This is a genomic window from Amycolatopsis sp. cmx-4-61 (assembly GCF_046548775.1).
Classification (GTDB): domain Bacteria; phylum Actinomycetota; class Actinomycetes; order Mycobacteriales; family Pseudonocardiaceae; genus Amycolatopsis.
Genome location: NZ_JAEBEI010000025.1, coordinates 1 through 111,159, shown reverse-complemented (window position 1 = coordinate 111,159; position 111,159 = coordinate 1). Strand labels below are relative to the sequence as shown.

The following is a 111,159-nucleotide window of genomic DNA, read 5'->3' as shown; positions in this document are numbered from 1 at the left end:
CCGTCCGAGGCCCTGCGCCGGGCGGCGCTACCAGGCTGGCTGTACTTCTACAATCATCACCGACCCCACAGCTCAACCGGCGGCAAGCCGCCGGTCACCCGACTGACCAACCTCTCTGGACATCACACCTAGTGCGGGGATTCCGGCGGCGGCGGTGCCTGCCGCGGCGGTGCCGAGGAACTTCCTCCTCGACCAATTGGTGTTGCTCATGCGTCATGTCCTCTCGACGTTGGGCGGAACACGAAGCGGTATTATCAGAATATATTTGATAACATCATCAGGCCGACAGTTTCGACCTGAAGACGAGATGGAAAGGTGGTGCGCCGACCGGGTAGGCGGGAGCAGGAGCTACGGGCCTGCCGGGTGGTTCGGTTCGTCCGCAGCGCCACGGATCAGCAGCGAAGCGGTATGGGCGATGTGATCGCGCAGCAGGGCCTGGGCGCGGTCGGCGTCTCGCGCGATCGCCGCTTCGAGGATCTGCCGGTGCTCGGTGCCCAGGTCGCGGTCCGGTTCCGTGCCGAAGGACACCGACCACTGCAAGTACAGTTCCGCCTCCTGGCGCAGCGATCGGGCGGTGTCGACCAAGCGCTGGTTGCCGCAGCCGGCCAGCAAGGCCGCGTGGAACGCGCTGTGGGCGGTGGACCACTCGTCACAGGGATGGTCGGGGTCATCGGGGTGCTGGAACGGGGATCGTTCCAGCAGGTGATGGGCGGCCATCGCTTGGGCCTCCCAGTGCACGCTTCCCTCCAGGATGGACAAGCGCAGCACCAGTGACTCGATTTCGACCCGAGCCTGGGTCAGTTCGGCCAGATCGCGGTACGACAAAGGTGTGACGATGTAGCCCTGGTGGGGCCGGGTCGTCACCAGGCCGTCGGCGGCCAGGCGGGTGAGCGCTTCGCGAGCCGCACCGACGCTCGTCCGGTATCGGTCGGACAGGAGCGGGAACTTCAACCGTTCGCCCGGGGTCAGCCGTCCGCCGAGGATGTCGGCGCGCAGTCGTTGATAGACCCCGTCCGTTCGCGTCACGCTCGCGCTCCCGGTCATGGCGACCATCGTAGCGGGTTACGACTGTAACCCCAAGATTCGAAACTTCATTGACATATCGAATCTTGGGCCGTAGAACGGATCAGCCGCGCTGCGTTCAGCGCATGGGCCCCTAGCGGGCGACCAAGGGGCGGCGGTCCGCCGCATCGAAGTTCTCTCTTTTGTTCAGCAGACAGCCGGAGGCCGCTGATGTCCTCTCCTGCCGCCGCGACGCCGCCTGCCGCGCGGTCCGCGTGGCTCGTCGTCGCTCTCGGCTTCGGCGCGATCGTGTTCGAAGGCTACGACTTGATCGTGTATGGCTCGGTCGTTCCCGCCATGCTGGCGCACCCTGGGTGGCAGCTCTCGGCCGCCGAGGCCGGTGCGATCGGCAGCTATGCCCTGCTGGGCATGTTTCTCGGTGCACCGGCCTCGGGGTGGCTGACCGACCGGTTCGGGCGGCGCCGGCTGTTCATCGGACTTCTCGTCTGGTTCTCGGTGATGATGGTGCTCGTCGCACTCGCTCCGACACCGGCGTTGCTGGGGGTTGTTCCGGTTCCTGGCCGGGCTGGGTTTCGGCGGGATCCCGCCGACCGCCATCGCCCTGGTTGTCGAGGTTGCGCCGGCCGGGCGCAAGCTGTTCTACAACTCGGTGATGCTGTCCGGGTTCCCCGTCGGTGGTGTGGTCGCGGCTCTGGCGTCCCTCACGTTGCTGGACACGGTCGGGTTCCGCGGGCTGTTCGCCCTCGGCGCGGTGCCCTTGGTGACCCTGGTTCCGCTGGCGTGGTGGGTGCTGCCGGAATCCGCACGGTTCGCCTCGGCCGAGCGGCCGGCCGGCGGCGCGAAGATCCGCGCGCTCCTGCGCGACCGATCAGCGGTGGCCACGGCCCTGTTCTCCGTGGCGAACTTCTGCGGCTTCCTCCTGGTGTTCGGGCTCAACACGTGGCTGCCGCAGCTGATGCGCGGCGCCGGTTACGACCTGGGTTCGGCTCTGACATTCCTGCTGGTGCTCAACATCGGCTCGGTGGTCGGCGGCCTGGTCGGTGCTGCCGTCTCGGACCGCTTCGGCGGACGCGTGGTGGCGACAGTGCTTTTCGTGCTCGCCGCCGCAGTCATGCTCCTGCTGACCGCGCCCCGCTCGGCGACGCTGACCTCGGTTCTGGTCTTCGTGGCCGGGGCGATGGTGGTCGGCAGCCAGTCGGTCCTGTGGGGTTACGTCGCCACGCACTACGAGACGGAGGCCCGCGCCACCGCTCTGGGCGTGACCTCGGGAATCGGCAGGCTCGGCGCGGCCGCCGGGCCGGCGATCGGCGGGTTGCTCGTCTCGTCCGGGGTCGGGCTGGCCGGCAACGTCGCCGTGTTCGCCGCGGCCGCGCTGATCGGCGCGGTGAGCAGCGGGCTGGTGCCGCGTCGTCGTGCGGTGGCAACCGTGGCACTGCGTCCCGAATCGGACCCCGTGTCCTGACGCAGAACTACAGTGCCCCGTCGGGATGTCTCCGGGCCCGGCGGGGCACTATGCGATCGCGGTCAGAGACCGAGCAGGCGTTCGGCGTTGCCGTGGGCGATCTTGGCCCGATCGGCCTCGCTGAGCGGCGTGGTGCGCAGGAAATCGGTCGCGGTGCTCATCTCCTCGAAGGGGTAGTCGGTGCCGAAGAGAATGTGGTCGGCTCCCAGCGCGAGCAGCGCGCAGAGCAACGGCGGAGCGTCGCAGACACCGCTGGTGGTGATGTAGAGGTTGTGCCGCAAGTACTCCGAGGGATTCCCGCGGGCCAGCTCGATGCCGTGGTGGTTGTGAAAACCCCAGCGCGAATCCAGCCGCCAGAGCACGTAGGGCAGTCCTTCGCCCATGTGCCCGAGCAGGAGCTTGGCGTCGGGGAACTCATCGAACACGCCGCCGAAGATCAGCCGCAGGACGTGCGAGGACGTGTCGGTGCCCCAGCTCCACATGGGACCGATCAGCTCGGGGTGCCCGGACAGCACGTGCGCGGTGTCGACTCCGTTGGCCGGGTGCAGGTACAGCGGGACGTCGAGCCCGGCGGCGTACTCCCACACCACCCGCAGCGCGGGATCGTCGAGGTAGCGGCCCTGGGTGTGCGCGTTGACCAGCGCTCCCTTCAGGCCCAGCTGGGTGACCGCGCGCTCGAGTTCCTTGGCGGCCGCCTGGGGATCCTGCAAGGGCAGTGCGGCGAAGCCGGCGAACCGATCGGGGTGCTCGGCGATCGTGCCGGCGAGCAGGTCGTTGACGCCGGCGGCGCGCGAGACCGCGATCGCGGGATCGGTCTCGGCTTGGATGCCGGGGGCGTTGAGGGACAGGACCTGGACGTCCAGCCCGGCTGCGTCCATTGCGGACAGACGCTCGCCGGTGAGGTCGAGCAGGCGTCGTGAGGCCTCGGCCCACCGGCCGGGCTGGGCGATCGAGGCCGAACTCGCTCCGTAGCCGGCCAGTTCCTCGGTTACGAAGTGCTCTTCCAAGCCGATCGTGCGCATCGCACTCTCCATCCGGGCTGTTCACTATATTGCATTGAGTTCACCAATGGTGGAACATGGGTTCATGGGTGTCAATCTTGACGAGGTCGACGTCGTGGTGATCGGCTACGGACCGACCGGGATGACGACGGCCGCGCTGCTCGGGCGCGCGGGCCACCGCGTCACGGTGCTGGAGCGCTACTCCGGGCTCTACAACCTGCCGCGCGCGGCGAGCTTCGACGACGAGACGATGCGGACCTTCGCCCGGCTCGGCATCGCCGACCGGCTGCTCCCGACGGTGCACGCGCAGCCGACGTACGAGTGGCGCAACGGCGCCGGCGACCTGCTCATCGAGCACGCCTATGCCGCCGAGGGCCGCAGCGGCTGGGCGGAGTGGTACATGATGTACCAGCCGGATCTGGAAGACGCGCTGCACGAGGTGTGCCGGTCGACGCCGGGCGTCGAGATCCGGCTCGGGGCGGCGGTCACCGGTATCGACCAGGCCGGGGAGCAGGTCGTGGTGACTACTGCCGACGGATCTCGTGTCCGCGCGCGGTTCGTCGTCGCCTGCGACGGCGGCAACAGCTTCGTGCGCGAGGCACTGGCGATCGGCCAGGACGACTACGGCTTCGCCGAGCCGTGGATGGTCTGCGACTTCCGGCTCAACCGGCCGGCCGAGGCCATCGGGTTACCGCGGGCGCTGCAGCTGGGCGATCCGCGGCACCCGACCTCGATCATCTCCCTCGGCCCGCGCCACCACCGGTTCAGCTTCATGCTCGAGGCCGGGGAAACCACCGAAGACGCCGCCGCTGTCTGGACTCGCGTCGCGGACCGGCTCACCCCCGCCGATGCCGAGTTGATCCGCGTGGCCACCTACACCTTCCGCTCCCTGGTCGCGCATCAGTGGCGCGCCGGACGCGTGCTGCTCGCCGGCGACGCCGCCCACCAGATGCCGCCCTTCCTCGGCCAGGGCATGTGCTCGGGCGTGCGCGACGCGCGGAACGTGGCTTTCAAACTCGATCTGGTCCTGCGCGGAGCTGTCGAGGACACGGTGCTCGACACCTACCAGAGCGAGCGCGAGCCGCACGTACGCGCGGTGATCGAGAAAGGCGTCGAACTGGGGCGAGCGCAAACGATCCGGGACCCGGAACTGGCCGCCGAGCGCGACCGGACGCTGCTGGCCAGGCGGGCGGCGGCCGAAAAGCCCGAAAGCCTGCGCCTACCCGGCCTGGGCGACGGCTTGGTGGTCGACGGCGGTGGTGAGCTGTCGGTCCAGGGACGCGTCGACGACGGGACCCGGGTGGAGCTGCTCGACCGGATCGTCGGCGGCGGTTTCCACCTGCTGGTCGCCGAGGAGGCGCTGGCCGAGCTCGACCGGGCCGCGCTCGACGCCGCCGGGATCCGCGTCGTGGCGTTCGGCGACCGGCCGGGCGGCGCGGTGGTCGCCGACGTCGACGGGACCTACCGACGCTGGTTCGCCGAGCTGGGGGCGACGGCGATCGCCGTCCGGCCCGACTTCTACGTCTTCGGTGCGGGCACCGACCCGAAGGGCCTGGCCGGGGAGCTGCTCGCCGCGGTCGCACCCGTGCCGGGCGCGGCCGGCGGATTCGTATAGTGATCCGGTGGCAGACATCGACGGGGCAGCCGACGCCCGCCAAGGCATCCAGTCGGTCGAAATCGCCATGACCGTGCTGCTCGCGCTCGAGGAGGGCCGCGGGCCGATGAGCCTGACCCAGCTCGCCGCCGCGAGCGGGATGAGCGTCAGCAAAGCGCACCGGTACCTGGTCAGCCTCGGCCGCATCGGGCTCGTGGCCCAGTCGCGCAGTTCGGGGCACTACGACCTCGGGCCGTCGATGCGGCGGCTCGGCATGGAAGCGCTGCGGCGGATGGACGAGGTCGGGCTCGCTTCCGAGCACCTGCCCGGGCTGCGCGACCGCACCGGCCACGCGGTGAACCTCGCGGTGTGGGGCGACCACGGCCCCGTGGTCGTCCGGTGGGACTACGGGTCCTACGCGCTGCCCATCACCGTCCGCGTCGGCGCGACGATGCCGCTGTTCGCCTCGTCGATCGGCCGGGTGTACCTCGCGCACCTGCCCGAAACCCTCACCGGGCCGGTGCTGCGCGCCGAGCTCGACGCGGAAACGACGCGCCGCCCGGCTTCCGCGGAGATCTCGCGGATCACCAAAGCGGTGCTGCGCGACGGCGTGGCGGTGACCTCCGGCGGGGTGGTCCCGGGCGTGAGCTCGGTGGCCGCGCCGGTGTTCGCCGCGGGGGAATCGCTGCCGCTGGCGGTCGCGCTGGCCCTGCCGGCCCGGGAAGCCACCGACGCGGTGGTCACCGACGTCACCGCGGCGCTGCTGGAGACCACCGCGGCGATGTCGGCCGAACTCGGCCACTCCTCGGACCGGGCGGCGGGTCAGCGGTAGTTCTGAGTGATCTGCTTGTACTCGGTGAAGTCGTCCAGACTGGCGACCCCGCCGAGCCGGCCGAGGCCGCTGCTCTTCCAGCCGCCCTCTTCCATTTCGACGGCGAGGTTCGCCCAGCTGTTGATCGAGATCAAACCCGCTTCGAGGCGCCGGGCGACGCGCATCGGCCGGTCGGCGTCCCGGCTCCACACGCAGGCGCTCAGCCCGTACTCGGTGGCGTTCGCCAGCTCGACCGCCTCGTCCTCGGTGTCGAACCGCTGCACCACCTGCACCGGGCCGAACACCTCTTCCTGCACGATCGGCAGTGCGGTGTCGCCGACCTCCAGCAGGGTCGGGTGGTAGAACGCGCCGCCGGCCAGCGCCGGGTCGGTGGCGGGGCCGCCGCGGACGATCGCTCGGGCACCGCCGGCGATGGCCGTCTCGACCATGGCGTCGACCCGGGCGACCGAGGCCTTGTCGATGAGCGGGCCGATCTCGCTCGCCTCATCGGCGGCCGGACCCGGCCGGACGGCGCGCAGCCGCTCGGCGAGCCGGTCGATGACCCGGTCGGCGATCTCCCGGTGCAGGAGGACCCGGCTGCCGGTCATGCAGAACTGGCCGGCGAAGACCGTGCAGGACGCGACCATCGTCTCGACGGCGGCGTCCAGGTCGGCGTCGGGGAACACCAGGTGCGGCGTCTTGCCGCCGAGCTCGGCGCTGATGCGTTTGAGCGACCGCGCGGCGTCGGCGAGGATCAGGCGTCCGGTCGCGGTGCTGCCGGTGTAGCTCACCACCGGCACCTGAGGCGACTGGACGAGGTGCCGGGCGCCGTCGCTGCCGGACTCGATGAAGATGTTGACCACGCCGTCGGGCAGGTCACCGACACCGGCGAGGATGTCCGACATCAGGCGGGCGGTCTGCGCCGCCTGGGCGGGCATCTTGACCACGGCGGCGCACCCGGCCGCGAGCGCCGGTGCCAGCGACCGGATCGACAGGTACGCGGGGGAGTTCCACGGCGTGATGACGCCGGCGACGCCGACCGGCTGGCGGATGGACATCGACTGCTGGCCCGGCTTGGTCTCGCTCACCCGGCCGAAGTCCTGCACCGCCAGGCCCGCGGCGAACCGCAGCGCCCGCGGGATGAAGTGGACCTCGTAGCCGGCTTCGCCGGCCAGTTTGCCGTTTTCCAAGCACAGCGTGTCGATGAGTTCGCCCGCGCGGGCCTCGTAGGCGTCGGCGAGGTGGTGCAGTGCGGCGGCCCGGTGCATCGCGTCGTCGCGCCAGCCGCTGCCGGTGAACGCGGCGACGGCGGCGTCGATCGCTGCCTGGGCGACCGCGGCGTCCCCGTCGGCGTACCAGCCGATGGTTTCCCCGGTCGCGGGATTGGTGCTCGGCCGGTCGAGGACGCCGGGTCCGGCCGGCTTGCCGCCGATCCAATGCCGGGCCTGCGGGTGGTGGTCCATGCGTGTGCTCCGTCCGATCGCCGGGTCCTGTGCGGGTGGGTGGGTCAGACTCGCCAGAGGCCGCCGTCGGCCACGATGGTCTGACCCGTTACGGAGGCACTGTCCTCACTGGACAGAAAGCAGGCGGTGCCGACGATGTCGGCCGCGGTGCCGATTCGCTTGATCGCCTGCATTTCGGCGACCGCTTGGAGGATTTCGTCGCCGATGAACTGCTCGCCGCCGGGGGTGCGCGACGCCGTCGGCGCGATCGCGTTGACGGTGATGCCGAACGGCGCGAGGTCGCTGGCCAGTGCACGGGTGAAGCCGACGACCGCGCCCTTGCTCGCCATGTAGTGCGCCATCCGGGGCACGGCGAGCCCGAGCGAGTTCGACGCCAGATTGACGATCCGTCCCCAGCCGGCCTCGCGCATCGGGCCGATCACCGCTTTGGTCATGAGGAACTGGGAGTCCACATTGACCTCGTGGGTGCGCTTCCACTGAGCGAAGCCGAGTTCGAAGACGTCCGCGAACGGGAAGACGCCGGCGTTGTTGACGAGGATGTCCACGCGGCCGGCGAACCCCAGCATGTCGGAGGTGAGGGCGGCGACCTGGTCCGGATCGGACAGGTCGCCGCGCAAGGCGAGCCCGTTGCGGCCGATCTCGCGGACGGCCGCGACGGTGTCGTCGGCGGCCCGCTGGTCGATGGCGATGATGTCCGCTCCGCGATGGGCGAGTCCGGTGGCGATGGCCCGGCCGAACCCGCCGGCGGCGCCGGTCACGACGGCGGTGCGCCCGGTGTGGGTCGGCGGATGCTGCGCTGGTGATCCTGGGGACATCGTTGCTCCCTGCGCGGGCGTTCCGCGGCACGTCCTGAGACAGCATCAGACTTCACTATGATGCATTGACTTCACTTATCATGGAACAGTGGCTTCGCGGCTGTCAAACCCGGGCATCCTCGCCGTGACAGCTCCGCACCTCGAAGGAAAGGAACTGCCGTGAAGATCGTGACTCTCGAAGAGCACTACCTCGACGTCGCCGTGGCCCGAGCGAGTGCACCCGCGGCCCAGGCTCTGAGCCCGCACTTCGCCGCGAGCTTCGCGGCGGACAGCGGCTTGCCCTACTCGCCGAGCGCCGGGGTGCTGCGCGATCTCGGCGAGGGGCGCATCGCGGACATGGACCGGCACGGGATCACGATGCAAGTCCTGTCGAGCCTGTCGACCCAGCAGCTCCCGGCCGGCGTCGCGGTCGAGCTCGTGCGCGCGACGAACGACACCCTCGCCGATGCCGTGCGCCGGCATCCGGACCGGTTCGCCGCCTTCGCGGCCTTGCCGACGGCGGTGCCGGACGACGCCGCCACCGAACTGGAACGCTGCGTCGGCGAGCTGGGCTGCGTCGGCACGATGATCATGGGCCGAACCGACGACGAGTTCCTCTCCGCACCCCGGTTCGACCCGATCCTGCGCACGGCCGCGGCGTTGCGCGTGCCGATCTACCTCCACCCCGGGGTGCCACCGAGGGCGACGAGTGCGTCGAACTACGAAGGTCTCGATCCGCTGGTCACCGCTCGATTCCAGACCGCGGCCTGGGGATGGCACCAGGAGACCGCCGTCCACTTCCTGCAGCTGGTCCTGAGCGGGGTGTTCGACCGGTACCCCGAGCTGCAGATCATCCTCGGCCACTGGGGCGAGATGGTGCCGTTCTACCTCGACCGGCTCGACGAGGCGCTGCCGCGGCGCGTCACGAAACTGGAGCGGACCATCGCCGACTACGTGCGGCAGAACGTCTACCTCACCCCGAGCGGGATGTTCAGCCACGCCCAGCTGCGGTACTGCGTCGACGTCCTCGGCGCCGACCGGATCATGCACTCCGTGGACTACCCGTTCATCGGCAACGAGGACGCGGTGGACTTCCTGGACAAGGCCGAACTGCCCGAGCCGGTGAAGGAAAACATCGGGCACCGGACCGCGGAGCGGCTGCTGAAGCTGAGCTGATATTCGAAAGTTCGTTGATTAATCGAATCTTGCGGTGTAGATAGGAAGAACCCCGAATCGGCCGTCCCGGGAGAACCGTCCACATGCGACTTGCCAACATCACGAATCGAGCCGCGCTCATCGAGAACCACCGGCGCGCAGAGAACTCTCGACATAGCCGAAGCATCAGCCGGCCGCTGCGGCCCCGGACTCCCGGAAGTCTTCCGGAACTGGACCGACGGCGCCGCCTGGGCGGCCGACCTCGATGTCCCGGTCGAGCGGCTGGCCACGCTCGACCGCGCCCGCCTCGGTGCATCGTCTCCCGCACCGAGCCAGGTCTTCGCCGTCGGCCTGAACTACCACGCGCACGCCGCCGAATCCGGCTTCACGGCTCCCACCGAGCTTCTGCCGGTCTTCACCAAGTACGTCTCGAGCTTCTCCGGGCCTGACACCGCTGTCGTCTTGCCGCCGGACGGAACCGTCGACTGGGAAATCGAGCTGGTCGTGGTGATCGGCCGGGAGGCCTACGACATCGCCGAAGCGGATGCGTGGTCGTGTCGCCGGGCTCACCGCCGGCCAGGACCTCTCCGAGCGGCTGACCCAGATGCGCGGGCCGGCGCCGCAGTTCGGGCTGGGCTAGTCCTTCCCCGGGTTCTCCCCGCAGGGGCCGTGGCTGGTGACCCCGGACGAGTTCGCCGACCCCGGCGACATCGCACTGGGTTGCGCCATCGACGGCGAAGAGGTCCAAAAAGGACGTATCAGCGGTCTCATTTTTCCCGTCGCGCGGCTGATCGAAGCGCTGTCGAAGATCGTGACCCTTCTCCCCGGTGACGTCGTCTTCACCGGCACCCCGGCCGGGGTCGGGGTCGGCCGCGAGCCGAAGCGGTTCCTGCGCCGGCGAACGGCTGGACAGCTGGATCGAAGGCATCGGCGAACTGCTCCAGACGTTCGTCTCCGCCACCGACGGCGAGTGAGGGAGAACAGCCATGGCATTGCACGGGCTGGGCACCGTGACGATTGGTGTGCCCAACGTGGCGGAGACCATCGCCTACTACACCGACTTCGGTCTCGAGTACCGCGGCGACGGTCGCTTCGCCACCCGCGACGGCGGAGAACAGCTTCGGATCGTCGCCGCGCCGGCCCGCAGGTTGATCGAGCTGGGCGTCGCGGCCGACGATCAGGACGACATCGCGACGATCGGCCGGCGGCTCCGCGCGCACGGCGTCCCAGCCGAGGGAGCAGACGCGGCCGTGCGTACGGTCGAACCGGTCACCGGTACCGGCGTCCGGGTTGCGGTGCGCCCGCGGATCGTGGTCCGGCCTGCGGTGCCGGCGACGCCGCACAACGGGCCGGGCCGGATCGACCGATGGGGGCGCGCGCCCTTCATCGCCCGGACCGAGCCGGTACGCCCGCGCAAGCTCGGCCACGCCGTCCTCGGCAGCACCGACTTGGAAACGAGGATGCGGTTCTTCACCGACGGGCTCGGTTTCCAGGTCAGCGACTACATGGGAGGCAAAGCCGCGTTCCTGCGCTGCTCGGTCGAGCACCACAATGTGCTGATGATGGCCACGCCGATTCACTTCCTGCACCACACCAGCTGGCGGGTCGACGACGTCGACAAGGTCGGCCGCGGCGCGCAGGCGATGCTGGAGGGCAATCCGGAGCGGCGCATCTGGGGCCTTGGCCGGCACTACGCGGGAGCGAATTCTTCTAACACCTCAAGGATCCCGCCGGCAATTTCTCTGAGTACTACTCCGACATGGACACCGTCCCCGAAGACGAGCTCTCGGGGACGGGCCGTATCGCGTTTACAAGAACCGGCTGCGCGGGTGGACTGCCGACGTCTGGCCCGAGCCCTACAACAACACCACTGGGGCGGGCGGGTTCGCCTAGCCCGAGTTCAAGGGCTGCCACGCCCGGACATGCTGGGCGGTGCTGGACACCACCGAAGGCGCGATCACGACGGTCGCCGCGGAAGAGGGCCTGTTTCTGCGACTGTTCACCCCAGCCTCGGGGCCCGATCCGCAGAACGCCGTAGCCACCTACCTAACGGGGAACATCTCGTTCCTCGACGGCATCGCGCCGATCGGCAACAAGTTCCACGGCGTCGCGTTCCTGGGCCCGGAGTCACCCGAAAGTCGCCACCGGCGACTACCACCACACCGTCTACCTCCGCTTCGACGCGTGACCGGTCGTTAGATCGGACCCAGACAGGGCGAGGGCGGCGCAACACCGTCGACCGGTCGGCGTTCGGCGGACCTGAACGCGTCAGGTCGCGAATGCGCGATCGCAGCGTAGCCGCTGATGGCGTCACCCAGTCGCCGTGGCGCCAGACGCCGGGGTAGCTGTCGAAGTAGGCGGCGCGGTACCGGTGGTCGCACGGACCGTTCAAGAAGCCGATCGGCATCGACAGCATGGGCTGTCGCACGACCAGCTCGCCGACCTCTCCCGCCGAACGGTCCAATGGCGCTTACCTGAGCACCAGTGTGCCCTCGGCAGCGGGCGGCTTGCCGAAAATCCAGGTATGTCCCAAAAATCCGGTCTCGCGTCGCCCGTCGGTGTCGAGTCCCGTCCTCGACCGCTACGCTGCTCGCGGTTGAGCACACAGCCGATCCGCGGACGTAGATCCGTCACCAGGTCGAGTCGGCCTTCCTCCGCGCACCTTGCGGTGCGAGACAGTGCGGTGCCCATGACGTCATCACCCGACCCCGCCGCCGCAGGGCATCATCCGCTGGTGGGCCAGCCCCACAGCGACGAGGAAGGCACGGTCGCCGAGGCCGAAGCCGAAGCGGCCGAGATCAGCACACCCGAACAGCCGCTGGGAACAGTCGGTAAGCGACTCGACCGCCGATCCCCCTTCTTTATCGGCATGGCCGCCGCAGCCGGCGTTGCCGTGACCTACGGGCTGATCCAGCTCATCGCCGATGCCGAGCAGATTCTCGTGCTGGTCGGGCTGGCGCTGTTCCTCGCCATCGGCATGGAACCCGCGGTGTCCTGGCTCGCCGTCCACCGCTTCCCCCGCTGGCTCGCCGTCACCACCGTGTTCGTCGTCGCCTTCGCCGCGGTCGGCGGATTCCTCGCTGCCGCCATTCCCGTCATCGTCGAACAGGCCACCGCGCTCGTCGCCAAGGCGCCGGAGTACCTGCGCCAGGCCCAGGACCACAACACCTTCCTCGGTCGGCTCAACGAAAGGTTCCACCTGCAGCAGGCCGTCGAATCGTCCCTCAGTTCGGGAAGCGGCCTCACCGGCGGTGTCCTGGGAGCCGGCAAGGCGGTCTTCGGCGTCGTGACCGACACCTTGATCCTGATCGTCCTCACCATCTACTTCGTCGCCGACCTGCCCCGGATCCGCGCCGCGATCTACCGGCTGATCCCGCATTCCCGCCGCCCGCGGGCGATCTTAATCGGCGACAACATCTTCGCCAAGGTCGGCGGATACGTCCTGGGCAACCTGGCCGTCTCCGTCATCGCCGGTGTGCTGACGCTGGTCTGGCTGCTGATCTTCGGCGTCCCCTACGCCGCTCTGCTGGCCATTGCCGTCGCAGTGCTGGACCTCGTTCCCGTCGTCGGGTCCGTGATCGGCGGTGTGCTGGTGAGCCTCGTGGCGTTCACCGTGTCGCTGCCGGTGGGCCTGGCGACCGTCGGGTTCTTCGTCGTCTACCGGCTGGTCGAGGACTACCTGCTGGTCCCGAAGATCATCGGGAACGTCCTCAAGGTCCCCGCATTGGTCACCGTGGTCGCCGTCCTGCTCGGCGGCGCACTGCTCGGCGTCATCGGCGCCCTGGTCGCCATCCCCGTCGCTGCCGCGATCCTGCTGCTGGCCGAGGAGGTGCTCTACCCCCGCCTCGACCGAGGGTGACGACCCCGCCGGGCCGGCGGCGTCGCCGGTGGCAACGGGACATCGCCGCACCACACAGCGCTGGCCGGTGGTGTGGCGGAGCGAACCATCTGAGGTGTCGAGCGTCGTGTTTCGCTCACTCTCTTCCTGCCCACCGAACAGCCGCCGTCGGTCGCTGGCACGATGCCGGGCAGCCGTTTGACGGCGAGGACAAGCCGCACGGACACCACCGCCGTCACATCGAGCGACAGCAGACCGACCAGGGAATCAGTACCGTCAAGTCCGCCGTACTGTTCACCGCGGGCGCACTCGTGACCCTGGTTGCGGAGATCTTTCTGGAACGCAGCGGCGACGGCGTCACCGACTACGTAGGTCGCCGCCACTTCGTTGCCGGAGGATGGCGGGATGATCTCGTGGGTGGCAGTAGAGTTCCCCGCCCCTGAGGTCCTGCCAGCATGAAAAAGCGGGGCATCGGAATCCCGGTGCCCCGCTTTCTCATGCTCCCCGGTCGACCGTCAGACGGTGTGCGGGGTGTGCGCGACGGTGTTCCAGCCCGAGGCGTGGACATCGGCGTTGCCGCCGTTGCCGCCCCAGCCGGAGTTCCCGCCGGTGGTGGTGCTGTGGTTCCAGGCGTCACCGGTGGCGCCGGTGTCACCCGAGTTGCCCGAGGTCACCGTGGTGTGCGACGTCGTGGCGTTCTCGTGGTTCCAGCCACCGTGGTGGCGGCCCTGCCGCTCGTGCCCGCGGGTCGAGGTGACGGCGGTGTTGCCGCCGGTGGACCCGGAGTCACCCGAGTTGCCGGATTTTCCGGTCACCGCGTTGTTGTGGCTGGTGGCGTTGCCGGCGTCGCCGGAGTTGCCGCCGTTGCTGCCCTTGGCGGTGCCGGTCACGATGCCCAGGACGCCGTTCTGGCCGCCCTGGTCGTGCCGGTTCCAGCTCCAGCGGTGGCCACCGTTGTTCGTGGCGGAGTTCTGGCCGGTGCTGACGGCGGTGGCGTCGCCACCGTTGCCCGCATCGCCGGAGTTGCCGCCGGTGGTGGTGCTGGTGTTGGTGGCGTCGCCGGTGGAACCGGTGGCGCCGGTGTCACCCGAGTTGCCCGAGGTCACCGTGGTGGCCGACTTCGTGCCGTTCTCGTGGTTCCAGCCGCCGTTGTTGTTCCAGCCGCATTCGTGCTTCCAGCCGTTGTGGTGGCCGCGGCCGTTGTTCTGGCCGCCGACCGTCCACACGATGGCGGTGTTGCCGCCGGTGGACCCGGAGTCACCCGAGTTGCCGGATTTTCCGGTCACCGCGTTGTTGTGGCTGGTGGCGTTGCCGGCGTCGCCGGAGTTGCCGCCGTTGCTGCCCTTGGCGGTGCCGGTCACGATGCCCAGGACGCCGTTCTGGCCGCCCTGGTCGTGCCGGTTCCAGCTCCAGCGGTGGCCACCGTTGTTCGTGGCGGAGTTCTGGCCGGTGCTGACGGCGGTGGCGTCGCCACCGTTGCCCGCATCGCCGGAGTTGCCGCCGGTGGTGGTGCTGGTGTTGGTGGCGTCGCCGGTGGAACCGGTGGCGCCGGTGTCACCCGAGTTGCCCGAGGTCACCGTGGTGTCGCACTCGGCCAGTACGCACAGGCCGTAGGCGCTGTTGCCGCCGGTCGAGCCGGAGTTCCCGGAGTTGCCCGAGTTGCCCGACACCGCGTTGTTGTGGCTGGTGGCGTTGCCGGCGTCGCCGGAGTTGCCGCCGTTGCCGCCCTTGGCGGTGCCAGTCACGGAGCCGAGGACTCCGAGGAGCCCGCCACGCGAAGAGTGCGAGCCGGCGGTGTTCTTGCCGGACGCCGTCGACGTGCCGGAGCCGCCGTTGCCGGCGTTCCCGGAGTGGCCACCGGTCGTGGTGCTGGTGTTCGAGGCGTTGCCGGTCGAGCCGGTCGCGCCCGTGTTCCCGGAGTTGCCCGAGGACACCGAGGTGCTGCACTTGGCCAGGACACAGACGCCGTAGGCGCTGTTGCCGCCGGTGGAACCGGAGTTGCCCGAGTTGCCGGAGTTCCCGCTGACAGCGTTGTTGCTGCTGTTCGCGTTCCCGCCGTTGCCCGAGTTGCCGCCGTTGCCACCGTGCGCGGTCGCCGACGAGGTGCCGGCCACCACCGAGTGCAGGGTGTTGCCGAGCCCGCCCAGCGGGCCCGAGTCGCCGGTGTCCGCACTGGCCACCGCGCCGCCCAGCAGGACGAACCCGCCGGAGATGAACGCGGCGGTCAGGCCGCGTCGCACGTACTTGTGCATGACTTCCCTTTCCTTACCAACTGTCCTATGTGGATTTCGGAGGTGGAAAGGGAACGTCAGCTCGGGTGGTCGTTGCCGTAGTACTCCAGCCAGTGCAACGACCACACCCCGGCGGGCGGTGCCCGCCACGTGCGATCCGCGCCCGGGATGACCGAGCCGGCCGCGGTCACGGCGTACTCGCCGCCGTGCTGACCACCGGAACCCGCCGACATCGCGCTGCCCACACCGGAGAACCCGGTGGGTAGACCGCCGCCGGATCCGGACATCGGACCGCCGACACCGGCCGCATCCGCGTCCCCGGTTGCGTGCCGGAACCCGGCTTCAGCGTCGTGACGACGCTGAGCGCCCGCGTGCTCGACGACGACCGGAGCGATCCGGCCGGCCGGTGCGACCTGCTCGCCCGGTGCGGCCACCACCGGTGCGGGACTGACGTCTCCGCGTGGTGTGGGCTTGGCCGGTTGCCCGGTCAACGCCGGCACCACGTGGTCGGCCCCGATCGCCCGCACCACCGGCGCGGTCACCGGATCAGCCGCGTGGAGCACGGGCGACGTCACCGGAGACACGGCGTGCAGCACGGGTTCGGTGACCGGCCGCAAGGCCGTCAACACCGGTTCCGCCACGTGCAGCACCGGCCGCGTCAGCGGCGCGAGCACGGGCTCGAGCCCGCTCGTCACCGGCTTCACCGCCGGAGCCACTTGCGCCGTCACCTCGTGCACGGTGTCCGTGACCGGCTTCAGGGCCGGTTCGACGGGCTTGAGCACGCCGTGCACGGTGTGCCCGGTTCTGTCGAGCAGACCTGGCCGGCCGGGCGGGGGCGAACCTTCGGAAGCGTCCGCGGCGCCCGATACGGCCAACGCCAGCAGGGTGAACCCGAACAACGCGCCGGCCACTACGAGCACCCGAAGCACCACCGGGTGCCGAACCAGCGCGTAATCCGTCTGGGAAGTATCCATCCATCTCACCCCCTTCGGGTATGGACTTCACCGTCAGTCAGAGTTCGGGGCGAAAGGCATCACCGGATTGGGGGAGATCAAGGTTTTTTCTTTCGCCCTACCGTGTTTACTGCCGCTGAGTAACGGGTATCCGCGGTCTTTTTCTTGTCAGGTATGGCGTAGAAGCACCCGGGTTGGTGACAAAAGCGACCCGGACGGACACCCGAGGCGGCACGCGTCGCGTGGCGGCAAGAAGCAGCTCGGGGGATTGACCCATCCGCAACGCTGCGGGCTTCGAACGGGGAACGTCCACGAAGGATCCGTCCCACCGCCGGAGGCTCGTCGGTGGGTGACGCCCGCCGTTCGCGCGGGCGGGGAGGAGTTCGTCCGTGTTTGGCAAACGCTTTGCCGCTTCGATGATCAACCGGAGCGCCGAGAACGACCAGGACCGGCGCCGTTTCCTCAAAGCGGCCGGGATGACCGGCCTCGGCGTCATCGGCGCCGGTGCCGTCGGCGGCCTCGTCGCCGGACCCGCGGCCGCGGCCGCAGCCCGGCCCACCGCGGCAGCAGCCGCCGAGAGCGGGGTCAGCGACGGCGCCGTCCTCAACTTCGCCCTCAACCTGGAATACCTCGAAGCCGAGTTCTACCTGCACGCGGTCACCGGCCGCGGCCTCGACGACTCCATGACGACCGGTACCGGCACCCGCGGCGGCGTCACCGGCGGCCGTGCCGTGCGGTTCCAGACCCGTACCGCCCGCCAGTACGCCCAGGAGATCGCGTCCGACGAGAAAGCCCACGTCCAGTTCCTGCGCTCCGCGCTCGGTTCCGCCGCGGTCAGCCGCCCGGCGATCGACCTGCAGTCCAGCTTCACCGCTGCCGCCCAGGCCGCCGGCCTGGTCAAACGGGGCCAGAGCTTCGACGCGTTCTCCTGCGAGGAGAACTTCCTGCTCGCCGCGTTCCTGTTCGAAGACGTCGGCGTGACGGCCTACAAGGGTGCGGCGCCGCTGATCACCAACAAGACCTACCTGGAAGCCGCCGCCGGCATCCTCGCCGTCGAGGCCTACCACGCCGGCAACATCCGCAGCGCGCTCTACCAGCGCGGCGACGGCAAGGCCACGGTCAAGCTGTCCAACGCCCGCGACAGCCTCGACGGGCCCACCGATGACGACCAGGGCGTCATCGACAGCCGCGGCAACGCCAACATCGTCCCGACCGACGCGAACGGCATCGCCTACAGCCGCTCTCCCGGCCAGGTCCTCAACATCGTCTACCTGACGAACAAGGCCGTCACTTCCGGCGGCTTCTTCCCCAAGGGCGTCAACGGCGAGGTGAACACCAGCGCCGCCAACTGACCTCGAAGGGGTGGGCGCCAGGTCCCGTCGGGGGACGCGGCACCCACCCTGCCCGCACCGCGAACGGGGCCATCATGCTCGGACTCAGCCCGGAACACGTGCTTGTCCTCCTGGTCGCCGCGCTGTTCATCCTCGGCCCCGAACGACTCCCTGGCGCCATCGCTGCTGTCCGCAAGGCCACCCAGCAGGCCAAGGACGCCCTCGCGAACGCCCACCAGCAGATCCGTACCGAAATCGGTCCGGGGTTCGCGCAGTTGCGCAAACCGCTCGGCGAGCTCAACGAGCTCCGCAGCCTGGATCCGCGCGCCGCGGTGACCTGGCTGCTTCTGGACGCGCCGACCATCGAACCGCCGGCGACTGTGCAACCGGCGACGACACAGAACGCAGGCGGCCCGCGCGTGGACATGGAAGCCATCTGAAACGGCCGCCGTGCCCGACATGCGCCCGACCTGGCACCGCAGCCTCGATAGCCGCACGGCCCGAGCCCGACAGGAGCGCCATGACCACACCATCGCCCGGCTCCAGGATTGTGTCCTTCGGCCACCACCAGCCGGTCCGATCCGTGACCAACGACGAGCTGGCTGCTTCGCTGGGCACCTCGGACGCCTGGATCACCGAACGGGTCGGCGTCCGGACCCGGCGATTGGCCGCGCCCGGCGAGTCGGTTACCGACATGGCGACCGCAGCGGCCGGCACCGCACTCAGCCGATCCGGCCGGAACGCCGCGGACATCGACCTGGTGATCGTCGCGACCTGCACCGCGTTCGACCGGATGCCCAGCGTCGCCGCTCGCGTCGCCGACCGGCTCGGGATTCCCAAACCCGCTGTGTTCGACCTCAACAGCGCATGCGCCGGATTCTCCTACGCGCTGGCCAGCGCCGACCATGCCATCCGCTCAGCAGCCAGTCAGCGGGCGATCGTCGTCGGCGTCGACAAGATGAGCAACTTCCTCGACTGGACCGACCGCTCCACCTGCGTCATCTTCGGCGACGCGGCCGGCGCCGCGATCGTCGAGGCAGCCGACGCGCCCGGTGGGATCGGGCCGGTCGTCCGGGGATCGAACCCCGCCAAGGGCGGATGCATCACCCTCGAGTCGTCCGGCCCGCATGATTTGCCCGCGACGTTCCGCCAGGAAGGGACGGCGGTCTTCCGTTGGGCCACGACCGAACTCGCCCCGATCGCCCGCGAAGCCTGTGCCCGCGCCGGAATCGATCCGGGTGACCTCAGCGGCTTGGTGACCCACCAGGCCAACATGCGCATCATCGCCGCGCTGGCCCGCTCGATCGGTGCCCAGGACGCGGTCATCGCCACGGACGTGACCGAATCGGGTAACACGTCGGCGGCTAGCATTCCTTGGCGCTGTCGAAACTGGTGCAGCGGCGGGAAATCCCGGTGGGAGCACCGGTTCTGCTGTTCGGGTTCGGCGCCGGTCTCACCTACGCCGGCCAGGTCATCACCTGCCCGTGACCGGGCGCCCGCAGCTGCGGGCCGGACCGGTTGAGGGCCGATCGCCGTCACGGCTCTGGAGTGAACCAACCGTGACGACGACCGGCGGAACGCCGCCGCTAAGGGCGTCCCCCGGCGGCGAATCGTGCAACGCGCCGCCAGGCTGAACCACCATGATTACCGACGTGACCACGGTGGACAGAACACGGACGCCGCAGCTCCGTGGTCTACGAAGCTGCGGCGGCCGTAAAGATCAGTCTTACTTGTTGGTGCCCGGGGTGAGCACCTTGTCGATCACGAAGACGGTGGCGTTCTTGGTGGGGATGTTGCCGCACAGGATCTTCGCGCCGTTGACGGTCAGGTTGTCGCCCGAGCCCTCGATCTTCAGCGGCCCGCCCGCGGTGTTCAGCGACTCCAGCGTGCCGGCGGACTCAAGGCCCTTGGCGTCGTAGCGCTTGCCGACGACGTGGTACTGCAGGATCGGCGACAGCTCGGCGGGCTTGCCGGCCAGCTCGTTGAACTTCGCGTCGCCCAGCGCGGCGAACGCGGGGTCGGCCGGCGCGAAGACCGTGATGGCCTGCTGGCTGTTGAGCGTGTCGACCAGGTTCGTGGCCTTGACCGCCGCCACCAGCTTGGTCAGCAGCGGGTTCGTCGACGCGGCCGAGGCGACCGGCTGCGGGCCCATCGAGTCCAGCGAACCGGGCGCGGAACCCTGCGGCAGCTGCGAACAGGCCGGGCCGAAAACATCGGCGTTGGTGGTCACACCATTGGACGCGGCGGAGTCGGCCGAAGACGACGGCGCGGCCATCGACGACGACGGAGCCGGGGCGCTCGAGGAACCCGAGGACGCGGTGTCACTGCTCCCACACGCGGTGAGGGTGAGCGCGGCGGCGGCGGTCAGGCCGATGCCGGCGATACGAAGACTACGCACGAAAAATCACTCCAATTGATGACGCGGCTGAGACGACCATTTCGGTGAGCGCCTCTGTTGATGGGTATTCGGCCCCCGGAGAGATCCGGATTGGTCCTACGGGAAGAAATTCTCAGGCGGCCGTGAACGTGACGTTGTGCCAGCCGGTCGCACCGTCGGGCACGGTGCCCGCCCGCATGTCGGTCTGGGTGTAGCCGGACTTGTCGTTGGCCCGGCAGAACACCTGGTGCACCCCGGCGGGCAGGTCGACCTCGGTCCACCACATCCGCCACGTATTGAGGTTGACCTCCCGCGACAACGTGGTTTCCTGCCATGGCCCCTGGTCGACGCGGACCTCGACCTTCTCGATCCCGGTGTGCTGCGCCCACGCCACCCCGGCGACGCGCACTTTCCCACTGTGAACGTTGGAGAAACCGCGATGTGAGTCGATCCGCGATTCGGTCTTGATCGGGGCCTCCCGGCCCCAGCCGCGCTTGAGCCAGTACGCCTGACGGGCCGCCCACGTCGTGACTTCGATGTCCACGACCCACTTCGTCGCCGACACGTACCCGAACAGCCCGGGTGTGACCAGCCGGGCCGGGAACCCGTGTTCCAGGGGCAGCGGCTCGCCGTTCATCCCGATCGCGAGCATCGCGCCGCGGCCGCGGTCCTGCGCCGCCGCGACCGGCGTCCCGGACGTCCAGCCGTCGACACTGGTGCAGAACAGCTGCTCGGCACCAGGCTGCACGCCGGCTTCGGCGAGCAGGTCGGCGAGATCGACGCCGATGAAGTTCGACGTGGACACGTAGTCGCCGCCGACTTCGTTGGACACGCACGTCATGGTGACGGTGCGCTCGACTAGCGGCCGGTCGCGGATGTCGTTGTAGCTGTAGCGGATCTCGCGATCGACCATGCCGTGCAGGCGCAGGCTCCAGTCCTCGGTCCGCACCTGCGGCACCGACAATGCGGTGTCGACCCGGTAGAACTTGTCGTTCGCGGTGAGGAACGGCGGCGTACCGAGCTTGGCGAAGTCCGCGTCGGCCGGAATCGTCGGCGCGGTGCGCGCCGGGATGAGCTTGCCGACCGCTTCGCGAGACGCGGTGGCGTCGCGGGAAGAGCTGATCAGCTGGCCGCCGAATCCGGCCGCACCGGCGCCGACGACTACTCCGGCACCACCGAGCAGGAACGCCCGCCGTGACGTCCCCGACTTCTCGTCGGAGTCGGGTTCCCGCCAGACGCGCGGCGCGATCCGGTGCAGCAGCAGGAATACGCCGATACCCACGACCAGGCTGGCGGCCGGCGCGAGCAGCGCCACCGCACTCAGGTCGGGGCGCTGGTAAACGGCGAAGGCGCCGACCAAACCGAATAGGGCGATGAGCACCGTGCCGGGCACCGGGGACCGTCGCGAAAGGACACCGGCGAGCGCGGCTACGCCCACCATGACCACGGCCATGCTGCCCAGCAGCACGAGCTTGTCGTAGGTGCCGAAGGTTCGGACGGCGAAGTCCTTCAGCTCGATTGGCGTGAGATCGATGGCGCCGTTGCCCACCGCGAGGTAAGGGGAGGCGTTGATGCTGATGAACCCGGCCACCAGGGCCCCGCCGCCAGCGCGGCGGCGAGAGCGAGAATTCCGGTGAACGCGGCCGCGAAGAACCGCAACCGCGTCCGCTGCTGAGGGACGGGGCGATCAGGCGAAGAAGTCAAATCCGTCGCGGCGATGGTTGTCATTCGGTACCGAGGGGCTGCGGGATGGGTCCGGTCACCACTCCGGCACCGAGAACCACGCAGACGGGTGACGGCCGTCACCCGATGACCGTCCGCACCAATACCGGGGACCGTCGCCGACGAATCATCGGGGAAAACTCTGCAGCGGGAATCCATCCAGCTCATTTGTTCCACGGACTCACCTGCCGCGAAGTCGCCGAAAAGCTCGGCGTCGCCATCGACACCGTCAAGATTCGCACGCTCGACGGCATGATCCGCCTGCGAGACGCGTTGGGAGCAACCTGATGACCGCGACCGAAGTCCACACCCTGACCGGTGCGTACGTCCTCGACGCGGTCACCGACCTCGAACGCGCCGCGTTCACGCGCCACCTGGGCGAATGCCCGGCCTGCGCCGGTGAGGTCATCGAGTTCCGCGGGACGGCCGCCAGGCTCGCGGCGGTGATGACCGCGTCGCCCGCCACCCGGCTGCGTATCCGGGTGCTCACCGAGATCACCGTCACGAGGCAGTTGCCGCCGGTGATTCGATCGGGGCGGGAGGAGCGCCGCCCGTGGTGCACGCGCGCGGCTGTCGCCCTCGCGGCTGTCGCCGCCGCGGCGGTGGTACTCGTCGCAGGAATCGGCATCGGCGCGCTGCAGACGGCCCCAGCGCCGGCGGCACAGATCGCGCAGCTCGCACCGGACACGCACGCGGTCCGGGTGAGCGGTGCCGCCGGTGGCACCGTTGCCGTCAGCTTCTCCCGGCAACGCGGCGAAGCCGTCGTCACCGCTCAAGGGCTGCCGGCGCTGGGGGACAACCACGCATACCAGGTTTGGCTCATCGGCCCGCGAGGCGCGCAGTCGGCGGGACTGCTGCACACCGGATCCGGAACCGTCACGACAGTGCTTCCAGCCGACGCCGACCGCATCGGCATCACCACGGAACCGGCAACGGGCTCTCCGCAGCCGACGACACCGGCCGTGGGCCGGGTACCGCTCGTGGTTCGCTGATGCAGCCCACAGCTAACGGATGCGAGCGCCGGTCCTGGGGGTGAAGCGGAACTCGACGGTGACCGGAAGGGCGTCGAGATCCAGGGCCTGGCGCAACCGCGGCAAGCCGTGTGCGTCGAGCCGATTCCGGATCTCGGTGGGGTCACCGTCTTGTTCGGCGTTGAGCACGAGGGCGAGTACCGGGGCGTCGTGGGTGCCGGCGAGGGTCGCGTGCGCGGTGTGGACGCCGGGGTAGGCCTCGACCTCGGCGAGGAACGGTGCGACCGCGGCACTGGCGGCCAGTTCGGTCCGGCCGCGGCCCGGGTCGGTCTCGAATCGCCACGTGTGGGTTTTCGGCTTCCGCGTCAGCTGTGCCGCCAGCCAGCGCAGCAGGAGGAGGCCGACGACGAGCGCGACCGCGGCGACCACGTACCAGGCCCAGGTCGGTGGCGTGGCGGTGCCGGGCACGAGCGGCGCGCCGGGGTCGAGCACCGTCAGTTTCCCGAAGTGCGTGGCGACCGCGAAACCGCCGGTGGCCAGCAGGACCAGGCCGACGAGTCCGAGCAGCGTGCGGTTGAGCCGGGCCGGGCGGTTGAGACCGCTCATGACGTGCTCCTGGTGGATGTGATCCGGACCCTGACCGCGGGCACGGGGACGGGGGCGATCTGGGCGAGCCGCCGCTGGATCGCCGTACGCACGGCGTCAGACAGCCCTTCGGTGTTCGTACGCGCCGTGCGGACACGAGCGACGACCTTGCGGCGGCCGACTTTCAGCTCGGCGCGGGACACACCGTCCACATCGGACGCCGCTACGCGCAGCGTGGAGCGGTAGCTGCGCCGCGAGGCTCCCGAGCCGGTCTCGCCCTGCAGCGGGAGGACCACGAGCTCGCCCGGCAGAATCGCCGCCGCGAGCAGCACCAAGCCGAGTACTCCCGTTGCCGCCCCCACGAGCGCGGGGGCGAGGTCGTTCCACCGGGTGGCGTGCAGCCGGCCCGCGACGTCCGCGTAGCTGATCCACGGCGCCTGCCCGAGGATCAGCTGGACTGCCACGACACCTGCCAGCACGCAGCCGGCGAGCAGGACGAGGGCGACCAGCACGGCCGGCGTGCTGCGGCGGGGACGGCGTTTCACTGGACCCTCCGGGTTTCGGACGTCTCGGTGTGCAAGGCGGTCACGGTGATGTCGACCCGCTCGACGGCCAGGCCGGTGAGCTCCTCGACCCGGCGGGCCAGGTGCTCGCGGGCGGCTTCGGTGGTGTCGCGGACCGACTGGGGGTAGCCGATCGAGAGCCGGACCGCGAGGGCGGCCGTGCCGGCGGTGACCGTTGCGCTGACCTTGGCACTGCGGTCCGGGGTTTCGCCGCCGACCGTGATTCCCAGGACGCGGTTCGCGGCACCGCCGACGCCGGTCACCTCGGCGACGGCGTGGGCGGCGATCCGCTCGACGGTGCTGTCGGCGATGGTCAGCGCACCCCGTTCACCGGGGTCGGCCGGACCCGTCCGCGGCGCCGGAACCGACGGAGCTGCGGTGGTCATGATCAGCCTCGATCCCGGCCGGACAGTGCGGAAATGTCGAGCTTTCCGTCGAGGACCCGGCCGACGAGCAGGCCGAGGCCGCCGAGGAAGGCGACGAGCAGGAAGGCCCAGAAACCGCCGAACGCGGCGGCGAGGCCGAGGACGAGGCCGGTCAGCAGGCCGATGTGGGTGTGGTTCACGGGTGCTCCTCGATGATCGCGGCCACGACGGTCGCGGTGGGTGCGGCGATGTCGCCGATGTGGACGTGCACCGGCCGGTCGACGGGTCCGATGGCGGCGCGGACCGCCGTGCCGATCTCGGCGGCGGTGGCCGGGTAGCGGCCGGTGACGCCTACGGTGATCTCGGTGGGGCGGATCCGGACGCCGGGCACGCGGCGGCTGGGCAGGAGTGTGGCGATCTCCCCGAAGTGGCCGCTGTGCAGGCCGGTGATCTGCGGGAGCGCGGTCACCAGCGTGGCGATTGCGGCGGCGTCGGGCTCGACGCCGGCGGTCACAGGACCCGGCCGGACTCGGAGGTGTCGGCGCTCTCGTCGTCACCGGGGAGGTGGACGTCGGAGACGGTGAGGTTGACCTCGACGACCTCGAGGCCGGTCATCGTTTCGACTGCGGTGATGACGTTGCGCCGCACCGCGCGGGCCAGGTCCACGATGGAGACGCCGTAGTCGACGACGATCTGCAGGTCGATGGCGGCCTGTCGCTCGCCCACCTCGACCGCCACGCCTTGCCCGGCCGACGCGGTCGCACCGGGAATCCGCTCGCGCAGCGCGTTGAAGGCGCGCGCCGCACCGCCGCCGAAGGCGTAGACCCCGGCGACCTCACGGGTGGCGAGGCCGGCGACCTTCTGCACCACGACGTCGGAGATGCTGGTCGTGCCGTGAGCGGAGGCCAGCGCGCCGCGCTCGCTCTCGACGACGGCGGTGGCCGCGTGGGCGGGGCTGGTCGCCGTGCTGGTGCTCGCCGGGTTCGTCATGAAAACTCCTCGAGTTCGGATCTGCGCGGGAAAGCCCGCTTGCCTGGACCCCTGAAGGACCCCGGCCGATCGACGAACGTCACGGGTGGAATGCGTGAGGTAGCTCTCCTGACTCTGGCGTTTAGTTCGGTGACGACTTCGACTGGCGGGACGAACGACCACCAGCCCCTTACACCTCAGCCATCGATGAGACTCTGCCGTGCCCAGTCGCTGAGTGCCACCTGCCACGGCGCTGGTCTAAGGCTGTGCGGACCTGACGCCATCGTTGCTGTCAGTCGTCCACTTCGGTGCGACGCGGGTGGTCTGCCGATCAACCTGTGTGGCGGAGACGGGTGCGCGGGGTATGGCCGGTGTGGTGGCGGCGCAGGATTTCGTCGGTGGTCAGCGGGGTGAACGGGCGGCTATAGAACCCTCGCGCCACCAGGATCGCGCGTCGGTGCCGGCCGGCAACGGGTTCCGCGTCGCGGCGGCGCCTGCGTGGCGGGCTGCGGCCTGTCCGGCGGCGTGCGCGGCGAGGTTCGCCCGATGCATCTCCGCCCACTCGGCTCGTAGGGTCACCACGTTCTGAGTGCCGCGACGGGGCATGGTCGTCTTCACCGCGCTCACCTCTCAACCGTCATGTCCGCACTGGATCCTGCCGGGCAGCGTGCCCATCTGCGACCATGGTGATCGCGGCTGACGACCCGGCGATGATGTTCGCCCGTTCGGGCTAGCGCCAGGTCAAGACGCGCCCGCGCGGTGCCGCCCGATGTGGCCGTCTCCTAGGGTGGCGACCAGGGGATCGTGCGCATGCTGACCGGTGGTGGCCAGGTGGGCCGAGAGCCGGATGAGCAGACCCCGGACATCGGGCAGCGCGACGGTGAATCGGGTCGCGGGGCGGAACCCGAGGTGGGCGGTGTCGGGGTCCCAGGTGTCGACCGGGCCGGTGAGGCAGGCGAACCCCTCGACCTCCCACACCGGTGACCAGTCCTCGGCGCTGCCCCGGCGCCCGGGATGGCCGTGGGCTTGGTGGCGGTAGCGGGCGGCCCCCCGGGCGGTCCGCACGCGATCAACGCGTCCATGCCCAGGAGTTCAACGACGCGCTGCTGGCGTTCCTGGGCCGGTCCGGCGCGTGAGCCGGCCGATCAGCCGCCACCACGAGCTGGCCGTGCGACGGCCGAACGCGTCCTGACGACGCTGGTTCCGGGTGCGGCGGGGAGGTGCCGGCGCGAGCAGGTCGACGGCCCAGCGATCCGCCCACCCGGACGGCGGCGCCGATGCGCTCGTCGTTCGGCTCGTGGCCGGGAAAGGCCGCGCGAGACGGTTCTTCGGGGTGGAACGAATGTTCATGGCGGACTCCAGCGTTCCCATGGGGGCCGCTGGGGTCTGGAGCGGCGACTCAGCCGTATCGGTCAGAGGTGATTCGGTGACCGCGCCGCCGCGGTTTGGCCGGATCCGGTGATAATCTCACGAGTCGGCGGTGCGGCGGCGTCGAGGCTAGGCTGACGCCCCGACGATCAAGGGCCGGTCAGCGGCCGTCCGCGAGGAGCCGCCGCCATGCCAGCCGACCGTGCTGACGCCACCACCCGCCATCCCCGCCACCAGCGCCGCGGTGAGGCCCGCCTGCCGGCCGCCGTCGCGACACTCGTGGCCATCGCGCTCTACCTGGCGCTGCCGGACCAACTGCTGGTCGCGCCCCGGTTCGTTGTGCCCGCCGTGGAGATCGCGCTGCTGGTGCCGCTGATCGCGATCAACCCGCGGCGCGTCACGCGGCAGACCCGGCTCTCTCGGATCCTGTCACTGGCGCTGGTCGCGGTCGTCGCGGTCAGCAACCTGGGGGCTCTGGCGCTGCTCATCCACGAACTGGTCGCCGGCGCAGGCGACAGCGGTCAGGCCCTGCTGCTGGGGGCGCTACAGGTGTGGCTGACCAATGTGATCGCCTTCGGCTTGGCCTACTGGGAGCTGGACCGGGGTGGTCCGGTCAAGCGCACCCAGTCCGGCCGTGCCGATCTGCCGCTCGCCGACTTCCGGTTCTCGCAGGACGAGAACGCTGACACCGTCGAGGAGGTCGCCGAGGGTTCCAGCGTCAAGTCCGACTGGGTGCCGACCCTGGTGGACTACCTGTACGTGTCGGTGACCAATTCGACGGCGTTCAGCCCCACCGACACGATGCCGCTGTCGTCGCGGGCGAAGGTGCTGATGGCGGTGCAGAGCGTCGCGGCGCTGCTGACGTCGTTGCTCGTCATCGCCCGCGCGGTCAGCGTCCTGAAGTGACGAGGATCAGGAAGCCGGATACTGCGTCGACCTGAGCGGCCGCGCGAGGTGGACGGCGTTGCAGACCAGCGTGGCATTGGTCGAGATGACGGCCTCCGGGATCTCGTCGAGGTCGTTGGAGTCGCCGCCCTTCATGGCTTCGCCGTTCCAGTAGGTCCCACAGTGCGCCGGGATAGCGAAGCCGGTGTCTTTGAGGGGCTGGTGCCGACCTACGCCGATAAGACCCAGCTGGACTTCCTGCGCAAGCAGGTGGTCAATAGCCGTAACGTCCGTAGCGGCCGGCGGGTCGACTTCACGCTCGGCAGGCTCAACCACCCGGTCGAGCACCACCTCGTCGCGAGCATGCCGCGGGTGAACTTGCGCCGCGCGCAGCCGCTGGTTGTCGGCCTGCGACGAGCGCGGGGTCGACTACGCCCAGTGTGAGCTGTTCAAGACGTACTATTACGACCTGCAGCACCTGCATAACGTCAGCGCACCGTTGCGCGCCGAGAACCCACTCGCCGCTAGCTGCTGCAGGCCCGAGAAGCTGGATGGCTCGGGCGCACCACGTACGAGTAACGTGGGCGCTCTGTCGCTTTTATGTCCGAGGTTGGGCGCGCTACGAGGTGTTTGCTGACCGATCACCGGGGGTATCTCAGTGATCATAAGGCTGCCCGAGCCCCCGGTAGTACGACTTCTGTGCGTCCATCGGGAGCGGCCGTGCTGATCGACAGCGAACAGTCAGAAATCTGCCAGCTGCTGCTGCAGCGAGCGGGTCAGGGCGACATCGCCGCATTCGCCGGACTGTACGACCGCACCGCACCGGCCGTGTACGGGCTGATCCACAGCGTCCTGCCGGACGCGGGACAGGCCGATGACGCCACCCTCGAGGTCTACCTGCAGACATGGCGAGGAGCGTCGCGCTTCGATCCCGACCGCGACGACGCGTACTCCCTGCTAATGGCCATCGCTCGTCGGTACGTGCTCGACAGAATCCGCACCGCGCCGACTCACAACAGTGCGTCCGGGCTAGCGCATCGAGCCAAGTCGGGCGAGGACACCGACTTCACGGGGCGTCCGTCGTGTGCTCGAGTGCTGGCCGTGGTGCCCGCGGCGTGCCGCGAGGTGCTGGTGTGGAGCTACTTCGGTGGACAGTCCTTGGTCGAAGTCGCCGAACTACTCGGCATCCCCGAGGCCGAGGCCGTCTGCCGGTTGAACGACGCCTTAGCGAGTCTGCGCCAGATCGAGGACGCGAAGCCGCCTCGTCGACGGGAGGACGCACGATGACCACCCCCCGGACCTGCCGAGCCGCGAGGTCGAATCCGACCTCGTTCCCCTCTATCGCGGCAGCATGGTGGTTCGAATGGCGTGTGCTCACCGCGATTCGTCACGCCACGGGATGCGGCCCGTTCACCGCCGATGAGGCCACTAGTATGGTGAGCGCGCTCGCGATCACGACCGGGCTGGTGTGCTCGCCGCGCCCGGCAGTATGGCGCCCCACCGAAATCTCGACGTGTCCCGAGCCGAGGATGACTCGCTCGAAACCGCTCAGGAGTACTTCGGCTCGGCGTCGCACGCCCACCGAGATCATCGGCCGAGAGGTGACTGATCACGGGCGTCGCGCGAAAAGGCCGGATGCGTTGAGGTCGTCGTCCACCTGGCGCGTCGAGCTACTTGTCCCGCTTGGGGTCGGGGCTCTGATGTAGGCCATCGAGCCGATCGCTTGCGGCAGTGTTACCCGCCGTTTGAGCTGAGCGAGGCCCTGCATGTGGTCGTGTGGCGCCTGGGCGGGGTCACGCAGGCCTGGCGGTTCGATTGGATGGCAACCGTCTGCTGCTCCTCCTCGGGACGGATCACCGCGCCGTTCGCCTAGGTCGCCAAGCTCTACGGCGTCTGCTCGGCCACCTGCCCGCGCCTCGGCGCGGGGACCCGTAAGGCGTGGTCGAGAAGGTCAACCACGCCGCTTAGAGTCCTAGTGGCGCACCCTCGGGCGTCGAGGTTACCGTCGAGGAGGCCTAGGCTGGCGTCGACCTCATCGACGCCGGCTGCATCTGGCACTTCTGGTGCGTTCCGGCTGAGTTCGACCTCACCCGCCCCGTCGGCCCGCAGGGCCTGGTCGCTATCCGCGGCAACACCGCGCTACTCGTGGATGACCGTCATCGCAACTACGGTATTGGTCTGCGATACGGCGGCGGTCGAGTCTGTGCCGCACAGGAACACGGCCTCGGCCAGTTAGATGGCGACGATCAGTTCCTTAAGCGAGTAGTTCAGTTACGCGGCTCGATCAATCTTGGCACGATCAGCTGCGGAGGATCAGACCCGGTGGCGGAGTTTGGCCGTGACCCGCGCGAGCTCGTCCAGCATGAGACGGGCAGCGTCATCGAGTCCGGGGTCCGCCTCTTTTAGTTCGCCGTCCGGGGTCACTTTCAGCATGGCGAACGGTATGTTGACGGATTCCAGTACCGGCACCATCCGCAGTGTCGTCACGACTTGTTTGAGCTGCTGCACGGCCCTCGTGCCTGCACCTACGCCGCCGTAGCTGACGAAGCCGACCGCCTTGTCGGCCCACTCGTGGCAGAGGAAATCCAAGGCGTTCTTCAACACCGCGTTGTAGCCGTAGTTGTATTCCGGCGTCACGAACACCAGTGCGTCGGCGCGGTCGACGATCGCGCTCCATGCCTTGGTGTGCTCGTGAGTGTAGGTGCGCAGCCGGGGATGGTGGGGCTCATCCAGGAATGGCAGATTCACTTCCGCCAGGTCGACAATTTCGACGTCAAAGCCCGGGTGGTTGTCGGCCAGCTCGGCGAACCAGGCCGCGAACGTCGGGCCGATCCGGGTCGGCCGGGTGCTGGCGATGTGAATTTGCAAAATGGGAAGTGATGACACGCGATCTCCTCAACCTGAAGACGACGGCGATCAAGGTGGCGTCGCGGCGGCCGCATCGCGGCTATCGGGTCAATGCTGACCGGCCCCTTGGGTGCGTCGAGCAACTGAGCTATGATGTTATATCACATAACGGTGCATGGTGGATCCGGCTGCTGCGGCTAGCTCGACACCGTTAGACTTGATATCAGTCGAAGAGACAGGAGCTGCCCGGTGAGACCGCCTATCCAGCGAATCGAGTCACGTTCGGTTACCGAGCTCGTCACTGCTGAACTGCGGCGTTCGATCGTTGCCGGAGATCTCGCGCCTGGAGAGCCGTTCTCATTGCGCAGGGTCGCGGAGATGCTCGACGTCAGCTTCATACCGGTGCGCGAGGCCGTCCGCAATCTCGAGAGCGAGGGGCTGATCATCACGAGACCCGGTCGCAGCGCGATCGTTGCGCCATTGGATCTCGAGGACCTGCGAGCGATCTACCGGGCGCGCCGGACGTTGGAGCCCGAGATTGCTGCACGCTCGTGTCGGGTCATCTCCGTGGCCGAGCTCGATAGGCTGGCGGCGCAAGCGGAGGACTTCGGGGATGCTCGTCACACGATCCAGACCGTGTACGACAGCCACCACGAGTTCCATGTGGCGTTGCTCGCGCCGGCCGCGTCGCCTTGGGATATGCGGCTGATGAACCTGCTTTGGCGCGCCGCAGAAAGGTACATTCGTATCGGGTTCCGCGGCGCTGAGGGTGGCGCAGGAGACAACCATCAGCATCAGCGTGCCCATGAAAATCTGCTTGACGCGTTCCGCGGGCGTGATCCGGTCGAGGTGCGCGAGGCGGTGCTGGTGCATCTCACTCACAACGAGGAGTCGGCTCTTGCGGCGTTGCGCAAGGCGACAGCGGTTGTCGAGGGTCAAGTGGAGCAGAAGGGCAGTGCTTGAGCAGATTTGCTCAGCCGACATCGAGCCAGTGCCAGGTGTCGGCATAGAACTTGGCGACTTCCTCGGGACGGTCGTCGCCAAGTTCGTCGTCACTCGGACTTGCGCCGCTGCGTGCGGCGTTCCAAGCCAGCAGGGCGTAACTCTGGCGAAACCCGGCCAGCTCAGCGGCTGGGACCGCAATCTGCTCACCGGGTACTGCGGCAGTAAGCGTGGCATTTTCGTAGATGGCGTTGAGTGACAGAATTCGCCAGCGGTCTCCTCGGCGGGCGAGGCGGTAGTTCAGGCGTGTGTATGAAGTCAGATTTCCTGCGATACCGTCTACATCGATCGCCAGCCGCATAGCCACCGGCGCCTCGACGTAAGCCCGGTCTCCTCGCGCGTGTACCGCCGGGGCGAACATGCGATGCAGTGCTGTCACGCCCCGTCGGGCCATCGCGGCCGAGCCGGCGACGAAGCCGTTGCCATCGCCGTCGTACCAGCTCAGGTGCACGGTCGAGTCGGGCCAGTATTGGTCCGCCATGATCTCCCACCAGCCACGGTCGCGAGCCTGCCGCTCCGTGATGACAACCTGTGCCGCTTGTGTGGTGTGAGGCCATCCGGATACTCCCGGTAACCCTTGCCCTGGGTTGGCGATCGTCATGACGACTCCCTTGTCGTGACCACTCGGTCGCGTGCTCGGCGGCCAGAGCTCCCTCGAACCGCATCTTGCCGTTATATCATATCAAGGCTACCGTGGGCGGAACCTCAAGGCGATGAAGCCTGGCGGCGACGAGGTCGCCGGTTCGACCGAGGAGTGATCCTGATGTCCGCTACACCAAAGTTCGCTCACGTCGTTTTTCAGACCGCGCAACCGGAAGCCATGCGCACGTGGTACTGCACCGTCCTCGACGGGCACGTGGTCTACTCCGACGAGTCGCTCTCGTTCATCACATTCGACGACGAGCACCACCGCGTGGCTTTACTCCACTCGCCTGTACCGCTCGAGGCGAAGAAGCCGACAACAGCTGCGATGCACCACGTGGCCTACACCTTCGACACCCTCGACGGATTGCTGGACCGCTACGTCATGCTGCGGAACCGGGAAATTACACCCACTGTCTGCATCGCTCACGGTGTTACGACCTCGATGTACTACCGCGATCCCGACAACAACATGGTCGAGATGCAAATCGACCGATTCGGCGACCCGGCCGACGCGACGCGGTACATGAAGGGCGCCGAGTACGCTGCCGATTCCGTCGGCCCCTCCTTCGACCCGGAAGAGCTGCTGGCGGCCCGCCGCGCCGGTGCGACTGTCGAGGAGTTGTCCGACCGTGCGTGGGCGTCGCGGTCGAACCTTCCCGACCCGATGCCCCTTCTCTTGGGCGCGGAGAACTGACGCCATGAGCCGACAGGTACTGGCGGCGGGGTCCTACGCCATGGGACTCACGCCGTTCACCGCCGGCGGCGAGGTCGACGAGTCGGCGCTGCGCGAGCACGTCCAATGGCTTGCACAAGAGAACGTCGGCTTCTGGCCGGGAAGCCCCGCGACGGGCGAGGGCGCACTGATGACCGACGCGGAACTGCTGCGCGTTCTGGAAATCGTCGTCGACGCGACCAACGGCAGGCTGCCCGTCGTCGCAGGCAGCCGCGAATTCCCCACCGCCGCGGAGAACATTCGCTTCGCACGGGAGGCGGCGGCACGTGGCGTGGACGCGGTCCAGGTCTACCCCCCGACGCTCGGGCACTCGCTGGCGCCGACGGAGTCAATGGCCGAACGCTTCTACGACGAAGTGCTCTCGGCACTGGAGATGCCGGTGGTGCTGTCGTGCAACTTCACCACGGGCTTCGAGATCACTGCCACCGTGCTGGAACGGCCGATCCTGGACCACGACCACGTCGTCGGGGTCTTCAAACACCACCCGGACCAGCACAACGTATCGGCATTTGTGGCTCGTTTTTCGGCGCACACCACGGTATTGACCATGGCGCAGCGGCTGATGTTCTCCCATGCGGTAGGCGCGACGGCCGAGCTGGACAATCTGCAGAACATCGCGCCTCGGCTGTGCCGAGGCCTGCACGATGACATCCACGAAGGTGACATCCCCGCGGCGAACAGCAAATACCGGACCATCACACGGCTCTGGGCCGGGGTTTCGGCGGTGACGGCGCGGTACGCAGTTCCGAGGGTCGTCGCCTACAAGAGCGTGCTGTCATTGCTGGGCCTGCCCGGCGGACACGCACGCAGCCCCTACCTCGAGCCGCCGCCGGACGCGGTGCGAGCGCTCGCGCAGCTCATCGACGACGTCGGGCTCAGGGAGTTGGAGGGGTTGAAATGACTGCCGAGCACCAAGAAAGGGACAAGACCGTGATCGACAGTGCCGTCGACGACCGTGGCGTTTCCCCGCAGGTGTTCCGCGACCTCATGGCTGCGGTGTGCGCGCCGGTCACGGTAGTGACCACCATGGACGGCGACCTACCGGTCGGGGCGACGGTCAGCTCGTTCGCCTCGCTCTCGCTGACTCCTCCGCTGATCACCGTCGCGTTCGATCGTCGCTCCCGCGTGCTGGCTGCGATCCGCGACACCGGCCGGTTCGGCGTGAACCTGCTGGGTCAGTCACAGGCGGGACTCGCGGTGCTGTTCGCCACCCGCGACGCGGACCGCTTCGGCCGCACCGAATGGCACTCCGATCACGGGCTCCCGCGGCTGGACGGCGCGGCGGGCTGGCTCGACTGCGACCTGTCCGAGGCCGTCGAGGGCGGTGACCACCTGCTCCTGCTTGGCCACGTCGTCGGCGCCGGCCGGGCCGAGTACCCGCCGCTCGTCTACGCCCACCGCACGTTCGGCACCCACTCGCACTACGGCGAACGCTTCCGACCGCCGATCACCGACTCCCTCGCGGCGCTGGCCCGGTGAGCGCACCCACCCGACAGAAGGAGCACGCACGCATGGTTTCCCCCACCACCGAAGCCGCGGTCACGCCCAGCGAGGTTCTCGCCCGCGTCCGCGCGCTGCTGCCGCTGCTGGAGGAGAACGCGGCCCGCGGCGAGCAGCAGCGGCGGGTCGTCGAGGAGAGCATCACCGCGCTCGCCGGCGCCGGAGTGTTCAAGATCGCCCAGCCGCGCCGCTACGGCGGGTACGAGCTGCCGGTGCGCAGCCAGCTGGAGGTCGCGGCCGCGGTCGCCGAGGCCGACGGCGGCACTGCCTGGGTCGTCACGCTGCTCAACCAATGCGCCTGGATGACCGGCTTGTTCCCGGAGCAGGCCCAGGACGACGTGTGGGGCGCCGACCCGGACGCCCGGATCTCCGGTGTGGTCACGCCCAGTTCGCAGTCGGTCAAGGTCGACGGCGGCTACCGCGTCACCGGCCGCTGGTACTACAACTCCGGTTCCTGGCACGCCGACTGGGCCGTACTCGGCTTCCCGGTCGTCAACGACGCGGGCGAGGCGGTCGACCACGGACTCGCGCTGATCCCGCGGAGCGAGCTGGGATTCGAGGAGACCTGGTTCGTCGCCGGCATGCGTTCGTCCGGCTCGAACTGCCTTATCGCCGAGGACGTGTTCGTGCCCGCGCACCGCGTGATCTCCGCGCCCAAGGCGTGGCTTGGCGAGGTCGGCACGGAGCACACCGACGAGTCGCTGTACCGCAGCGCGTTTACGCCAGTGCTGGCGCTCGGCATCGCCGCACCGCAGCTCGGCATGGGCCGCAAGGTGCTGGAGATCGTCCGAGCCAAGGCGCTCACGAAACCGCTCACCTTTACCTTCTACGAGACCCAGGCCGAGTCGCCGGTGTTCCGCTACCAGATCGCCGAGGCCGCGATGTTGCTCGACACCGCGCACCTGCACGCCTTCCGCGCCGTGGACGAGATCGACCAGGCCGCCGCCGCGGGGACGTTCCCGGACGATGCCGCCCGGGCGCGGGCCCGCGCCGATGCCGGGTGGGTGGTCCGCAACGTCACCAAGGCCATCGACCTTCTCCTCTTCGCGCACGGCGCCGCAGGGTTCGGCGACAGCAACGTGCTCCAGCGATTTTGGCGCGATTCGGCGGTCGCCGGGCGGCACGCCTACATCGTCCCGCAGGTGAGCCTCGAGATGTACGGCACCGCGCTGCTCGCCGGCGAGGGCCAGATCACGCCGATGCTCTGACGCGATGTCCACAGCAGAACGACGAAGGAAGGAAAGCCCTTGCGGAGCACCGTCGCCCCGATCGGGTCCACCGACCCCGCGCCACCCGGTTCGCCCGGGCGCGAGGCCGTGGTGATCCGGGGGCTTACCAAGCGGTTCGGCGACGCGACCGTCCTGCGCGACGTCGACCTCACCATCGAACCCGGTGAGATCCACGCCCTGGTGGGACAGAACGGGTCCGGGAAGTCCACGCTGATCAAGGTCCTCTCCGGCGTCCACACCGCTGACGGCGGCCGGATCACCGCGGGTGGGCGCCTGTTGTCCACTCCGGTGCGGCCCACCGAGCTGCGGCACCACAGCCTGGCGTTCGTACACCAGGACCTCGGCCTGGTCGACGACCTGACCGTGCTGGAAAACGTCCGGGTCGGCCACTACGCGACCCGGCGCCTGACACGTAAGATCGACTGGGCGGCGGAGCGGCGGCGGTGCGCCGAGACATTCGCGCAGCTCGGCGCGTCGATCCCGCTCGAGGCCCGCGCCGGTGCGCTGTCCCCGGGGCAGCGCGCGGTCGTCGCCATCGCCCGCGCGCTGCAGGGCAGGCACCTCGGGACCGGCTGCATCGTCTTCGACGAGTCGACGCAGTCCCTGCCGCGGGAAAACCTGCCAGAGTTCTACGAGATCGTGCGCACCATCGCGCGGTCCGGCACCGGGATCCTCATCGTCAGCCACCGCCTCGACGAGGTCCTCACGCTCGCCGACCGGGTCACGGTGCTGCGCGACGGCGTCACGGCCGCCGAGGGCCTGAAGGTGGCGGGGCTGACCGAGGCGCACCTGAGCACGCTGATCCTCGGCCGGGAACTCGCGAGCGGGCGGATCGGCGCGGACGCCGCACCGGGAGCCACTTTCGGCACCGTCCTCGAACTCAAGGGCGTACACGGCGTGCAGCTGGCCGACCTCGACCTGGAAGTGCGCGGTGGCGAGGTCGTCGGCATCACCGGGGCGGGCGACACCGGGCTGGAGGAGTTCTCCGACATCATCGCCGGGAACTCGCGCGACTGCGGTGGTGCGCTGCGGATCGACGGCCGGGACTTCACCGTGCCGGAAACCGGGTGCGCCGAGCTGCTCGGCGCCGGGCTGGCCGTCGTGCCCCAGAACCGGATGCGCGACGGGCTGGCCGCGGAGATCAGCGCGATCGAGAACGTCACGCTGCCCCGGGTCGGGAACCGTGGGCGGGCGTTGCTCGCCCGGCAGTGGCAGCGCCAGGAGTTCGCCGAGGCCGTACGGTCGTTCGGTATCACCCCCGCAGTGCCGCACGCGCCCGCGGCCGCGTTCAGCGGCGGGAACCAGCAAAAGCTGCTGTTGGCCAAATGGCTGCTCGGCGCGCCGAAGGCCGTCATCGCCTGCGAACCCACGCAGGCGGTCGACGTGGGCGCGCGGCTGGACATCCTGCGCGCCCTCCGCGCAGCGGCGAACGAAGGCAAGGCCGTGCTGATCTGCTCGATCGAGGTCCAAGACCTCGCGCTGGTGTGCGACCGGGTCGTCGTGCTGCGAGCCGGCGGCAAGCACACCGCGCTGGACGGCGACGTCACGGCGGAAGCGATCACCGAGGCGACCTATGCCTGACCCAGCACCGATCCACCCCGGGCGCCCGCCGGCGCCCCATCCCGAAGGAGCCACCGCCGTGGGCACGACGGAGCAAGCGCCACCCGAGGCCGCCGGAGCCACGGAGGACACCGGAACCCCTGACGCACCGGCCAAACCCCGGCGGGTCAGGACGTTCGGCGGTGAGCTGTCGCGGCGCGGCAGTCTGATCGGCGTATGGGTGCTGCTGTTCGTCCTCTTCGGACTGCTTAGCCCGGGCCAGTTCCTGAGCGCGGGTACGCTACAGACGATCTTCGGATCCCAGCAGACGCTCGTGTTCGTCGCGCTCGGCGCTCTCTGCGCGTTCTCGGTGGGGGAGTTCGACTTCTCGGTCGCCGCTGTCGCAGGGCTGTCGGCGACGCTGCTCGCGGTGCTCGTGAGCGGCGCCGGGTTTCCGGTCTGGCTCGCGGTCGTCATGGCCGTCGCGGCGGCCATGGTGGTCGGCGCATTCAACGCGTTCCTCATCATCAGAGTCGGCATCAACCCCATCGTGACCACGCTCGGCGTGGCGACCCTGCTCACCGGTGTGTCGTCGCGGATCTCCAACGGGGGAAGCGTTTTCCTCACCAGCCCGGGCCTGTTCTCGGCGTCCGCCGCGGAGGTGCTCGGCCTGCCGATCAGCTTTTATTACGGCCTCGCCGTGGCCGCGGTGTTCACCTACGTCGTCACGTGTACCCCGCTCGGGCGCCATATGCGGTTCGTCGGCTCGAACCGGTCGGTCGCCCGGCTGGCCACGGTGCGCGTCGACCGGATCCGCGCCGGCGCCTACCTGATGTCGTCGCTGCTGTGCGGGATCGGCGGCGTGTTGCTCATCGGCACGGTCGGCGGGTTCGACCCGGCGAGCGCATCGACCTACCTGCTACCGGCGCTGTCGGCCACGTTCCTCGGCACCGCGGCCATCCACCCCGGCCGGTTCAACCCGGCGGGGAGCATGATCGCAATCTACTTCCTTGCCACCGGGATCGTCGGCCTGCAGCTGCTCGGGTTCGCGGGCTGGATCAGCGATGTGTTCTACGGCTCCGCGCTGATCATCGCGATCGTCCTGTCCACGCTGTTCCGCCGGGACGCGCGCCGGTCCTGACGACCGCGCCCGGTACACCCTCGAACGGAGTATGCATGTCGAAGCGCAGAGCAGCGGGCCTCACTGGCGCGCTGGCACTGGTGATCGGCCTCGGCACCGCTTGTACGGACGCGGGCGGTGCCGCGGGCCCGAGGGGCACCACCCCCGCCGCGAACGTCGAGCACGCCACCTCGCAGGTCCAGTCGCACCGCACCGCGTCCACCTCGGTCAAGGCGCCCGCCGCCGTCATCCCCGGCCTGGACAAGCTGCGCGGCAAAACCGTCGGCTACATCCCGATCACCCTGAAGGCCACGTACTTTCAGGCCCAGCTGGAACAGCTGACCGAGGCCCTTACCCCGCTCGGCGTCCACGTGCAGGCGTGCGACGCGCAGGCACAGCCCACCGTCGCGACGCAGTGCCTCAACCAGGCCGTGGCCGCGGGATCGGCGGGCATCATCACCGACTCGCTGCCGTTCGCCCTGGCCCGCAACGCCTACGCCGCCGCGACGAGCGCGAACATCCCCGTCGTCGCCGCCGACGTGTCCGACGCACTTCCCCCGGAGTGGCGCGGGAAGATCCTGGAGACCAACAACGGCCAGGACGTCGGCAGCCGTCTGATGGCGGACGCGATCATCTCGGACTCGAAGGGCAGCGCGAACGTTCTCTTCGCCAACACGACGTCGACGAGCACCACGCAGAAGTCGTCGGATGCGGTGCAGGACGAGTTCGCCAAGTTCTGCCAAGGCTGCAAGGTCACCACCGTCGCGTGGGACGCCACCGCAGTGCAGAAGATCCCAACCGCGGTCAGCGTCGCGCTGAACGCGGACCCGTCGATCGACTATGTGTTCGCCAGCTACGACCAGCCCGCCGGCCCGCTCGTGATCCAAGGCATGCAGCTCTCGGGCCGCAACCGGTCGCTGAAGCTCGTCGGCTACGGCGCTGACGTGTCCGCGATGCAGCGGATCTCCACCGGCGCGCAGCTCGCGGACGTGGCCGCGGACCCGGCGCTCGTCGCGTGGAACAACGCCGACCGCCTGCTGCGCATGACCGTCGGCCAGCAGCCGCCCGGCGACGACGGCTACACGACCCCGCGGCGCGTGTTCGACAGCACCAACATCCGCACCGTGAACGGCAGCAGCGTCGCCGCCTTCAAGGACGGCTCGTGGTTCACCGACGGTTCCTTCCGCAAGACCTACCAGCAGCTGTGGGGCGTCCCCGCGGCCTGAGCCACCCCGTTTCCCGTACACAGAAGGAGCACATCCGAGATGTCCGACCCCCGTCCCGGCGGCACGTTTGCACTGGGTGACCTGACCGTGACCCGCATGGGCTACGGCGCGATGCAGCTGACCGGACCCCGCGTGTTCGGGCCGCCCGCCGACCGGCCCAACGCCGTGGCAGTGCTGCGCGAGGCCGTACGCCTGGGCATCACCCACATCGACACCAGCGACTACTACGGCCCGCACGTCACCAACGAGATCATCCGCGAAGCCCTGCACCCGTACCCGGAGCAGCTGCACCTCGTCACGAAGGTCGGCTTCACCCGCGACGAGTCCGGGGGCTGGCCGCCCGCGTCGTCCCCTGACGAGCTGCGCCAGGCCGTGCACGACAACCTCGCGCACCTCGGGCTGGAGCGCATCGACGTGGTCAACCTGCGGATCGGTGGGCCGCAGGAGTCCGTGGCGAAGTCGTTCTCCGTGCTCGCCGAGCTGCGCGAGCAGGGCCTGATCCGGCACCTCGGGCTGAGCACGGTCACCGCGGAGCAGATCGCCGAAGCGCAGGCGATCGCCCCCGTGGTGTGCGTGCAGAACATGTACAACATCGCCCACCGGGGTGACGACGACCTGATCGACACGCTCGCCGCGCAGGACATCGCGTACGTGCCGTACTTCCCGCTCGGGGGCATCTCCCCGGTGCAGTCCGAGGTACTCGACGACGTCGCGGAGCGCACCGGCTCGACACCCAAATCGGTGGCGCTCGCGTGGCTGCTCCGCCGTTCACCGAACATCCTGTTGATCCCCGGCACGTCCTCAATCGGGCACCTACACGAGAACGTGGCCGCAGCCGAGCTGCACCTCCCAGACGATGCGATCGCCGAGCTCGACGGCATCGCTGCGCAACCGGAAGAGAGCTGACCCGTGAAGTCCACCCCCTCCTTCGCCCACGTCGTCTTCCAGACCTCTCAGCCCGACGCGATGCGCGAGTGGTACTCGGCGCTGCTGGACGCCCACGTCGTCTACGAGGGCCACGGCCTGACCTTCCTCACCTTCGACGACGAGCACCACCGCATCGCGCTGGCCCACATCCCCGACCTCGTGCGCAAGCCCGCGAACGCGGCTGTGGTGAACCACGTGGCGTACACCTTCGACTCCCTGGAAAGCCTGCTCGCGCGCTACACCGAACTGCACGCCAAAGGGATCGAGCCCTGGAAGCCCGTGCAGCACGGTGTCACCACGTCGCTGTACTACGAAGACCCCGACGGCAACCACGTCGAGCTGCAGGTCGACAACTTCGCCACCGCGGCCGAAGCCACCGCCTACATGGAAGGCCCGGAATACGACGCCGACCCGATCGGCGTCCGCTACCGCCCGGAGCTGATGGCCGAAGCGCTGCGACAGGGCACACCGCCCCGGGACCTCCAGACCCGGAAGTGGGCGCTCGAGACCAGCCCCGAACTGCCCCACCCGATGGAGGACTGACCGCATGCGCATCGTCAACGCCGCGGGCCGGCTGGGCCTGCTCGGCGCGTCCGGTGTCGTCGACGTCGCCGAGGCGAGCGGGGGCCGCTTCTCCCCGGATCCGCAGGCCGCCTACGACGTCTGGCCGGACCTGCTTGAGTGGGCCGGCGGCATGGGCGAGGACGTGGCGGCCCGGCCGCTCGTTCAGGCCGAGCTGGGCGCCCCGGCACCGTGGCCGCGGCAGGTGTTCGCCATCGGGCTCAACTACCTCGACCATGCCGAGGAGGCGGGAATCGATGTCGTGCCGGATTCGCTGGTGGTATTCGGCAAGTACGCTTCGGCGATCACCGGCGCGGACGCCGAGGTCGAGATTCCGCCGGGCTCGGTCGACTACGAAGCCGAGCTGGTGGTCGTGATCGGCAAGCGCGCCCACCGCATCGACGCCACGGATGCGTGGTCGCACGTCGCGGGGCTGACCGTGGGACAAGACCTTTCCGAGCGCGAGCTGCAGCTGCGCCCGCCGACACCCCAGTTCTCGCTGGGGAAGTCGTTCCCGGGCTTCGCCCCGATGGGTCCCGCGCTGGTCACACCCGACGAGTTCGCCGACCCCGACGACCTCGCGATCACGTGCACCCTCAACGGCGAGACCGTACAGAACTCCCGCACGAAGCTGATGATCCACCCGATCGCGCAGATCATCGCCCGGCTGTCGGAGACCGTACCGCTGCTGCCCGGAGACGTCGTGTTCACCGGCACCCCGGCCGGCATCGGGTTCGCCCGTGAGCCGCGGCTGCTGATCAAGCCCGGCGACGAGCTGATCACCGCGATCGAGGGCATCGGCTCGATCCGCACCCGGTTCCGCTGACCCGCTTTCCGGAGGTGACCCTCAGTCGCCTCCCCGACCAGGAACGGACATCGATCCCATGAGCACGGACTGTTTCGTCTGCGACCTCGAGAACACCGACGAATCCGCCGTCGTGTTCCGCGACGACCTGTGGGCCGCCGAGGTGGTGCCCGGCTACGAGGTACCGGGCTGGTTCTTCCTGCGCGCCCGCCGGCACGCCGAACGCATCGTCGGGCTCGACGAGCCGGAAGCCGAGACCTTCGGCCGGCGCGCCCGCGACATGGTCGCCGCGGTCACCGAGGCGACCGGCGCGGAGGCGACCTACCTGCTCGCGTTCGGCGAGAGCTTCCCGCACTTCCACGTCCTGATCACCGCGCGCGGCGCCGACGTGCCAGCCGACCGCCGCGCCGGCGACATCCTCAAGCTGCGCGGAGAACGAGCCGACGTCGAAGCGGCCCGGGCCCTCGTCCCCGCCGTCCGCAAGGCCTACACCACACTGACCACACACGCGAGCTGAACCCGCTCGGAAGAAAGGAACTACTGCAGTGAAACGAATCTGCGTCCTCGGCGGCACCGGCTACGCCGGCGGGGCCATCGCCCGCGAAGCCGCCGGTCGAGGCCACGAGGTGGTCGTCTTCAGCCGCAAGCCCCCCGCCGAGCTCCCGCCGGGAGCGAAGTCGGTGACCGGTTCGGCCCTGGTGCGCGCCGATATCGCACGAGCGGCCTCCGGAGCCGACGTCATCGTCGTCGCGCTCGCACCGACCGGAGACCTGGAGACGAGCTTCGTCGCCGTCAACGCGGACATCGCCGACGTCGCACGGATCCTCGGCGCCCGGCTGGGTGTGGTAGGCGGAGCGGGCTCGCTGCTGACCGAGCCCGGCGGCACGAAGGTGTACGAGACGGAAGAGTTCCCTGCGCGGTTCAAGGCCTTCGCGCAGGCATCCGACGACGTGCTGCACGAGCTGAGGGCAAGCGATCCCGAGCTGGACTGGTTCGTGTTGAGCCCGCCGACCGGGTTCGGCCACTACGCGCCGGGCACGGCCACCGGCCGGTTCCGGCTCGGCGGAGACGTCATGCTTAAAGGAAACGACGGCCGCGCTGAGATCTCCGGCGCCGACTATGCCCAGGCTTTCGTCGACGAAATCGAACGTCCCGCGCACCGGCGGGCGCGCTTCACCGTCGCTTACTGACTGGCAGGGAGGGATCATGATCCTGGTGACCGCGGCGAGTGGCCGTACTGGGCGCAGCCTTATTCGCGCTTTGGCGAAGCAGGGAAAGCAGGTCCGGGCGGCGGACATCGCTTCGTCGGTGCACGAGGTCACCGAATTGGGTGCTGCGGAGACGGCTGTGGTCGATCTGCTCGAGCCCGGTGCGCTGGCCGAAGCGATGGACGGCGTCGAATCGGTTGTCCACATCGGACCTTTGTTCCACCATCGTGAGGCGGACATCGGCCGGGCCGTGGTCGCTGCGGCGCGGCGTGCCGACGTGGGGCATTTCGTGCAGTTTTCGGTGACTCACCCTCAGATCGAGGCGCTGCTCAACCATCAGGCCAAGCTCGCCGTTGAACGGGCGGTTCTGCAGTCGCCGATTCCGTTCACGATCTTGCAGCCGATGCACTACCTGCAGAACATCAACGTGCCGCTGACCGTCGAATGCGGCGTGCACCGCAAGCCGTTCTCCCCGGACACGCGTTTGGCGCAGGTTGATCTGGAAGACGTCACCGCCGTGGCCGCGCAGGTGGTGGGGGACCCACACCACTATTACGCGACCTATGAGCTGTGCGGGTCCGACTACGTGAACGGTCACGAGATCGCGGCAGTCATCGCGAACGCATCCCGCCGGCAAGTCAAGGTCGAATGGCAGCCGATCAGCGACTTTGCCGACTCGGCGCGGCAACGGCGCGAAGAGGACGAGTTCCCTTACGACGCGATGTACCGGTTGTGGGGCCACTACAGCCGGTACGGGATCACCGGCAACCCGAACGTGCTCACGTGGCTGCTGGGCCGACCGCCGACGACGCTGGCGGAGTACGTCGACCGCGAACTCGCCAAGAGCTGAGCCGGCCCAGAGTCGCGTGCGCACGTCGAACCGTGCGCAAAGAACACAATCAACACTGACTGACAGGAAGAGATCATGATCCTGGTGACCGCGGCGAGTGGCCGTACTGGGCGCAGCGTGGTTCGCGCCTTGGCGAAGCAGGGAAAGCAGGTCCGGGCGGCGGATATCGCCTCGTCGGTGCACGAGGTCGCCGAACTGGGCGCTGCAGAGACGGCTGTGGTCGATCTGCTCGAACCGGGCGCGCTGGCCGAAGCGATGGACGGGGTCGAGTCGGTGGTCCACATCGGACCGTTGTTCCACCATCGTGAGGCGGACATCGGCCGGGCCGTGGTCGCTGCGGCGCGGCGTGCCGATGTCGGGCATTTCGTGCAGTTTTCGGTGACTCACCCTCAGATCGAGGCGCTGCTCAACCATCAGGCCAAGCTCGCCGTTGAACGGGCGGTTCTGCAGTCGCCGATTCCGTTCACGATCTTGCAGCCGATGCACTACCTGCAGAACATCAACGTGCCGCTGACCGTCGAGTCCGGCGTGCACCGTGAGCCGTTCTCCCCGGACACGCGTTTGGCGCAGGTTGATCTGGAAGACGTCACCGCCGTGGCCGCGCAGGTGGTGGGGGATCCGCAGCATTACTACGCGACCTATGAGCTGTGCGGGTCCGACTACGTGAACGGTCACGAGATCGCGGCGGTCATCGCGAAGGCAGCCGGCCGCCCGGTTACAGCAGCGGCGCGGCCGATCAGTGACTTGGCCGACCCCTCGCGGCAACGGCGCGAAGAGGACGAGTTTACCTACGACGCGATGTACCGGTTGTTCGGTCACTACGACCGGTACGGGATCACCGGCAACCCGAACGTGCTCACGTGGCTGCTGGGCCGGCCGCCGACGACGCTGGCGGAGTACGTCGACCGCGAACTCGCCAAGAGCTGAGCCGCCCAGAGTTGTTGTCCGAGGTCGCGTGCGCGCGCCGAGTTGTGAGGAAAAAGCATGACCACGTCGATCGACCCCATCACCGTCAGCGGCGCTCCAGGTGTCGAGGAACTTGTCACCCGCGCGGAAAGCCTCCGCGAGCTGCTGAGCAAGAACTCCGCCCAGGGCGAGCGGGACCGGCGCGTCGTGCAGGAGAGCATCCAGGCGCTCAAGGACGCCGGCCTGTTCAAGCTGTTGCAGCCCAAGCGGTTCGGCGGATACGAGACCTCGATCCGGGCCTTGGTGGACGTATCCGCGGCGGTCGGCGAGGCCGACGGTGGGACCGCCTGGGTCGTCTCGCTGCTGAATTCGGGTGCGTGGCTGGCGAGCTGCTTCCCGGAGCAGGCGCAGGGCGACGTCTGGGGAGCGAACCCCGACGCGCTGGTCTCCGGGGTCTTTTCTCCGAAGGTCGAGTCGAAAAAGGTCGACGGCGGCTTCCGCGCGAGCGGTGAGTGGTTCTACAACTCCGGATCATGGCACGCCGACTGGGCGGTGCTGAGCCTGCCGATCACCGACGACGCCGGAGAGACCGTCGACCTCGGCATGGCGCTCGTGCCCCGCACCGACGTGGACCTGAAGGAGACCTGGTTCGTCGCCGGCATGCGCGCGTCCGGGTCGAACTGCCTCGTGGCCAAGGACATCTTCGTGCCGGCCCACCGCATCATGTCCGTACCGCCGGCCATCGAAGGCGACTTCCCGACCGAGCACATCGAGGAGACGCTCTACCGGTCGCCGCTGGGGCCGTTTTTCGCCGTCGGCATGGTCGGCCCGCAACTCGGGCTCGGCCGTGCGGCGCTGAAGCTGGTACGGGAGAAGGCCGCCACCAAGGGGATCGGCAACACGATCTACACGCGACAGGCGGACTCCGTGGCGTTTCAGCTCCAACTCGCCCAGGCCACGATGATGCTCGACACCGCGCACTTCCATGCCCACCGCGTCACCGACGACCTGGACACCGCGGCGGCGAACGGCGAGAAGCTGGACTTCTCGGCGCGGGCCCGGATTCGGGCGGACATCGGCTGGGCCATCGAGCACGTCGTGAAAGCCATCGACACCCTGCTCTACGCGCACGGCTCGGGCGCATTCGCCGAGGTCAACCCGCTGCAACGGATCTGGCGCGACTCCGAGGTCGCGTCGCGACACGCGGGCATCCTGCCGATGGTGTGCTACGAGATCTACGGCAAAGCGCTGGTCGGTTCCGAAGAGCGGATCACGCCGATGATCTAACGGCGTGCCGACCGGTGCCCGCGTCGTCCACCGTGGACGACGCGGGCACCGGTCGTCCAGAAGATGGCCAGCGGGCTCACCGGCACGCCGGTGGACTGGTAGGGGAGCGGCAGTGAACAGAAACAGCCACCGCCCCGCGCCCGGCACACCGCGGCGAGCCCCTCGATCTCGGCGCCGTCGATCAATGGCATGCCCAGCCGGGTGAGCGCGCCGACGTACAGCGGCAGCACCGTACCCGGCGGAAACCCGCCCAGGCCGGCCACCGGGTCGCCGATGTCGCTCGCCAGTACCGCGACCCCGTGCTCGGCGAACCTCCGCACGGCGTCGATGTTGAAGTGCGGCATGTCGTCGCCGAGGTGTCCAGCGGTCATCCACCTGCTGCGGACACCAAACCCGGCGCGGTGTTCGGAGATGGACCGGTAGCGTTGGATCGTCGATCCATCTCGCGCGCAAAAATAGGCGGCCGCTTTGCCGGCCTGGATAAGCGCAAGGCATCATGGTCTTGGGTATCACCGTCGAACAGCGTGAGTTACCAATATGTGGGCCTACTCGTCCGTGCTGACTGGTTTGTTGTCGACTCTGCGGGCAAGACGGGCCACAGCGTGGTGACGAAGGAGTTTTGTCGCGTGGCGTTCATCTTTATATCCGCGGCACCTGAGCCATTGCCAGGTTGTCCAACCGCGCTCGGCAGGGGGCCGCGCCGAGCCGGGTGTCACCTCCCAGCCTGGTTGAGTACACCGGGCTGGGAGGGTGAAGCGGTTGCCGCCTCAGCGTCGGCGACTCAGGGCTTCACGCTTGACGAAGCCGATCACGCCGGTCGCGACAAACAGCACCGCGCCGACGATGATCAGCCAGAAGAGTCCTTTGATGACGATGCCCAACACCGCTACGACTGCCCAAACTACCAGCAGGCCAATAATGATTCCCATAGCTCCTCCTTCTCTGCGTTCCGCAAGGTGTACCCAAAGGAGCGGCTGGTCATGCACCACGAGCAGTCCGTCAGCAAAATCGGCTCCCTTGTGAGCGATCGCGCCCGGAGTGATTCGTGCGTAAACGCCCCAATGCGTCGAAATAGGACGGCCATCGTGATGGCGGTTTTCGGCCGTCTCCGCGAGCCAGTGTGTTCTCGTGAGCCCTGGGCGCGGACGACGATCGAGGCAAGGTGCGCATAGTTCTCACTCTGGCCCAGAAGGGATGTTCGAATGCGACGGCTTCGTGGTCCGGCTTCGCCAAGAAGTGCGATGGTGCTGAGGACACGGCTTCGTCCCGATTCGTTCGGCGGCCTCGCCGTGGTTCTTCGGAGCGACCCCTGGAGAGCGTCGTCGGAAGAGGGGGCGGTCTAAGGGGTCAGTTCAGAATGAGTTCATCGTCTTCAGCCGGTGATGCGAGGCGATCCGGAATCGTTGCATGCGTGAGGAGGTTCTGACCGATCAGCTGCGGGCGCGGCTGGAGCCCCTGATTCCGGTTCGGCAGCGGCTACCGCTATCCCGGCCGCGGGCGTACCGGCGACCGTGCGGCACTGGAAAGCGTCTTGTACGTCGTCTGCACGGGTATCGGCTGGAACCGGTCGCCGATGACGCTGTTCGACGCCTCAGGCGCTGCCTGCCGGCGGCGGTTGACCGGGGGCACGAGGCCGGCGTCTGGCGGCAATTGCGTGCTCTCCAAGGGGGGTATCACCCCGTCATCGCACGCTGCGGCGTCGAGCACGGCTTCGGACTCGTGGCCGACTGCCGGCCGGTGGAGCGCACTTTCGCGTGGCTCAAAACTTTCGTCGGCTGCGCAATCGCACCGAACGCCGAGCCGACGTGCATCAAGCCATCCTCAGCCGCGCCTGCTCGGTCATCTGCCTCCGCAAACTCATTCCGAACTGATCCCTGACTCGACCGGCTGCGCTACGAGGCGGACCACTCCAATTCGGCGCAGGCGCCTCGGCCCGATTGCCCCGAGACGCCAACAAGAAGACGGATAATAACGACCTGAAGGGCGTAAGCGGCATGTTGTGGCCGGCATCTGAGGGGCTGTTGCCGGCCGTCGTGGTCACCTCCCGCTGGCCACCTCGGCCCGGCCCATTGCGGGCGTGCGAAGGCGGCGCAGCAACCTCACCACTGGCGTCAGTCTCGCGGGCCCAACGTGGCCATGGCCCGGTCGATGGCGTCACTCAGCGAGCCTCGCGCCCCGGAGGCGAGCCAGGCATGCTGTCCTGCCACCAGACAGCCGAAGGCGGCTGCAGTCAGCGCGCGCGGCGTGGGATCGTCGTCGGCGTAAGACGCCCGCTCGCGCAGGGCCACGACCACCGTTTCCTGGATCTGCTGCAGTTTCTGCAGATAAACGGCGAGCAACGCGGGCGTCTCAAGAACCACCCGTAGCACGGATGCGGTGCCTCCCGGCTGGGCCGGGTCCTCCAGGACATCGAAGACTCGGCGCAGCGACGCCCAGACCGGCTCGTCGAGCGGGCGCTCGCGCAGCGTGATCAGGATCTCGTCGACGATGAGGTCGAGCTTCCCGACAAGGATCTCCTCCTTCGTCCGGAAGTAGCGGAAGACGCTGCGCTGCGACATTCCGACGGCGGCCGCGACGTCGTCAATGGTGGTCTTGTCGAATCCGCGCTCGACGAACAGGGCAAGCGCGGCCTCGCCGATCTCGCGTTGCACCGCACGGCGGGTGCGTTCCCGAAGGTTCATAGCCCTCGAACTTTAGCACCGACGCCAAACTTGACAGTAACTGACAGATTTGGCGTACACTGTTGCCATGAACAGGACCATCGTCATCACCGGGGCCAGCAGCGGAATCGGTGCTGCTGCCGCTCGGCAGCTGCACCGCGACGGCCACCACGTCGTCATCGTCGGCCGTTCGGCCCCCAAGACCGCGGCGGTCGCGCGCAAGATCGGCGCCGACCACTTCCTCGTCGACTTCACCCGCATGGAAGACGTGCGCAAACTGGCCGCCGAGCTGGATGCGGCCTACCCGCGCATCGACGTACTCGCCAACAACGCAGGCGGCGACTTCAGTGACAATGTCAAGACCGCCGACGGATTCGACAAGTCGTTCCAGGTCAACCACCTGTCGCCGTTCCTGCTCACCACGCTGCTGATGGACAAGCTGATCGCGTCCCGAGCGACACTGATCCAGACATCCAGCGTCGGCGCGCGGATGCGAGGGCGGGTCGACCTCGACGACCTCAATCAGGAGCGCGACTTCGACCCGATCCGTGCCTACGGCACCGCCAAGCTGGAGAACATCCTGTTCACCAGGGAACTGCACCGCCGCTACCACGATCAGGGCATCAACGCGGTCGCCTTCCACCCCGGCAACGTCGCGACGAACTTCGGCTCGACATCGGCGAGCCGGATGATGCGCTTTATCGCGACCAATCCGATCATCCGGACTGTCATGCTGACCTCTCCGGAGAAGGGCGCTGATCAGCTGGTCTGGTTCGCCGAAAGCCGTCCCGGCATCGACTGGCAGCCGGGTGAGTACTACGAAAAGCGCCGCGTCGCGAAGACCAGCCCGCAGGCCGGCGACCCCGCCCTGGCCCGCGGGCTCTGGGAGCGCTCCGAGCAATTCCTCGCATAAGAGCCGTCTGGACGCGCTCACCGGGTGGGCCCGATAACTGCAACAGGTGGACTTGGTCGCGTATCCGCTTTTCGGCCGGGCGCGCTGGTTGTGCCGGCGGATATAGTCACCGATCGCGTATCCTGCTCGGCGCAGGTGCGGTGGTCGGTCCTGCTCACTGATCCTGTTCAGTGTACCCTCGCTCCGTTTTGGGTCCAGCGCGTCGAACCCCGCTCGTTGAACGCGTGGATCACACTTCGGAGGTACGTTTCGGCGTGTCTGCTGTGGACTGGCGGTCAGCTCGGCCACGCTGCCCACCGTGTTGAGTGATCTTCTCCCCGCCACGCTGCGGGAGCGGGTGGCACCGCTGCTGACTCCCCATCCACCGCGGCGCCATCGGTTCCCGGGACGCAAACCGGTTGAGGACCGGGTGGCGCTGGTCGGGATCGTGTTCGTGCTCAAGACCGGGATCACCTGGAACCAGCTGCCCGCCGAAGTGATCGGCTGTTCCGGGTGACCTGCTGGCGGCGGCTTTGCGACTGGACCGAGACCGGGGTCCGGCCTGCCCTGCACGGGCTCCTGCTCGCCGAACTGCGTGCCGCCGGTCAGCTTGCTCTGGACCGCTGTGCGGTGGACTCCTCGCACGTACACGCGCTCAAAGGGAGGACCATGTCGGGCCCTCCCCGGTCAACCGTGGCCACCCCGGTTCGAAGCACCATCTGATTGTCGAAGCCCGTGACATCCCGCTCGCGGTCACGCTGACCGGCGGCCACCGCCACGATCGTCACCCAGCTGCTCCGCTGCTCGACGCGGTTCGGCCCATCCGTGGGCGGCGTGCGCGGCCGCGGCGCAAACCGCGCGAGCTGGTCGCTGACCGGGGCTGCGACTTCGACAAGTACCGGCGCCTGCTGCGCGGGCGCGGCATCACCCCACGCATCGCCCGCCGCGGCGTCGCACGGCTCCGGGCTGGGCAAGGTCCGCTGGGTCGTCGAACGCGGCTTCGCCTGGCTGCACGCCTTCAAACGCCTCCGCACCCGCTACGAGCGCCGCGCCGACACCCACCTCGGCCTGCTCCAGCTCGTGTGCGCGCTGATCTGCCACCGACGACTGGCTCAGGCATTCCGGAACGAGCTCTAACTCGGTGTGTTCGGTTGAGCCAGGCCGAGGTCGTAGGCGAAGATCACTGCCTGGACGCGGTCCCGCGCCCCCAGCTTTGCCAGTACCCGACCGACGTGGGTTTTGACCGTGGACTCGGACAGCACGAGACGTTCGGCGATCTCTCCGTTGGTCCACCCCTTGCCGATCGCGACCAGGATTTCCTGCTCGCGTTCGGTCAAGGACCGCCAGCGGGGATTCGTCTCGGGCGGCGAATCGGCGCTGTCGGCCGGGAGCCGCTGGGCGTAGGTGTCGAGGAGCCGCCGGGTCAGCGCCGGGGCGATGACGGCGTCGCCGCCCGCGACCGCCCTGATGCCGGCGAGCAGCTCTTCGGGATGGGCGTCCTTGAGGAGGAACCCGCTCGCTCCGGCGCGCAGCGCGGCGTAGGCGTACTCGTCGAGGTCGAAGGTCGTCAGGACGAGGACGCGGGACCGGCCGCCGGTGGCGAGGATCCGCCGCGTGGCTTCGATGCCGTCCATGCCGGGCATGCGGATGTCCATGAGGACGACATCGGGCCGCAGTTCCGCGGTCCGGCGCACCGCTTCGGCCCCGTGAGCGGCTTCGCCGACGACTTCGGTGTCCGGCGTCGCGTCGAGCAGCATCCGGAAGCCGAACCGTTGCAGAGGCTGGTCGTCGACGATGAGCACGGTCGTCACAGCGCACCGCCGGGCGAGACGGGGATCGGGGTGAGGTCCAGGACGGCCTGCACGGCCCACCCACCGCCGGCGGTGGGGCCGACGGTGATCGTGCCGCCGTACAGGGCTGCGCGTTCCCGTATCCCGGCGATCCCGTGCCCTTCCTCGGCGGGTGGCTCGGGCGGAGTGTCGGCGTTGGGCGGTCCGGTGTCCTGGACGCGGATGCGCAGTGCCGGACCCTCGACGGCGATCGAGACGTCGATCCGGGTGTGCGGGCCGGCGTGTTTGAGCGTGTTGGTGAGTGCCTCCTGGACGATCCGGTAGGTCATCAGCTGCACCCCGCGATTAAGGGTGTCCAGCTCGCCGGCGGACCGGAGGAGGATCTCCGGTCCGGCGGCGCGGATCCTCGTGCATAACGAGTCTAGGTCGCTGATTCCCGGTTGGGGGTTCAGCTCCGGTGCGTCCGATTTCTCCCGTAGGACACCCAGGATGCGCCGCAGTTCGCCCAGCGCCTGGCGGCAGGTGTCGCCGACCAGCTCGAGCGCTTGCTTGCTGCGTTCGGGGGTGACGTCGGCCGCGTAGGCGCCCCCGTCGGCCAGCGTGATGATGACCGACAGGTTGTGACCGATGATGTCGTGCATCTCGCGGGCCATCCGGGTGCGCTCGGTGACGGCGGCCAGCCGGCTGCGCTGGTCCCGCTCGATCTCCAACTGCCGCGCGCGATCGCGCAAGCTCGCCAGCTGCGCCCGGCGGATCCGAACGGCCAGCCCGAGCGCGACGGCCGCGGTGACGGCGGTGAGCAGGAAGAACAAGGCCTCCCAGAACGACACCGCGCGGGAGACCCGGGCCGCCACGGGGAGCAGGAGCGTGACCACCCCGGCACCCGCCCAGGGCAGGTGCCGCAGCCGGCCGTGCAGGGTGACGCTGTAGAGCGCGACGAGCAGGGCGACGTCGGCGCGCAGGAATACCCCGAGCGACCACTGGACGACGAACACCGCCGCGGTCAGGGCCAGCGCGACCGAGGGTGCCCGGCGCCGCCAGAACAGCGGAAGCAGCAGACCGGCCTGCAGCGCGAGGGTGCCGACCGCCGGCAGGTGGGTGAACGCGAGCCGCAGCTCGTCGGGACCCCGCCCGTCGTCGTGCAGGATCAGGTCCGGTACGCAGAACAGCATGAACAGCGCGGCGATCACCGCCAGGTCCAGGACCCACGGGTGGCGCCGGTCCCACCGACGCAGCCGCTGGCCGTACGTCGTCAGCCGCGTGACCAGCGGGGATCCGGTCCACGACGGCGCCACGGCCGGGAGGTCTTCGGGCACGGGCGTCACCTGCTCATCGTTGCGGAAAACCGCCGGCGCGGCACCCGGGGGCCGCGCCGGCGGTGGGCGTCGTCAGGCGTCGGACCGCGCGAGCCGGTAGGCGGCGCCGCCCAGCGCCAGGACCGTCCAACCCACGAAGACCAGCATCCCGGTGGTCGGCGCCAGGGTGGTGGCGTCGTGGGTCAGGGCGAACATCGCCTGCCCCGCGTTGCTGGGCAGGTACGGGCTGATGTCGCCCTGCCACGACGCCGGGAGCAGTGAGATCAGGCCCGGGATCAGCATGAGCGCGGCGACGAGGACCGAGATGCCACCGGCGACCGAGCGCAGGAGCGCGCCGAGCGCGACCCCGATCACGCCGACCAGGCCCAGGTAGAGTCCGGTGCCCAGCAGGCTGCGCAGCACGCCCGGGTCCGACAGCGACATCGCCGCGGGCGTCCCGGCCACGATGGCGTTGCCGAGGACGAAGGCGAGAAACGCCCCGGCCGCGCCGACGAGCAGCGCGACGACGCCGAACACGGCCGACTTGGACCACAGCACCGGTAGTCGGCGCGGGACCCCGGTCAACGTCGAGCGGATCATGCCGGTGGAGTACTCGCCGGCGGTCACGAGCACGCCGAGCACACCCAGCGCCAGCTGCGCGAAGTTGGTGCCGAACAGCGACAGGTCCAGGGCGGTCGCGTGGGCGAAGTCCGGGTCCAGTGGCCGGCCGGAGCTGATGTTCGACTTGTACCGCGCGGCGGAGATCAGCCCGAAGGCGACCAGGAACACCAGGCCGAGGACCAGGGTGATCCAGGTGGAGCGCAGGGACCAGAGCTTGGTCCACTCCGAGCGTAGGACGTGGCGCCCGGTGACCCGGTAGACCGGGCGGACGGTGCGGGCGGGGGCCTGCGGGGTCAAGGTGGTCATGCCGCCCTCCCGAGCGCGTCGATGCCGGTGGTGACGCCGTGGTACTCGACGGCGTCGCGGGTCAGGTCCATGAAGGCTTCCTCGAGGGAGACGGTCCGGGCGGACAGCTCGAACAGGGTGATGCCGTGTTCGGCGGCCTTGGTGCCGATGGCGCGCGCCGAGAGGCCCTTCACCTGCAGCTCCTCGGAACCGGTGCGGCCCGCGATCTCGACGCCGGGGCCGGCCAGGACCTCGCGTAGGCGCGCGGGGTCCGCGGTGGCCACCTGGACGGTGTCGCCGCCCGCGTCGCGGATGAGGTCGTGCACGGTGGTGTCGGCGAGCAGGCGACCCCGGCCGACGACGATGAGGTGCTCCGCGACCAGCGCCATCTCGCTCATCAGGTGCGACGAGACGAACACGGTGCGGCCGTCGGCTGCGAGCCCGCTGAGCAGGTTGCGGATCCAGAGGACGCCTTCGGGGTCCAGGCCGTTGACCGGCTCGTCGAGCATGATCGTGGCCGGGTCGCCGAGCAGGGCCGCGGCGATCCCCAGCCGCTGGCCCATGCCGAGGGAGAAGCTCCCCGCGCGCTTCTTCGCCACCGACTGCAGCCCGGCCAGCTCGATCACTTCGTCGACCCGCCGTCGGGGGATGCCGTGGGTCTGGGCCTGGGCGAGCAGGTGGTCGAACGCCGACCGTCCGCTGTGGACGGATTTCGCTTCGAGCAGGACCCCGACCTCCTGCAGCGGTGAGGTGTGCTCGGCGTAGCGGCGGCCGTTGACTTTAACCGAGCCGCTGGTCGGCGCGTCCAGCCCGACGATCATCCGCATCGTGGTGGACTTGCCCGCGCCGTTGGGCCCGAGGAACCCGGTGACGGTGCCCGGCCGGACGGTGAAGTCCAGGTGGTCGACCGCCGTCTTCTCCCCGTACTGCTTGGTCAGCTGGTGTGCCTCGATCATCGTTCATCCCCTGGATCCGCAGACCAGTTGCCCCGGCCCGTTCTCTCTCAACGGTAGGAAGAGAATCGAGCCTCGACGTGGTACCGAGGGTGGCAATCCAGCTTGCCGGGTAGTACCGCAGTACGACAGGCCGACAGCGATTCACCGCTGGCCGGCCCGGCACGTGGCGGCAATCGCGAGGATGGTCTGGCTACCGGGCACGGCCACGACATAGCCGATCCGCCGATTCTCCCAGCGATGGACTTGGAGTCACCGCTGTAGGCAGGTATGAGGGGCTCATCGTGGAAGGTCGTCGCAGGCCGCGGCGGGCTGTTTCGTTCCTTGATCGCGTGGCGCCGAGGCAGCTGATCCACGACCACCTGGGGACGCGCTGGGACCCCGGCCGCCCGGGAGTGGTGTGCCTGCACGCGCGGGCCGGGCTGGGAAGTTACAGCCTCGCCGCCGAGATCTGCGAAGAACAGCTGGATGGTGACGGCGTCTACCTGGAGGTGCAAGCGACCACGTTCGACGGGCAAGCCGTGCCGCCGGGTGAGCTGTCCGCGACAGCGAGTCCCGCACGGCCTTCGTCGTCGGCCACCACCAGATGCACTCTTGGCTCCCTTCCGCTGGCGCTTACCTTCTCCGCTGCAGCCGAGGATCGAAGGCGAACACCTGTGACCGTGAGACAATCGCCGTGAGTGGAGCCCGCGCCACCAAGCCGCACAGCGCCACGAGCGTCCCCAGTACGGCGCCCGCCAGCACGTCGTGGACGTAGTGCGCGCCGAGGTAGATGCGAGAGAACCCGATGACGGCCGCGACCGCCAGGCCGCCGAGGCCGAGCTGGCGGTGGGCGAGCAGCAGGGCGACCGCCGCGGCCGCGGCGATCGTCATGTGGTTGCTGGGGAAGGACCAGTCCGTCGCGAAGTCGCAGGTGAACAAGGGCGGCACGGCGGGGTACCGAAGGCACGGCCGCGGTTCCCGCACGGTGATCTTGAGAAGGTTGCTGACGGCGTAGGCCAGGAGCACGGCGATCGGTACCCAGAGCACCGCGGCCGAGCGTCGGGCGTCACCGCGCGCCAGCCACCACGCCACCGCGGCGGCGAGGGCGTAGAGCAGCAGGCCGGCGTTGGTGAAGACTTCGAAGAAGCCGTGCAGCCAGGGAGTGGCCTTGGCGAACGCCAGCATGTCCAGGTACCAGCCGCCGTCGATGGCTGCGCCGTCCATGCCGCTCACGGGGCCTTCGTCGCGGCGCGCCGCAGTTCGAGAGCCAGCGGCAGGAGCGACAGCACGACGACCGCGGCGATGATCGGCAGCAGGAACCGGTCGATGCCCGGGACGCTCGCGCCGAGGACGAACCCGGCGACGGTGACGCCCACCGACCACAGCAGTCCGCCGAGGACCTGCCACAACGCGAACGTCCGGGCCGGCACGGCGAGGATGCCGGCCAGGGGGTTGAGCACGGTCCGCACCACCGGGATGAACCGCGCCAGCACGATCGCCTTGGCGTAGCCGTAACGGGCGAGCAGTTCTTCGCCGCGCTGCACGCCCCGGCGCAGGTGCGGGTTGGCGATCCTGGCGAGTGCGGGCCGCCCGCCGCGGCGACCGAGCGCGAACCCGGCCTGCGCGCCGGCCAGCGCGCCGGCGACGGCGGCGGCCAGCACCGATGGCAACGACAGGTGCACGGGTGCGCTCGCCCCGGTCGTGCAGAACAGCCCTGCGGTGAACAGCAGCGAGTCACCGGGCAGGAAGAAGCCGATCAGCAATCCGGTCTCGGCGAAGAGCACGAGGAAGACCCCGGTCGCGCCGAGATCGGACAGCCACGACGTGGCGTCGAGCGGGTTCATCCCGTCAATTCCTTCCAACGACATCTCTGTAGTGGTTCTGCATGACGTGGAGAAGTGTGGTGAGTCGGCGTCGTCCTGACGGGGCGAGCGGCTCAGCGACCTGGTGCCCGGGACGCCGGTGCCGAGCTGAACTGGTCCTGCCAGGTGGCCTGGGCACCCGAGTCGCCGATGCGGTAGATGTCGTAGACCGCCGCGCCTGCGGCCATGACCGCCAGCACCGCGATCAGCGCCGTGACCGCGGTCGATGCCGGAGCGAGGAAGGTCCGGCGGCGGGTGGCGGTCGATGCCGGATCGGCGCCGGCCGTCTTGGTGGCCCCGGTCCGGAGGTGTTCCCGGTGGCGCCACCAGACCACGAGGGCGAGGACGGTGACGGGGATCGCGACGAAGAGGGCTGTATCGCCGAGTTCGGTGTGGGCGCGCACCAGAGGCGTCGAGGCGACGCGGCGTTCGAGCCATTCGCCGGCGTCGGTGGTGATCGGGACTAGGACCACGACGAGGACGGACAGGACGGCGTTCGGACCGGCGAGCTTGCCGCGCGCGGCCGGCCAGAGCGCGCTGAGCACCAGGAGCAGCGCCGCCAGCGGGAGCAGGACGACGATGGCGTGCACGAGCAGGATGTGGGCGGGCAGGCCGTCGACAGTGGTCATGGTGTCCTTCGTGGAGTCGCGGGTGGTGGTGCTTACCGGTGGGCTGCGTCGATCGCCGACTGCAACGACTGCTGGTAGCCCTCGGAGGTGTATGTGGCGCCGCTGACGGTGTCGATCCGCGCGCTCTGGGCCTGCAGCGTCTCCTGGATGAGCACGGGCACGGCGGCGGAGTTGATCCGGACGTCACGGCCGCTCTTCTGGGGAACCTGCACGGCATGCGCGTCGGTGATGCGGCCGCCGGCGACGGTGATCCGCACCTGCACCGGGCCGTAGCGGGTGTCGGCGGCGTCGCCGGTGAACGTCCCGTCGCCACTTGCAGGGGGACCGGATGCGGGCGGGCTCGCGGTGCCTGACGGCTGCGTCCCGCCGAGGGGCCGTGCGGTGGCGACGGGGGTCTGGTCGGTGCTGGTGCGGTAGCTGAACAACAACACGACGATCGACGCGGTCGCCGCAACTGTGATGGCGATCTTGCGCATCCGGAATCCTTTCCTACCAGCCGAACCGTTCGGAGTGGACGCGGTCGGCGGGGACGCCGGCACGGCGGGCGCTTGCCAGCACCGCCTGGGCCCAGGCGTCGGGGCCGCACACGAAGACGTCGTGCTCGGCGATGTCTGGTACGAGGTGGCGCAGCACCTGTTCGTCGGGGGCAGGGGCGTAGTTCGCCGGGAGCCACGACGGGTGATCGGCGGGGCGGCGGCCGAGCAGGTAGTGGATCCTGATCCCGCGCCGGGCGGCGAGGTCCTCCAGCTCCCGGCGGAACAGTAGCTCCGCAGGACGACGGGCGCGGTGGAAGAGCACGGCTTCGCCGGGGCGGTAGGGCAGCTCTGCGAGCAGGGCGCGCAGCGGCGTGATCCCGATGCCGGAGGCGAACATCGCCAGCTTGCGTCCTTTCCGGACAGTGCCGGTGAGCCGGCCGTACGGGCCTTCGAAGAGGGCGCGGGTGCCGGGCGCGAGAGTGCTCAGCCGGCGGCTGCCGGGGCCGAGGTCCTTGGCGGTGATCCGCAGCCGGTGACCGTCCGGGGCGGCGGAGAGGGAGAAGGGCTTGCCCCTCGTCCACCCGGGTCCAGCGCGGAACCGCCACACGAAGAACTGGCCCGCGGTCACGGGAAGCCGGTCCAGGTGCCGGCCGCGCAGGTACACCGAAACGACTCCGGGGCCTTCGCGCACGACTCGCTCGACGACGAGCCGGTGCCGGGCGTTGAGCCGGACCGGCACGCCGAGCCGGAACACCAGCACCGCTCCCGCCGCCCCGGCATACGCGGTCCACCAGAAAGCGGTCGCCCCCGGTGACGCGGTGAAGTCCGTACCCGTCCACAGCTGGTGCGGCAGCGCGAGCCCGGCACCGAGGTAGGCGTAGAGGTGCAGCAGGTGCCAGGACTCGTAACGCAGGCGGCGCCGCGCCGCGCGCACGGACGTCATGACCACCAGGACCAGCGCCGCGGTGCCCGCGGCGGCGAGAAGCATGCCGGGATAGATGGTCACCAGCAGCCAGACCTCGGCCGGCAGGCCCGTGTGGTCGATCGCGGCGTACCCGAGGCTGATCAGCGCGAGGTGCGCGGCCAGCAGCAGGATCGAGGCGAACCCGGTCAGCCGGTGCCGCCGGGCCAGCTCGTCTTGCCCGTAGCCGCGTTCCACCCAGGGGATCCGCGCCATCAGCAGCAGTTGCAGCAGGAGGAGGTCCGCGGACAGCAGCCCGGTGAGCCGTCCGGCCGAGGTGAGGAACCCGGAGGGGGAGACGAGGTCCTGCAGGCCGCGGCCCGAGACCCACAGCGCGGTCACGAACAGGACGCTCAGCCAGGCCGTCAGCCCCGCGACGTCCCGCCACCACGCGCGGACCGGCCGCGGTAGGACGCGAGGCGGGGCGAGGGTGGTGGACATCGGCGCTCCTGAAAGGTGATCGTCGGGATCCACCCTTCCGGAGGCCGGTTAGCCGTCGACGTGACGAGGGTGAGAAATCGGTAAGAGAAGATCGGTTCCGACGGTGAAGCCGACCACGGCGCCGCCGCCGGGGCGGGGCTCGGCGAACACCGTGCCGCCGTGGGCGACGGCGATCTCCCGCACGATGGCCAGCCCGAGACCCGAGCCGGGCAGGCCGCGGGCGGCGTCCGCGCGGTGGAACCGGTCGAACACCCGCCCCGCGTCCTCCTCGCCGATGCCGGGACCGCGGTCGAGCACCTGCACCCGGCCGTCGCGCGCGACGACTTCGATCGGCCCGGCGGTGTCGAACTTGACGGCGTTCTCCAGCAGGTTGGCCACCGCGCGCTCGAGCGCCTTCGCCTGCCCGGTGACCGCGGACGCGTCGACGTCGGCCGTGATCGTGCGGCCGGTCCGCCGCCGGACCCGGTCGGCGGCGCGCTCGACGATTTCGCCCAGGTCGACGGGCGTGGGCTCTTCGGCTTCGTACCGGCGGGTGGCGAGTTCGACGAGTTCGTCGATCAGGTGGGTCAGCTCGCGGGTTTCGCCGTCGACGTCGTCGAGCAGCCGGGCGCGGCTGTCCGGGCTGAGCTCGGCGAACCGGCGCAGGACGCTGGCGTTGGTGCGCAGGCTGGTCAGCGGGGTCCGCAGTTCGTGCGCGGCGTCCTGGACCAGGCGTTCCTGGTCGGCGCGGGCGTCGGCCAGCCGGCCGAGCATCCGGTCGAACGACGTCGCGAGCCGCCCGACCTCGTCCCGGCCGCCGGCCGGGACCGAAATGCCTGCCAGGCCACCGTCGCCCACCTGTTCGGTGGCCTGGGTCAGCCGGACCAGGCGGCGAGTGATCTGCCGGGCCAGCAGCCAGCCGGCCAGCGCCGCCGCGACCAGGACGAGCGCGCTGACCCCCTTGATGCGGGCGGCCAGGCCGCTCAGCACGTGGCGGGACTCGTCGACGTCGACGCCGAGCTGGACGGCCCCGCGGCCGGGCCCGAGCGCCACGGTGATCACCCGGTAGTCGTCGGGGGAAGCCGTCAGGTCCTGGTAGCGGTGGGTCCCGAGGGGGCCGGACGCGGCCAGCGCGCGGTCGGCGTCGTCGACCGCCAACCGGACCGGGCGGCCGCCGATCGGCCGGACGGCGCCGTCCGGCGCGATCGCCTGCGCCACCATCGGCTGGGCCTCGTCGTGGTCGTCGTCGTCCGGGCCGCGCAGGACCGGGTTCGACGCCAGCACCTGCGTCGCCCCGGCCGCGACTTCCGCGGACGTCGTCAGGAGTGACCGGTCGAGTTCGGCGCTGATCCGCTCCGAGGCCGCCTGGTAGCTGAACACCCCGACCAGGATCGCCGCCGCGGCGCCGACCCCGGCGAAGGCGATCGCGAGCTTGCTGCGCAGGTTCACGCCGGCCGCACCGAGTAGCCGACGCCGCGCACGGTGTGGATCAGCTCCGCCGCGCCGGCCTGCTCCAGCTTGCGCCGCAGGTAGCCGATGTAGACGGCGAGGTTCTTGGAGTCCGCGCCGAACTCGTAGCCCCAGATGCGCTGGTAGATCGTGGCCCGGTCGAGGACGATCCCGGCGTTGCGGACCAGGAGCTCCAGCAGGTCGAATTCGGTCTTGGACAGGCTGATCTCGGTGCCCCGCCACCAGACCCGCCGCGCGGCGGGGTCGACGGCGAGTTCGCCGAGCCGCAGCGTCCGCGGGGTCGCCGAGCCGGAGTCGGGGGAGGTGCGGCGCAGCAGCGCCCGCAGCCGGGCCAGCAGTTCGTCGAGTTCGAACGGCTTGGGCAGGTAATCGTCGGCGCCGGCGTCGAGCCCGGCCACCCGATCAGGTGTCTCGACCCGGGCGGTGAGCATGAGGATGGGCGTCTGATCGCCTTCGGCGCGCAGGACGCGGCACACGCCGAGCCCGTCGACGCCGGGCATCATGACGTCGATGACGAGCACGTCGAAATCGCTTTGGCGGGCGGTGGCCAGAGCGCTCACCCCGTCAGTCACCTCGGTGACGTGGTAACCCTCGAGGTCGAGAGCGCGCACCAGGGATTCGCGGATCGCGCGGTCGTCGTCGGCGAGCAGGACACGGTGCGGCATGCCGCCATCATGCCTGCAGGCATGGCCGCGTCGTACTGGGTCGGGAGTGGCGGTTCGGGTGGGTGGAGTGGACGCCGGCATTGGGTCGCGGCGTTCGACGCGTGCTGGCCGATCTTCCGATCATCGTGCTGGTGCGGATGCGCTCGGCCCGGGTCCTGCATCGCTCGGTCCCGCCGCAGCCGCCCGGCACCATGGGCAAGCACCGCCACCACGGTGACGAGTTCGCTTTCGGCGCCCCAGCCACCTGGGGACAACCCGATACCGTCACCGACACCACGACCCGCAACACCTAGCGCTTCGGAAGATGACGTCGGTCATCTTCGCCGTGGATGCGAGCGCGGCGACGGAGCGTGCAGGCCCGGGCGGCACCCGCCGCGTTAGCCGAACCATACGGCCGCACTGAGCCTGCGGCGCCACCGTGACATCGAAGCCGGTTATGGCGCGCACACTCGCTTCACCGTGGCCACCACCTTCGAGGCGGCCACGGTCGCGGTGACCGGACCTGGACTTGTCGAGTACTGCGCGGCTGCAGGAACGGCTGGAGGAGGAAGTGACGCTGCGGCCCGCCGCACTCATTGTCGACCTCGGCGCGGTCGGTTTCTGCTCCTCCGGCGGCCTCTCGGTGCTGGTCGACGTTGTCACGGGTGCCCATGCTCAGGGGATCCCGTGCGCGGTCATCGCCGGCGGACGCGCCGTGGTCCGCCCGATCAAACTGCTGCTCCTCGACCGCGTCCTGCCGATCCACGCCGACCGCGCCAACGCCGAAGAGCGGCTATCGCTGGTAGCGCGGCTGCGCTGACTGACTGCAGCGCCAGGCCGTGCCCGCCGAGCTGATCAGCCGGACGAAGGGGGCGCCAGCTGTCACCACTGCGGGTGCTCCAGGACCTTGGGCAGCACGAAATTGCCCACCCACGACAGCGCGGGCTACGCGGTTACGCCCGGGCGTAACCGCATAGCCGCGCGAGAGCCTCGTCCAACGAGACGCTGCCGCGCTCGGCGAGCACTCCGTCGCCCATTCGATCGATCATCAGGCGGCTGGTCAGCGCGGTCTGCAGCTGTCCGGTGAGCCGGTCGCCGCGTTCGATGCTCCGCTGCTGCAAGATGCCGATTGTGGCGAGATCCGCCAGGGCCTGCCCGAGCACGAGCTGGCGTTGATTCCACCGTCGCTCGTACGGGGCGCGCCGACTGTGGTGAGGTTGGCCGAGTTGTTCACCATCATCGGACCGCCGTCACAAGAGGCGGATCGACGTCTCGCCTGACGGTTGCCCGGGTGAGCGGTCAGCAAAGGGCGGTGCCGAGGTCCGCGGGATGAGGTTTCCCCGGCCAGGTCGCGCGCGACATCGGAGAGCTGGTGCTGTCGCTGGTGGGCGTACTCGCGCAGCCGGGTGAACGCGTCGTGCATGTCCAGACCGCCGTACTCGGCCAGCACACCCTTGGCCTGCTCGACGACGACGCGGTGGTGGAGTGTCGCTTGCAGCTGTTCGGCGAGGAGCTCGCCGCGGTCGGCGGCCCGGTGGTGCAGCATGCCGATCGTCGCGACGTCCGCGAGCGCCTGCGCGACCGCGATGGTGTCGGCGTCGAGCGCGATGGGTCCGTGGTTGAGCAGGGTCAGCGCCCCGATGGTCGCACGTGGGTTTCGTGGTCCGGTTCAGAAGTGCGTCGTCGGCCCGGGGGGCGTGGCCTCGGCCTTGGCCCCGCGGGAGCGGTGCCAGGCGATCAGCTGGTTCACCGTGAGGGCACCGGCCAGCAGCAGCATCCCGATCCGCAAGCCGTACTTCTGGGGCGCGAGGAACCAGCTAGTCGCGGACGCCCCCAACAGCAGCGCCACGACCAGCCACGGCCACCACGACCGGCTGGAAGCCTGCTCGCTCGGTACGGCCTTGCCACGATCATGAGCGGACATTCTCACCCTCCACGAAAGGACTTGGTTGACCATGGCCACGACCGCGGTGGTGATCACGGCCGCGCGCATCAGCACGCCGGTCTGTCGCCCGGCATCCGCCGTGGCTGCGCACCACCCGTGGTTCCTGACGGCGACTTCCAGTGCGGCCGGGGTGGTCGACCGCGCCTGGCCGGCTCAGCGGGAGCACATGCATGTGCGGGGCGACACCCCGGCTACACCACACCTCCGCCAGCCCATGCGTGCACGCTGCGATACCGCCTGCATCGTCTGCGTGATCGACGGTACGGGTCTACGCGTACGCGGGCTGCGTCCATTCGGGTACAGGAGCGGAGGCTGTCGTTCTGAGAACTGAGCGCGGTGAACGACCCCGATCGCTGCGCGGGCTCTTCGTCACGTTCGAGGGGATGGTCGAACTGCTCGGTGATCCCGACCTGGCACTCGACGCCGGAGGTGGCGGACACCTCGTCGAGCAACAGTTCGGCGAGGGGGTTCTTTGCCGCCGAAGTAGCCGGCCGCGCCGGTGGTGGGGACGGCGGCGATGCCGGGAGGACGACCTCGACGCCGACCGCGTGCTGTTCGATCGCCGCGGCGACCGGCTCGAACAGCCGCGCGTCGCGGTCGGGGTCGTGCTGGTGCACGACCAGGCCGGGGCAGCGGGATTGGGCGTCGCGGCGACGCATCCCGCGCCCGACACCGCCGCGGCGCGCGACGTGACTGCGCGCCTCGGCCTGCTCACGCTCGCGGCCTTCACGACCCGCCGCCTCCTGCCACGCCGACCGCGGAACTGCCGCCCCGCGCCGGCGGGCGAGGGTCGATTCGGGCCCCCGCCGACCGAGACTACGGCGAGACCCGGCAGCCCGGGGATCGCGAGGGGCCCATGAGTGGCGAGGCACCGCGGCTGCTGGTCGTATGGCGCCCGGACTGGCCGGTCGTAGCCGCCGGCGCCGTGGCCGGCACGCCGTCATTGGCACCGGCGGCGGTGTTCTCGGCGAACCGGGTCATGGCCTGCTCCACCGCCGCGGAGACAGCCCTTGTCGTGCTGTCACGATCACCTCTCCAGCACTAAGTGCCCGCACTGGAGACACCAGCACGGGAAGCCGCAGGCGCACTCCGGAGTATCGAACCTTGTTCGCATGGTTCAGGTGGGGGACAGGCCGCGCTGCGTGACCCGGCCTCGCCCGGGCGGCCCCGGCTGGTCCGGCCGCAGCGGCTCCAGGTCGGCGGGCGCCGCAGCGAAGGCCACCTTTGGGTGCTGGCGCCCCGGCGACAGCCGGGACCTCGTTCAGCGCACCAGCCCGGCCAGCGCCGACGGTGCGACCGCCGTGCGGCCCGTGGTGTGCTGGTAACGGCGCACGATGTCGCGGCACCGGGACCGGCACCCCACCCGGCGCTCGACCTGCAGCAGCCGGTTGCGCCGCGGCGGCGGGTAGGCCGCGGCGAGCTGGACCAGGAGATCCCGACGATCTACGCCGGCGGTACGCATCACCCAGTCGGCACCGGGATCGAGCGCGACGAGCGCCAGGGCGACGTGTTCGACGCGGTGCCGGCGTTCCCGGCGGGCGAGGACGAGCCGCAGTGACGCGGCGTACGCCGCTTGGACGTCCAGGCCGATCGGTGGGGATGCCCTGGCGCACCGGCGCCGAGCCTTTCCCGCTCCCAGCGGGAACAGGGGCCACTTGGCCGGTGGCCGGTCCGCCAGCTCGGCCGGCAGTGGGCCGAGGTCGCTGCCCAGCATCGTCAGTGCCTCTTGGTCGGCGGCCACGCCGGCGCCGTCCGGGGCCGCCTGCCGAACCGCTTGCCCGATCCCGGTGAGTTCGGTCAGGGGCCCCTCCGTCAGGGCCAGCAGCAGGTGTTCGCTGCCGACCCGGGCGTGCCCGAACTCTCGCGCCAGCTCTCTGCACGGCGGAACGCCTGACCGACCGCCGGATGGTCCCCTTTGAACATCAGCCCTCCCCGCCGCGGTGCTTGCGGTGCACGGTCTGCTTGGTGACGCCGAGCCGGTCGGCGATGTCCTGCCACGATCAGCCGGCTCGTCGCGCCGCTGCCACCTGCTCGGTTTCCAGCTGCTCGGCCAAGCGCCGCAACCGCGCGACCGCCCGCAACGCGATGTCCGGGTCGGTGCTGCGCACGGTGTGCTCGAGACCGGTCAACAGGATCACGATGTCGGCATATGCTGACACTCTCAGCTCGTCAACATAAGCTGACGAACCGCCGGTCCGGCGCGCCTGGCAAGCCCTTCAGCGGATCTCGGCGGCCATGCCGCTCATCCGCGTCGACGTTCGCCGGCGCCAAACACCCTGCGCAAGCCCGCACGGCTGCGGCCCGCTGAACCGCCCCACAACAGCAGCCCGGGGCCACCGGAGAACGACCCTGGCGAGAAATCGTTGAATCATGGCAATCCAACCGGTTCCGCTGATCTGTCGGGCAGCTAGCCGTCGCCAGCACAGGGCCCCGGCGGCGCCGAAGAGCGCGGTGGGCAGGCGGTTCCAGCCGATGCCGGTGCGGATGACGTACAGGATGCCTTCCAGTGCGGCGCGGTCGTCGGCACGCTTGCGGCCGGGATAGCGGAAACGCCGTGGGTGCAACGGAAGGGGTGGCTCGAGCCGCTTCCACAGCTGGTCGGTCAGGACCTCCTCACGCATACCAGGATTCTGGAAAGCCTCGCAGCCCACGCAAAGACGACACGCCGACTCATTCTGAACTGATCCTTAAGGGCGTGCGCGAACAACAAGCACGGTTCGCGCTAAACCGGGCGACTGAACTACAGGTACGCAGCGACGTCGAGGGTGCCGCCGCCTTGCTTCGCGAGGCGATCGGCCTTGACGATCCTATCTTCGCTCAACGAGCAACAGTGATGTTGTCAAGTCTTCGGACGCCGTAGCGGGCAAGCCTCGTGCGGAGTGATCAGCCCGGAGCAGCTCGGTCGAACTTGCAGCTTCAGGCACGGCGGTTGGTCAAGGGAAGACGTAGCCGGTCCAGACGCCGTCGCGATGCTCGAAGTCGGCCCGCGCGGTGAACGCGACCTGCGCGACCGCACGCGCAACGCGTCTGGTGGCGAAGCGCGGGATGAGGTGGGCCGCAGGGCCGTGCGGGAGTTGCACCACGCTGCGACGATCAGCCGCCGCGGATGGCTGCCGGAGTGCCGTCGTGGGTGATGGGGGAGGACCCCGGCCTGGTCGCGCAGCGCGGGTTCTCCCCGGACCGCGCCGCGCCGCTGCGGCCGCAGCGGCGCCCACGTCTGGGAACAGGTCGGCTACGTCCGGCGGCTCGACCAGCTGGCCGCGGACATCGCGGAGCTGGCCGAGCAGTCACCGGTGACAGGGGAAGCGTCAGGACTCACTTGCCGGACTCGCGGGCGTGTAAAAGTTGATGAGGTTGCCGTCAGGGTCGCGGAACAGCATGGAGCGGTTCCCCCACGGCTGGTCGGTCGGTTCCTGCACCCAGTCGCTGACGCAATCCTGCAGGCGCCTGCGCTCCGCGTCCACGTCGTCTACCTCGAATTCCAAGATGGCGGAGTGGTTGGCAGCCGGTGTCGCCGCGCCGGCGTTGTATCGGTTGACGCCGGCGACACTGACAAGAGCGAGGGTGCTGCCCTCGGTCTGCAGCTCGGCGTAGTCGGCGCCCCCGAAGGGGAAGATCGGGTCGGTTTTGGTGATCGTTCGGTAGAAACTGGTCAAAGTGGACGGGTTCTCGGTGACGATGCGGACTGACGCCAACTTCATGGCGGGACCCTTCGCTGGTGACGGGAGGCGGGCATTGCGCCTCTCGACCGTATCAGTACGGTACGGTACCGTGCTGATACCCGATCGAGGAAGGTGGGATCGAACGCATTGACCGCATCGAGCTCTGGAACTTCCGTCGATCGGAGAGTGCAACGGTCGAAGGCGGCCGTACTGGCGCGGGCTCACGAACTGTTGTCCGAGGGTGGTATCGGGGGAGTCAGCATCGATGAAGTCTCTCGGCGCTCGGGGGTGTCGAAGACGACCATCTATCGGCACTGGCCCTCGCGCGCGGCGTTGCTGCTCGAGGCGTGCTCGACCATCGGAACCGCGCCACAGCCTCCCGACACCGGCGGCCTCGCCGGCGATCTCACCGCTTTGGCCGGCCAGCTTGCCGAACAACTGCGGACCGCCCGATGGGCGGCCGTTCTGCCGTCAATCATCGATGCGGCAGAGCGCGAGCCAGAGCTTGCCCAGCTGCATGCCGCACTCCACGCCCAGCTAATGACCCCGTTCGCTGTGGTGGTCGAGCGCGCGCGGGCAAGAGGCCAGTTGCTGCCGGATCGGGAGCCGGCTGACGTGGCGGCCTCGGTCGCCGGCCCGTTGTTCTACCGTCGATGGTTTTCTCGCGAGCCTCTCGACGAGTTGTTCGTGAAGCGCGTCGTCCGGGACGCGATCGAGGATGCTCGCGGTTGAGAAGGGGAGCACGGCTTGCCTTGCTCGTTCAGGGAGTGCAACAGGCCTAACGCTCGCTCGGTGGCCGGCCCTGACGCGATTCGGGGCGGTGGGTTGCCGCGATGGCTGTGGCTCGCCGTGGGCAGTGGCCGGCCAACTGGTCCGTTTCGTCAGCTCGTTCGGTGTGCAATTTCCGCAGTGCGGTGGGTAGAGATTTCCGATTGCGTCCTCTTGTGTGGTTTTTCCGAGTTTTGCGCGATGTCCCGGTCCTCAACTGAAGCATCCTGACCAACTTTGCCCGTAACATCAAGGTAAGGGCCATTGGTTGGTCGACGTGTCACACTTCGTGGAGGATGTGGTGCAGGTCGTCGACGAAGGGTCAAGAGATGGATGCCGGCTCGCGTGGTATTGCGGCTCATCGATCACGGTGGAGCCGTCGGGTGAGGGGCGCGGTGATTCTCGCGTCCACTCTGGTGGTTGCCGCCGGATCCAGATTGGTTTTTGAGTTCAGTAACACAATGATGTCTCATGTTGCGCTTGTGGGGGCATGGCTGATGTTGATGCTTGGCGTCGCCTATGCCGGAGTTCGCATCGATCCCCGTGTTGGAGGTGCCATGCTGGCGGGATTCGGCATCGGTACCATGCTGGTCCTGTTGTTTGCCGGAATGCAAATAATGTCCTGAGGGCGCCGCGTCGAATGACCGTGCTGGGTAGGAGACATCGAGTCTGTGGCGAGAGCGATGCCGCGTTTATACTGGCGCGCGGCCTCCAGGGCGGCCGATGTCACAAGTTGTCGCCAGTCGTGGAGAGCGCCCTCACACCGTGCTAGAAGGATGGATCACCACCCCGTCGTAGGCTGCGACGGACGGCGACGCCGCAACGCGTTGGGCCAGCGCCTGGAGCGGTCCGCAGTGGCTGCAGGTCGACCTGGGCAACCGGCAGTCCTTCGAGTACGTCCAGCTGGTCTGGGAGGCCGCGTCGTAAAGGCCTACGAGATCCGGGTCAGCGATCACGGAGCGAACTGGCGTGCGGTGTACTCGACGACGTCCGGCGACGGCGGCACCGACGACATCGCGGTCTCGGCCACGGCGCGGTACGTACGCGTCAACGCCACCCAGCGCGGCACGGCATACGGGGTATTCGCTGTACGAGTTCGGCGTCTATCACAGATGAGTTGCAGGAGAGGCGGCATTGCCGAACTTCCGTTCGGTCATCCAAGAGGTTGATTGTCCGGCGGACCCGCACTCGCGGGTTCGCCGGTTCAATCGTCGTCGGCTTCAGTCACCGGGACAGTGTGAATCCGGGATCTCGCCAGCGTAGATCCGTAGGGACGATAGTTTGCTTTCGTAGCTTGTCCCAAACCCGTCGAGGCGCACTTGGGGCTCATGTGGGCTGTCTCATCAGCCGACTCTGAGCGCCTGGCCCCGGGACAGCCGCTAGACCTGCCGCGTCTGGTCGTGGTCTTGAGTCCTCGGCCACGCCGGCGACGTTGACTGGAGCCACAAATCATGATCTGTGTCGGTGGCGCTGTGTTGAACGCCAATACGGGCAAAACAGTTGCCGACGTTCGGGAACCTTCGCCGGTTTCGCCCCGACTGGTGGGGTGGGGGAACGACTGCTGAAAGACATCCCAGGAGCTTGAAATGTCAAGCCGCGACATTCTCGGCGTGATGCGACCAGGCGGTCGTCTCGTCGTAGAGGGTGCCGGTTTTGAGGCAGCCGTGCAGGATGCCGACGAGCCGGTTGGCCAGTTGGCGCAGGGCGGCGTTGTGCCCGGCTCCTCGGGCGCGTTGCCTGTCGTAGTAGGCCCGTGCGCCGGGCGAGGCTTTGAGCGCGGCGAACGCCTGGGACATCAGCGCGTCGATCAGCCGGTCGTTGTGGACGAACCGGGCCAGGGCGACCTTCTTCTTGCCCGACGCGCGGGTGATCGGCGAGGTGCCCGCGTAGTTCTTGCGGGCCTTCGCGGTGGCATAGCGGTGCGGGTCGTCCCCGAACTCGGCGAGCACCCGGGCGCCGAGCACCGCTCCCAGCCCTGGCTGGGAGGCAATGATATCAGCGGCCGGGTGCTGGCCAAAATGGGTCTCCACCTGCCCTTGCAAGGTCTTGACCTGAGTGTTGAGCGTGGACAGGACCGCGATCAGCGCCTGGACCGAGGCGGCGTAGGCCTCCGCCACGATCTCGGGCTGGCCCAAGTGCTCGGCCCGCAGCGCGGCCTGGACAGCCGCCGCTTTCTCCGCGATGTTCTTGCGGCGCGCGCGTTTCAGCGCACCACTGATCTGGGCGGTCGTCAGCCGGGCGGCCCGCGCCGGGGTGGGGGCCTTGGCCAGCAGTTCCAAGGTGTCGGCGGCGTCGAGATCCTCGAACGCGACGAGCGCGGCCGGGAAGTAGTCGAGCAGCGCGTGCCGCAGCCGCTGGGTGTGACGGGTCCGTTCCCAGACCATCGTCTTGTGGACGCGGGCCAGGACCTTGACCGCGTCGGCGGTGGGGCTGTCCCCGGCGATCTGCCGCAGCTCGTGGGAGTGGGTGCGGGCCATATCCGCCAGCACGTGCGCGTCCCCGGCGTCGCTCTTGGCTCCCGACACCCCCAGGCGGTCGCGGAACCTGGCCGCCTGCAACGGGTTGACCGCCAGCACCGTGTAGCCGGCCGCGACCAGCGCCGCCACCCACGGGCCCCGGTCGGTCTCGATCCCGACCAGCACCTCCACGTCCTCGTCATCGGTCTCACCGAGCTGCTCGCCGATCATCGCGTGCAGCCGGGCCATCCCCGCCACGCCCTCGGGCAGTCGGGCCTTGGCCAGCCGGCGACCCGAGTCGTCCATCAGCTCGACGTCGTGATGATCCTCGGCCCAGTCATCCCCTACATACAGCCGCAACAGCGCTCCCTCTCTCGATCCCGATCACCTGTGCAGCCCGCGGGAGAACCGTCAGCGACCTAATCAAGCAGTGCTTCCCGCCACGAACACACGGGGCACGACATCCCAGCAGCGATCAACTCTCCCGGCCTACCGGGCGGGGGCACGGTCTTTCAGCAGGACTCAGCAGTCCAGGACAAAAAAGTGCTCACCCACCGGTCGGCTACCACCAGGAGTGTGCCGGATGGCCACTCCCAGAACTGATTAGGACTGAGCGATGGAACGCAGGGACTTTCTCCGGATATCTGCTGCGTCGACTGGAGCCGCAGCGCTCGGGATGTTGGGTGTTGGAGGGCGAGTCGCCGCGGCCTCGGCGCGCGCCGGCCCCGTCCGGATGCAGGTCTTGATGTTCGACGGAGTCGAGGAGCAGGACGTGGTCGGCTCGCCCGCCGTGTTCGGCCACGCGGGGCACCACAGCGGGCAGCTCCGCGTGACACTGGTCAGGCCGGGCGCGCCTGGTGAGGGAACCGGCACGTTCAAGAGAAAGTTCGCCGTCCCGGCGTCGTGGAATCCCGACGGTACCGACTTGCTGGTCGTCCCTGGTGGCGGCTATGGCGCCAAGAACGGCCCGGGGGTCAACACGGTGATCAAAGGCAAGGAGGTCTTGCAGGATCTGGTTCGCTCCCACCAGGCCGGGGTGGTGCTCGCCGGAGTCTGCACCGGCGTCATGGTGGTTTCGGCGGCGGGCCTGCCGAGGGACGCCCCTGCACGACCCACCACCTTGCGAAGGCCAACCTCGCTGCTCAGCAGGCTCAGGTGATCGACGCGCGGGTGGTCGACGACGGTGACCTCGTCACCGCCGGCGGGATCACCTCAGGACTCGATCTCGCTCTGTGGCTGGTCACCCATGAGCTCGGTGTCGCCGTCGCAGCGGGAGTCGAATCGGTGCTGGAGTCCGAACAGCGGGGAGTGGTGTGGCGGCGTCACTGATGCTGCCTGCGTTACGAGCTGTTCCAAGACTTGGATGACGAGAACCACATCGTCCTCTTAGAGGAGTGGCGGGGGGATCAAGCGTCTCTTCTCCAGGACCTGGCCAGCGAGCACCTCAGTGCGATGGTCCAGGAGGTCATGCCGATCCTCGTCGACAAGGGCCGCAGAACTCGAGTGGCCCGTGTCGGCTGATCGCCGCGAACAGGGGGTTCGGACCGGTTGCGGGTACTCGTTGACCGGCTGCCCGTGGCCGGATCGCTTCGCCGGGACTCAGGCATGGACGGCTGGTCCACGATGTACGCTCAGCTGCTGGGATGGCAGACCTGGCCTGCTTGAGGCTGCACGAACAGGAGTTGACGTGATCGTTGTCCGCAATCCGCAGGACCGTCCAGCGCCCGAAAGCTACCACCACGGTGTTGAGGTGTCGGGAGCGGTTCGCACGCTCTACATTGCCGGTCAGATCGGGATGGATCAGAACGGCTGGATCCCCGAGGGTGTCGAGGCGCAGGCGCGATTGGTCTTCGCCAACATGAAGGCCGTTCTGGACGAGGCGGGGATGGGCTTCTCCGAGGTGGTGAGGACGACCGTGTTCCTGGTCCGCCCAGTGGATCGTGGGGCCTTCGCGGCTGTTCGTTCGGAAGCCACCGGTGGAGCGAAGAATGCGTCCACACTGGTCTACGTCGCGGGGTTGGCCTTACCGGAGCTGCTGGTCGAGGTTGAAGCGATTGCGGTGAGCGCCGCAGTTCAGTAGTGGCATCGTCTCACGATGAGCCTTTCGATAAATGGCGTGTAGCCGGGTTCTTTCGAGATCCGGCCAGCACGTCTTGGAAGGACCATGAGGGCCCGGTTGCGCCGAGGTAGCTGCCGGTCACCATGGCGCGCGGGCTTCGGCGTCGGCGAGATCGGCCAATGAGGGATCGGATCAAGCGGGGCAACAGCAGGATCGGGGCGCTGCGGGGTGGCCAGGTGCAGGGTCGTGCCCGCCGGTGGCCGCGACCGCGGCGGTTCGGACCATGCCGGGGTCCAGTTGGTCCCAAGCTTCGGGAGTCTAGGATGTGATCGCCGCCGGTGCTTGTTCGCTTGACTTGGGCAATGATGCCGGGCGGGCCCGCCGGGCAGCCATACGACGAGTACTGGTCGGTCATCTCCGTGCGCGGAATCCATTGCGCATCGATCGACGGTCCGAGGGGACGACATTGCGGGCGTGATTCTCAGGTCCCGGTGTCCGACCGCGCGGGCCAGCGCGGCCCCGGTCCCGAACCGAGAGGGGAGCGCAGCCTCGCGCCGTGCAGATCATCGGTGCACCCTCGCCAGGACTACTTTCTGATCCGGCAGTGGGGCTGTCAAGGTGGCGAACCGGAAGTATATCGTCCGGTGGTAGTCACCGCCGGCGGTGTTCGGCTGGCTTTCCGGTCCCAGCGCGGCGGCTCCGTGGAACTTGTTGCCGATCGGTGCGATGCCGTCGAGGAACGAAATTCCGCCGTCCGGGTAGGTGGTCACCGCGTTCTGAGGGGCGGGTCCCTCCGCCGGGGTGAACAGCCGCAGGAACAGTCCTTCTTCCTCGGCGACCATGGTGATGTCGCCTTCTCCGGTGTTCAGCACGGCCCAGTACGTTCGGGCGTGGTAGCCCTTGAATTCCGGGTACTGGAAGCCGCTCGCTCCGGTGGCGGTGTTGTTGTACGGCTTGTTCCAGACGTCGAGGTGTACGCCGCGCAGGCGGTTCTTGTAGACCCGGTACGGCCCGTCGCCGAGCCAGGTGAGGCTGCGCACGCTCGCCTCGGGGTAGTCGAAGTTCACGCCCAGGTAGTCGTGGTTGCCGGTGCGGTGGTAGCGGTACTCCATCCGCAGCCAGCCGTTGGCATCCAGGCGCCAGCGCACAGACGTCAGATCGCCGGAGTAGTCCGCTTGCACTACCCAACCGGTGCCGTCGCGGAAGTGGCTGAGACCGGTGAGGGTGGCCGAACCTCCGGCCGGTGCGGGGCCGTTGGTCAGCGGCACGGGCGAACCGCTGCGGAGTACCCGGGTCAATCGCCCGCTGGTCTTGCTGATGGTGACCCGGGTGTCCCCGGCGACGAGGGTCACGTCACCGGCGGTTTCGGTCGCCGCGACGCTTCCCGTGGTCGCCGGCCCCACGAGCCGCGCGGCGTAGTCGGCTGCCTTGCGGATGCGCCAGGTCCAGGTGGTGACGACCCGACCGGTCGGATCGGTCACGCTCAGCTGCAGGGCGTCGGCGCCGGTCCAGTCGGGTGGCAGGCTGAGCGCCAGGGTTCCGGTGGCCCCGGGGGCGACGTCCGGGCCGCCGACCTGGGCCTCGGCCACGACCCCGTGCCCAGTGCCACCGCCCGGCCCGGCGAAGGCAAGCAACTGCCAGGTGAAGCGGCACAGGCGCAGGTTCGTGAAGTCGTACTTGTTGACGAGCTTCACCGTCTTGTCGAACGAGGCGGGGAAGACCGAGTCGTAGTACGCGGGGCTGGCGAGCTGGACCGGCGACCAGATATCCTTGATCGTGAAGAAGCTGCCTTCCTTCTCGCGGTAGGGACCGAGGATGCCGTCGGGGGCCCGGTTGCCGTTGGTGTCAAGGGCTCCGCCGCGGTCATCGCGTGCGACGCTTTCGTCGACGAGTGCCCAGATGAATCCGCCCGCGGAGCGTTGGGCACCGCCCATGAGCTTCCAGTAGTCGTTCAGGCCAGCCCCCGCGCCGCCGTCGTAAAGCCCGTGCAGGAACTCGGTCGGCATGAAGATCGTGCCGCCGGCGGCTTTGCTCGCGGTGCTGCTGTAGGTCTGGTAGTGACTCGTGTCGACGCCACTGAACGTCGTCCACGGGTGCAGCACCGCCCGGTGCTGCGGGTCGTGCTGTCCGAAGTCGTCGTCCAGCGCGGTGTTCCAGCCGCCTTCGTTGCCGTTGTCCCAGAACAGGATCGACGGGTGGTTGACGTCGCGCTCGACCAGGGCCTTGACCAGCGGCGCGCCGACACCCTCGTCGTAGCGGTGCTGCCAGCCGGTCAGCTCGTCCAGGACGTAGAGCCCGAGCTCGTCGCAGAGATCCAGGAAGAACGCGTCCGGCGGGTAGTGCGACATCCGGACGGCGTTCATGTTCATGTCTTTCATCAGCCCGATGTCCAGCCGGGCCAGGCGGGGGCTGGAAGCTCGGCCCGAGCTCGGCCAGAAGGTGTGCCGGTTGGCTCCCTTGAGAACGATCCGCCGGCCGTTGACGTAGACGCCGTCGCCGGCCCGGACCTCGATCGTGCGGAAGCCGAACCGCTCGACGGTGCTGTGCAGCGAAACCCCGGCGGCGTTCGCGAGCGTCAGTTCGACCTGGTGCAGGTTCGGCGTTTCGGCCGTCCACAGCCGTGGCTGGGCTGCGGTGGTGGTGAGGGTCGCGCCGGTGGCTCCACTCGCCACGGCGACCGAAAATGCTTGGCCGAAAGCGGTGCCGTCGAGCTGACGCAGCTGCGCCGTCAGCCGGGCAGGCGCCGTCACCCCGGCGAGCGTGACGCGGGCGGCGAAGGTCCCGTCCGCGCGGGCGTCGACCGCGACCCGGTCGATCCAGGTGGCCGGGTACGCCTCCAGCGACACCGGCCGGAAGAGGCCGCCGAAGTTCCAGAAGTCGCCGCGGCGTTCGGCGTCGTTCACCGAGTTGTCCGCCGACTCCTTGCTGACGGTCACTTCGAGCAGGGTCGGTTCGCCGAGCTTCAGCAGCGCAGTTACGTCGTACCGGAAACGGTAGAAACCGCCGCGATGCGCCGGCCCGGCCGAAGCGCCGTTGACCCGGACCTCGGCGTCGGTCATGGCGGCTTCGAAAACCAGGAACATCCGGCGTCCGGACCACGACGCCGGTGGGGTGAACCGGTGGCGGTAGTTGCCCTTTTCGGCCGGGACGAGATCGCCGCCGTAGTGGTAGCTGCCGAAGCCGTGGAACTCCCAGTTCGACGGCGTGGGGATGGTGCTCCACACCCCGGCGCGACGGCCCGCGGTGACCTGGAAGTCCCAGTCGACCGAGTGGTCGGCGTCAGCACCTGTGAGGAGCACGGTCTCGGTTACCGGACCGGCGAGCGCCGCGCCGGCGGTGGAGACGCCGAGCCGGGACAACCCGGCGGTGGCCGCCCCCACCGTTCCGATCACCAGAAGCTTGCGACGATCGATGTCCACCGGTCCTCCAGTGGTCGGGGGAGACGAGCCTCGTCGACGGGCGGATTTTTCTCCGCGACGGCAGGCGAACATCGCCCAAGCTACGTCATCTAATATATGAGACACCATACAGCAATATGTCGGTGGTGTGAACCACCCATCGCTCGCGGCCTGCCGGGACATGTGCTGGCCTGACGACGACGCTCCGATCGCCGGCTTCGGCGCTTGCGGCGCATTCCCTGCATGGCAACCGAATCGCTGCTTTCCTGGATGTGGTGCAACAGTCGTGCGAGCCGGTGGGGTGCTGCAACCCGATGACGCTCTGGCCGATCACCGCCGGGATCGCTGACGACGACACGGCCGCCGCACTGGTGGACGTCCGGGCGCGGCACCGACGCAGCGGCGCAATCGTGGCTCACGAGAGCAGGGCGATGCGAATCCTCCAGGTTCGTCGGAGGCGAGGGCAGCTGCGATCGCCTGACGGATGGGCTAAAGTACCGACGTTGTATCTTGATCGATACGTGTGTCTGCGTCAACCCGATGTTGTCTAGCTGTCTACTTCAGTCGCGGAGCTGTCGCCGCTGCTACCTGGGGTGATGGGCACCGGCCGGACGCAGGCGCCGTCGAGCTTTCACTGGCATTTCGATCTTTTCCTGTCTGACAACCACTTAGGGCTGGGCGCCGCCAGTCGATGCTGCGGCCGACCCGTGCCGCGACATCGGTCCGTTGCTGAATCTGCAACAGGGAGACTAAATCCTGTCCGGCTGTGGAAAGTTGTCTGTTGGTGAAGGGTTGACAGCGAAACAAACACAACCGCACACTGGTGACCATCTTCCCGGCGGTGCACGGTCGCTCCTCTGGTCGAGCGGACCTTCTGCCGTCTCCTCACGGCGAAGGATGGTTCTATGCATCGCTTGGCACGACTTACCCCCTGCTCTGGCGTCGCTCGCGGTCGGTGTCGACCCGACTGAGGCCGCTACGCCTAAGCGACCGGACGTTCGACGGATCGGCGATCTCAGCGCCGACTACGTCAATTCGCGGCTGCTCGCCTGAGACGATCCAAGTAGGACATCCGCAGCCACGAGCGAGGACGGCGGCGTGCCGACCCAAAAGCATGATGAACCGACTCTCCAATCCCCCCGCAGCAAGGAGCAACGCGTGTTCGGTCATGGTCAACACCTTCGACGGCCGCGGCGGCCGACGTTCCTGATCGCCGCTTTCGCCGCGGTCGCAGCACTGGCCGCCACCGCGCCGGCCGGCTTCGACGTCGCATCCGCGGCCACCGGTACCCCGATAACCGGTACGGCCTCCGGTCGCTGTCTGGACGTCATCGGCCAGAGCACGGCATCCGGAGCCGGCATCAACATCTACGACTGCAACGGCAACGCCAATCAGGCGTGGACCTTCACCTCTGGCGGCGAACTGCGGGTCTACGACAGCCCGATGTGCCTGGACGTGGCCGGTCAGAGCACCACCGCCGGCGCCAAGCTGCAGATCTACGCCTGCAACGGGGGCGCCAACCAGCAATGGAAAATCAACGGCAACGGCACCATCACCGGAGTGCAGTCCGGGCTGTGCCTGGATGTGGTCGGCGCGGGCACGGCGAACAGCACCCTGGTGGACCTGTGGACCTGCAACGGCGGCGCCAACCAGCAGTGGAAGACCACCGCGAGCGACACCCAGCCGCCTACGGTTCCGGGCAACGCCCGGATCAGCAACCTGGCGTGCGACTCCGTGACGTTCGCCTGGAACGCCGCCAGTGACAACGTCGGCGTGGCCTTCTACGACGTCTACCACGACGGCCAGCTCATGAAATCGGTCAGCGGCGGCACCCTGTCCACGAGCCTGACCGTAATTCCCGGAGTCACCTGGGGCCTCTACGTCAACGCCCGTGACGCCGCGGGGAACGTCTCGCAGGCGAGTTCGACAGTGTCGGTCACGCCACCGCAATGCCAGGCCGACACCCAGCCGCCGACCGCACCGGGGTCGCTCACCGGAACCGTCTCCGGCACCACGGTCACCTTGAGGTGGTCGGCTTCCACCGACAACGTCGCTGTCAAGTTCTACGACATCTACCGCGGTACCACCAGGGCGGGCACGGTGACCGCCAACGGGACGACCCCGCCGGCCACGACGTTCACCGACAGCGGCCTCGCCGCGAACACGGCGTACACGTACTACGTGGTAGCGCGTGACGCGCAGGCCAACGTGTCGGCGCGCAGCAACACCGTGTCCCTCACCACCGGTTCCGCGTGCGGCAACCCGGTGTGCGCGGTCACGCAGATCGCCACGGATACCGACATCCCGTGGGGCCTGGTCACGCTGCCCGACGGCACCATCTTGTACACCCGCCGCGATGCCCAGAACATCATCCACCTCAACCCCGCCACCGGCGCGAAGACCGACGTGGGCACCGTCCCCAACGTGCAGAGCACCGATGGTGAGGGTGGTTTGACCGGTCTGGCCATCTCTTCCACCTACGCCAGCGATCACTGGCTCTACATCATGCACACCTCACCGACCGACAACCGGATCGTGCGCATCAGGCTGACCAACGACAGGCTCGACACCAGCACCGAACAGGTCCTGCTCAGCGGAATCCTGCGCAACAAGTTCCACGACGGCGGCCGGCTGCGTTTCGGTCCCGACGGCAAGCTCTACGCCTCCACCGGCGACGCCCAGAACGGCGACAACGCGCAGAACAGGAACAGCCTCAACGGCAAGGTCCTGCGCCTGAACCCCGACGGTACCGTTCCGTCGGACAATCCGTTCGGCAACGCCGTGTGGAGCTACGGTCACCGCAACCCGCAGGGCCTGGCGTTCGACTCCCAGGGCCGGTTGTGGGAGCAGGAGTTCGGCAACGGCATCATGGACGAGACGAACCTCATCACCAAGGGCGGCAACTACGGCTGGCCGGCCTGTGAAGGCACCTCCGGAAGCTGCGGCACCGCCGGGTTCATCGCACCCAAGCGGACCTACCCCACGGCGGACGGCTCCTGCTCCGGCATCGCCATCGTCCGCGACGTGCTCTACGTCGCCTGCGAACGTGGAACCCGCATGTACCGCGAAGTGATCAGCGGAAGCGACCTGACCAACGTGCAGGTCTACTTCAACGGCACCTACGGCCGGCTGCGCACCGTCGAGCCCGCTCCCGACGGCGGCTTGTGGCTGACCACGAGCAACAACGGCGACAAGGACAGCACCCCCAACAACAGCAACGAGAGAATCTTCCACGTCGCGCTCGGCTGAGAGCCCGCGACAGATCAGCGGCGCTCGTCGAGACCCCTGCACGACACCGGCTCCGCCGCCGCGGCGACAACACACCATCATCGCCGCGGCGGCCGAGCCGGCCAAGTTCCCCACAAAGAGGTGAGGACGCATGAAGCGCACCAGCACTCTGTCAGGCGTCGTCGTTGCGGTGGTCACCAGCCTGTTCGGGGCGACCGCCGCGCACGCCGGCAGCCCGCCCGGCCCGGCATCGAGCGCCGCGGCCGCCGTGTTCAACGTCAGGGACTACGGGGCCGTGGGCGACGGCCACGTCAATGACAGCCCCGCCATCGCCAAGGCCATCACCGCCGCGAATTCCGCAGGCGGTGGCACGGTGGAGTTCCCCGCCGGCACCTACAAGTCCAAGAACACCGTCCACCTCAGAAGCAACGTGACAATTCAGCTCGACGCCGGATCCACCGTCCTGGGCTCGGTGGCCGACACCTACGACGCGGCCGAACCCAACCCGAACGACAGGTACCAGGACTACGGACACAGCCACTTCCGCGACGCCATGTTCTACGGCGACAACGTGACCAACATCGGTTTCACCGGCTCCGGCGCCATCGACGGCGGGGGGTTCCTGGTCACTGCCACCAGGGATCCGGGCGCAGGCGAAGCCGACAAGATCATCTCGTTGACCCGCTGCAAGAACCTGACCCTTAGCGGCATCACCCTGCGCCGCGGCGGCCACTTCGCCGCACTGATCAACGGCTGCGACCACGTCGTCTCCGACCACCTCACCATCGACACCGCCGGCGACCAGGACGGCTGGAACATCATCTCCACCACCAACGTCACCGTTACCCACGCGAACATCTCCGCCAACGACGACGCATTGGCCTTCAAGAGCGACTACGCCCTCGGCGCCAAGCTCCCCAATGGACACGTCACGGTGACCGACTCGACGCTCTCGGCTCGGTGCTGCAACGCGCTGATGTTCGGCTCCGAAACCTGCGGCGACTTCGCCGACTACCAGTTCCAGGGCATCGAGATCACCGGCGCCGGCAAATCCGGCCTCGGCATGGTTTCCATGGACGGCGCCACCATCTCCGACGTCCACTACCGCGACATCACCATGGCCGGCGTCCACTCGCCGATCTTCCAGAAGATCGGCACCAGAAAGCGTTGCGGCAACAACCCCGGTATCGGCCACATCAGCAACATCACCTACGACAACATCACCGCGACCGGCAGCAACCCCAGCGTCACCCCGACCCTGTGGGGCGAGTCCGGCGGCAATCACATCAGCGGAGTGACCTTCACCAACGTCGACATCACCGTCCCCGGCGGCAGCGCGGCCATCGCCACCACGCCGCCCAGCGCCAACGCCACCGGCTACGACCCCACCAGCATCGGCACCCGGCCAGCATACGGCTGGTACCTCCACAACGCCGACAACATCCGTTTCCACGGCTCCTCGGTGAGGTTCGCGTCCAACGACAGCCGTCCCGCGGTGATCGCCTACGGCGGCGGACCCGTGGCCTTCGACCACTTCACGGCACAGCGCGGCAGCGGCAGCGCCTACGACACCGGCTTCCAGAACGTCAACGGCTACTGCGTCGGCACCAGCACGAACACCAGCGGTGGTGCCCTGCGCGTCAACGCCACCGGATCCACGCAGAACTGCGGGCCCGCGTGATTTCCATGGTAGGGCGGCCTCGAGTCGCGCGCATAGGGCATTCGGCAGTCGCCGCGGTGTTGGCTATTGTGCTGATCATCGCCGGCATGACGGTCACGCGAAGTGCCGCACACGCCGCCTCGGCGGAAGCGGTCCCGTTCTCGGTGAACACCGATGCGAGCTTCACCGCGTTGAACAACGCGTTTCTGGTGTCCAGCGGTACTCAGCGGTACTACAAGGAATCTCTCGGCAACCCGGAAAAGGACTACTTCTGGCGTCAGGCGCTGGACATCCAAGCGGCCGAGGACGTGTACACGAGCACCGGGCGCGCGACGACCCGAGAGCTTGTCGGCAGTCTTCTCGACACGTTCCTGCAGCAAAACCACGGCAGCGGCGGTCTCTACGACTGGAACTGGAACGAGTACAACGATGACCTGCTGTGGGCGGGGTTGGCCTTCGCCCGCGGTTACAAGATCACCGGAAACCGGAGTTACCTCACTCAGGCGCAGTACGCCTTCAATCGAGTGTACGACCGTGGATGGGACACCGCCCTCGGCGGCGGAATCTGGTGGAGTGTCGACAAGGCGGAGAAGAGTGCGCTGAGCAACAGCCCGGCGGTCATCCTGGGCTGCCTCATCTACGAGGCGACCGCGGATCGCGGCTACCTCGACAAGGCTCGGGCCGTCTACGACTGGACCTGGTCGAGGCTGCTCGACAGGTCCACCGGCGGCGTGCACGAGAACATGCAGGCGAACGGCAGTCTCGCCGCCGGCGAGACGGTGTACTCCGCCGGCGCGTTCGTTGGCGCAGCGCAGGCCATCTACCGCAGCTACCGAGGACAATCCGTCTTCGACGACGCCAAACGCACGACCGACTGGGTCATTCGGGAACGTACCGTCAACGGCATCATGACGAACGGGACACGTGAAGGAACCTGGCAGTCGGAGTTCGCTCGAGGAATGGGTGAATTCGTCCGCGAGAACAACCTGTGGTCCCAGTACTACGATTTCATGAAGCGCAATTCCGACGCGGCGTGGAACATGCGTCGCACCGACCTGAACCTCACCTGGAACCGATGGGACGCGCGGACGCCGCAGGACGACACGCGCGCGGTCGAAGCCATCGGTGCGGTGATCATGCAGGCCGTCACACCGACCGTCATGCCGACCGGTAATTCGATCGTGAGTGCCTGGAACAGCAAGTGCATCGACGTGCCGAATTCGAACTACAGCACTGGTCAGCGGATGGCCGACTGGGCTTGCACCAGTGGCGCGAATCAGCAATGGAACTCCGTGGGCGGTACGTTCCGAACACAGAACGACATGTGCATGGATGTGGCCGGGGGATCCACCGCCGACGGAGCAGCCATTCAGATCTCCGGGTGCACGTCGGGCAACGGGGCACAGCAGTTCGTGCTCAACGCGAACGGCGACCTGGTCAACCCGCAGTCGAACAAGTGCGTCGACATCACGGGCTGGAATGAGAGTGATGGAGCGGTGCTGAGTCTCTGGGCGTGCAACGGCGGCGCCAACCAGAAGTGGCGCCGCGGCTGAATCCGGGTCACCTCCGCACCGCCCGATCGCACTGTAGAACACTCAATAGGCGATATCCCCTTGATGGTCTGTACAGACGGTTCGTAATCGGTACTTCGAGGAGAGTTATGTACAAACGTGCGCTGATTGCGACGATTGCGTTGGCAGCGTCGCTGTTGATCTCGAACCTCACCACGGCGTCACCGGCGCTGGCCTCCGACAACGGCGCGTCCCAGACGCCGCCGGCCGGGTGGAGCAGTTGGAGCTTCCTGATGCGCAGCCCGACCGAAGCCAAGGTGAAGGCGCAAGCGAAGGGCATGGCGGACGCCGGCCTGGTGGCCAAGGGCTTCCAGTACATCAACCTTGACGACTACTACATCCTCAATCCCGGGACCACCGTGGACCAGTACGGGCGCTGGGCGGTCGACACCGCCAAGTTCCCGAGCGGCATGAAAGCCCTCGGGGACTACGTGCACGGCCTCGGCGAGAAGTTCGGCATGTACGTGACCCCCGGAATCCCGGTGGCGGCGTACAACCAGAACACCCCGATCCAGGGAACCTCGTTCCACGCCCGCGACATCGTTTCCGACACCAGCCGGTACGAGTCGAACTACGGCGGCTTCGGGAACGTCATGTACTTCATCGACTACAACAAGAACCCGGCCGCGGCGCAGGCATTCCTGAACTCGTGGGCCAACCTCTTCGCCTCCTACGGCGTCGACTACATCAAGATCGACGGCGTGCACACCAGCGACCAGGACGACGTCATCCACTGGTCGGACGCTCTGCGTCAAACCGGGCGCACCATCCACTACGGGCTGTCCAACACGCTGGACTTCGGCAACGTCAACACCTGGCGACAGTACTCCAACAGCTGGCGGATCAGTGGTGACATCGAGTGCTACTGCTCGACCCTGACCCACTGGGGGATGATCCGTTCGCGCTGGGTCGACCTGCCCAAGTGGGCGCCGTACGCTGGTCCGGGTGGCTGGAACGACCCCGACTCCATCGAGGTCGGTAACGGTACGGCCACCGGGCTCACGCCGGCCGAGCGGCAGAGCCAGCTCACCCTGTGGGCGATCTCCAAGGCTCCGCTGCTGCTCGGTGTGGACATGACCCACTTCGATGCCGGTGACCTCACCATGCTGAAGAACGACGAAGTCCTCGCCGTCGACCGGGACGGCGGTCGTCCGGCCACCCCCGTGTCCCAGGCCACCCAGCAGCAGGTCTGGCGTTCTCCGAAGAATTCCGACGGCAGCTACACGGTCGCCCTGTTCAACCTCGGCGACAACACCGCCACGATGACCGCCAACTGGTCCGACCTCGGCTTCACCGGCAACGCCACGGTCCGGAACCTGTGGGCCAGGGCAGACGCGGGCACGTCCAGCAACTCGGTTTCCCGCTCCCTGAGCAGCCACGAATCGGCGCTGTTCAAGGTCACTCCCAGTGCAGGCAGCACCCCGCTGGGCGGCCCGCTCATCAGCGCCAACTCGGGCCGCTGCGCCGACTCGCCCGGCGGCACGACCGTGAACGGTACTCAGCTCGCGGTGTGGGACTGCAACGGCGGCGAAAACCAGAAGGTCGCCTACAGCACCTCGGCCAAGACCCTCAAGGTCCTGGGCAAGTGCTTCGACGCACACGCCGGCGGGACGGCCTCCGGCACGCACGTCGAGCTCTACGACTGCAACGGCGGCGCGAACCAGCAGTGGAACACCAACTCCGACGGCACGATCACCGGTGTCCAGTCCGGGCTCTGCCTCGACGTCTCAGGGACGGAGAACCCGAACGGATCCGGCATCCAGCTGTGGTCCTGCAACGGTGGGGCGAACCAGCGCTGGACGCTGGGCACCGGAACCCGCGTTCCTTGATCCGCAGGTACGGCAACCAGCACGAACACCAGCGGTGGTGCACTGCGCGTCAAGCGCTGGACGATCAAGGCTCTTCCGTGGCACGGACAACTCAACCGAGAGGACGATCATGACCGTTTCTCCGAACACCGAGGCTCCGCGGACCGTTGCTTCTCCTGTCGACACCGACCTGTCGGTATGGATACCGCCCGAGGCCAGCGCATTCGAGACGTCCATGGAGGTCACCGCGTACGCTGCCCGCCGGTGATGCACGCCCCACTGCCTCGGGACGAGTTCGAGAGGGCACTGCGCGGGCTGTCGGTGAAGTACTGGGACAAACATCCGTTCCACGTCCGGCTGCACGCCGGGGACTCCACCACGGCCGAGGTCCGCTCCTGGGTGGCCAACCGCTGGTACTACCAGCGAAACCTGTCCCAGAAGAACGCAGCGATCATCGCGAACTGCCCGCTCCCCGCAGTGCGGCGCCGCTGGGTCGAACGGATCCTGTTCCAGGACGGATCCGGGAACGGCGACGGCGGCCTCGGGGACTGGCGGGCGCTGGCCCGGGCAGTGGGGCTGTCCTGGGAGGAGGTCGTCGACGAGCGGCACCTCCTTCAAGGAGTGCGGTTCGCCGTCGACGGCTACGTGAACTTCTGCCGCAACCGCCCCTGGACGGAAGCGGCCGGCGCGGCGTTGACCGAACTGTTCGCGCCCGGCCTCATGGCCGAACGAGTCAGTGCCTGGCAGGTCCACTACACGTGGATCGACCCGTCGGGATACGCCTATTTCCACCACCGCATCCCCGTGGTCAGCGGCGATTCCGCCTACACGCTCGACTTGGTGCTGACCCACTGTGTGACGCGCGAGCAGCAGGAAGCCGCCCTGTCGGCACTTGCCTTCAAGTGCGATGTGCTGTGGGCCATGCTCGACGCGATCGCGCACGCCACGGCCGGAGCAGGAGCGTGAGCGCCGATCATGATCACTGCTGATTGCCGGCCCGCCCTGCGTCCCGGGTGTCGTCTGGTTTTCGACGAAGTGCGGGGGCAGTACGCCCTGCTGTATCCGGAGGGCGTACTGCTGCTCAACGAGACGGCCGGTGCGGTCATGCTGCGCTGCGACGGTCGCCGGACCGTGACCGAACTGGCCGAGGACCTGGCGCGGGAGTTCGCGGGCCCGGACCGCGCGACCCTGATCTCTCAGGCCTGCGGACTGCTGACCCGGCTCGCCGCGGACCGGCTGGTCGACGAGAACGCCGCGCCCGGCTCCGCGTCACCCGCACCGTCCGCCGCCGCGGAGGTCGCCCCCGGTGGGCCTGGTCCGAGACCGCCGCGGCTGCCCGCCCCGCTGGGGGTCCTGGCGGAGCTGACGTACCGGTGCCCGCTGCAGTGCGGGTACTGCTCCAACCCCCTGGAACTGGGCTCCGCCGGCGATGAGTTGACCACAGCGCAGTGGGTGCGGGTCATCGACCAGGCTCGCGACCTGGGAGCGTTGCAGTTCCATCTGTCCGGTGGCGAGCCGCTGGTCAGACGTGACCTGGTGCAGATCCTCGCGCACGCGCGTGGACTGGGCATGTATGTGTCGCTGGTGACCAGCGGAGCCGGTTTGACCGAGAGGCGGCTCAGCGAGCTGGTGGACGCGGGTTTGGACCATGTGCAGTTGTCCATTCAGGACTCGCACCGCGCGTCCGCCGATGCGATCGCGGGAACCCAGGCGCACGATCGCAAGCTCGCGGTGGCAGAACGGGTGAGGGGCTCCGGGCTGGCGTTCACCGTCAACGCGGTACTGCACCGGGCCAACATCGACCACACTCTTCCCATCATCGAGCTGGCCGTCGCGATGGGCGCGCAGCGACTGGAGCTGGCCAACACCCAGTACTACGGCTGGGCACTGCGCAACTGGGCCGCCCTGCTGCCCTCCCGCCGGCAACTCGAGGAGTCGGAAAGGGCCGTGACAGCGGCGCGAGGACGCTTCAGCGACCGGCTACAGATCGTGTACGTGCTCTCCGACTACTACGAGACACGGCCCAAGCCCTGCATGAACGGCTGGGGCGCCCGCCAGCTCATCGTGGCTCCCCACGGGGATGTCCTGCCCTGCCTCGCCGCCGGGCAGCTGCCGGATCTGGTGATCAGCAACGTCCGGGACGCGGACCTGCGGTCGATCTGGCACGAGTCCGATGCGTTCACGCGCTTCCGCGGGACCGACTGGATGCCCGAACCCTGCGTGAGCTGCGATCTGCGGGAGATCGACTTCGGCGGCTGCCGCTGCCAGGCCTACCAGTTGACCGGGGACGCGGCTGCCACCGATCCGGTGTGCTCACTGTCGCCCGACCGCGGGCGGATCGCCGAGCTCCTCGCCGTCACACCGGCGGCATCCGTCCAGCCCCGGCGGATGCGATGAAGGTGAGGATCCTGGGTACGGCCGCGGGCGGGGGTGTGCCGCAGTGGAACTGCGCCTGCCCCCAGTGCACGGTCGCGCGGCGGACGGGCGCCGCACGGACGCAGGATTGCCTTGCTGTGTCGGCGAACGGCTCGCACTGGCACCTTGTCAACGCCTCTCCCGACCTCCGAGTTCAGATCCTGGCGGCACCCGACATGGTACCGGGGCCCGGTCGACGTGACACCCCGGTCCGCGGTGTGCTGCTGACCGATGCGGAGCTGGACCACACGCTGGGCCTGCTGGCACTGCGGGAGGGCGCGAAACTGGACGTGTACGGGTCGGCGCCGGTGCTGTTGGCACTCGACGACTGCTTCCCCATCCGTCGGATCATGGGGCCGTACGGATCCACGCGCTGGCACGAGGTCGTCGCCGGCGAGCCGTTCGAACTTTCCGACGGGCTACAGGTGCGCGCCGTTCCGCTCGGCGCCAAGCGTCCTCGCTACGCCGCGGATCAGCCGGCTCGTGACGACTGGGTGCTGGCCTACCGCTTCGCGGATCCCGTTACCGGCAGTGCGTTGCTCTACGCTCCGTGCCTGGCCGAGTGGACGCCCGCGTTCGGTTCTGCGCTGAAGGGCGTGTCCCAGCTGGTCGTCGACGGATCGTTTTATCACCAGGACGAGATGATCCGAACGGCAGGCTGGGCGCCCTCTTCCCGCGATATGGGACACTTGCCGATCAGCGAGAGCCTCGAAGCGTTGGCCGCTCACCCGGGACTGCGCTGCCTGTATACCCATGTGAACAATACGAATCCGGTGCTGGATCCCCACTCGGCCGAGCGCGATGCCGTCCGCGCGGCGGGAGCGGACGTAGCGACAGAAGGCCATGAGTTGGAGCTGTGAGCGCACTCGCCGGCAGGCGTGGCCCGCGCTCTCTCGGTCGGCGAGCTGCAGGCTGCCCTGGACGGCAGCGACCGCCTCATCAGCATCCCGTCGCTGATGCCACCTCCTATTCGCGTGCGGAGATGGCTTTTCCGGAGAGTCTCGGGTCGACGAGTACTTTGGCGTGACCCTCAGGGGCGGCGAGCTGGTCGAAGGCGGCGGATACCCCGCCGAGCCCGACACGGCCGGTCAGCAGTGGGGACGCGTCGAGGTGGCCTTCGGCCAGGGCGTGGAGGGTGTCCCGGAACTCCAGGGGTGTGTATCCGACCACGAAGCGCAGGTCGATCTCCTTGTTGACCGCCATTGCCGGGCGCCATCGGTCGGTGCCCATGCCGACTCCGACGACCACGACTTTGGAGTGCAGCGGCGTGTCGGCGAGGATCTGTTGCAGCATTCCCGGCACGCCGACACATTCGAACACGACTGGTGCCTTGGGGGTGGTCTTGCCGACCTTGTCGAGCAGTCGCCACGTGTGCCACCACGGAACCGGTAGCCGGCCGAGCCCCTCGACCGCGTCCATGGCGGCCGCGATCGGGCCTTGCATGGTGGTGAAGTGCCGTCGGTCGCTGTCTTCGAACGGAGAAATCTCCTGAGGGTCGACAACTACGTCGGCACCGCACTGGCCGGCGAGCCGGCGGCGCAGCGGAGACGGATCACTGGCGATGACCTTCTTCACCCCACGGGCCTTGAGCACGCTGATCACCGCAAGCCCCACCGGGCCGCAGCCGAGGACGACAGCGACGTCGCCGCGCCGCGGTTGACCTCGGTTGACCGCGTGCCAGGCGACCGCCATGGGCTCGGTCAGCGCGGCCAGGTCCGGGGCGAGCCCGTTCGGCACGGCGAGGGTGAGTGCTTCTTGGACCAGGACTCGCTCGGCGTATCCGCCCGGTGCCTTGGCGGACAAGCCCACGGCGTGGACCTCTGCGCCGTGGCGGACAAGGGGGAGGGTCACCACCGGTGTCCCGACCGCGAGCTTGCGGCGGGTGCCCGGTCCGTGCTCAGCGACCACGCCGTAGATCTCGTGGCCGAGGACGACCGCATCGCTTGCCCGTTGGTAGTCGGGATAGCCGATCTCGGCGAGGACATCGGCGAGCTCGTCGGCGTGCAGGCGGGAGTGCAGATCCGAGCCGCAGATGCCGCACCGCTGGACCTCCAGGACCAGTTGTCCGCGACCTGGAACCGGGTCGGGCATGTCGGTGACGGTCAGCTCGTGGTGGTGGCAGACGACCGCCCTCATCGTGCGGCCTCGGCGGTACGTGACCCGGTGCCCGCCCTGGACAGGTGGTAAGCGGTTGTGGTGCGTTGCGCGGCCAAGCGCCGGAAGCGCCACGTCCAGTCCGGCCACAGGGTGGCGTTGCGGCCGGTGGCATCGAGGTAGAAGCTGCGGCAGCCACCGACCTGCCACACGGTGGTGGACATCTTCCGGTCGAGTTCGCGGTTGTAGTCGTCGTGCACGCGCTGGTCGACTTCGATGGTGGTGGCGCCTGTCCGGGCCATCGCCTTGAGCTGGTTGCGGATGTGGGTGGCTTGCGCCTCGATCATGTAGACCATCGAGCTGTGCCCGAGACCGGTGTGGGGGCCCAGCATCAGGAACAGGTTGGGGAAGCCCGGAACGGACGTGCCGAGGTAGGCCCGCGGGGAGCCCGCCCAGTGCTCGGCGAGGGTGCCGCCGCCACGGCCGCGCAACTGTGCGGCGACCGGGATGTCGGTGACGTGGTAGCCGGTACCGAAGATGATGGCGTCGACGTTTCGCTCCACCCCGCTGCGGTCGATGATGGAGTGCGGTCGCACCTCGGCCAGGGCCGAGCTGACCAGCTCGACGTTGGGCTTCTGGAGTGTGGGAAACCAGCGGTTGGACGGCACCAGCCGCTTGCAGCCGAATGTGTAGTCGGGAGTCAGCCGGCTTCGCAGCTCCGGGCTGGGTACCTGGTCTGCCAGGTGGGCTTTGGCGAGCGTCGCCAGCCGTTCCATGAGCGCGGGCCGTTTGACGAAGCCGAGGACGAGGGCTTCCTTCGCGGTGTAGACGCCGGCCCGGACCGCCTTCTGCGCCAGTGGCAGCCGCCGGTAGAGCGCTCGTTCGCGATCGCTGATGGCGCGTCGGGGATGGGGCATGATCCACGGAGCGGTGCGCTGCAGTACATAGAGCCGACCGACTCGGTCGGCGATCTCGGGTACGTACTGGATCGCGGAGGCACCGCTGCCGATGGAGGCGACCACTTTGCCGGTCAGGTCGTAGGAGTGGTCCCAACGGGCCGAGTGCATCAGCTGCCCCTCGAACGTGTCGATGCCGGGTACCTCGGGAAACAGCGGCTCGGTCAGGGGGCCCACCGCCGAGACCAGCACCTGGGCGTCGTACTTTCCGTCACTGGTAGTGATCCGCCACCGCTGCGCGTCCTCGTCCCATGCCGCGTCGTGCATCGCCACCCCGAGCCGCAGGTGGTTGCCCAATCTGAACCTCTCAACGCACGACCGGAGATAGTCGTGGATTTCGGCTTGCGGAGAGTAAGTGCTTGTCCACTCGGGATTGGGAGCGAACGAGAAGGAATAGAGATGGGACGGCACGTCGCAGGTGCAGCCGGGATAGGTGTTGGAGTTCCAGACGCCACCCACGTCGTCGTTGCGCTCGAGGATCAGCAGGTCGTGGATGCCCGCACACTTGAGCTGGTAGGCCAGCCCGATCCCGGCGAAGCCGCTGCCGATGATGATCACCCGTGCGCTACCGCCCACTGCGCCGCCTCTCCGATCAGAAGTGACGCCAAAAGTACGCGCACAGTACTTTTGGCGCAAGGCGGGTCAGTGCGGGTAAGTGAGGACCGCCTCATGGATGGCCGCGATAGGAGCCAAGAGGGAGCTCAGGTCCGGCGGCTGTCCCGCGGGGGTCGCACGGATGGCGCGGGTGGCGAGCTCGTCGGCGGCGCCGATGGCGCCGATGAGCTCCAGATCAGGCGGCCGGCGCACGGTGGAGTCCTCGGCGGCGGCTTGGTCGGCGAGCCGGGCGAAGTTTCGGACGTGCCGCTCGAGGACCTGGTCGCGTTGGTCGAGCAGCAGCGGGCCGGCGGCGCGCAGTTCGACCATGAAGCTGACCGCGTACGCCGGTGCGCTCTCGAACCCCTCGAGGTAGGCCTGCACTCCGGCTCGAAGCCGTTCCCGCCACGGGGCGTCGGAGACGTCGGCGACGCGGTCGTGGATGAGGTCGAGGAGTTGCCGGCTGGCCTGAAGGTGTGCTTGGGCGAAAGCGTCCTGTTTGTCGGTGAACGAGGCGTAGAACGCCGTCCGTGACACCCGGGCTCTGCCGATCACATGTTGCACGGACGTCGCCGGATAACCGCGCGCGGCCACCTCTTCGGTGACCGCTTGCAGGATCCGGCCGCGCTGCGACGCGGCGACCTCGGACCCGGACAGTGCGGCCCGCCCTCGAGGCAGATCGAGCCGGCTCGGCATCAAGGTCAACGCGGCGGGCAGGTCCTTGCTGCTTCCCGGGGCACTCACGGGTGCACGATAACGGACTCCTTTCTCGCCGGCGCTTTCCTTGACCTGGTCACCGTGCAAAAGTACAGCCATGGTTTTCAAGAGAGACGCGGCCGGCCCGACTGACAGGAAGCGCAGCTTCGCCGGCCAATCGATGCTCGGCAAGGTCCTCGGCGCCGTAGTGGCGCCGGTTGTACTGGGAGGTGTGTCGGGTGTCCTGCTGGGCATGTCGGCGCCGGTCTACTGGGTGCTGCAGGTCCTGGCCGCGGTCGGTGGCTTCCTCGGCGGCACCGAGCATCCTGGCTGGCGACCGGGACTGGTCCGCGGCGTCGTGGGCGGCCTGCTGTACGGAGCGGCGCTTCTCGGCGGCCGTGCCCTGACCGGCTGGGCCGACACGATCGACCTTGGTGATGTTCCCGGTCTCCTGGTCGTCATCACGGCGCTTGCCGGTGCCGTGGCCGGTGCGCTTGGAGGCGCGATGCGCGCCCGGCGCTGATGCTCGGACCTTGCGTCCGGTGTCCGCGTGACGGCCTCAGGTGTCGTAGTCGATCGAGACTGACGGCGTCGTCGGGTGGGACTGGCAGGTGAGGACGTAGCCGGACCTCAAGTCGGTTTCGGACAGGGCGAAGTTCTGCTCCATCGCGACGGAGCCCGACAAGATCTGGGCCTTGCAGGTCCCGCAGGCGCCGCCGAGGCAGGCGTACGGTGCGTCCAGACCGGCCTTCAACGCCGACTCGAGGACGGTGTCGCCAGCAGCGAGCGATACCGCCTGCCGCCGCCCCGATAAGCGGACCGTCACCGTTGCCGGGGCGAAGGCGCCGGCGGCGCTGCGCCTCTGATGGCCGTTGAAGAGCTCGACGTGGATCCGGTCCGCGTCGACGCCGTGCTCGACGAGGACGTCGCGCAGGTCGGTGACCATCTCGATCGGGCCGCAGAGGAACCATTCGTCGACGGTGTCGGGGGCCGTGTCCGCAGCGAGCCATCGCGCGAGTTTCGTCCGGTCGACGCGGCCGCGGAGCGCCACGGGGTGCCGGGGATCCTGGGAGCGGACGTGCACGATCCGGAGCCGGTCGGCGTAGCGCGCCTCGAGGTGGTCGAGCTGCGCCCGGAACATGGTGCTCTCCGCGTTGCGGTTGCCGTAGATCAGGGTGAAGCGGCTGTCGGTCTCGACGGCGAGTGTCGTTTGCAGGATCGAGAGCACCGGAGTGATGCCGCTGCCGGCCGCGATCGCGACGTAGCTCTTCGCGGTGAGCGGGTCGAGTGGAGTGCCGAACGAACCGGTCGGCGTCATCAGCTCGAGGGTGTCACCGGCTCGAAGCTGCTCCACCGCGAACGTGGAGAACGCTCCGCCCGGGATGTGCCTGACCGCGATGGCCAGCGTGTCGGAGGTCGCCGAGGAGCAGATGGAGTAGGTGCGCCGTACCCCCTTGCCGCCGAGGTCGGTGCGGACCGCGAGATGTTGCCCGGGCTCGAAGGAGAACTGGTCGCGCAGGTCCTCCGGCACGCCGAAGTGGATGAGCACACTGTCGCTCGTCAACTGCTCGACGCTCGCCACCGGGACCTCGTGGAACACCGAGTGGGCGGCGGAGGATCGCTTCGGTACCCGCACCGGCAGGAGGTGGGCCAGCCTGCCGTTGAGCCTCTTCCACTCGCGGTATTCCTCGGCGGCGAGCTGCCGGCCGAAAACGGTGCCGATCGCCGCATCGCGCTCGAGGTAGGCCTCCTCGTTGCGCCGCCAGGCCGCGACGTACCGGTGGAACGGGATCGAGGGGTGGAGGTGGTGGACGAGGTGGTAGTTCTGCGAGAGGAGCAAGGGTGTCAGGACCCATTCGGAGCCGACGCGGTTGCGGGTGGCGCGGTAGCGGTTCTCCTGCTGGGTGTCCTCGAGGTCGTGGTGCGGCAACCAGTCGAACCACCACGCGAGGACGAACATGGCGATCCGTTCGGGGATCAGGTAGAGCACCGCCAGCGTCCACGGGTGCCCGGTGAGCGCGCACGCGACGATCACGGAAACGCTCGTCACCAGCAGGAACGCAGTCTCGAGCAGCTCCGCCCGGGGCCGGCGCCGCACGTTGCGCATCAGGAAGCCGAGGTACGGCACGTCCATCAGCGCGAACCGGACCGGCAGCTGCCAGGTCGGGGCGCCGCTGACGAAGTGGTCGGGGTCGTTCTCGTCATCGTTGGTGTTGCGGTGGTGCTCGATGTGGATGAACGCGAACGACTTGAAGGAGATCAGCGGCGAGACGAAGAGCATGGCGACCCGGCCGAACGCGACATTGACCCATCGGTGGGTGCTGATCGAGTAGTGCGCCGCATCGTGGAGCACGGTGAACAGCACGAAGATCGCGGCCGCGTTGAGGACGACGGTGGCTGGGGCGGCGAGCACGCCGGTCACCGCAGCCCAGGTGGTCAGCACGAAGACCGCGATGGAGCTGGTGAAGATGGCGACGATGGGCCACGAGATCGCGGGAACCCGCTCGCCCGGGTCGGGGAGTGCGTGGTGGAAGGCTGCGGGGCCGGCTCCGTCTGTAGGCGCTGACATGCGAGGACCGTATGGCGCTCTGCTGCGGCCGTACCAGAGGTGCTGAGCCCACGACAATGTGCGCGCAGCACATGAGTGCTCAGATCCGGTCGAGTCCTGGGGACGTCAGCACCGCAGCGCCGAGCACGTGGACGAGGTACAACGCCGCGTGCAGCTCGACGACACGCTCAGTGGCCGGACGGCCCCGGCGATCCTCGGCCCGGCGCATCCGCTGCAGCACGGTGTTGCGGTGCACGCCCAGTTCCTCGGCCGCAGCTGCCAGGCCACCCTGTGCGTCGAGCACTGCCAGCAGCGCTCGGCGCTCCTCCTGCTCCCGGCGTCCCTCGGCCGCCAGCGCGCCCAGTTCGCTCGCGACGAAGGAGCGCGCCAGGTCCAGGTCGCGGCTCATCACATCCGCGAGAGCCACGTCGGCGTACGACGTCACCGGCATACTCCTGCCGGAGAGTTCGGCGATCCGGCGGCCCCGCTGAGCCTGGGCGTGGGAGTCCCGGAACCCGCCCGGTCCTTCGGCCGGCACCCCGATCGAAACCCGGACCAGCTCCGGGATTCGTCCGGTCAGCGGGCTAAGGGCCGGTGACGATACGTCCGCAGCCCGGGTCGTGGCCACCCATCCCCACAGCGTCCGGGCGCCGTCCGGGACGAGCAGAGGATGGCGCGAGCCGAAGTGCGCGCCGATCGTTCCCGCGAGGTGCACGAGATCCACGTCGTCGTGGTCGGTCCAGCAGATGAAGGCGGTCTGCCACCCGGTGAGCCGGTGGGACAAGGTGCGTTCGGCCCGCCGGAGATCCACCCGTTCGCCGGCTATCAGTCCGCGGACCGCGTCAGTCCGGGCCGCGCGCGCCTGGTTCTGCCTCCGGTCGAGCTCGGCGACGTACTCCGCGGCGACCTCGCTGGAGATCCGGTCGACGTAGGCGAAGGCGAAGCGCTCCATGGTGGCGACCACGGCGAGAGCGAGCGCCGGGTCGGGCACGAAGCCGGTGATCCCGGCCACTATGCGCTCGGTGAAGTAGGCGTGGCCGATCCGGTAGAAACGCAGCATCATGTCGACGCTGTATCCACAGGCCGCCATGGCGCGCGCATGCTCGAGAGCGGTGACCGGTGCCGACGCGGCGGATACGTCGATGCCGTGCCGCACCATCGACAGGGCCGCCTCGAGGTTCGACGAGCACGACCCGAGCGTCAGACCACGAAGGTCGGCGTCAGCGCCCGCTTCGGGTATGCGCTGCACGATGTAGTCGAGCATGTCGTCGGCGTACGACGACACGTGCGCCAGCACCTCGGCGGTGGTGCGGCGGAGCTCGGTGAGCACCGGCTCGGGAAGGTCCGCCGTCTGCCCCGGGATCGCACCCATGCCCAGATGCTATCGAGCGGCAGCCGGAACAGCGCAGGTCCATGACCTCGCCCCGGCCGTCGCATGCGATCCACGTCGTCGACGCGGCATCCAAGCACGCGAACACCGTCGCGATGGCCGCGCGCGCCGTGAGGTCGGTCGCCTTTCCTGAAGAGCCTGGATCAGGTCCTGGCCCACTTCTGATTGGCGCCGCCGTTGCAGGTCCAAATCTGCAGGGGAGTGCCGTTGGTGGTGCCGTTGGCGGTGGCGTCCAGGCACTTGCCGGAGGAGGTGTTGACCACTGTGCCGTCGGCTCTGACCGTCCACTGCTGGTTGCCGCCGTTGGTGCAGTCCCAGATCTGCACCGCGGTGCCGTCGGCCGTGCCGGCGCCGTTGACGTCGAGGCATTTGGTGCTGTAGACGGTCAGCTGCGCCGACGGTGTGGCGGTCCAGATCTGGTTGGCACCGCCGTTGCAGTCCCACAGTGCGATTCGGGTGCCGTTGGTCTGGGTGGCGCCAAGCACGTCGGCGCATCGGCCGGACCCCTGTCCACGGAGGACGCCGGTAGTGCCGGTCGTGGTGGTGGCTTTGGCGGCGACGAGAGTTGCGGCGGCGCTGGCCTGGGTGGTGGGTGACCACAGGGCGAAGGGGCCGACGAAGGAGTTGCCTTGCTGGCCGGCGCTGTTGGTGTCGTTGGCGAGGATGGAGTCGGCGGTGGTGGTCAGGAAGGAGTCGTACTGGGTGGTTCCGGTGGCGTTGGCGAGGGAGCGCAGGTAGCGGGCGAAGATGCCTTTGAAGGCCTGACCGTCGCCGGAGCAGTTGGGTTCGCAGCCTTCATAGAGGACCCCGCCCTTGGTGAAGCGCTGGGTCGCAGCAGTGGCGATGGACTTCGCCGTGTTCGGCAGTGAGCTGTCCCCGGTGGCGCGGTTCAGTTCGACGAGTCCTTGGAGGATGACGCCCTGGTTGTAGGTGTAGTTCGCGGTGTGGAACCCGCAGCCGGAGGCGTCGAGCCCGTCGCGGACGAGGTTGCCGCTGACGAGTCCGGAGTGGGTGAACCAGTTCCACTCTTGATTGGCCCAGCCGAGGTAGGTGGTGTCGCCGGGGATGCGGTTGTGCAGACCGGCGGTGACGGCGAGGAACAGTTCGTTGGCGATGGCGGCTTTGTAGGTCTTGGCCGTGCTCCAGTACACGCCGCCACCGCACTGGTTGTCCCAGTAGTTGTGCATGTAGTTGGCCGTGGTCTTGGCCATGGTGAGGTAGCTGCTGTTGCCGGTGACGTCGTAGGCTTGGAGCCAGACCAGGCTCCACCAGCCGGTGTCGTCGATGTAGTCGTTGGTGAAGTTGCTGTTCTTGGCGTAGGCACCGGCGATGGCGTAGTCGTACTGGGTGTCGCCGGTGGCCTGGCGGTAGGTCATCACGGTGCTCAGCGACACCGCGGAGGTCCACCAGTCGCTGCCGATGCGTCCGGTGTTCGAATTGTAGGACTGCATGAGTACCGAGATGCTCTGGGCCGCCGGGCTCGGTGCGGCTTTTGCGTTGGCGGAGAAGGGAATCAGCAGCGCCAGGCTGAGCAGGGCGGCTGCTGCCCACGTTGACCATCGTTTCGGCGGGTCTGGGGGAATCATGGTTTCCTTCTTGCTGGTCGTCGTTGTGGCGGGTGGACGTCGAGGGGATACGGCGCCGCGATCCGGCGGCCGGGTCGCTGATGGATCAGGGTGCGGACCACTGCTGGTTGGCGCCGCCGTTGCAGTCCCAGATCACCAGCTGGGTGCCGTCGGTGGTGGAGGAAGCGGGGTCGTCGAGGCAGCGCCCGGAAGCCGGGTTGCGGTAGCCGCGGTTGTACGGTTGCCACTTTTGGTTGCTGCCGCCGTTGCAATCCCAGACCGCGACCTTGCTGCCGTTCGCGGTCGCGGCGCCGGTCACGTCGAGACACTTGCCGAGCGCCCGCAGGGTGCCGTCGGTGGGCGCGGTCCAGGCTTGCGCGCTGGTGTTGTTGCAGGTCCATATCTGCGCCGCGGTGCCGTTGGCGGTGCTGCCGCCGTTGACATCGAGGCACTTGCCGCTGATGCCGGAGCGCACAGGGCCGACGCCGTCGGTCGGCACGGGCGCCTTGATCCAGCCGGCCGCGTCGGCGGCCTGGATGCCGGCGTTGAAGGCGTCGGCCATCTTCCGGTACCCGCTGTCGTTGGGGTGGAGCGAGTCGGACAGGTCGCCGGCCGTCAGCGCGCTCATGTCGACCAGCCGGACGTGCTTGCCGGCGGCCTGCTCGGTCTGCACGATGCCGGGGACCGCCCGGTTGAACGCGGGCCGGTTGGACTCTTCGGTGGGGCTGGTGGACACGATCACCGTGCCGACCAGCACGGTCGCGTCGGGTGCGGCGTTGGTGATCCGGTTGATCAGCGCGTGCAGCCGGTCGGGGGCGGTGGCCACCTGGTAGTTCTGGTTCAGATCGTTGGTGCCGATTTCCACGGTCACGACGTTCGGCCGGTACTGGGCCAGGACGGAGTCGGCGATGCCGGCGATCTGGTCGATCCGCCAGCCGGAGTGACCCTCGTTGTCCGGGTCCGGCATGGTGCCGTTGCGCTGGGTGCCGACGAAGTCCAGCGCGTGGCCCTCGGCGGCCAGTTGGGTGGCCAGGTCGCCGCGGTAGCTGTTACCGGTACTGCTGCCCACACCCCAGGTGATCGAGTCGCCCAGCGGCATAACCCGCAACGAAGCGGCCGCAGCCGCGGTCTGGACTTGGTCGGCAGGGGAGTGGGACCTGCCGGCCGCGGCGGCCTCCGACTGGACGACGCCCACGCTCAGCGCGGCCGCCAACAAGGCTGCTGAACCTGCCGTTTGAAACATCATCGTTTCTCCTTGCGGGGGAGGGGGATCGGCGAGGTGCTAAGGCCCGGCCACCACGGATGGCCGTGCGGGTGGGGCCGGCGGGGCGTGTGTCTGCGCCGGCCATCCGCCTTGCCGGGCAGGTCGGCCGCAGCGGTTGCCAGCTGGGCACCGGTGACCGGGCCGGCCTGCTTCACGATGCGGTGGGGAAGACCCACTTCTGGTTGGCGCCGCCGTTGCAGTCCCAGATGTCCAGCGCGGTCCCGTTGGCGGTGGCCAGGTTGGGGATGTCGAGGCAGCGCCCTGAAGCGGGATTGACCAGGGTCCCGTTGCTGACGGTCCAGTGCTGGTTTCCGCCGCCGTTGCAGGTCCACAGGTCCACCGCCGAGCCGTTGGCGGTGGCGTTGCCGACGACGTCCAGGCACAGGCCGTTCGTGGTGACCGAACTGTTGCCCACGGTCCACTGCTGGGCGGGCGAGCCGTTGCAGTCCCAAATGTCGACGACGGCGCCGGCGGTGGTGGAGGCGGTGTAGTCGTCGAGGCACTTCGCGGTGTCGAGGCCGGAGGGGATCGGCCCGGTCACGGTGCCGCCCGTATCGCCGGAACCCGGTGTGATGGCCAGGTTGTCGAACTGGTCGGTGCGGTACCCCTGGATGCCCAGCCCGGCCTGCCCGGACTGGAAGGAGGTGTCGGTGACCGAGCCGATCTGCCTGCCGTCCACCTTCGCGCTGATGGTCGAACCTTGGAAGGTGAAGGCGAGGTTGTGCCACTGGCCGGTGCCCAAGGCGGTGGTGGTGCCGGTGGCCAGGGTGTGGTTGGAGCCGTCGGTGTACATCTTCTCGATCCACCACTGCCCGGTGTCGCGGATCCGCAGGTAGTAGGCGTTCATGTGCGACTGCGGACGCAGTTGGGTGTTGGCGCGGCCGATCAGCTCGGTCGTTCCGGCGCCGCGCAGCAGGACGTCGGAGCCGACGGTGTAGTTCGACCAGCGGGTGTCGCCGATCAGCGAGTAGGAGTCCGAGTCGTCCTGCCATTCGATCGGCTTGACCGGTGCCATCTGCTGGACGCACTGCCCGGAGCGACCAGTGCAGGGCTGGACCTCGAAGGAGCCCTGCATGTCCGACAGGTACTTCGCTTCGGTGCCGCTGCGGTCGGCGTCGAAGTTGTCGCTGTAGGGCAGGGCGAGCGCGTGGGCGGCGGGTGCCGTCGCGGTTCCCTTGCCCTGAACGGTGGTGGTGGTCACGGTGTAGACATAACCCGGCTGCATCGTCAGGGAGTAGGAGCCGCCCGACGGGGTGATGTCCTGGGTGTGGACGAAGGATGAGGCCGCGCTGGGGGAGTTGACGTTGGTGGCCCAGACGTGGACGGGTCCGGTGGACAGTCCGCCCTGGACGTGGAAGTTGGCGGTCTGCGCGGAGGTGGCTGTCGTGGTTTCCAGGATCGTGGAGTAGTCGGAGCCGGTGTTGGACTTGACCGTGACGTAGGTGCCGTTGGACTCCGCGCCGCCCAGGTATCCGGAGGCGGAGTCGATGAACTTCCAGCCGGGCTGGGTGAACTGGGTGACCTGCGCCGTGGCCCAAGTGCTGGTTCCGATGGTGTAGTTACCCGACCACGGCGATCCGGCGGTGGCCAGGCCGACAGTGCTGAACGGCAGGTTCGGGTAGACCGCGGCGATCAGCGGCCAGTTGAAGAAGCTGGTCATCTTCGCGTCGACGTAGCCGCGGGTGATCGCCCGGATCAGTGCGGGAGCGCCGGTGTTCATGTCCTGAGAGCCGTTCTCGCTGTCCCACAGGGGCTTTCCGAGATTCCTGCCGGTCTGGGTGCTCTGGCAGGAAGTCGCGTCACCGCCATCGCCGCCGTTGCAGGAGTAGTGCACACCGACAATCGACACCGCGTTGTTGAACGCGGCGTTTTTCGCCATGTCGTCCGCGACGCTCCAGCCCGAGTCGTCGCCGACGATCTGGACACCGCTGTAGCCGGCGTTGTTCAGCGCCGACCGCAGCTGGATGTACCAGTTCACGTCGTGGCCGCGCTCGTTCCAGCCGCCGAGGTACTTGACGGTCAGGCCGTGCTGCTTGGCGCAACCCAGCCAGGAGATCAGGTAGTTGATGGTGTCGGTGGACCAGAATCCGCCGTTGATCCAGCCCGGGGCGGTCCAGGCTAGGCCGTACAAGCCGATGTTCGGGTTGCGCGCCTTCGCCTGCTCGGCCAGCCAGAACTCGTAGCCGGCGTTGCAGTTGATCTGACCCCGGGCGTGCTCGATGGACGGCTCGGAGCCGTCGGTGGAGTTGGCGTCGCCGCCGATCTCCAGCTTCAGCAACTGCAGGTTCGCGCCGTAACCGGGTTTGAACAGGTAGTCCAGGATCTGCGACTGCTGCGCGGCCGGATAGTCGGCCAGCAGCCGCGAATTGCCGCCACCGCCACTGATCGCGCCGATCCCGTCGAAGGTCCGGCCGCCCTGGGTGCCGTTCACCGAGATGGACGTAGTGGCGGCCTCAGCCGCACCGGCACTGACCACGACCGACGCGGCGAGCAACACCAGTACGAGGACAAGTCGTGCTATGCGACGCATAGAACCATCCTTCGCCGTGAGAAGACGGCAGAAGGTCCGCTCGACCAGAGGAGCGACCATGCACCGCCGGGAAGATGAGCCAAGTGTGCGGTTGTGTTCGTTTCACTGTCAAGCCCTCATCAATGGACAACTTTCCACAACACGACAGGATCTGGTCCAGTGGGTTGCCGTTTCAGCAACCCATGCACCGGGGTAGCGTTCGTCGCAGCATGGCCGGTGGCCTGCGTACCTGAAGTCGGGGTCTACAAGGGGCAATCCACCGAGCAGAGTGGTGCGGCGGCTCGCGTGGCTGCCCCGTGTGCCCTTGTCTCGAAGCGGGGACGGGTGCGGAAGTCGTGATCAGCGGGCCGGGTTTCCCTGCGGTGTGTTGACGACGGGGTCCAAGAAGCGTCAAGATACAACATCGGTTCTTTAATGTCGGTTCCCCCTGCCACTCTCCCCTCGCGGAGCACAAGGAGTCGCATCACCATGGTCCTTCCACGCGACAACGCCGATCGCAGCCGCTCAGGCCCGATCCGAAACGCCGGTGGAGCCTGCTCGATTTGACCGCCTCGGTGATCAGTTCATCGACGACTTCCTACCTCAACCCCGGATCGAACATCGGCTCCTACGGCCGTTGGGTAGGGACGCTGTCACGGAGGACCTGGTGCAGATCAACCGCAACCGCGGGTTCCGGTGCACGCCGCTGTCGCTGCCTGCACTGGCGGACCTCACCGATGCCCGCATCGCCATCGAAGGCACCGCGCTGCGCCTGTCAGTACAGCGCGGTGGTGTCACGTGGGAGTCTGAGGTGCTCGCAGCCCACCATCGGCTCGCCGAGCAGCCGATGTTCCTACCCTCGGAACCGACGCGACGCAACGAAGAATGGTCCCAGGCCCACCTCGAGTTTCACCACGCACTGATCCGAGCGTGCGACAACGCGCTGCTGCTGAACATCTGCGCGCGGCTTTCCGGCGCCGCCGAGCCGTACCGCGCCTGGTCAGGGGTTGGCCCCCCGCAGCAGCACCGTGACGTCGCCGGCGAGCACCAGGAGTTGGTCGACGCGGCGCTGGCCCACGACGCCGACGAAGCCGTAGCCCGCTTCGAGGCCCACCTCCGTCGAACCCGCCGGATCCTGATGGATACCAGCCTCACGATGCTCGGTGACCCGACGACGGAGCCGACGCCGTGAGCTATCTGGCGACGTCGGAGTGCTGACGTCGACGGGTCTCTCGACGTCGCGTAGTGCTGTACTAAGTGATGGCGCGTAACTTGTTCTGACCGCCGGACCCGGCTGGCACGGCGTCCGCGATTTGCTTGCACCGTCGGGGCCGCGCGGGCAACGCCACTGCCCGCGCGGCCCACATATTCGTCTAGACCATTGACCGGGTGAGAGGCGCCGATCTACTGTCGATCAGTGCTCTCCGGCGATCGTCGGACCGTGAGGCGAGTTCAGCACTCCGATTGCCCCAGTATCCCCGGCCCCATGCGATGGTGCGCGCTGGCGAGGTTGTCGCGTTCCGCCTCCGAGTATTCCGTTCGGAGCACCTCACCTCGGACAAAGGAGTCCTCGATGCAAACTCGAAGAAAGCTGACCGCGATCATCGCCGCGCTCGCGGCGGTGGCGTCCACAGCCCTGTGGGGCGGCGCCACGCCCGCCTCCGCCGCCGGGCCCGCCCTTCTGCCTCTGTCGCTCACCAACAGCTCCGGCCGCGCCGACGCGGTCTACCTGTACGTGCTCGGCGTCAACCTGAGCACCGGCCGGCTCGGCTACGTCAACGCTGGCGGCGCCTTCACCCCGTGGAGTGGAGGCGGGAATCCCCCCACCCCGGCGCCCGACGTCTCCATTGCCGGCCCCGGCAACGGCGGCACCACGACGATCCAGGTGCCCCGCGGCATCTCCGGGCGCGTCTACTTCTCCCTCGGCCGGCGCCTGAACTTCTTCCTCACCCCGGACGGCCTGGTCCAACCGGCGCCTTGGGCCGGTGGCGACTCGAACCGTGACACCCTCTTCGACTGGAGCGAGTTCACCTACAATGACGCGGGCCTGTGGCTGAACAGCTCCCAGGTGGACATGTTCGCCATCCCGCACACCGTGAGCGTCACGACCGGCTCCGGCGCCGTGAGGTCGACCGGCACCCCGGTCGCGGGCGGCCGGGACAACGTCATCAACGGCATCAAGGCCCAGTCCGGCTGGGGCGGTTCGGTCTACACCCGCTCGGACGGCACGGTCCTGCGCGTGCTGGCGCCGGGCAAGGCGGCCGACGCGGGCCAGCTCAGCCCCACCTACCTCGACCCGTACATCACCTCCGCCTGGAACGCCTACTCCGGCAAGACGCTGACCGTCGTGCCGTTCGGGGACCAGCCGAACACCAAGTACTTCGGCCGGACGTCGGGCAACGTCATGAACTTCACCAATGGCGCCGGGCAGCAGGTGGCGTCGTTCGCCAAGCCGAGCTCGGCCAACGTCTGGGGTTGTGACGGCGCGCTGGCCGCCCCGAATGATCAGGTCGTCGGCCCGATCTCCCGCACCCTGTGCGCCGCGCTCAACCGCGGCACCCTGGGCACGATCGACACCCAGCCGAGCACCAACGCCGGTGACTTCTACAAGAACAGCCCGACCAACCAGTACGCGAAGCTGATCCATGCGAACATGGCCGACGGCAAGGCCTACGCGTTCGCCTTCGATGACGTCGGCAACTTCGAGTCCCTGGTCAACGACGGCAGCCCCCGGGCCGCGGGCATCACGCTGAACAGCTTCACCGGCGGGGGCGGCACAACTCCGCCGCCGGCCTCGGGGAACCGGGTCATCAGCGACTGGAACGGCAAGTGCATCGACGTGCCGAGCCAGAACTTCGCCGACGGCGTCCCGCTGCAGACCTACGGCTGCAACAACACGATCGCCCAGGACTGGACGTTCACCGGCGGGACGCTGCGCACGCAGAACGACAAGTGCATGGACGTCGCCTGGGGCTCCACAGCGAATGGGGCGGTCATCCAGATCGCCACGTGCAGTGGCAACCCGGCCCAGCAGTTCGTCTTGTCCGCCGCCGGTGACCTCGTCAACCCGCAGGCCAATAAGTGCGTCGACATCAAGGACTGGAACGGTAACGACGGCGCCGCTCTGCAGCTGTGGGACTGCGCCGGCAGCGCCAACCAGAAGTGGCACCAAGGCTGAACCCGAGCTGGACCGGTGCGGTCACCCGACACCACACCGGTCCAGCTGGCCCAACAGCCCTGGCTCGGCCGGTTCGGATCGCCCCGACCGGTGGGTGGATGGGGCACCCCACCGCCTGAACGCAGGGAGGTGCCTCCTCGCCCGGGCGCGGCCGAAATTGCTGTCGGCATGACCGGCCAAGCCCCGTGACACCACCCGCCGAAATGCGTTACGAGCACGACTGGACACAGTCGACCGAACGGCCCGAACCCGACGAGCGGCATCCTGGAGTTTCGGCCGGATCCTCAGTCGCCGGCCAGGGCGCCGCGAAGTAGAGGCAGCAGGCGGTCCCAATGAAGCTGCAGGGCGGCGGGGTCGAAGGCGTCGGTGTCGGACATCGTGAAGCCGTGCACGGTACCGGGGTAGATCTCGGAGGTGTAGTCGACACCCGCGGCGTCCAGGGTCTGGTTGAGCTCGCCGAGGGCCGCTGGTGTCAGGTCGGTTTCGGCGTGGCCGAAGTGGACCTGGGCCGTGAGCCGGTGCAAATTGTCGGACCCGGCGGCGCCCACTGGGTCGTGGAAGCCGGCGAGGGCGGCCACCCGGCCGGGATGGGCTGCGGCGGTGCGCGTCGCCAGGAGGCCGCCGATGCAGTAGCCGGTCACCGCGACCGGTCCGGCGCCGACCTCGGGCCGGGTGGGGAGGAACCGGAGGTAGGCGTCGGCGTCCCGCAGGACGCGTTCGGTGGTGTGCGCCTCGATCAAGGGCGTCAGCTGGGCGAAAACCGCGGGCCGGGCTTCTTCCCCGATGTGCTCGGGAAGGTCGATCACCGGCGCCGGGCCGTTCCGGCAGAAGAGGTTGGGAACGAGCACGTAGAACCCGTGCGCGGCCAGTTCGTGGGCCATCTCCGCAGCGCGGGACGGATGCCGAACCCATCCGCGTACATCAGCACCCCCGGGTGCTGCCCGCCGTGGCCGGGGAAGGCGGCGAAGGCGTCGGCCTCGCCGTCCGCGGTGGGGATCCGCAGTGTCTTGGTGAGCATGGAGTCTCCTGTCGTGGTCGATGTGTCAAGCCCGTGATCGACACGACGGAGGCGGAGCCCGCGCGACAGCGCGGGATCCTCGAACGAACAGCGGGCCCCTGCCGGCCCACGCGGCGCTCAGAAGAGCACCGGGTCACCAATCCTTGTGTGGCGCAATGCCGTCCCGGTATTCATCGCTGGAAGCGTAGCGGTCGGATGTCAGGGATGTTGCCCGGCTTTCAGAGGGCGACGGTTGCAGGACCGTGGAACTCCGCTGCGGAAACGGGTTCCGGCACGCCGAGTTCGGCCGCGACCGCGGCGATCCCGGTGGCCCCGGCGGCGAGATCGGCTTGGCCGTCGGTGGTGAAGTACGGTGCGATGAACCTGTCGTAGTGGGTGCGGGCCTCGCTGTCGGTGTACCCACCGAGGAACGTCCGCAGGTGCCGCACCGTGGTGCCGGGATCGTCGCGGATCACCTGGAGGGCGCGGCGATGGGCGTGCACCGCGGGGTCGTCCGGCGAGACGTACGTGGGGTCGACGGCCACGCCCACGGTGGGGATCCGGAAGTGGTCGCCGACCCAGGCCAGCACTCGCCAGCCGTGTTCGGCGGCGACCGCTTCCGGGGCCATGGTGCTGCCGACGTAGGCGGCGTCGATCTCACCGGACCGCAAGCGGCGTAGATCCATGCTGTAGTCACCGGACTGTCGCACGACGCACCGGACGTCCCGGTCCGGGTCGAGACCGGCCTGGCGCAACACGATCCGGCGAAGCAGCCCGGCGGGGCGTGCACGGCCAGGCGCTTGCCGGCCAGGTCGGCCAGGGAGGTGCCGGACCGGGCGAGGAACCAGAACAGTGGACGGTCGGTGTTGACGGTGAGCGCGGCCCACGGGGTGCCGTCGGTCAGCCGCAACACCAGCGCGCGGCCGAGCCCGATGGTCGCGCCGTGGCGCAGCCGCTCGATGTCCCAGGCGCAGCCGTCGTGCAGCGCGACGCGCGCGTTCTCCTCGGCGTAGAAGCTCTCCTGGTCGGCGATGAAGGCGACGAGTTCCTCGTGCAGGCCTCGTCCGACGTAGGCCAAATCGATGGTGGGCATGGGGCGTCCTCCCTCAGTACATCGCCAGGCCGCCGTTGACCGCGGCGGTGGTGCCGGTCATGAAGGCGTTGTCCTCGCCGGCGTAGAAGGCGACCACCTGGGCCACGTCGGCCGGGACGGCCAGCCGGCCCAGCGGGGTGGCGGCCACCTGCCGGCGCTTCTGCTCGTCGTCGAGCACGTGGGAGATCTTGGTTTCGGCCACCGGGCCGGGTTCGACGACGTTGACGGTGATGCCCTGGGGCCCGAGTTCCTGAGCGAGGTAGCGGGCGAACTGGGTGAGCGCGGCCTTGGCCGCGTCCAGCGCGATCATGCCCGCGCGCGGCTGGCGGCTCAGGTCGGTGCCGAGGTAGATCAGCCGGCCCCAGCGCTGCTCGGTCATGGCGGGCAGCACGGCCTTGGTGACCACGAACGACCTCATTCGGGTGAAGTCACGTCCTTGCCGGGGAGAGCAGCCGTCGCCGAGGCATCGATCCCCGCGCAGATCTCGGCGAGCGTCACCGCCGAGACGGCTGGGATGGCTTCGATCTGGGCTTTCGAGGCGGCAGCGTCGCGGACGCCTCGGTCATGCAGCCATTCCTGGCGGCGACCAACGCCACCGCGCACCCCGTCGCGAGGCTCTTCACGACCTTCAGGAGTACACCGATCTGCTCGGGCGGTTCAGGCGGCGTCGGCGGTCCACTTCTGGTTCGGGCCACCGTTGCAGTCCCACAGGACGAGCTGGGTGCCGTCGACGGCGGAGGAGGCCGGGTCGTCAAGGCATCGGCCTGACGCGGGGTTGCGGTAGCCGCCGTTGTAGGGCTGCCACTGCTGGTTGGAGCCTCCGTGGCAGTCCCAGATCGCCACCGGGGTTCCGTTCGCGGTGCCGTATCCGGTGGCGTCGAGGCACTTGCCCAAGGCCTGTATGGTTCCGTCGGGGAAGTTGCTCCAGAGCTGGGCGGTGGTGGCGTTGCAGCCCCAGATCTGCGCGGTGGTGCCGTTGGCGCTGCTGCCGCCGTTGACGTCCAGGCATTTCCCCGCGATGTCTGACCGCACCGGGCGGCCGGACGTGCCCGGCGGCTGGATCCATCCGGCGCTGTCGGCCGCCTGGATACCGGCGTTGAACGCGTCGGCCATCTTGCGGTAGCCGTTGTCGTTGGGGTGCAACGCATCGGCCAGGTCGGCAGAGGTCAGCGCGCTCATGTCGACGTAGCGGACGTGCCGGCCCGCGGCCTGTTCCTGTTGGACGATGCCGGGGATGGCGGCGTTGAAGGGCCCGCGCAGAGGTTCTTCGGTGGAGCTGGTGGAGACGACCAGCGAGCCGACCAGGACGGTCGCGTCGGGGGCGTCGCGGGTGATCTGGTCGATCAGGGCGTGCAGCCGGTCCGGCGCCGTGGGCACCTGGTACTGCTGCCCGAGGTCGTTGGTGCCGATCTCCAGGGTGACGACGTTGGGCCGGTACCGGGCGAGGGTGTAGTCGGCGATGCCGGCGATCTGGTCGATGCGCCAGCCGGAGTGGCCTTCGTTGTCGGGATCGGCCATGGTGCCGTTGCGGCCGCTGCCGACCATGTCGACAGCGTGCCCTTCGGCTCGCAACCGGTCGAAGAGGAACGCCCGGTAGCCGCTGCCCGTGCTGCTGCCGATTCCCCAGGTGATCGAGTCCCCCGGGGGCAGCACCCGCAGTGTGGCTGCTGCTGCCGCGGCGGCGGCAGGTCTGCTCGCCGCATCGGCCGTCGCCGGCAGGGCGGCGGCGCACGCGAGTGCCGTGATCGTGACGCAGGCGGCTTTGAACCCGTTCATCTTCCATCCTCGTGCTCGCGGTGGGCGGGAAATTCCTCCGGCGGACAGTCCCCATTGCTGGTCGGTGGCTCCGGTGCAGCTCCAGATCTCCACCTGGGTGCCCCAGGTGGTGGACCACGCGGGTATCACGGCGGGAACGGCGCTGCGCCGTTCCCGCCGTGGCGGGGCGAACGTGGTCGCTAGCTACGCGACCACTTCTGGTTGGCCGCCCCGTTGCACGTCCAGATGACGAACGGGGTGCCGTTGGCGGTGCCGTGGCCGGTCACGTCCAGGCACTTGCCGGATCCGACGTTGACGACCGCGCCACTGGCCTGGACGCGCCACTGCTGGGTGGCGGCTCCGGTGCAGTCGTAGATCTGGACCGTGGTCCCGTCGGCGGTGCCGCCGCCGGCGGTCTCGAGACACTTGGTGTCGAACACCTTGAGCTGGTTGGTCGTGGTCGACGTCCAGGCCTGGTTGTTGCCGTTGTTGCAGTCCCACAGCGCCGGAATGGTGCCGTTGGCCTGGTTCGCCGCGGGGACGTCGGCGCACTTGCCCGACTCCTGGGCTTTGAGGATGCCGGGGGTGTCGGCGCGGGCCCACTTCTGGTTCGCGCCGCCGTTGCAACCCCACAGAACCAGAGCCGTCCCGTTGACCGTGCCGTGCCCGGTCGCGTCGAGGCACTTGCCCGACCCGGTGTTGACGACCGAGCCGTCGGCGTTGACCATCCACTGCTGGGCAGCAGTGTTGGTGCAGTCGTAGATCTGGACCGGCGTTCCGTCGGCGGTGCCGCCGCGAGCGTCGAGGCACTTGGTGCCGTAGACCGTCAGCTGCTTGACGGGTGTCGCGGTCCAGCTCTGGTTGGCGCCGCCGGTGCAGTCCCAGAGCGCGACGGCGGTGCCGTTGGCCTGGCTCGCCGCAGGAACGTCGGCGCACAGCCCCGACTCCTGACCCTTGAGGATGCCGCCGAAGTTGCCGCCGGCGGTCGGGGCGACGCTGAAGTTGTCGAACAGATTCGTCTGGTAGCCGACAACCCCGACGCCGACGAGCCCGGTAGTGAACGCCGTGTCGGTGACGGTGCCGAGCGTGGCACCGTCGAGGCTGGCGGTGATCCGGTTGCCGCTGAAGCCGAGCTTGACGTTGTGCCAGGTGTTGAGGCCCAGCGCCGCGTGAGAGCCGGAGGCGAGGGTGGTGAGGACACCGCCGCTGCTGTTCTTCGCGATGGACCACGCGCCGGTGTCGGCGATCCGCAGCTGGTAGGCGGCCTGGTGGCTCTGCGGCCGGTTCTGGGTGTTGGCCCGGCCGAGCAGGGTGACGGCGCCGGCCTGCTGCATGTCGACATCGGTGCTGACGGTGTAGTTGCTCCACTGTGGATCGCCGACGAGGGTGAAGGCGTCGCTGTCGTCCTGCCAGTTGATCGGCCGGACGGGGGCGACCTGCTGCAGGCACTGCCCTCCGCGCCCGGCCGCGCACGGGCGGACCTCGAACGAGCCCTGCATGTCGGAGAAGTACTTCGCGGCGCTGCGGGAGCTGTAGCCGTCGAAGTTGTCCGAGTAGGGCAGACCCAGGTTTCCGGCCGGGGGACTGGTCGCGGTGCCCTTGCCCTGGCCGGTGGTCGTGGTGACCGTGTAGATCCGGTTCGGCTGCAGGGTCAGGGAATACGTCCCCGAGGCCGGGGTGATGTCGGCCTGCTTCACGAAGTAGTCGGCGGGGTTCGCCGACCCGAGGTCGGTGGACCAGACGTGGACGGTGCCGCTGTTGAGCCCGCCCGATGCGGTGACGTTCACGGTTTGGGCGGCCGTGGCGCTGGTGGTTTCGTAGATCGTCGAGTAGTCGGTGCCGTTGGTGGATTTCAGGGAGATGTAGCTGCCGTTGGCCCGGTTGCCGCCGAGGTATCCGCTGGCCGAGCCGGTGAGGAACTTCCAGCCGGGCTGGGTGAACTGGGCCACCTGCGCGTTGGCCCACAGGTTCTTCCCGAGCTGGTAGGCGCCGGACCACGGCGTGTTCGCGGTCGCCAGCCCGACGGTGTTGTAGGGCAGGTTCGAGTACAGCGCGGCGATGAGCGGCCAGTTCATGAAGCCGGTCATTTGGCCGTCGAGGTAGCCGCGGGTGATGGTGCGGATGTAGGCGGCCGAGCCGGTGTTGAAGTCCTGGGAGCCGAATTCGCTGGCCCACAGCGGTTTGCCGGTGGCGACGGCGTTCGCGGTCGAGGAGCAGTTGGTCGCGTCGGAGAGGTAGCCGCACGGGTAGTGCGAGCCGACGACGCCGACCGCGTTGTTGAAGGCGGGATCGGCGAGCATGTCGTCGGCGGTGTTCCAGCCGCTGTCGTCGCCGACGATCTGCACGGAACCGTAGCCGCGGGAGTTCAGTGTCGCGCGCAGGTTCTTGTACCAGGTCTTGTCGTGGCCGCGTTCGTTCCAGCCGCCGAGGTAGCTGATGGTCAGGCCGTGCTGCTTGGCGCAGTCGAGCCAGGAGATGTCGTAGTCGATCATGTCCTGGGACCAGAAGTTCCCGCCGCCGATCCAGCCCGGCGCGGCCCAGGGCAGCGCCACCAGCTTGATACCGGGATTGCGGGCGACGGCCTGTTCACCGAGCCAGAATTCGTAGCCGGCGTTGCAGTTGATGTCACCACGCACGTGCTGGTGGCTCGGTTCGGAGCCGTCGGTGGAGTTCGCGTCCCCGCCGATCTCCAGTTTCAGCAGCTGCACGGCGGCGCCGTAGCCGGGTTTGAACAGGTAGTCGAGGATCTGTGCTCGTTGGGCGGGTGGGTAGTCGATCAGCAGGCGGGAGTTGCCGCCGCCGCCGCTGATTGCGCCGACGCCGTCGAAGGTGCGGCCGGTGCTGCCGCCGTTGACGGCGATCGTGGTGGCCGCCCCGGCGGGCGCGGCGGTCACCACCAGGGTCGCGGTGGCGAGCAGGGCGGACAGGAGCAGAAAGCGGAGCCGGCGGAGCGTGGAGCCGCGGCGTTGCGGACGCATGGAAGATCTCCTTCGGGACTTCATCGGGGAGGGGCCGGAAGGATGCTCAGGACGACGGCAGGGTCCACTGACGGTTGGCGCCGCCGGACCGACTGGGCCAACGACCCGTTGCAGGTCGGGATCGGGGTCCGGTTGCCATTGCGCCTCCAAGATCGAAAGGCCGCAGTTCCGGACAACGACGCGGTGAGATGAGTCGGATGTCCCTTAGGGCCAGCGGTAAAGAGTCCATCGGATGCACCCGGCTTCTGCGCCGGTGGTGCACGGGCGTTCCGACGGCTGGTACGACCGGCGTTGTCGAACGTCCGTGATAAACAGCACAGTACGGCGCTGCCGGAAAGTCAAGATCGTGCCGTAATGCTGTCCTGTCATTGGTCTCATTTACGGATGCAACAGGCTGCGGCAGTCGTCGCTTCGTCGCCTGACTCGGGGCTTCCCTGAGTCTGGACGCCCTGGTCCGAGCGAACGTGGTCTCCCGGTGGCACCGACTTGGCTGACCAGGCCTGGTTTGGGCGCGTGGTGATACACCCTGCGAATGCAGCCCTCGACACAGTGGATGGGTGAACCACGCCAAAGGCGCTGTTGCGCGAATAAATGTAGCAATCCGCGACTATCGAATTACGCGTTGCGGCGAAGAGGATGCGAGTCGCATTCGGGCCGACCAGAAAAAGCTCGGTCAGTGGTTATCGAAAGAGGTGGCCGCGAGTCAGCGGCGATCACGCTCCGGTGATCGTAGTGAAATATTCATGCCGCCGAATCGGCAGGCTTGAGGATCGAGCGAATCCGCTGTGAACAGCCCTGGGAGCACTGGCCCGGCCCGGGTTGGCTCCGTCGATGGTGGAGCCGGAACGGTCTGCCGACGGTCATCGGGGCCATGTCGTCTCCGAGGCGCGCTCATCAGTGAACTCGAAACAGCAGTATGAGGTAGGGGTCGCCGTAGCACAAGAGTCTGGAACGTCTACGTTCCATATTGTGGCCGTCCGCGCCGCGGGCAGGCGCTAAGGTTGGCCTTCGGTTCGGCGTGAGGACGGGCACATGGGCGAGCGCGCGGGGAAGGCTGAGCGCGGCGAGACCTACGCCGGGCAGTCACGACAGGAGCGCACCGCCGACCGGCGCAGCCGGATCACGGAGGCGGCACTGGAACTGTTCGCTTCGCGAAGCTATGACGACGTGACGGTGGCCGAAGTCTGCGCGAAGGCGAAGGTGGCGAAACGCTACTTCTACGAGCACTTCGCCGACCGCGCGGACCTGCTGATCACCGTCCACCGGGAACAGAACGACTGGCTGCTGGCCGGTGTCTCCGCTGCGGCTCCGGCACGATCCGACGACCTCGACCAGCTGCTGCGGCCGATGATGCAAGCCCTGGTCACCCTGCTGCACGACCACCCGAGGCGAGCTCGGGTCATCTACATCAACGCGCCGCGCATGGAACTGCGACGGCGCGGACTGCTGCGCGAGGACGCCGAAGTCTTCGGACGCCTGATCCGCCGCGCGGTAGGCCGGCAACGCGACCGGATCCGGTTCGAACGGACCCTGCTGGCACTCGTCGCGGGCGTGAGCGAAGTCGTCATCGACTGGCTGGGCCGCGGCATGACCGACTCCCCGGATGAGCTGGCCGAACACCTCACCCAGCTCGCCCGCTCTCTGCTGGCTCCGCTCGCCTAGGAGCTGTCCTGTAAGTCATCGGAGCCAGAGCACGATGGCGGCGATGGTCAGTTCGGCCTGGTAGTAGGCGGCGCGTTTGGCGTAGCGGGTGGCCAGGTCACGGAATTGCTTGAGCCGGTTGAAG

At 68.6% G+C, this 111,159-nt stretch carries 106 protein-coding genes and 12 pseudogenes; 62 read left to right on the top strand and 56 right to left on the bottom strand.

The genetic code is table 11. The features are described from left to right. Nucleotides 1–132, top strand: a pseudogene (locus ACLJOU_RS41770) (IS481 family transposase); the annotation flags it as partial. Here the strand turns inward: ACLJOU_RS41770 and ACLJOU_RS41765 are convergent. Both ACLJOU_RS41765 and ACLJOU_RS41760 read right to left on the bottom strand, forming a co-directional pair. Then, entirely contained in the window at nucleotides 73–210 is a 138-nt protein-coding gene (locus ACLJOU_RS41765; RefSeq protein ID WP_410574806.1) for a twin-arginine translocation signal domain-containing protein, read from the bottom strand. The pseudogene ACLJOU_RS41770 and the gene ACLJOU_RS41765 overlap by 60 nt on opposite strands. Before the next feature lie 138 nt (nucleotides 211–348). Continuing rightward, the gene (locus tag ACLJOU_RS41760; RefSeq protein WP_410574805.1) at nucleotides 349–1,053 is read right to left on the bottom strand and encodes a GntR family transcriptional regulator; all 705 of its coding nucleotides are present in this window, start codon (nucleotides 1,051–1,053) and stop codon (nucleotides 349–351) included. A gap of 180 nt (nucleotides 1,054–1,233) precedes the next feature. Between ACLJOU_RS41760 and ACLJOU_RS41755 the strand changes: the two are divergent. Together ACLJOU_RS41755 and ACLJOU_RS41750 are read left to right on the top strand one after the other, a co-directional pair. Next, nucleotides 1,234–1,503 (top strand): annotated as a pseudogene (locus tag ACLJOU_RS41755) (MFS transporter); the annotation flags it as partial. A 64-nt stretch (nucleotides 1,504–1,567) separates the two neighbouring features. Further along, nucleotides 1,568–2,485 (top strand): MFS transporter, encoded by a 918-nt coding sequence (locus ACLJOU_RS41750; RefSeq protein WP_410574804.1) that lies wholly within the window; start codon nucleotides 1,568–1,570, stop codon nucleotides 2,483–2,485. A gap of 62 nt (nucleotides 2,486–2,547) precedes the next feature. On the opposite strand, the gene ACLJOU_RS41745 is transcribed toward ACLJOU_RS41750, so the two are convergent. Beyond that, a complete protein-coding gene (locus tag ACLJOU_RS41745) occupies nucleotides 2,548–3,507 on the bottom strand; it encodes an amidohydrolase family protein (RefSeq protein ID WP_410574803.1) in 960 nt (319 codons plus the stop codon). Between the two features lie 64 nt (nucleotides 3,508–3,571). Between ACLJOU_RS41745 and ACLJOU_RS41740 the strand changes: the two genes are divergently transcribed. Both ACLJOU_RS41740 and ACLJOU_RS41735 read left to right on the top strand, forming a co-directional pair. Continuing rightward, nucleotides 3,572–5,101, top strand: a complete 1,530-nt coding sequence (locus tag ACLJOU_RS41740) for a bifunctional 3-(3-hydroxy-phenyl)propionate/3-hydroxycinnamic acid hydroxylase (protein ID WP_410574802.1) — start codon at nucleotides 3,572–3,574, stop codon at nucleotides 5,099–5,101. 7 nt (nucleotides 5,102–5,108) lie between these two features. Next, a complete protein-coding gene (locus ACLJOU_RS41735) occupies nucleotides 5,109–5,912 on the top strand; it encodes an IclR family transcriptional regulator (RefSeq protein ID WP_410574801.1) in 804 nt (267 codons plus the stop codon). Here the strand turns inward: ACLJOU_RS41735 and ACLJOU_RS41730 are convergent. Together ACLJOU_RS41730 and ACLJOU_RS41725 are read right to left on the bottom strand one after the other, a co-directional pair. Further along, nucleotides 5,903–7,354 carry an aldehyde dehydrogenase family protein gene (locus ACLJOU_RS41730; RefSeq protein ID WP_410574800.1) on the bottom strand — a complete coding sequence of 484 codons (1,452 nt, stop codon included), beginning with the start codon at nucleotides 7,352–7,354 and terminating at the stop codon, nucleotides 5,903–5,905. The two genes, ACLJOU_RS41735 and ACLJOU_RS41730, sit on opposite strands and share 10 nt — an antisense overlap. A gap of 44 nt (nucleotides 7,355–7,398) precedes the next feature. Beyond that, nucleotides 7,399–8,169, bottom strand: a complete 771-nt coding sequence (locus ACLJOU_RS41725; RefSeq protein ID WP_410574799.1) for an SDR family NAD(P)-dependent oxidoreductase — start codon at nucleotides 8,167–8,169, stop codon at nucleotides 7,399–7,401. 159 nt (nucleotides 8,170–8,328) lie between these two features. On the opposite strand from ACLJOU_RS41725, the gene ACLJOU_RS41720 reads away from it, so the two are divergent. The 7 genes and pseudogenes from ACLJOU_RS41720 (at nucleotide 8,329) to ACLJOU_RS41690 (ending at nucleotide 13,162) form a co-directional block, all read left to right on the top strand. Next, nucleotides 8,329–9,324, top strand: a complete 996-nt coding sequence (locus ACLJOU_RS41720; protein WP_410574798.1) for an amidohydrolase family protein — start codon at nucleotides 8,329–8,331, stop codon at nucleotides 9,322–9,324. A gap of 90 nt (nucleotides 9,325–9,414) precedes the next feature. Beyond that, nucleotides 9,415–9,795: pseudogene (locus ACLJOU_RS41715) on the top strand (fumarylacetoacetate hydrolase); the annotation flags it as partial. A gap of 184 nt (nucleotides 9,796–9,979) precedes the next feature. After that, nucleotides 9,980–10,141, top strand: a pseudogene (locus ACLJOU_RS41710) (fumarylacetoacetate hydrolase family protein); the annotation flags it as partial. Next, entirely contained in the window at nucleotides 10,131–10,277 is a 147-nt protein-coding gene (locus ACLJOU_RS41705) for a hypothetical protein (RefSeq protein WP_410574797.1), read from the top strand. The pseudogene ACLJOU_RS41710 and the gene ACLJOU_RS41705, both read left to right, overlap by 11 nt. 12 nt (nucleotides 10,278–10,289) lie before the next feature. Next, a pseudogene (locus ACLJOU_RS41700) lies at nucleotides 10,290–10,898 on the top strand (dioxygenase); the annotation flags it as partial. Between the two features lie 337 nt (nucleotides 10,899–11,235). Beyond that, complete coding sequence (locus tag ACLJOU_RS41695) at nucleotides 11,236–11,502, top strand: hypothetical protein (RefSeq protein ID WP_410574815.1); 267 nt, start codon at nucleotides 11,236–11,238, stop codon at nucleotides 11,500–11,502. Nucleotides 11,503–12,037: 535 nt separating this feature from the next. Beyond that, nucleotides 12,038–13,162 carry an AI-2E family transporter gene (locus tag ACLJOU_RS41690; RefSeq protein ID WP_410574796.1) on the top strand — a complete coding sequence of 375 codons (1,125 nt, stop codon included), beginning with the start codon at nucleotides 12,038–12,040 and terminating at the stop codon, nucleotides 13,160–13,162. Nucleotides 13,163–13,656: 494 nt separating this feature from the next. Here the strand turns inward: ACLJOU_RS41690 and ACLJOU_RS41685 are convergent, their stop codons facing one another. Beyond that, a complete protein-coding gene (locus ACLJOU_RS41685; RefSeq protein ID WP_410574795.1) occupies nucleotides 13,657–15,393 on the bottom strand; it encodes a beta strand repeat-containing protein in 1,737 nt (578 codons plus the stop codon). 56 nt (nucleotides 15,394–15,449) lie between these two features. Then, on the bottom strand, nucleotides 15,450–16,346 hold the full coding sequence (locus ACLJOU_RS41680) for a hypothetical protein (protein WP_410574794.1): 897 nt from the start codon (nucleotides 16,344–16,346) through the stop codon (nucleotides 15,450–15,452). A 368-nt stretch (nucleotides 16,347–16,714) separates the two neighbouring features. Here ACLJOU_RS41680 and ACLJOU_RS41675 point away from each other — a divergent pair, with 368 nt between their 5' ends. The 3 genes and pseudogenes from ACLJOU_RS41675 to ACLJOU_RS41665 all read left to right on the top strand — a co-directional run bounded on the left by ACLJOU_RS41675 (nucleotide 16,715) and on the right by ACLJOU_RS41665 (nucleotide 19,144). Beyond that, nucleotides 16,715–17,677: a ferritin-like domain-containing protein gene (locus tag ACLJOU_RS41675; RefSeq protein ID WP_410574793.1), complete on the top strand. Its 963-nt coding sequence runs from the start codon at nucleotides 16,715–16,717 to the stop codon at nucleotides 17,675–17,677. Between the two features lie 74 nt (nucleotides 17,678–17,751). Beyond that, a complete protein-coding gene (locus tag ACLJOU_RS41670; RefSeq protein WP_410574792.1) occupies nucleotides 17,752–18,096 on the top strand; it encodes a Sec-independent protein translocase TatB in 345 nt (114 codons plus the stop codon). An 80-nt stretch (nucleotides 18,097–18,176) separates the two neighbouring features. Further along, a pseudogene (locus ACLJOU_RS41665) lies at nucleotides 18,177–19,144 on the top strand (beta-ketoacyl-ACP synthase III). A gap of 238 nt (nucleotides 19,145–19,382) precedes the next feature. Here the strand turns inward: ACLJOU_RS41665 and ACLJOU_RS41660 are convergent. Together ACLJOU_RS41660 and ACLJOU_RS41655 are read right to left on the bottom strand one after the other, a co-directional pair. Continuing rightward, nucleotides 19,383–20,054, bottom strand: a complete 672-nt coding sequence (locus ACLJOU_RS41660; protein WP_410574791.1) for a fasciclin domain-containing protein — start codon at nucleotides 20,052–20,054, stop codon at nucleotides 19,383–19,385. Nucleotides 20,055–20,166: 112 nt separating this feature from the next. Next, a pseudogene (locus tag ACLJOU_RS41655) lies at nucleotides 20,167–21,662 on the bottom strand (molybdopterin-dependent oxidoreductase). 180 nt (nucleotides 21,663–21,842) lie between these two features. Here ACLJOU_RS41655 and ACLJOU_RS41650 point away from each other — a divergent pair. After that, the gene (locus ACLJOU_RS41650) at nucleotides 21,843–22,043 is read left to right on the top strand and encodes a hypothetical protein (protein WP_410574790.1); all 201 of its coding nucleotides are present in this window, start codon (nucleotides 21,843–21,845) and stop codon (nucleotides 22,041–22,043) included. Then, on the top strand, nucleotides 22,043–22,747 hold the full coding sequence (locus ACLJOU_RS41645) for an anti-sigma factor domain-containing protein (protein WP_410574789.1): 705 nt from the start codon (nucleotides 22,043–22,045) through the stop codon (nucleotides 22,745–22,747). Before ACLJOU_RS41650 ends, ACLJOU_RS41645 begins: the two co-directional genes overlap by 1 nt. A gap of 12 nt (nucleotides 22,748–22,759) precedes the next feature. On the opposite strand, the gene ACLJOU_RS41640 is transcribed toward ACLJOU_RS41645, so the two are convergent. The 7 genes from ACLJOU_RS41640 to ACLJOU_RS41610 all read right to left on the bottom strand — a co-directional run bounded on the left by ACLJOU_RS41640 (nucleotide 22,760) and on the right by ACLJOU_RS41610 (nucleotide 26,273). Beyond that, nucleotides 22,760–23,332, bottom strand: a complete 573-nt coding sequence (locus tag ACLJOU_RS41640; protein WP_410574788.1) for an alkaline shock response membrane anchor protein AmaP — start codon at nucleotides 23,330–23,332, stop codon at nucleotides 22,760–22,762. After that, complete coding sequence (locus tag ACLJOU_RS41635) at nucleotides 23,329–23,856, bottom strand: DUF6286 domain-containing protein (RefSeq protein ID WP_410574787.1); 528 nt, start codon at nucleotides 23,854–23,856, stop codon at nucleotides 23,329–23,331. Before ACLJOU_RS41635 ends, ACLJOU_RS41640 begins: the two co-directional genes overlap by 4 nt. After that, entirely contained in the window at nucleotides 23,853–24,260 is a 408-nt protein-coding gene (locus tag ACLJOU_RS41630; protein ID WP_410574786.1) for an Asp23/Gls24 family envelope stress response protein, read from the bottom strand. The genes ACLJOU_RS41635 and ACLJOU_RS41630 overlap by 4 nt, the downstream gene beginning before the upstream one ends. Nucleotides 24,261–24,262: 2 nt before the next feature. Beyond that, nucleotides 24,263–24,439, bottom strand: coding sequence for a DUF2273 domain-containing protein (locus ACLJOU_RS41625; RefSeq protein ID WP_410574785.1), 177 nt, complete (start codon nucleotides 24,437–24,439; stop codon nucleotides 24,263–24,265). Further along, the gene (locus tag ACLJOU_RS41620; RefSeq protein WP_410574784.1) at nucleotides 24,436–24,753 is read right to left on the bottom strand and encodes a hypothetical protein; all 318 of its coding nucleotides are present in this window, start codon (nucleotides 24,751–24,753) and stop codon (nucleotides 24,436–24,438) included. The genes ACLJOU_RS41625 and ACLJOU_RS41620 overlap by 4 nt, the downstream gene beginning before the upstream one ends. Continuing rightward, the gene (locus ACLJOU_RS41615; protein WP_410574783.1) at nucleotides 24,750–25,229 is read right to left on the bottom strand and encodes an Asp23/Gls24 family envelope stress response protein; all 480 of its coding nucleotides are present in this window, start codon (nucleotides 25,227–25,229) and stop codon (nucleotides 24,750–24,752) included. The genes ACLJOU_RS41620 and ACLJOU_RS41615 overlap by 4 nt, the downstream gene beginning before the upstream one ends. Before the next feature lie 720 nt (nucleotides 25,230–25,949). Beyond that, nucleotides 25,950–26,273 carry a hypothetical protein gene (locus tag ACLJOU_RS41610; protein ID WP_410574782.1) on the bottom strand — a complete coding sequence of 108 codons (324 nt, stop codon included), beginning with the start codon at nucleotides 26,271–26,273 and terminating at the stop codon, nucleotides 25,950–25,952. A 492-nt stretch (nucleotides 26,274–26,765) separates the two neighbouring features. On the opposite strand from ACLJOU_RS41610, the gene ACLJOU_RS41605 reads away from it, so the two are divergent. Beyond that, nucleotides 26,766–27,482, top strand: coding sequence for a hypothetical protein (locus tag ACLJOU_RS41605; protein ID WP_410574781.1), 717 nt, complete (start codon nucleotides 26,766–26,768; stop codon nucleotides 27,480–27,482). Between the two features lie 6 nt (nucleotides 27,483–27,488). Here the strand turns inward: ACLJOU_RS41605 and ACLJOU_RS41600 are convergent, their stop codons facing one another. Continuing rightward, nucleotides 27,489–27,809, bottom strand: coding sequence for a hypothetical protein (locus tag ACLJOU_RS41600; RefSeq protein ID WP_410574780.1), 321 nt, complete (start codon nucleotides 27,807–27,809; stop codon nucleotides 27,489–27,491). A 372-nt stretch (nucleotides 27,810–28,181) separates the two neighbouring features. On the opposite strand from ACLJOU_RS41600, the gene ACLJOU_RS41595 reads away from it, so the two are divergent. After that, complete coding sequence (locus ACLJOU_RS41595; RefSeq protein WP_410574779.1) at nucleotides 28,182–28,748, top strand: sigma-70 family RNA polymerase sigma factor; 567 nt, start codon at nucleotides 28,182–28,184, stop codon at nucleotides 28,746–28,748. Between the two features lie 1,026 nt (nucleotides 28,749–29,774). Here the strand turns inward: ACLJOU_RS41595 and ACLJOU_RS41590 are convergent. Continuing rightward, entirely contained in the window at nucleotides 29,775–30,347 is a 573-nt protein-coding gene (locus ACLJOU_RS41590) for an NADPH-dependent FMN reductase (RefSeq protein ID WP_410574778.1), read from the bottom strand. A 210-nt stretch (nucleotides 30,348–30,557) separates the two neighbouring features. On the opposite strand from ACLJOU_RS41590, the gene ACLJOU_RS41585 reads away from it, so the two are divergent. Next, nucleotides 30,558–31,271 (top strand): GntR family transcriptional regulator, encoded by a 714-nt coding sequence (locus ACLJOU_RS41585; protein WP_410574777.1) that lies wholly within the window; start codon nucleotides 30,558–30,560, stop codon nucleotides 31,269–31,271. A 10-nt stretch (nucleotides 31,272–31,281) separates the two neighbouring features. Here the strand turns inward: ACLJOU_RS41585 and ACLJOU_RS41580 are convergent, their stop codons facing one another. Next, entirely contained in the window at nucleotides 31,282–31,911 is a 630-nt protein-coding gene (locus ACLJOU_RS41580) for a nuclear transport factor 2 family protein (protein ID WP_410574776.1), read from the bottom strand. Between the two features lie 162 nt (nucleotides 31,912–32,073). Between ACLJOU_RS41580 and ACLJOU_RS41575 the strand changes: the two genes are divergently transcribed. The 15 genes from ACLJOU_RS41575 to ACLJOU_RS41505 all read left to right on the top strand — a co-directional run bounded on the left by ACLJOU_RS41575 (nucleotide 32,074) and on the right by ACLJOU_RS41505 (nucleotide 45,846). Beyond that, nucleotides 32,074–32,649 (top strand): VOC family protein, encoded by a 576-nt coding sequence (locus ACLJOU_RS41575; RefSeq protein WP_410574775.1) that lies wholly within the window; start codon nucleotides 32,074–32,076, stop codon nucleotides 32,647–32,649. Between the two features lie 4 nt (nucleotides 32,650–32,653). After that, nucleotides 32,654–33,589 carry a dihydrodipicolinate synthase family protein gene (locus tag ACLJOU_RS41570; protein ID WP_410574774.1) on the top strand — a complete coding sequence of 312 codons (936 nt, stop codon included), beginning with the start codon at nucleotides 32,654–32,656 and terminating at the stop codon, nucleotides 33,587–33,589. Nucleotides 33,590–33,618: 29 nt separating this feature from the next. Further along, nucleotides 33,619–34,167, top strand: coding sequence for a flavin reductase family protein (locus ACLJOU_RS41565; RefSeq protein WP_410574773.1), 549 nt, complete (start codon nucleotides 33,619–33,621; stop codon nucleotides 34,165–34,167). Nucleotides 34,168–34,199: 32 nt separating this feature from the next. After that, entirely contained in the window at nucleotides 34,200–35,396 is a 1,197-nt protein-coding gene (locus ACLJOU_RS41560; protein ID WP_410574772.1) for an acyl-CoA dehydrogenase family protein, read from the top strand. A gap of 39 nt (nucleotides 35,397–35,435) precedes the next feature. Next, nucleotides 35,436–36,998: an ATP-binding cassette domain-containing protein gene (locus ACLJOU_RS41555; RefSeq protein WP_410574771.1), complete on the top strand. Its 1,563-nt coding sequence runs from the start codon at nucleotides 35,436–35,438 to the stop codon at nucleotides 36,996–36,998. Between the two features lie 58 nt (nucleotides 36,999–37,056). After that, the gene (locus ACLJOU_RS41550; RefSeq protein WP_410574770.1) at nucleotides 37,057–38,097 is read left to right on the top strand and encodes an ABC transporter permease; all 1,041 of its coding nucleotides are present in this window, start codon (nucleotides 37,057–37,059) and stop codon (nucleotides 38,095–38,097) included. A 35-nt stretch (nucleotides 38,098–38,132) separates the two neighbouring features. Next, nucleotides 38,133–39,302 (top strand): sugar ABC transporter substrate-binding protein, encoded by a 1,170-nt coding sequence (locus tag ACLJOU_RS41545; RefSeq protein WP_410574769.1) that lies wholly within the window; start codon nucleotides 38,133–38,135, stop codon nucleotides 39,300–39,302. A 39-nt stretch (nucleotides 39,303–39,341) separates the two neighbouring features. After that, entirely contained in the window at nucleotides 39,342–40,208 is an 867-nt protein-coding gene (locus ACLJOU_RS41540) for an aldo/keto reductase family oxidoreductase (RefSeq protein WP_410574768.1), read from the top strand. 3 nt (nucleotides 40,209–40,211) lie between these two features. Further along, complete coding sequence (locus ACLJOU_RS41535) at nucleotides 40,212–40,772, top strand: VOC family protein (RefSeq protein ID WP_410574767.1); 561 nt, start codon at nucleotides 40,212–40,214, stop codon at nucleotides 40,770–40,772. 4 nt (nucleotides 40,773–40,776) lie between these two features. Next, nucleotides 40,777–41,616, top strand: a complete 840-nt coding sequence (locus ACLJOU_RS41530; protein WP_410574766.1) for a fumarylacetoacetate hydrolase family protein — start codon at nucleotides 40,777–40,779, stop codon at nucleotides 41,614–41,616. 58 nt (nucleotides 41,617–41,674) lie between these two features. Continuing rightward, nucleotides 41,675–42,112 carry a hypothetical protein gene (locus ACLJOU_RS41525; RefSeq protein WP_410574765.1) on the top strand — a complete coding sequence of 146 codons (438 nt, stop codon included), beginning with the start codon at nucleotides 41,675–41,677 and terminating at the stop codon, nucleotides 42,110–42,112. Between the two features lie 28 nt (nucleotides 42,113–42,140). After that, nucleotides 42,141–42,785, top strand: coding sequence for an NAD(P)-dependent oxidoreductase (locus ACLJOU_RS41520; protein ID WP_410574764.1), 645 nt, complete (start codon nucleotides 42,141–42,143; stop codon nucleotides 42,783–42,785). A 16-nt stretch (nucleotides 42,786–42,801) separates the two neighbouring features. After that, entirely contained in the window at nucleotides 42,802–43,653 is an 852-nt protein-coding gene (locus tag ACLJOU_RS41515) for an SDR family oxidoreductase (RefSeq protein ID WP_410574763.1), read from the top strand. A gap of 75 nt (nucleotides 43,654–43,728) precedes the next feature. Continuing rightward, nucleotides 43,729–44,580, top strand: coding sequence for an SDR family oxidoreductase (locus ACLJOU_RS41510; protein ID WP_410574762.1), 852 nt, complete (start codon nucleotides 43,729–43,731; stop codon nucleotides 44,578–44,580). Nucleotides 44,581–44,637: 57 nt separating this feature from the next. Then, the gene (locus tag ACLJOU_RS41505; protein WP_410574761.1) at nucleotides 44,638–45,846 is read left to right on the top strand and encodes an oxidoreductase; all 1,209 of its coding nucleotides are present in this window, start codon (nucleotides 44,638–44,640) and stop codon (nucleotides 45,844–45,846) included. On the opposite strand, the gene ACLJOU_RS41500 is transcribed toward ACLJOU_RS41505, so the two are convergent. Further along, complete coding sequence (locus ACLJOU_RS41500; RefSeq protein ID WP_410574760.1) at nucleotides 45,843–46,217, bottom strand: hypothetical protein; 375 nt, start codon at nucleotides 46,215–46,217, stop codon at nucleotides 45,843–45,845. The genes ACLJOU_RS41505 and ACLJOU_RS41500 overlap by 4 nt on opposite strands. 396 nt (nucleotides 46,218–46,613) lie before the next feature. Beyond that, nucleotides 46,614–46,775: a hypothetical protein gene (locus ACLJOU_RS41495; protein ID WP_410574759.1), complete on the bottom strand. Its 162-nt coding sequence runs from the start codon at nucleotides 46,773–46,775 to the stop codon at nucleotides 46,614–46,616. Between the two features lie 478 nt (nucleotides 46,776–47,253). On the opposite strand from ACLJOU_RS41495, the pseudogene ACLJOU_RS41490 reads away from it, so the two are divergent. After that, nucleotides 47,254–47,717 (top strand): annotated as a pseudogene (locus tag ACLJOU_RS41490) (transposase). 240 nt (nucleotides 47,718–47,957) lie between these two features. Here ACLJOU_RS41490 and ACLJOU_RS41485 read toward each other — a convergent pair. Then, complete coding sequence (locus ACLJOU_RS41485; RefSeq protein ID WP_410574758.1) at nucleotides 47,958–48,527, bottom strand: TetR family transcriptional regulator; 570 nt, start codon at nucleotides 48,525–48,527, stop codon at nucleotides 47,958–47,960. A gap of 67 nt (nucleotides 48,528–48,594) precedes the next feature. Between ACLJOU_RS41485 and ACLJOU_RS41480 the strand changes: the two genes are divergently transcribed. The 3 genes and pseudogenes from ACLJOU_RS41480 to ACLJOU_RS41470 all read left to right on the top strand — a co-directional run bounded on the left by ACLJOU_RS41480 (nucleotide 48,595) and on the right by ACLJOU_RS41470 (nucleotide 50,535). Further along, nucleotides 48,595–49,419, top strand: a complete 825-nt coding sequence (locus ACLJOU_RS41480; protein WP_410574757.1) for an SDR family NAD(P)-dependent oxidoreductase — start codon at nucleotides 48,595–48,597, stop codon at nucleotides 49,417–49,419. 298 nt (nucleotides 49,420–49,717) lie between these two features. Beyond that, entirely contained in the window at nucleotides 49,718–49,915 is a 198-nt protein-coding gene (locus ACLJOU_RS41475) for a transposase (RefSeq protein WP_410574756.1), read from the top strand. 16 nt (nucleotides 49,916–49,931) lie between these two features. Then, nucleotides 49,932–50,535: pseudogene (locus ACLJOU_RS41470) on the top strand (transposase). Here the strand turns inward: ACLJOU_RS41470 and ACLJOU_RS41465 are convergent. The 11 genes from ACLJOU_RS41465 to ACLJOU_RS41415 form a co-directional block, all read right to left on the bottom strand. Then, the gene (locus ACLJOU_RS41465) at nucleotides 50,532–51,209 is read right to left on the bottom strand and encodes a response regulator (RefSeq protein WP_410574755.1); all 678 of its coding nucleotides are present in this window, start codon (nucleotides 51,207–51,209) and stop codon (nucleotides 50,532–50,534) included. The pseudogene ACLJOU_RS41470 and the gene ACLJOU_RS41465 sit on opposite strands and share 4 nt — an antisense overlap. Next, nucleotides 51,206–52,504, bottom strand: coding sequence for a sensor histidine kinase (locus ACLJOU_RS41460; protein WP_410574754.1), 1,299 nt, complete (start codon nucleotides 52,502–52,504; stop codon nucleotides 51,206–51,208). The genes ACLJOU_RS41465 and ACLJOU_RS41460 overlap by 4 nt, the downstream gene beginning before the upstream one ends. Nucleotides 52,505–52,576: 72 nt before the next feature. Then, nucleotides 52,577–53,410 (bottom strand): ABC transporter permease, encoded by an 834-nt coding sequence (locus ACLJOU_RS41455; protein ID WP_410574753.1) that lies wholly within the window; start codon nucleotides 53,408–53,410, stop codon nucleotides 52,577–52,579. Continuing rightward, the gene (locus tag ACLJOU_RS41450; protein ID WP_410574752.1) at nucleotides 53,407–54,345 is read right to left on the bottom strand and encodes an ABC transporter ATP-binding protein; all 939 of its coding nucleotides are present in this window, start codon (nucleotides 54,343–54,345) and stop codon (nucleotides 53,407–53,409) included. The genes ACLJOU_RS41455 and ACLJOU_RS41450 overlap by 4 nt, the downstream gene beginning before the upstream one ends. A 612-nt stretch (nucleotides 54,346–54,957) precedes the next feature. Then, nucleotides 54,958–55,548, bottom strand: coding sequence for a phosphatase PAP2 family protein (locus ACLJOU_RS41445; RefSeq protein ID WP_410574812.1), 591 nt, complete (start codon nucleotides 55,546–55,548; stop codon nucleotides 54,958–54,960). Nucleotides 55,549–55,553: 5 nt separating this feature from the next. Further along, nucleotides 55,554–56,168, bottom strand: coding sequence for a DedA family protein (locus ACLJOU_RS41440; protein WP_410574751.1), 615 nt, complete (start codon nucleotides 56,166–56,168; stop codon nucleotides 55,554–55,556). A 92-nt stretch (nucleotides 56,169–56,260) separates the two neighbouring features. After that, a complete protein-coding gene (locus tag ACLJOU_RS41435; protein ID WP_410574750.1) occupies nucleotides 56,261–56,815 on the bottom strand; it encodes a hypothetical protein in 555 nt (184 codons plus the stop codon). A gap of 32 nt (nucleotides 56,816–56,847) precedes the next feature. Continuing rightward, nucleotides 56,848–57,291 (bottom strand): FMN-binding protein, encoded by a 444-nt coding sequence (locus ACLJOU_RS41430; protein WP_410574749.1) that lies wholly within the window; start codon nucleotides 57,289–57,291, stop codon nucleotides 56,848–56,850. A gap of 13 nt (nucleotides 57,292–57,304) precedes the next feature. After that, nucleotides 57,305–58,693 (bottom strand): ferric reductase-like transmembrane domain-containing protein, encoded by a 1,389-nt coding sequence (locus tag ACLJOU_RS41425; RefSeq protein WP_410574748.1) that lies wholly within the window; start codon nucleotides 58,691–58,693, stop codon nucleotides 57,305–57,307. A 48-nt stretch (nucleotides 58,694–58,741) separates the two neighbouring features. Continuing rightward, entirely contained in the window at nucleotides 58,742–60,121 is a 1,380-nt protein-coding gene (locus ACLJOU_RS41420) for an ATP-binding protein (protein ID WP_410574747.1), read from the bottom strand. Then, on the bottom strand, nucleotides 60,118–60,807 hold the full coding sequence (locus ACLJOU_RS41415) for a response regulator transcription factor (RefSeq protein WP_410574746.1): 690 nt from the start codon (nucleotides 60,805–60,807) through the stop codon (nucleotides 60,118–60,120). Before ACLJOU_RS41415 ends, ACLJOU_RS41420 begins: the two co-directional genes overlap by 4 nt. Nucleotides 60,808–60,869: 62 nt before the next feature. Between ACLJOU_RS41415 and ACLJOU_RS41410 the strand changes: the two genes are divergently transcribed. Next, nucleotides 60,870–61,100, top strand: coding sequence for a transposase (locus ACLJOU_RS41410; RefSeq protein WP_410574745.1), 231 nt, complete (start codon nucleotides 60,870–60,872; stop codon nucleotides 61,098–61,100). 257 nt (nucleotides 61,101–61,357) lie between these two features. Beyond that, a complete protein-coding gene (locus ACLJOU_RS41405; RefSeq protein ID WP_410574744.1) occupies nucleotides 61,358–61,606 on the top strand; it encodes an STAS domain-containing protein in 249 nt (82 codons plus the stop codon). 133 nt (nucleotides 61,607–61,739) lie between these two features. Here ACLJOU_RS41405 and ACLJOU_RS41400 read toward each other — a convergent pair whose 3' ends face one another. The 3 genes from ACLJOU_RS41400 to ACLJOU_RS41390 form a co-directional block, all read right to left on the bottom strand. After that, nucleotides 61,740–61,907, bottom strand: a complete 168-nt coding sequence (locus tag ACLJOU_RS41400; protein ID WP_410574814.1) for a hypothetical protein — start codon at nucleotides 61,905–61,907, stop codon at nucleotides 61,740–61,742. Then, nucleotides 61,847–62,332 carry an ANTAR domain-containing protein gene (locus ACLJOU_RS41395; RefSeq protein ID WP_410574743.1) on the bottom strand — a complete coding sequence of 162 codons (486 nt, stop codon included), beginning with the start codon at nucleotides 62,330–62,332 and terminating at the stop codon, nucleotides 61,847–61,849. Before ACLJOU_RS41395 ends, ACLJOU_RS41400 begins: the two co-directional genes overlap by 61 nt. Before the next feature lie 123 nt (nucleotides 62,333–62,455). Beyond that, complete coding sequence (locus ACLJOU_RS41390; protein ID WP_410574742.1) at nucleotides 62,456–62,710, bottom strand: hypothetical protein; 255 nt, start codon at nucleotides 62,708–62,710, stop codon at nucleotides 62,456–62,458. Between the two features lie 404 nt (nucleotides 62,711–63,114). Between ACLJOU_RS41390 and ACLJOU_RS41385 the strand changes: the two genes are divergently transcribed. Beyond that, nucleotides 63,115–63,591, top strand: a complete 477-nt coding sequence (locus ACLJOU_RS41385; RefSeq protein WP_410574741.1) for a hypothetical protein — start codon at nucleotides 63,115–63,117, stop codon at nucleotides 63,589–63,591. Between the two features lie 401 nt (nucleotides 63,592–63,992). Here the strand turns inward: ACLJOU_RS41385 and ACLJOU_RS41380 are convergent, their stop codons facing one another. From ACLJOU_RS41380 to ACLJOU_RS41360, 5 genes and pseudogenes are all read right to left on the bottom strand, one after another. Next, nucleotides 63,993–64,472 (bottom strand): peptidase, encoded by a 480-nt coding sequence (locus ACLJOU_RS41380; protein ID WP_410574740.1) that lies wholly within the window; start codon nucleotides 64,470–64,472, stop codon nucleotides 63,993–63,995. A 181-nt stretch (nucleotides 64,473–64,653) separates the two neighbouring features. Next, nucleotides 64,654–64,863: pseudogene (locus ACLJOU_RS41375) on the bottom strand (helix-turn-helix domain-containing protein). A gap of 84 nt (nucleotides 64,864–64,947) precedes the next feature. Next, complete coding sequence (locus ACLJOU_RS41370) at nucleotides 64,948–65,352, bottom strand: transposase (protein ID WP_410574739.1); 405 nt, start codon at nucleotides 65,350–65,352, stop codon at nucleotides 64,948–64,950. A 312-nt stretch (nucleotides 65,353–65,664) separates the two neighbouring features. Beyond that, complete coding sequence (locus tag ACLJOU_RS41365; RefSeq protein ID WP_410574738.1) at nucleotides 65,665–65,814, bottom strand: hypothetical protein; 150 nt, start codon at nucleotides 65,812–65,814, stop codon at nucleotides 65,665–65,667. Between the two features lie 225 nt (nucleotides 65,815–66,039). Continuing rightward, nucleotides 66,040–66,432 (bottom strand): VOC family protein, encoded by a 393-nt coding sequence (locus ACLJOU_RS41360; RefSeq protein WP_410574737.1) that lies wholly within the window; start codon nucleotides 66,430–66,432, stop codon nucleotides 66,040–66,042. Between the two features lie 93 nt (nucleotides 66,433–66,525). Between ACLJOU_RS41360 and ACLJOU_RS41355 the strand changes: the two genes are divergently transcribed. From ACLJOU_RS41355 to ACLJOU_RS41345, 3 genes and pseudogenes are all read left to right on the top strand, one after another. Beyond that, a complete protein-coding gene (locus tag ACLJOU_RS41355) occupies nucleotides 66,526–67,125 on the top strand; it encodes a TetR/AcrR family transcriptional regulator (RefSeq protein ID WP_410574736.1) in 600 nt (199 codons plus the stop codon). A 419-nt stretch (nucleotides 67,126–67,544) separates the two neighbouring features. Beyond that, nucleotides 67,545–67,787 (top strand): hypothetical protein, encoded by a 243-nt coding sequence (locus tag ACLJOU_RS41350; protein ID WP_410574735.1) that lies wholly within the window; start codon nucleotides 67,545–67,547, stop codon nucleotides 67,785–67,787. A 232-nt stretch (nucleotides 67,788–68,019) separates the two neighbouring features. Beyond that, nucleotides 68,020–68,330, top strand: a pseudogene (locus ACLJOU_RS41345) (discoidin domain-containing protein). Nucleotides 68,331–68,750: 420 nt separating this feature from the next. Here the strand turns inward: ACLJOU_RS41345 and ACLJOU_RS41340 are convergent. Beyond that, on the bottom strand, nucleotides 68,751–69,971 hold the full coding sequence (locus ACLJOU_RS41340) for an IS110 family transposase (RefSeq protein WP_410574811.1): 1,221 nt from the start codon (nucleotides 69,969–69,971) through the stop codon (nucleotides 68,751–68,753). A 391-nt stretch (nucleotides 69,972–70,362) separates the two neighbouring features. Between ACLJOU_RS41340 and ACLJOU_RS41335 the strand changes: the two genes are divergently transcribed. The 4 genes from ACLJOU_RS41335 (at nucleotide 70,363) to ACLJOU_RS41320 (ending at nucleotide 71,697) form a co-directional block, all read left to right on the top strand. Then, nucleotides 70,363–70,776: a hypothetical protein gene (locus ACLJOU_RS41335; RefSeq protein ID WP_410574813.1), complete on the top strand. Its 414-nt coding sequence runs from the start codon at nucleotides 70,363–70,365 to the stop codon at nucleotides 70,774–70,776. Continuing rightward, nucleotides 70,671–70,946 carry a DJ-1/PfpI family protein gene (locus ACLJOU_RS41330; protein ID WP_410574810.1) on the top strand — a complete coding sequence of 92 codons (276 nt, stop codon included), beginning with the start codon at nucleotides 70,671–70,673 and terminating at the stop codon, nucleotides 70,944–70,946. Before ACLJOU_RS41335 ends, ACLJOU_RS41330 begins: the two co-directional genes overlap by 106 nt. Before the next feature lie 6 nt (nucleotides 70,947–70,952). Further along, nucleotides 70,953–71,138, top strand: a complete 186-nt coding sequence (locus ACLJOU_RS41325) for a putative quinol monooxygenase (protein WP_410574809.1) — start codon at nucleotides 70,953–70,955, stop codon at nucleotides 71,136–71,138. 166 nt (nucleotides 71,139–71,304) lie between these two features. Then, entirely contained in the window at nucleotides 71,305–71,697 is a 393-nt protein-coding gene (locus ACLJOU_RS41320; RefSeq protein ID WP_410574734.1) for a RidA family protein, read from the top strand. 542 nt (nucleotides 71,698–72,239) lie between these two features. Here ACLJOU_RS41320 and ACLJOU_RS41315 read toward each other — a convergent pair. Next, nucleotides 72,240–75,095 (bottom strand): glycoside hydrolase family 2 TIM barrel-domain containing protein, encoded by a 2,856-nt coding sequence (locus ACLJOU_RS41315; RefSeq protein WP_410574733.1) that lies wholly within the window; start codon nucleotides 75,093–75,095, stop codon nucleotides 72,240–72,242. A gap of 1,137 nt (nucleotides 75,096–76,232) precedes the next feature. Here ACLJOU_RS41315 and ACLJOU_RS41310 point away from each other — a divergent pair. The 8 genes and pseudogenes from ACLJOU_RS41310 (at nucleotide 76,233) to pqqB (ending at nucleotide 86,616) form a co-directional block, all read left to right on the top strand. Next, complete coding sequence (locus ACLJOU_RS41310; RefSeq protein WP_410574732.1) at nucleotides 76,233–78,323, top strand: PQQ-dependent sugar dehydrogenase; 2,091 nt, start codon at nucleotides 76,233–76,235, stop codon at nucleotides 78,321–78,323. Between the two features lie 130 nt (nucleotides 78,324–78,453). After that, entirely contained in the window at nucleotides 78,454–79,983 is a 1,530-nt protein-coding gene (locus ACLJOU_RS41305) for a glycoside hydrolase family 28 protein (protein WP_410574731.1), read from the top strand. Nucleotides 79,984–80,051: 68 nt separating this feature from the next. After that, nucleotides 80,052–81,515 carry a glycoside hydrolase family 76 protein gene (locus ACLJOU_RS41300; RefSeq protein WP_410574730.1) on the top strand — a complete coding sequence of 488 codons (1,464 nt, stop codon included), beginning with the start codon at nucleotides 80,052–80,054 and terminating at the stop codon, nucleotides 81,513–81,515. 107 nt (nucleotides 81,516–81,622) lie between these two features. After that, nucleotides 81,623–83,362 carry a glycoside hydrolase family 27 protein gene (locus ACLJOU_RS41295; protein ID WP_410574729.1) on the top strand — a complete coding sequence of 580 codons (1,740 nt, stop codon included), beginning with the start codon at nucleotides 81,623–81,625 and terminating at the stop codon, nucleotides 83,360–83,362. A 246-nt stretch (nucleotides 83,363–83,608) separates the two neighbouring features. After that, nucleotides 83,609–84,307 (top strand): pyrroloquinoline-quinone synthase PqqC, encoded by a 699-nt coding sequence (gene pqqC, locus ACLJOU_RS41290; protein WP_410574808.1) that lies wholly within the window; start codon nucleotides 83,609–83,611, stop codon nucleotides 84,305–84,307. A 9-nt stretch (nucleotides 84,308–84,316) separates the two neighbouring features. Further along, a pseudogene (gene pqqD / locus ACLJOU_RS41285) lies at nucleotides 84,317–84,571 on the top strand (pyrroloquinoline quinone biosynthesis peptide chaperone PqqD); the annotation flags it as partial. 102 nt (nucleotides 84,572–84,673) lie between these two features. Continuing rightward, nucleotides 84,674–85,738, top strand: a complete 1,065-nt coding sequence (gene pqqE / locus ACLJOU_RS41280; RefSeq protein WP_410574807.1) for a pyrroloquinoline quinone biosynthesis protein PqqE — start codon at nucleotides 84,674–84,676, stop codon at nucleotides 85,736–85,738. After that, a complete protein-coding gene (gene pqqB, locus ACLJOU_RS41275; RefSeq protein ID WP_410574728.1) occupies nucleotides 85,735–86,616 on the top strand; it encodes a pyrroloquinoline quinone biosynthesis protein PqqB in 882 nt (293 codons plus the stop codon). Before pqqE ends, pqqB begins: the two co-directional genes overlap by 4 nt. 106 nt (nucleotides 86,617–86,722) lie before the next feature. On the opposite strand, the gene ACLJOU_RS41270 is transcribed toward pqqB, so the two are convergent. From ACLJOU_RS41270 to ACLJOU_RS41260, 3 genes are all read right to left on the bottom strand, one after another. Beyond that, the gene (locus ACLJOU_RS41270) at nucleotides 86,723–87,847 is read right to left on the bottom strand and encodes a zinc-binding dehydrogenase (protein ID WP_410574727.1); all 1,125 of its coding nucleotides are present in this window, start codon (nucleotides 87,845–87,847) and stop codon (nucleotides 86,723–86,725) included. A 41-nt stretch (nucleotides 87,848–87,888) separates the two neighbouring features. Further along, entirely contained in the window at nucleotides 87,889–89,364 is a 1,476-nt protein-coding gene (locus tag ACLJOU_RS41265) for a flavin-containing monooxygenase (RefSeq protein WP_410574726.1), read from the bottom strand. An 84-nt stretch (nucleotides 89,365–89,448) separates the two neighbouring features. After that, nucleotides 89,449–90,288, bottom strand: a complete 840-nt coding sequence (locus ACLJOU_RS41260) for a TetR/AcrR family transcriptional regulator (protein WP_410574725.1) — start codon at nucleotides 90,286–90,288, stop codon at nucleotides 89,449–89,451. Here ACLJOU_RS41260 and ACLJOU_RS41255 point away from each other — a divergent pair. Then, entirely contained in the window at nucleotides 90,278–90,619 is a 342-nt protein-coding gene (locus tag ACLJOU_RS41255; protein WP_410574724.1) for a hypothetical protein, read from the top strand. The two genes, ACLJOU_RS41260 and ACLJOU_RS41255, sit on opposite strands and share 11 nt — an antisense overlap. 36 nt (nucleotides 90,620–90,655) lie before the next feature. On the opposite strand, the gene ACLJOU_RS41250 is transcribed toward ACLJOU_RS41255, so the two are convergent. The 5 genes from ACLJOU_RS41250 to ACLJOU_RS41230 form a co-directional block, all read right to left on the bottom strand. Further along, on the bottom strand, nucleotides 90,656–92,665 hold the full coding sequence (locus ACLJOU_RS41250; protein WP_410574723.1) for a fatty acid desaturase: 2,010 nt from the start codon (nucleotides 92,663–92,665) through the stop codon (nucleotides 90,656–90,658). Nucleotides 92,666–92,744: 79 nt separating this feature from the next. Further along, nucleotides 92,745–94,016, bottom strand: coding sequence for a PucR family transcriptional regulator (locus ACLJOU_RS41245; RefSeq protein ID WP_410574722.1), 1,272 nt, complete (start codon nucleotides 94,014–94,016; stop codon nucleotides 92,745–92,747). Between the two features lie 161 nt (nucleotides 94,017–94,177). After that, entirely contained in the window at nucleotides 94,178–95,620 is a 1,443-nt protein-coding gene (locus ACLJOU_RS41240; RefSeq protein WP_410574721.1) for a glycoside hydrolase family 76 protein, read from the bottom strand. An 85-nt stretch (nucleotides 95,621–95,705) separates the two neighbouring features. Next, a complete protein-coding gene (locus ACLJOU_RS41235) occupies nucleotides 95,706–96,698 on the bottom strand; it encodes a ricin-type beta-trefoil lectin domain protein (RefSeq protein WP_410574720.1) in 993 nt (330 codons plus the stop codon). 316 nt (nucleotides 96,699–97,014) lie between these two features. Further along, on the bottom strand, nucleotides 97,015–99,393 hold the full coding sequence (locus ACLJOU_RS41230; protein WP_410574719.1) for a ricin-type beta-trefoil lectin domain protein: 2,379 nt from the start codon (nucleotides 99,391–99,393) through the stop codon (nucleotides 97,015–97,017). Nucleotides 99,394–100,039: 646 nt separating this feature from the next. Between ACLJOU_RS41230 and ACLJOU_RS41225 the strand changes: the two genes are divergently transcribed. Together ACLJOU_RS41225 and ACLJOU_RS41220 are read left to right on the top strand one after the other, a co-directional pair. Then, nucleotides 100,040–100,564, top strand: a complete 525-nt coding sequence (locus ACLJOU_RS41225; protein WP_410574718.1) for a GntR family transcriptional regulator — start codon at nucleotides 100,040–100,042, stop codon at nucleotides 100,562–100,564. Between the two features lie 381 nt (nucleotides 100,565–100,945). Continuing rightward, nucleotides 100,946–102,550, top strand: coding sequence for a beta-1,3-glucanase family protein (locus ACLJOU_RS41220; RefSeq protein WP_410574717.1), 1,605 nt, complete (start codon nucleotides 100,946–100,948; stop codon nucleotides 102,548–102,550). Nucleotides 102,551–102,834: 284 nt separating this feature from the next. Here ACLJOU_RS41220 and ACLJOU_RS41215 read toward each other — a convergent pair whose 3' ends face one another. Beyond that, complete coding sequence (locus tag ACLJOU_RS41215; RefSeq protein ID WP_410574716.1) at nucleotides 102,835–103,431, bottom strand: dienelactone hydrolase family protein; 597 nt, start codon at nucleotides 103,429–103,431, stop codon at nucleotides 102,835–102,837. A 355-nt stretch (nucleotides 103,432–103,786) separates the two neighbouring features. Continuing rightward, nucleotides 103,787–104,233 (bottom strand): hypothetical protein, encoded by a 447-nt coding sequence (locus ACLJOU_RS41210; protein WP_410574715.1) that lies wholly within the window; start codon nucleotides 104,231–104,233, stop codon nucleotides 103,787–103,789. Between the two features lie 186 nt (nucleotides 104,234–104,419). Here ACLJOU_RS41210 and ACLJOU_RS41205 point away from each other — a divergent pair, with 186 nt between their 5' ends. Continuing rightward, nucleotides 104,420–104,560, top strand: coding sequence for a hypothetical protein (locus ACLJOU_RS41205; protein ID WP_410574714.1), 141 nt, complete (start codon nucleotides 104,420–104,422; stop codon nucleotides 104,558–104,560). A gap of 93 nt (nucleotides 104,561–104,653) precedes the next feature. On the opposite strand, the gene ACLJOU_RS41200 is transcribed toward ACLJOU_RS41205, so the two are convergent. From ACLJOU_RS41200 to ACLJOU_RS41190, 3 genes are all read right to left on the bottom strand, one after another. Beyond that, entirely contained in the window at nucleotides 104,654–105,058 is a 405-nt protein-coding gene (locus ACLJOU_RS41200; protein ID WP_410574713.1) for an SDR family oxidoreductase, read from the bottom strand. Between the two features lie 239 nt (nucleotides 105,059–105,297). Then, nucleotides 105,298–106,416 carry a ricin-type beta-trefoil lectin domain protein gene (locus ACLJOU_RS41195; protein ID WP_410574712.1) on the bottom strand — a complete coding sequence of 373 codons (1,119 nt, stop codon included), beginning with the start codon at nucleotides 106,414–106,416 and terminating at the stop codon, nucleotides 105,298–105,300. 179 nt (nucleotides 106,417–106,595) lie between these two features. Then, complete coding sequence (locus ACLJOU_RS41190) at nucleotides 106,596–109,373, bottom strand: ricin-type beta-trefoil lectin domain protein (RefSeq protein WP_410574711.1); 2,778 nt, start codon at nucleotides 109,371–109,373, stop codon at nucleotides 106,596–106,598. A gap of 1,032 nt (nucleotides 109,374–110,405) precedes the next feature. On the opposite strand from ACLJOU_RS41190, the gene ACLJOU_RS41185 reads away from it, so the two are divergent. Further along, nucleotides 110,406–111,035 (top strand): TetR/AcrR family transcriptional regulator, encoded by a 630-nt coding sequence (locus ACLJOU_RS41185; protein ID WP_410574710.1) that lies wholly within the window; start codon nucleotides 110,406–110,408, stop codon nucleotides 111,033–111,035. Nucleotides 111,036–111,159: the final 124 nt, after the last annotated feature.

What these genes read in the sequence shown, in the direction of transcription:
- ACLJOU_RS41765 (WP_410574806.1), bottom strand. Translation starts at nt 210, where the DNA reads ATGAGCAACACCAATTGGTCGAGGAGGAAGTTCCTCGGCACCGCCGCG.
- ACLJOU_RS41760 (WP_410574805.1), bottom strand. Translation starts at nt 1,053, where the DNA reads ATGGTCGCCATGACCGGGAGCGCGAGCGTGACGCGAACGGACGGGGTC.
- ACLJOU_RS41745 (WP_410574803.1), bottom strand. Translation starts at nt 3,507, where the DNA reads ATGCGCACGATCGGCTTGGAAGAGCACTTCGTAACCGAGGAACTGGCC.
- ACLJOU_RS41740 (WP_410574802.1), top strand. Translation starts at nt 3,572, where the DNA reads ATGGGTGTCAATCTTGACGAGGTCGACGTCGTGGTGATCGGCTACGGA.
- ACLJOU_RS41730 (WP_410574800.1), bottom strand. Translation starts at nt 7,354, where the DNA reads ATGGACCACCACCCGCAGGCCCGGCATTGGATCGGCGGCAAGCCGGCC.
- ACLJOU_RS41725 (WP_410574799.1), bottom strand. Translation starts at nt 8,169, where the DNA reads ATGTCCCCAGGATCACCAGCGCAGCATCCGCCGACCCACACCGGGCGC.
- ACLJOU_RS41685 (WP_410574795.1), bottom strand. Translation starts at nt 15,393, where the DNA reads ATGCACAAGTACGTGCGACGCGGCCTGACCGCCGCGTTCATCTCCGGC.
- ACLJOU_RS41680 (WP_410574794.1), bottom strand. Translation starts at nt 16,346, where the DNA reads ATGGATACTTCCCAGACGGATTACGCGCTGGTTCGGCACCCGGTGGTG.
- ACLJOU_RS41670 (WP_410574792.1), top strand. Translation starts at nt 17,752, where the DNA reads ATGCTCGGACTCAGCCCGGAACACGTGCTTGTCCTCCTGGTCGCCGCG.
- ACLJOU_RS41650 (WP_410574790.1), top strand. Translation starts at nt 21,843, where the DNA reads ATGACCGTCCGCACCAATACCGGGGACCGTCGCCGACGAATCATCGGG.
- ACLJOU_RS41645 (WP_410574789.1), top strand. Translation starts at nt 22,043, where the DNA reads ATGACCGCGACCGAAGTCCACACCCTGACCGGTGCGTACGTCCTCGAC.
- ACLJOU_RS41640 (WP_410574788.1), bottom strand. Translation starts at nt 23,332, where the DNA reads ATGAGCGGTCTCAACCGCCCGGCCCGGCTCAACCGCACGCTGCTCGGA.
- ACLJOU_RS41630 (WP_410574786.1), bottom strand. Translation starts at nt 24,260, where the DNA reads ATGACCACCGCAGCTCCGTCGGTTCCGGCGCCGCGGACGGGTCCGGCC.
- ACLJOU_RS41615 (WP_410574783.1), bottom strand. Translation starts at nt 25,229, where the DNA reads ATGACGAACCCGGCGAGCACCAGCACGGCGACCAGCCCCGCCCACGCG.
- ACLJOU_RS41605 (WP_410574781.1), top strand. Translation starts at nt 26,766, where the DNA reads ATGCCAGCCGACCGTGCTGACGCCACCACCCGCCATCCCCGCCACCAG.
- ACLJOU_RS41580 (WP_410574776.1), bottom strand. Translation starts at nt 31,911, where the DNA reads ATGACGATCGCCAACCCAGGGCAAGGGTTACCGGGAGTATCCGGATGG.
- ACLJOU_RS41575 (WP_410574775.1), top strand. Translation starts at nt 32,074, where the DNA reads ATGTCCGCTACACCAAAGTTCGCTCACGTCGTTTTTCAGACCGCGCAA.
- ACLJOU_RS41570 (WP_410574774.1), top strand. Translation starts at nt 32,654, where the DNA reads ATGAGCCGACAGGTACTGGCGGCGGGGTCCTACGCCATGGGACTCACG.
- ACLJOU_RS41560 (WP_410574772.1), top strand. Translation starts at nt 34,200, where the DNA reads ATGGTTTCCCCCACCACCGAAGCCGCGGTCACGCCCAGCGAGGTTCTC.
- ACLJOU_RS41545 (WP_410574769.1), top strand. Translation starts at nt 38,133, where the DNA reads ATGTCGAAGCGCAGAGCAGCGGGCCTCACTGGCGCGCTGGCACTGGTG.
- ACLJOU_RS41540 (WP_410574768.1), top strand. Translation starts at nt 39,342, where the DNA reads ATGTCCGACCCCCGTCCCGGCGGCACGTTTGCACTGGGTGACCTGACC.
- ACLJOU_RS41530 (WP_410574766.1), top strand. Translation starts at nt 40,777, where the DNA reads ATGCGCATCGTCAACGCCGCGGGCCGGCTGGGCCTGCTCGGCGCGTCC.
- ACLJOU_RS41525 (WP_410574765.1), top strand. Translation starts at nt 41,675, where the DNA reads ATGAGCACGGACTGTTTCGTCTGCGACCTCGAGAACACCGACGAATCC.
- ACLJOU_RS41515 (WP_410574763.1), top strand. Translation starts at nt 42,802, where the DNA reads ATGATCCTGGTGACCGCGGCGAGTGGCCGTACTGGGCGCAGCCTTATT.
- ACLJOU_RS41510 (WP_410574762.1), top strand. Translation starts at nt 43,729, where the DNA reads ATGATCCTGGTGACCGCGGCGAGTGGCCGTACTGGGCGCAGCGTGGTT.
- ACLJOU_RS41505 (WP_410574761.1), top strand. Translation starts at nt 44,638, where the DNA reads ATGACCACGTCGATCGACCCCATCACCGTCAGCGGCGCTCCAGGTGTC.
- ACLJOU_RS41500 (WP_410574760.1), bottom strand. Translation starts at nt 46,217, where the DNA reads ATGACCGCTGGACACCTCGGCGACGACATGCCGCACTTCAACATCGAC.
- ACLJOU_RS41495 (WP_410574759.1), bottom strand. Translation starts at nt 46,775, where the DNA reads ATGGGAATCATTATTGGCCTGCTGGTAGTTTGGGCAGTCGTAGCGGTG.
- ACLJOU_RS41485 (WP_410574758.1), bottom strand. Translation starts at nt 48,527, where the DNA reads ATGAACCTTCGGGAACGCACCCGCCGTGCGGTGCAACGCGAGATCGGC.
- ACLJOU_RS41480 (WP_410574757.1), top strand. Translation starts at nt 48,595, where the DNA reads ATGAACAGGACCATCGTCATCACCGGGGCCAGCAGCGGAATCGGTGCT.
- ACLJOU_RS41455 (WP_410574753.1), bottom strand. Translation starts at nt 53,410, where the DNA reads ATGACCACCTTGACCCCGCAGGCCCCCGCCCGCACCGTCCGCCCGGTC.
- ACLJOU_RS41450 (WP_410574752.1), bottom strand. Translation starts at nt 54,345, where the DNA reads ATGATCGAGGCACACCAGCTGACCAAGCAGTACGGGGAGAAGACGGCG.
- ACLJOU_RS41445 (WP_410574812.1), bottom strand. Translation starts at nt 55,548, where the DNA reads ATGGACGGCGCAGCCATCGACGGCGGCTGGTACCTGGACATGCTGGCG.
- ACLJOU_RS41440 (WP_410574751.1), bottom strand. Translation starts at nt 56,168, where the DNA reads ATGAACCCGCTCGACGCCACGTCGTGGCTGTCCGATCTCGGCGCGACC.
- ACLJOU_RS41435 (WP_410574750.1), bottom strand. Translation starts at nt 56,815, where the DNA reads ATGACCACTGTCGACGGCCTGCCCGCCCACATCCTGCTCGTGCACGCC.
- ACLJOU_RS41430 (WP_410574749.1), bottom strand. Translation starts at nt 57,291, where the DNA reads ATGCGCAAGATCGCCATCACAGTTGCGGCGACCGCGTCGATCGTCGTG.
- ACLJOU_RS41425 (WP_410574748.1), bottom strand. Translation starts at nt 58,693, where the DNA reads ATGTCCACCACCCTCGCCCCGCCTCGCGTCCTACCGCGGCCGGTCCGC.
- ACLJOU_RS41415 (WP_410574746.1), bottom strand. Translation starts at nt 60,807, where the DNA reads ATGCCGCACCGTGTCCTGCTCGCCGACGACGACCGCGCGATCCGCGAA.
- ACLJOU_RS41395 (WP_410574743.1), bottom strand. Translation starts at nt 62,332, where the DNA reads ATGCTGCACCACCGGGCCGCCGACCGCGGCGAGCTCCTCGCCGAACAG.
- ACLJOU_RS41390 (WP_410574742.1), bottom strand. Translation starts at nt 62,710, where the DNA reads ATGTCCGCTCATGATCGTGGCAAGGCCGTACCGAGCGAGCAGGCTTCC.
- ACLJOU_RS41385 (WP_410574741.1), top strand. Translation starts at nt 63,115, where the DNA reads ATGGTCGAACTGCTCGGTGATCCCGACCTGGCACTCGACGCCGGAGGT.
- ACLJOU_RS41370 (WP_410574739.1), bottom strand. Translation starts at nt 65,352, where the DNA reads ATGCGTGAGGAGGTCCTGACCGACCAGCTGTGGAAGCGGCTCGAGCCA.
- ACLJOU_RS41360 (WP_410574737.1), bottom strand. Translation starts at nt 66,432, where the DNA reads ATGAAGTTGGCGTCAGTCCGCATCGTCACCGAGAACCCGTCCACTTTG.
- ACLJOU_RS41335 (WP_410574813.1), top strand. Translation starts at nt 70,363, where the DNA reads ATGTTCGACGGAGTCGAGGAGCAGGACGTGGTCGGCTCGCCCGCCGTG.
- ACLJOU_RS41305 (WP_410574731.1), top strand. Translation starts at nt 78,454, where the DNA reads ATGAAGCGCACCAGCACTCTGTCAGGCGTCGTCGTTGCGGTGGTCACC.
- ACLJOU_RS41295 (WP_410574729.1), top strand. Translation starts at nt 81,623, where the DNA reads ATGTACAAACGTGCGCTGATTGCGACGATTGCGTTGGCAGCGTCGCTG.
- pqqC (WP_410574808.1), top strand. Translation starts at nt 83,609, where the DNA reads ATGCACGCCCCACTGCCTCGGGACGAGTTCGAGAGGGCACTGCGCGGG.
- pqqB (WP_410574728.1), top strand. Translation starts at nt 85,735, where the DNA reads ATGAAGGTGAGGATCCTGGGTACGGCCGCGGGCGGGGGTGTGCCGCAG.
- ACLJOU_RS41270 (WP_410574727.1), bottom strand. Translation starts at nt 87,847, where the DNA reads ATGCCCGACCCGGTTCCAGGTCGCGGACAACTGGTCCTGGAGGTCCAG.
- ACLJOU_RS41255 (WP_410574724.1), top strand. Translation starts at nt 90,278, where the DNA reads ATGCTCGGCAAGGTCCTCGGCGCCGTAGTGGCGCCGGTTGTACTGGGA.
- ACLJOU_RS41250 (WP_410574723.1), bottom strand. Translation starts at nt 92,665, where the DNA reads ATGTCAGCGCCTACAGACGGAGCCGGCCCCGCAGCCTTCCACCACGCA.
- ACLJOU_RS41245 (WP_410574722.1), bottom strand. Translation starts at nt 94,016, where the DNA reads ATGGGTGCGATCCCGGGGCAGACGGCGGACCTTCCCGAGCCGGTGCTC.
- ACLJOU_RS41240 (WP_410574721.1), bottom strand. Translation starts at nt 95,620, where the DNA reads ATGATTCCCCCAGACCCGCCGAAACGATGGTCAACGTGGGCAGCAGCC.
- ACLJOU_RS41235 (WP_410574720.1), bottom strand. Translation starts at nt 96,698, where the DNA reads ATGCCGCTGGGCGACTCGATCACCTGGGGTGTGGGCAGCAGTACCGGT.
- ACLJOU_RS41230 (WP_410574719.1), bottom strand. Translation starts at nt 99,393, where the DNA reads ATGCGTCGCATAGCACGACTTGTCCTCGTACTGGTGTTGCTCGCCGCG.
- ACLJOU_RS41220 (WP_410574717.1), top strand. Translation starts at nt 100,946, where the DNA reads ATGCAAACTCGAAGAAAGCTGACCGCGATCATCGCCGCGCTCGCGGCG.
- ACLJOU_RS41215 (WP_410574716.1), bottom strand. Translation starts at nt 103,431, where the DNA reads ATGGCCCACGAACTGGCCGCGCACGGGTTCTACGTGCTCGTTCCCAAC.
- ACLJOU_RS41210 (WP_410574715.1), bottom strand. Translation starts at nt 104,233, where the DNA reads ATGGATCTACGCCGCTTGCGGTCCGGTGAGATCGACGCCGCCTACGTC.
- ACLJOU_RS41200 (WP_410574713.1), bottom strand. Translation starts at nt 105,058, where the DNA reads ATGAGGTCGTTCGTGGTCACCAAGGCCGTGCTGCCCGCCATGACCGAG.
- ACLJOU_RS41195 (WP_410574712.1), bottom strand. Translation starts at nt 106,416, where the DNA reads ATGAACGGGTTCAAAGCCGCCTGCGTCACGATCACGGCACTCGCGTGC.
- ACLJOU_RS41190 (WP_410574711.1), bottom strand. Translation starts at nt 109,373, where the DNA reads ATGCGTCCGCAACGCCGCGGCTCCACGCTCCGCCGGCTCCGCTTTCTG.
- ACLJOU_RS41185 (WP_410574710.1), top strand. Translation starts at nt 110,406, where the DNA reads ATGGGCGAGCGCGCGGGGAAGGCTGAGCGCGGCGAGACCTACGCCGGG.